Annotated in this window: 116 protein-coding genes and 4 tRNA genes (2 of these 120 running past the window's edge); 92 read left to right on the top strand and 28 right to left on the bottom strand. The window is 69.9% G+C overall.

Annotation, left to right across the window (positions count from 1 at the left end; all coding sequences use genetic code 11):
- The 5 genes from ABZY57_RS02760 to fahA form a co-directional block, all read right to left on the bottom strand.
- A protein-coding gene (locus ABZY57_RS02760) for an ABC transporter permease subunit (RefSeq protein ID WP_356507403.1) crosses the window boundary here: on the bottom strand, window positions 1-433 show its 5' portion. Its footprint begins 521 nt before the window's first position; 433 of the gene's 954 nt are visible here — the first part of the coding sequence; the start codon lies at window positions 431-433; its stop codon lies off the left edge, out of view.
- The gene (locus ABZY57_RS02755; RefSeq protein ID WP_356507402.1) at window positions 430-1776 is read right to left on the bottom strand and encodes an ABC transporter substrate-binding protein; all 1347 of its coding nucleotides are present in this window, start codon (window positions 1774-1776) and stop codon (window positions 430-432) included. The genes ABZY57_RS02760 and ABZY57_RS02755 overlap by 4 nt, the downstream gene beginning before the upstream one ends.
- A 14-nt stretch (window positions 1777-1790) precedes the next feature.
- Entirely contained in the window at window positions 1791-2018 is a 228-nt protein-coding gene (locus ABZY57_RS02750) for a ferredoxin family protein (RefSeq protein WP_030710222.1), read from the bottom strand.
- Between the two features lie 34 nt (window positions 2019-2052).
- Window positions 2053-2829, bottom strand: coding sequence for a GntR family transcriptional regulator (locus ABZY57_RS02745; protein ID WP_356507399.1), 777 nt, complete (start codon window positions 2827-2829; stop codon window positions 2053-2055).
- 150 nt (window positions 2830-2979) lie between these two features.
- A complete protein-coding gene (fahA, locus tag ABZY57_RS02740) occupies window positions 2980-4203 on the bottom strand; it encodes a fumarylacetoacetase (protein ID WP_356507397.1) in 1224 nt (407 codons plus the stop codon).
- 141 nt (window positions 4204-4344) lie between these two features.
- Between fahA and ABZY57_RS02735 the strand changes: the two genes are divergently transcribed.
- Window positions 4345-5151, top strand: a complete 807-nt coding sequence (locus ABZY57_RS02735; protein ID WP_356507395.1) for an HAD family hydrolase — start codon at window positions 4345-4347, stop codon at window positions 5149-5151.
- Window positions 5152-5264: 113 nt separating this feature from the next.
- On the opposite strand, the gene ABZY57_RS02730 is transcribed toward ABZY57_RS02735, so the two are convergent.
- Complete coding sequence (locus ABZY57_RS02730; protein ID WP_356507393.1) at window positions 5265-7271, bottom strand: CocE/NonD family hydrolase; 2007 nt, start codon at window positions 7269-7271, stop codon at window positions 5265-5267.
- Between the two features lie 16 nt (window positions 7272-7287).
- The gene (locus ABZY57_RS02725) at window positions 7288-8805 is read right to left on the bottom strand and encodes a peptide MFS transporter (protein WP_356507391.1); all 1518 of its coding nucleotides are present in this window, start codon (window positions 8803-8805) and stop codon (window positions 7288-7290) included.
- Window positions 8806-9006: 201 nt separating this feature from the next.
- Here ABZY57_RS02725 and ABZY57_RS02720 point away from each other — a divergent pair, with 201 nt between their 5' ends.
- From ABZY57_RS02720 to ABZY57_RS02705, 4 genes are all read left to right on the top strand, one after another.
- The gene (locus ABZY57_RS02720) at window positions 9007-10017 is read left to right on the top strand and encodes a polyprenyl synthetase family protein (protein ID WP_356507389.1); all 1011 of its coding nucleotides are present in this window, start codon (window positions 9007-9009) and stop codon (window positions 10015-10017) included.
- Window positions 10018-10286: 269 nt separating this feature from the next.
- The gene (locus ABZY57_RS02715; protein WP_356507387.1) at window positions 10287-11510 is read left to right on the top strand and encodes a DUF2092 domain-containing protein; all 1224 of its coding nucleotides are present in this window, start codon (window positions 10287-10289) and stop codon (window positions 11508-11510) included.
- 109 nt (window positions 11511-11619) lie between these two features.
- Window positions 11620-11823 (top strand): ribbon-helix-helix domain-containing protein, encoded by a 204-nt coding sequence (locus ABZY57_RS02710; protein WP_239516343.1) that lies wholly within the window; start codon window positions 11620-11622, stop codon window positions 11821-11823.
- On the top strand, window positions 11820-12236 hold the full coding sequence (locus ABZY57_RS02705) for a hypothetical protein (protein WP_356507384.1): 417 nt from the start codon (window positions 11820-11822) through the stop codon (window positions 12234-12236). The genes ABZY57_RS02710 and ABZY57_RS02705 overlap by 4 nt, the downstream gene beginning before the upstream one ends.
- On the opposite strand, the gene ABZY57_RS02700 is transcribed toward ABZY57_RS02705, so the two are convergent.
- The gene (locus ABZY57_RS02700; RefSeq protein WP_356507382.1) at window positions 12210-12608 is read right to left on the bottom strand and encodes a hypothetical protein; all 399 of its coding nucleotides are present in this window, start codon (window positions 12606-12608) and stop codon (window positions 12210-12212) included. The genes ABZY57_RS02705 and ABZY57_RS02700 overlap by 27 nt on opposite strands.
- A gap of 80 nt (window positions 12609-12688) precedes the next feature.
- A complete protein-coding gene (locus ABZY57_RS02695) occupies window positions 12689-14005 on the bottom strand; it encodes a M28 family metallopeptidase (RefSeq protein ID WP_356507380.1) in 1317 nt (438 codons plus the stop codon).
- A gap of 192 nt (window positions 14006-14197) precedes the next feature.
- Between ABZY57_RS02695 and ABZY57_RS02690 the strand changes: the two genes are divergently transcribed.
- The gene (locus ABZY57_RS02690) at window positions 14198-14596 is read left to right on the top strand and encodes a DUF6193 family natural product biosynthesis protein (RefSeq protein ID WP_356507378.1); all 399 of its coding nucleotides are present in this window, start codon (window positions 14198-14200) and stop codon (window positions 14594-14596) included.
- Window positions 14597-14686: 90 nt separating this feature from the next.
- Here the strand turns inward: ABZY57_RS02690 and rarD are convergent, their stop codons facing one another.
- From rarD to ABZY57_RS02660, 6 genes are all read right to left on the bottom strand, one after another.
- Complete coding sequence (gene rarD, locus ABZY57_RS02685; protein WP_356507376.1) at window positions 14687-15670, bottom strand: EamA family transporter RarD; 984 nt, start codon at window positions 15668-15670, stop codon at window positions 14687-14689.
- Window positions 15671-15845: 175 nt separating this feature from the next.
- Window positions 15846-16913: a 2-oxoacid:ferredoxin oxidoreductase subunit beta gene (locus ABZY57_RS02680; protein WP_356507374.1), complete on the bottom strand. Its 1068-nt coding sequence runs from the start codon at window positions 16911-16913 to the stop codon at window positions 15846-15848.
- The gene (locus tag ABZY57_RS02675; protein ID WP_356507372.1) at window positions 16906-18918 is read right to left on the bottom strand and encodes a 2-oxoacid:acceptor oxidoreductase subunit alpha; all 2013 of its coding nucleotides are present in this window, start codon (window positions 18916-18918) and stop codon (window positions 16906-16908) included. Before ABZY57_RS02675 ends, ABZY57_RS02680 begins: the two co-directional genes overlap by 8 nt.
- 143 nt (window positions 18919-19061) lie before the next feature.
- A complete protein-coding gene (locus ABZY57_RS02670; protein ID WP_308402626.1) occupies window positions 19062-19721 on the bottom strand; it encodes a response regulator transcription factor in 660 nt (219 codons plus the stop codon).
- Window positions 19722-20108: 387 nt separating this feature from the next.
- Window positions 20109-21413: a sensor domain-containing protein gene (locus ABZY57_RS02665; protein ID WP_356507370.1), complete on the bottom strand. Its 1305-nt coding sequence runs from the start codon at window positions 21411-21413 to the stop codon at window positions 20109-20111.
- 1025 nt (window positions 21414-22438) lie between these two features.
- On the bottom strand, window positions 22439-23632 hold the full coding sequence (locus ABZY57_RS02660; protein WP_356507368.1) for a sensor domain-containing protein: 1194 nt from the start codon (window positions 23630-23632) through the stop codon (window positions 22439-22441).
- 155 nt (window positions 23633-23787) lie between these two features.
- Here ABZY57_RS02660 and ABZY57_RS02655 point away from each other — a divergent pair, with 155 nt between their 5' ends.
- The 13 genes from ABZY57_RS02655 (at window position 23788) to ABZY57_RS02595 (ending at window position 36450) form a co-directional block, all read left to right on the top strand.
- The gene (locus tag ABZY57_RS02655; protein WP_356507367.1) at window positions 23788-24195 is read left to right on the top strand and encodes an NADH-quinone oxidoreductase subunit A; all 408 of its coding nucleotides are present in this window, start codon (window positions 23788-23790) and stop codon (window positions 24193-24195) included.
- On the top strand, window positions 24186-24818 hold the full coding sequence (locus tag ABZY57_RS02650; RefSeq protein WP_356507365.1) for an NADH-quinone oxidoreductase subunit B family protein: 633 nt from the start codon (window positions 24186-24188) through the stop codon (window positions 24816-24818). Before ABZY57_RS02655 ends, ABZY57_RS02650 begins: the two co-directional genes overlap by 10 nt.
- Complete coding sequence (locus ABZY57_RS02645) at window positions 24815-26038, top strand: NADH-quinone oxidoreductase subunit C (protein ID WP_356507363.1); 1224 nt, start codon at window positions 24815-24817, stop codon at window positions 26036-26038. The genes ABZY57_RS02650 and ABZY57_RS02645 overlap by 4 nt, the downstream gene beginning before the upstream one ends.
- Window positions 26035-27003, top strand: coding sequence for a complex I subunit 1 family protein (locus ABZY57_RS02640; RefSeq protein ID WP_356507361.1), 969 nt, complete (start codon window positions 26035-26037; stop codon window positions 27001-27003). Before ABZY57_RS02645 ends, ABZY57_RS02640 begins: the two co-directional genes overlap by 4 nt.
- The gene (locus ABZY57_RS02635) at window positions 27003-27590 is read left to right on the top strand and encodes an NADH-quinone oxidoreductase subunit I (RefSeq protein ID WP_356507359.1); all 588 of its coding nucleotides are present in this window, start codon (window positions 27003-27005) and stop codon (window positions 27588-27590) included. Before ABZY57_RS02640 ends, ABZY57_RS02635 begins: the two co-directional genes overlap by 1 nt.
- Window positions 27587-28177 carry an NADH-quinone oxidoreductase subunit J gene (locus ABZY57_RS02630; protein WP_356507357.1) on the top strand — a complete coding sequence of 197 codons (591 nt, stop codon included), beginning with the start codon at window positions 27587-27589 and terminating at the stop codon, window positions 28175-28177. Before ABZY57_RS02635 ends, ABZY57_RS02630 begins: the two co-directional genes overlap by 4 nt.
- Complete coding sequence (gene nuoK / locus ABZY57_RS02625; protein WP_356507355.1) at window positions 28177-28560, top strand: NADH-quinone oxidoreductase subunit NuoK; 384 nt, start codon at window positions 28177-28179, stop codon at window positions 28558-28560. The genes ABZY57_RS02630 and nuoK overlap by 1 nt, the downstream gene beginning before the upstream one ends.
- On the top strand, window positions 28557-30590 hold the full coding sequence (locus ABZY57_RS02620; protein ID WP_356507353.1) for an NADH-quinone oxidoreductase subunit L: 2034 nt from the start codon (window positions 28557-28559) through the stop codon (window positions 30588-30590). The genes nuoK and ABZY57_RS02620 overlap by 4 nt, the downstream gene beginning before the upstream one ends.
- Before the next feature lie 38 nt (window positions 30591-30628).
- Complete coding sequence (locus tag ABZY57_RS02615; RefSeq protein WP_356507419.1) at window positions 30629-32197, top strand: NADH-quinone oxidoreductase subunit M; 1569 nt, start codon at window positions 30629-30631, stop codon at window positions 32195-32197.
- 14 nt (window positions 32198-32211) lie between these two features.
- A complete protein-coding gene (locus ABZY57_RS02610; protein ID WP_356507351.1) occupies window positions 32212-33801 on the top strand; it encodes an NADH-quinone oxidoreductase subunit N in 1590 nt (529 codons plus the stop codon).
- A gap of 274 nt (window positions 33802-34075) precedes the next feature.
- Window positions 34076-34939 carry a zinc metalloprotease HtpX gene (gene htpX, locus ABZY57_RS02605; protein ID WP_356507349.1) on the top strand — a complete coding sequence of 288 codons (864 nt, stop codon included), beginning with the start codon at window positions 34076-34078 and terminating at the stop codon, window positions 34937-34939.
- Window positions 34936-35328: a YccF domain-containing protein gene (locus ABZY57_RS02600; protein WP_356507347.1), complete on the top strand. Its 393-nt coding sequence runs from the start codon at window positions 34936-34938 to the stop codon at window positions 35326-35328. Before htpX ends, ABZY57_RS02600 begins: the two co-directional genes overlap by 4 nt.
- 102 nt (window positions 35329-35430) lie before the next feature.
- Complete coding sequence (locus ABZY57_RS02595; RefSeq protein ID WP_356507345.1) at window positions 35431-36450, top strand: glycosyltransferase family 2 protein; 1020 nt, start codon at window positions 35431-35433, stop codon at window positions 36448-36450.
- 389 nt (window positions 36451-36839) lie between these two features.
- Here ABZY57_RS02595 and ABZY57_RS02590 read toward each other — a convergent pair whose 3' ends face one another.
- The 3 genes from ABZY57_RS02590 to ABZY57_RS02580 form a co-directional block, all read right to left on the bottom strand.
- Window positions 36840-38063 (bottom strand): APC family permease, encoded by a 1224-nt coding sequence (locus ABZY57_RS02590; protein ID WP_356507417.1) that lies wholly within the window; start codon window positions 38061-38063, stop codon window positions 36840-36842.
- Window positions 38064-38105: 42 nt separating this feature from the next.
- Window positions 38106-39533 (bottom strand): SulP family inorganic anion transporter, encoded by a 1428-nt coding sequence (locus ABZY57_RS02585; RefSeq protein WP_356507343.1) that lies wholly within the window; start codon window positions 39531-39533, stop codon window positions 38106-38108.
- Window positions 39534-39842: 309 nt separating this feature from the next.
- The gene (locus tag ABZY57_RS02580) at window positions 39843-40331 is read right to left on the bottom strand and encodes a YajQ family cyclic di-GMP-binding protein (protein WP_243333311.1); all 489 of its coding nucleotides are present in this window, start codon (window positions 40329-40331) and stop codon (window positions 39843-39845) included.
- Window positions 40332-40529: 198 nt separating this feature from the next.
- Between ABZY57_RS02580 and ABZY57_RS02575 the strand changes: the two genes are divergently transcribed.
- The 3 genes from ABZY57_RS02575 to ABZY57_RS02565 all read left to right on the top strand — a co-directional run bounded on the left by ABZY57_RS02575 (window position 40530) and on the right by ABZY57_RS02565 (window position 41718).
- Window positions 40530-40611 (top strand) — tRNA-Tyr (locus ABZY57_RS02575).
- A gap of 248 nt (window positions 40612-40859) precedes the next feature.
- Window positions 40860-41189 carry a hypothetical protein gene (locus ABZY57_RS02570; protein WP_356507341.1) on the top strand — a complete coding sequence of 110 codons (330 nt, stop codon included), beginning with the start codon at window positions 40860-40862 and terminating at the stop codon, window positions 41187-41189.
- 91 nt (window positions 41190-41280) lie between these two features.
- Window positions 41281-41718 carry a DUF3574 domain-containing protein gene (locus tag ABZY57_RS02565; RefSeq protein ID WP_356507339.1) on the top strand — a complete coding sequence of 146 codons (438 nt, stop codon included), beginning with the start codon at window positions 41281-41283 and terminating at the stop codon, window positions 41716-41718.
- Window positions 41719-41861: 143 nt separating this feature from the next.
- Here ABZY57_RS02565 and ABZY57_RS02560 read toward each other — a convergent pair whose 3' ends face one another.
- Window positions 41862-42518 carry an SDR family oxidoreductase gene (locus ABZY57_RS02560; RefSeq protein ID WP_356507337.1) on the bottom strand — a complete coding sequence of 219 codons (657 nt, stop codon included), beginning with the start codon at window positions 42516-42518 and terminating at the stop codon, window positions 41862-41864.
- Between the two features lie 54 nt (window positions 42519-42572).
- Window positions 42573-43895: an amidohydrolase family protein gene (locus tag ABZY57_RS02555; protein WP_356507335.1), complete on the bottom strand. Its 1323-nt coding sequence runs from the start codon at window positions 43893-43895 to the stop codon at window positions 42573-42575.
- Window positions 43896-44267: 372 nt separating this feature from the next.
- On the opposite strand from ABZY57_RS02555, the gene ABZY57_RS02550 reads away from it, so the two are divergent.
- From ABZY57_RS02550 to ABZY57_RS02505, 10 genes are all read left to right on the top strand, one after another.
- Window positions 44268-44340: transfer RNA gene (locus tag ABZY57_RS02550), tRNA-Thr, on the top strand.
- A 48-nt stretch (window positions 44341-44388) separates the two neighbouring features.
- Window positions 44389-44461, top strand: a tRNA-Met gene (locus ABZY57_RS02545).
- A gap of 88 nt (window positions 44462-44549) precedes the next feature.
- Complete coding sequence (rpmG, locus tag ABZY57_RS02540; protein WP_003956487.1) at window positions 44550-44714, top strand: 50S ribosomal protein L33; 165 nt, start codon at window positions 44550-44552, stop codon at window positions 44712-44714.
- 115 nt (window positions 44715-44829) lie between these two features.
- Complete coding sequence (locus tag ABZY57_RS02535) at window positions 44830-45321, top strand: MaoC family dehydratase N-terminal domain-containing protein (RefSeq protein ID WP_356507333.1); 492 nt, start codon at window positions 44830-44832, stop codon at window positions 45319-45321.
- A gap of 1 nt (window position 45322) precedes the next feature.
- A complete protein-coding gene (locus ABZY57_RS02530) occupies window positions 45323-45751 on the top strand; it encodes a MaoC family dehydratase (RefSeq protein WP_243333324.1) in 429 nt (142 codons plus the stop codon).
- 172 nt (window positions 45752-45923) lie between these two features.
- Window positions 45924-46478, top strand: a complete 555-nt coding sequence (locus tag ABZY57_RS02525; RefSeq protein ID WP_356507331.1) for a TetR/AcrR family transcriptional regulator — start codon at window positions 45924-45926, stop codon at window positions 46476-46478.
- A gap of 149 nt (window positions 46479-46627) precedes the next feature.
- The gene (locus ABZY57_RS02520) at window positions 46628-48109 is read left to right on the top strand and encodes a DHA2 family efflux MFS transporter permease subunit (RefSeq protein ID WP_356507415.1); all 1482 of its coding nucleotides are present in this window, start codon (window positions 46628-46630) and stop codon (window positions 48107-48109) included.
- Window positions 48110-48218: 109 nt separating this feature from the next.
- A complete protein-coding gene (locus ABZY57_RS02515; protein ID WP_356507329.1) occupies window positions 48219-48644 on the top strand; it encodes a DUF3291 domain-containing protein in 426 nt (141 codons plus the stop codon).
- 92 nt (window positions 48645-48736) lie between these two features.
- Entirely contained in the window at window positions 48737-49792 is a 1056-nt protein-coding gene (locus ABZY57_RS02510) for a UDP-N-acetylmuramate dehydrogenase (protein WP_356507327.1), read from the top strand.
- A 17-nt stretch (window positions 49793-49809) separates the two neighbouring features.
- Window positions 49810-50226 carry a hypothetical protein gene (locus ABZY57_RS02505; RefSeq protein WP_356507325.1) on the top strand — a complete coding sequence of 139 codons (417 nt, stop codon included), beginning with the start codon at window positions 49810-49812 and terminating at the stop codon, window positions 50224-50226.
- A gap of 13 nt (window positions 50227-50239) precedes the next feature.
- Here the strand turns inward: ABZY57_RS02505 and ABZY57_RS02500 are convergent, their stop codons facing one another.
- Both ABZY57_RS02500 and ABZY57_RS02495 read right to left on the bottom strand, forming a co-directional pair.
- The gene (locus ABZY57_RS02500; protein ID WP_356507323.1) at window positions 50240-51259 is read right to left on the bottom strand and encodes an adenosine deaminase; all 1020 of its coding nucleotides are present in this window, start codon (window positions 51257-51259) and stop codon (window positions 50240-50242) included.
- A gap of 169 nt (window positions 51260-51428) precedes the next feature.
- Window positions 51429-52655: a pyridoxal phosphate-dependent aminotransferase gene (locus ABZY57_RS02495; protein ID WP_356507321.1), complete on the bottom strand. Its 1227-nt coding sequence runs from the start codon at window positions 52653-52655 to the stop codon at window positions 51429-51431.
- A 191-nt stretch (window positions 52656-52846) separates the two neighbouring features.
- On the opposite strand from ABZY57_RS02495, the gene ABZY57_RS02490 reads away from it, so the two are divergent.
- From ABZY57_RS02490 to ABZY57_RS02445, 10 genes are all read left to right on the top strand, one after another.
- Window positions 52847-52919 (top strand) — tRNA-Trp (locus ABZY57_RS02490).
- A gap of 108 nt (window positions 52920-53027) precedes the next feature.
- Entirely contained in the window at window positions 53028-53309 is a 282-nt protein-coding gene (secE, locus tag ABZY57_RS02485) for a preprotein translocase subunit SecE (protein WP_243333337.1), read from the top strand.
- 84 nt (window positions 53310-53393) lie between these two features.
- Window positions 53394-54356, top strand: coding sequence for a transcription termination/antitermination protein NusG (nusG, locus tag ABZY57_RS02480; protein WP_356507318.1), 963 nt, complete (start codon window positions 53394-53396; stop codon window positions 54354-54356).
- A gap of 171 nt (window positions 54357-54527) precedes the next feature.
- On the top strand, window positions 54528-54962 hold the full coding sequence (rplK, locus tag ABZY57_RS02475; RefSeq protein WP_053682632.1) for a 50S ribosomal protein L11: 435 nt from the start codon (window positions 54528-54530) through the stop codon (window positions 54960-54962).
- Between the two features lie 86 nt (window positions 54963-55048).
- Window positions 55049-55777: a 50S ribosomal protein L1 gene (gene rplA / locus ABZY57_RS02470; RefSeq protein WP_243333339.1), complete on the top strand. Its 729-nt coding sequence runs from the start codon at window positions 55049-55051 to the stop codon at window positions 55775-55777.
- 227 nt (window positions 55778-56004) lie between these two features.
- Window positions 56005-56949 carry a hypothetical protein gene (locus tag ABZY57_RS02465; RefSeq protein WP_356507315.1) on the top strand — a complete coding sequence of 315 codons (945 nt, stop codon included), beginning with the start codon at window positions 56005-56007 and terminating at the stop codon, window positions 56947-56949.
- 274 nt (window positions 56950-57223) lie between these two features.
- A complete protein-coding gene (rplJ, locus tag ABZY57_RS02460; protein ID WP_356507313.1) occupies window positions 57224-57754 on the top strand; it encodes a 50S ribosomal protein L10 in 531 nt (176 codons plus the stop codon).
- Between the two features lie 110 nt (window positions 57755-57864).
- Entirely contained in the window at window positions 57865-58248 is a 384-nt protein-coding gene (gene rplL / locus ABZY57_RS02455; RefSeq protein WP_266880604.1) for a 50S ribosomal protein L7/L12, read from the top strand.
- Between the two features lie 588 nt (window positions 58249-58836).
- Window positions 58837-62319, top strand: a complete 3483-nt coding sequence (gene rpoB / locus ABZY57_RS02450; RefSeq protein WP_254387396.1) for a DNA-directed RNA polymerase subunit beta — start codon at window positions 58837-58839, stop codon at window positions 62317-62319.
- A 97-nt stretch (window positions 62320-62416) separates the two neighbouring features.
- Entirely contained in the window at window positions 62417-66316 is a 3900-nt protein-coding gene (locus tag ABZY57_RS02445) for a DNA-directed RNA polymerase subunit beta' (RefSeq protein WP_243333344.1), read from the top strand.
- A gap of 87 nt (window positions 66317-66403) precedes the next feature.
- Here ABZY57_RS02445 and ABZY57_RS02440 read toward each other — a convergent pair whose 3' ends face one another.
- Complete coding sequence (locus ABZY57_RS02440) at window positions 66404-68878, bottom strand: YfhO family protein (RefSeq protein ID WP_356507310.1); 2475 nt, start codon at window positions 68876-68878, stop codon at window positions 66404-66406.
- 729 nt (window positions 68879-69607) lie between these two features.
- Here ABZY57_RS02440 and rpsL point away from each other — a divergent pair.
- The 4 genes from rpsL to tuf all read left to right on the top strand — a co-directional run bounded on the left by rpsL (window position 69608) and on the right by tuf (window position 73964).
- Window positions 69608-69979 carry a 30S ribosomal protein S12 gene (gene rpsL, locus ABZY57_RS02435; protein WP_007265893.1) on the top strand — a complete coding sequence of 124 codons (372 nt, stop codon included), beginning with the start codon at window positions 69608-69610 and terminating at the stop codon, window positions 69977-69979.
- A gap of 3 nt (window positions 69980-69982) precedes the next feature.
- A complete protein-coding gene (gene rpsG, locus ABZY57_RS02430) occupies window positions 69983-70453 on the top strand; it encodes a 30S ribosomal protein S7 (RefSeq protein ID WP_215023410.1) in 471 nt (156 codons plus the stop codon).
- A 39-nt stretch (window positions 70454-70492) separates the two neighbouring features.
- Entirely contained in the window at window positions 70493-72622 is a 2130-nt protein-coding gene (gene fusA, locus ABZY57_RS02425; RefSeq protein WP_356507307.1) for an elongation factor G, read from the top strand.
- Window positions 72623-72770: 148 nt separating this feature from the next.
- On the top strand, window positions 72771-73964 hold the full coding sequence (gene tuf, locus ABZY57_RS02420; RefSeq protein WP_356507305.1) for an elongation factor Tu: 1194 nt from the start codon (window positions 72771-72773) through the stop codon (window positions 73962-73964).
- A 170-nt stretch (window positions 73965-74134) separates the two neighbouring features.
- On the opposite strand, the gene rfbC is transcribed toward tuf, so the two are convergent.
- Both rfbC and rfbA read right to left on the bottom strand, forming a co-directional pair.
- Complete coding sequence (rfbC, locus tag ABZY57_RS02415) at window positions 74135-74734, bottom strand: dTDP-4-dehydrorhamnose 3,5-epimerase (RefSeq protein WP_356507303.1); 600 nt, start codon at window positions 74732-74734, stop codon at window positions 74135-74137.
- Window positions 74731-75606 carry a glucose-1-phosphate thymidylyltransferase RfbA gene (gene rfbA / locus ABZY57_RS02410; protein WP_356507301.1) on the bottom strand — a complete coding sequence of 292 codons (876 nt, stop codon included), beginning with the start codon at window positions 75604-75606 and terminating at the stop codon, window positions 74731-74733. Before rfbA ends, rfbC begins: the two co-directional genes overlap by 4 nt.
- Before the next feature lie 210 nt (window positions 75607-75816).
- Between rfbA and rfbD the strand changes: the two genes are divergently transcribed.
- The 4 genes from rfbD to ABZY57_RS02390 all read left to right on the top strand — a co-directional run bounded on the left by rfbD (window position 75817) and on the right by ABZY57_RS02390 (window position 78964).
- Entirely contained in the window at window positions 75817-76737 is a 921-nt protein-coding gene (gene rfbD / locus ABZY57_RS02405; RefSeq protein ID WP_356507299.1) for a dTDP-4-dehydrorhamnose reductase, read from the top strand.
- Window positions 76738-76950: 213 nt separating this feature from the next.
- The gene (locus ABZY57_RS02400; protein WP_356507297.1) at window positions 76951-77640 is read left to right on the top strand and encodes a glycosyltransferase family 2 protein; all 690 of its coding nucleotides are present in this window, start codon (window positions 76951-76953) and stop codon (window positions 77638-77640) included.
- Window positions 77637-78059, top strand: a complete 423-nt coding sequence (locus tag ABZY57_RS02395; RefSeq protein ID WP_356507295.1) for a DUF2304 domain-containing protein — start codon at window positions 77637-77639, stop codon at window positions 78057-78059. Before ABZY57_RS02400 ends, ABZY57_RS02395 begins: the two co-directional genes overlap by 4 nt.
- Before the next feature lie 5 nt (window positions 78060-78064).
- Entirely contained in the window at window positions 78065-78964 is a 900-nt protein-coding gene (locus ABZY57_RS02390; protein WP_356507293.1) for a glycosyltransferase family A protein, read from the top strand.
- 15 nt (window positions 78965-78979) lie between these two features.
- Here the strand turns inward: ABZY57_RS02390 and ABZY57_RS02385 are convergent, their stop codons facing one another.
- The gene (locus tag ABZY57_RS02385) at window positions 78980-80695 is read right to left on the bottom strand and encodes a hypothetical protein (RefSeq protein WP_356507291.1); all 1716 of its coding nucleotides are present in this window, start codon (window positions 80693-80695) and stop codon (window positions 78980-78982) included.
- 36 nt (window positions 80696-80731) lie between these two features.
- On the opposite strand from ABZY57_RS02385, the gene ABZY57_RS02380 reads away from it, so the two are divergent.
- The 38 genes from ABZY57_RS02380 (at window position 80732) to glmM (ending at window position 107202) form a co-directional block, all read left to right on the top strand.
- Window positions 80732-82537 carry a hypothetical protein gene (locus tag ABZY57_RS02380; RefSeq protein WP_356507289.1) on the top strand — a complete coding sequence of 602 codons (1806 nt, stop codon included), beginning with the start codon at window positions 80732-80734 and terminating at the stop codon, window positions 82535-82537.
- Window positions 82538-82675: 138 nt separating this feature from the next.
- Window positions 82676-83833: a hypothetical protein gene (locus tag ABZY57_RS02375; protein WP_356507287.1), complete on the top strand. Its 1158-nt coding sequence runs from the start codon at window positions 82676-82678 to the stop codon at window positions 83831-83833.
- 466 nt (window positions 83834-84299) lie between these two features.
- The gene (rpsJ, locus tag ABZY57_RS02370) at window positions 84300-84608 is read left to right on the top strand and encodes a 30S ribosomal protein S10 (protein WP_003948644.1); all 309 of its coding nucleotides are present in this window, start codon (window positions 84300-84302) and stop codon (window positions 84606-84608) included.
- A gap of 14 nt (window positions 84609-84622) precedes the next feature.
- The gene (gene rplC / locus ABZY57_RS02365) at window positions 84623-85267 is read left to right on the top strand and encodes a 50S ribosomal protein L3 (protein ID WP_112447750.1); all 645 of its coding nucleotides are present in this window, start codon (window positions 84623-84625) and stop codon (window positions 85265-85267) included.
- Between the two features lie 4 nt (window positions 85268-85271).
- Window positions 85272-85922, top strand: a complete 651-nt coding sequence (gene rplD / locus ABZY57_RS02360; RefSeq protein WP_030008466.1) for a 50S ribosomal protein L4 — start codon at window positions 85272-85274, stop codon at window positions 85920-85922.
- Window positions 85922-86245 (top strand): 50S ribosomal protein L23, encoded by a 324-nt coding sequence (gene rplW, locus ABZY57_RS02355; protein WP_030154694.1) that lies wholly within the window; start codon window positions 85922-85924, stop codon window positions 86243-86245. Before rplD ends, rplW begins: the two co-directional genes overlap by 1 nt.
- A gap of 39 nt (window positions 86246-86284) precedes the next feature.
- A complete protein-coding gene (gene rplB / locus ABZY57_RS02350) occupies window positions 86285-87121 on the top strand; it encodes a 50S ribosomal protein L2 (RefSeq protein ID WP_112447748.1) in 837 nt (278 codons plus the stop codon).
- Between the two features lie 12 nt (window positions 87122-87133).
- Window positions 87134-87415, top strand: a complete 282-nt coding sequence (gene rpsS, locus ABZY57_RS02345; protein WP_023539342.1) for a 30S ribosomal protein S19 — start codon at window positions 87134-87136, stop codon at window positions 87413-87415.
- Window positions 87416-87458: 43 nt separating this feature from the next.
- A complete protein-coding gene (rplV, locus tag ABZY57_RS02340; RefSeq protein WP_007265904.1) occupies window positions 87459-87806 on the top strand; it encodes a 50S ribosomal protein L22 in 348 nt (115 codons plus the stop codon).
- Window positions 87806-88648: a 30S ribosomal protein S3 gene (gene rpsC, locus ABZY57_RS02335; protein ID WP_112447746.1), complete on the top strand. Its 843-nt coding sequence runs from the start codon at window positions 87806-87808 to the stop codon at window positions 88646-88648. Before rplV ends, rpsC begins: the two co-directional genes overlap by 1 nt.
- 5 nt (window positions 88649-88653) lie before the next feature.
- Window positions 88654-89073 (top strand): 50S ribosomal protein L16, encoded by a 420-nt coding sequence (gene rplP / locus ABZY57_RS02330; RefSeq protein WP_030026326.1) that lies wholly within the window; start codon window positions 88654-88656, stop codon window positions 89071-89073.
- Complete coding sequence (gene rpmC, locus ABZY57_RS02325; protein ID WP_008739703.1) at window positions 89073-89297, top strand: 50S ribosomal protein L29; 225 nt, start codon at window positions 89073-89075, stop codon at window positions 89295-89297. The genes rplP and rpmC overlap by 1 nt, the downstream gene beginning before the upstream one ends.
- Window positions 89297-89578 carry a 30S ribosomal protein S17 gene (gene rpsQ / locus ABZY57_RS02320; protein WP_243333368.1) on the top strand — a complete coding sequence of 94 codons (282 nt, stop codon included), beginning with the start codon at window positions 89297-89299 and terminating at the stop codon, window positions 89576-89578. Before rpmC ends, rpsQ begins: the two co-directional genes overlap by 1 nt.
- Before the next feature lie 123 nt (window positions 89579-89701).
- Window positions 89702-90070, top strand: coding sequence for a 50S ribosomal protein L14 (rplN, locus tag ABZY57_RS02315; RefSeq protein WP_003956455.1), 369 nt, complete (start codon window positions 89702-89704; stop codon window positions 90068-90070).
- Window positions 90071-90072: 2 nt separating this feature from the next.
- Window positions 90073-90396, top strand: coding sequence for a 50S ribosomal protein L24 (rplX, locus tag ABZY57_RS02310; protein WP_215023444.1), 324 nt, complete (start codon window positions 90073-90075; stop codon window positions 90394-90396).
- A complete protein-coding gene (rplE, locus tag ABZY57_RS02305) occupies window positions 90396-90947 on the top strand; it encodes a 50S ribosomal protein L5 (RefSeq protein ID WP_030388859.1) in 552 nt (183 codons plus the stop codon). The genes rplX and rplE overlap by 1 nt, the downstream gene beginning before the upstream one ends.
- 5 nt (window positions 90948-90952) lie before the next feature.
- Entirely contained in the window at window positions 90953-91138 is a 186-nt protein-coding gene (locus tag ABZY57_RS02300) for a type Z 30S ribosomal protein S14 (RefSeq protein ID WP_003956452.1), read from the top strand.
- A gap of 223 nt (window positions 91139-91361) precedes the next feature.
- Complete coding sequence (rpsH, locus tag ABZY57_RS02295; RefSeq protein ID WP_008739698.1) at window positions 91362-91760, top strand: 30S ribosomal protein S8; 399 nt, start codon at window positions 91362-91364, stop codon at window positions 91758-91760.
- Between the two features lie 20 nt (window positions 91761-91780).
- On the top strand, window positions 91781-92320 hold the full coding sequence (gene rplF, locus ABZY57_RS02290) for a 50S ribosomal protein L6 (RefSeq protein ID WP_356507281.1): 540 nt from the start codon (window positions 91781-91783) through the stop codon (window positions 92318-92320).
- A gap of 2 nt (window positions 92321-92322) precedes the next feature.
- Window positions 92323-92706 (top strand): 50S ribosomal protein L18, encoded by a 384-nt coding sequence (gene rplR / locus ABZY57_RS02285; protein WP_030008471.1) that lies wholly within the window; start codon window positions 92323-92325, stop codon window positions 92704-92706.
- A gap of 45 nt (window positions 92707-92751) precedes the next feature.
- Window positions 92752-93354 (top strand): 30S ribosomal protein S5, encoded by a 603-nt coding sequence (rpsE, locus tag ABZY57_RS02280; RefSeq protein WP_008739695.1) that lies wholly within the window; start codon window positions 92752-92754, stop codon window positions 93352-93354.
- Window positions 93354-93536 (top strand): 50S ribosomal protein L30, encoded by a 183-nt coding sequence (gene rpmD, locus ABZY57_RS02275; protein WP_112447741.1) that lies wholly within the window; start codon window positions 93354-93356, stop codon window positions 93534-93536. The genes rpsE and rpmD overlap by 1 nt, the downstream gene beginning before the upstream one ends.
- A gap of 1 nt (window position 93537) precedes the next feature.
- On the top strand, window positions 93538-93993 hold the full coding sequence (rplO, locus tag ABZY57_RS02270) for a 50S ribosomal protein L15 (RefSeq protein ID WP_053682613.1): 456 nt from the start codon (window positions 93538-93540) through the stop codon (window positions 93991-93993).
- A gap of 186 nt (window positions 93994-94179) precedes the next feature.
- Entirely contained in the window at window positions 94180-95496 is a 1317-nt protein-coding gene (gene secY / locus ABZY57_RS02265; RefSeq protein WP_356507278.1) for a preprotein translocase subunit SecY, read from the top strand.
- Window positions 95496-96143: an adenylate kinase gene (locus ABZY57_RS02260; RefSeq protein ID WP_356507276.1), complete on the top strand. Its 648-nt coding sequence runs from the start codon at window positions 95496-95498 to the stop codon at window positions 96141-96143. The genes secY and ABZY57_RS02260 overlap by 1 nt, the downstream gene beginning before the upstream one ends.
- Window positions 96144-96250: 107 nt before the next feature.
- Entirely contained in the window at window positions 96251-97102 is an 852-nt protein-coding gene (gene map / locus ABZY57_RS02255; RefSeq protein ID WP_356507274.1) for a type I methionyl aminopeptidase, read from the top strand.
- 183 nt (window positions 97103-97285) lie between these two features.
- A complete protein-coding gene (infA, locus tag ABZY57_RS02250; RefSeq protein WP_003956442.1) occupies window positions 97286-97507 on the top strand; it encodes a translation initiation factor IF-1 in 222 nt (73 codons plus the stop codon).
- 76 nt (window positions 97508-97583) lie between these two features.
- Entirely contained in the window at window positions 97584-97697 is a 114-nt protein-coding gene (rpmJ, locus tag ABZY57_RS02245; RefSeq protein WP_003956441.1) for a 50S ribosomal protein L36, read from the top strand.
- Between the two features lie 200 nt (window positions 97698-97897).
- Window positions 97898-98278 (top strand): 30S ribosomal protein S13, encoded by a 381-nt coding sequence (gene rpsM, locus ABZY57_RS02240; RefSeq protein WP_053682609.1) that lies wholly within the window; start codon window positions 97898-97900, stop codon window positions 98276-98278.
- A 54-nt stretch (window positions 98279-98332) separates the two neighbouring features.
- Entirely contained in the window at window positions 98333-98737 is a 405-nt protein-coding gene (rpsK, locus tag ABZY57_RS02235) for a 30S ribosomal protein S11 (protein ID WP_006376016.1), read from the top strand.
- Between the two features lie 171 nt (window positions 98738-98908).
- Window positions 98909-99931, top strand: a complete 1023-nt coding sequence (locus ABZY57_RS02230) for a DNA-directed RNA polymerase subunit alpha (protein ID WP_008739666.1) — start codon at window positions 98909-98911, stop codon at window positions 99929-99931.
- 92 nt (window positions 99932-100023) lie between these two features.
- The gene (rplQ, locus tag ABZY57_RS02225; RefSeq protein WP_030154710.1) at window positions 100024-100485 is read left to right on the top strand and encodes a 50S ribosomal protein L17; all 462 of its coding nucleotides are present in this window, start codon (window positions 100024-100026) and stop codon (window positions 100483-100485) included.
- Between the two features lie 124 nt (window positions 100486-100609).
- Entirely contained in the window at window positions 100610-101461 is an 852-nt protein-coding gene (gene truA, locus ABZY57_RS02220) for a tRNA pseudouridine(38-40) synthase TruA (RefSeq protein WP_243333379.1), read from the top strand.
- A 33-nt stretch (window positions 101462-101494) separates the two neighbouring features.
- Window positions 101495-103123: an ATP-binding cassette domain-containing protein gene (locus ABZY57_RS02215; RefSeq protein ID WP_356507271.1), complete on the top strand. Its 1629-nt coding sequence runs from the start codon at window positions 101495-101497 to the stop codon at window positions 103121-103123.
- 66 nt (window positions 103124-103189) lie between these two features.
- On the top strand, window positions 103190-104449 hold the full coding sequence (locus tag ABZY57_RS02210) for a glycosyltransferase family 87 protein (RefSeq protein ID WP_356507269.1): 1260 nt from the start codon (window positions 103190-103192) through the stop codon (window positions 104447-104449).
- Between the two features lie 234 nt (window positions 104450-104683).
- The gene (rplM, locus tag ABZY57_RS02205) at window positions 104684-105127 is read left to right on the top strand and encodes a 50S ribosomal protein L13 (RefSeq protein ID WP_112447734.1); all 444 of its coding nucleotides are present in this window, start codon (window positions 104684-104686) and stop codon (window positions 105125-105127) included.
- Between the two features lie 46 nt (window positions 105128-105173).
- A complete protein-coding gene (gene rpsI / locus ABZY57_RS02200; RefSeq protein ID WP_356507267.1) occupies window positions 105174-105695 on the top strand; it encodes a 30S ribosomal protein S9 in 522 nt (173 codons plus the stop codon).
- A 148-nt stretch (window positions 105696-105843) separates the two neighbouring features.
- Window positions 105844-107202, top strand: a complete 1359-nt coding sequence (gene glmM, locus ABZY57_RS02195; RefSeq protein ID WP_356507265.1) for a phosphoglucosamine mutase — start codon at window positions 105844-105846, stop codon at window positions 107200-107202.
- A gap of 75 nt (window positions 107203-107277) precedes the next feature.
- Here the strand turns inward: glmM and ABZY57_RS02190 are convergent, their stop codons facing one another.
- Both ABZY57_RS02190 and coaA read right to left on the bottom strand, forming a co-directional pair.
- Window positions 107278-108228, bottom strand: coding sequence for a DUF389 domain-containing protein (locus ABZY57_RS02190; RefSeq protein ID WP_356507263.1), 951 nt, complete (start codon window positions 108226-108228; stop codon window positions 107278-107280).
- A gap of 26 nt (window positions 108229-108254) precedes the next feature.
- A complete protein-coding gene (coaA, locus tag ABZY57_RS02185) occupies window positions 108255-109190 on the bottom strand; it encodes a type I pantothenate kinase (protein WP_356507413.1) in 936 nt (311 codons plus the stop codon).
- 386 nt (window positions 109191-109576) lie between these two features.
- Here coaA and ABZY57_RS02180 point away from each other — a divergent pair, with 386 nt between their 5' ends.
- The 4 genes from ABZY57_RS02180 to ABZY57_RS02165 form a co-directional block, all read left to right on the top strand.
- On the top strand, window positions 109577-110347 hold the full coding sequence (locus ABZY57_RS02180) for a hypothetical protein (RefSeq protein ID WP_356507261.1): 771 nt from the start codon (window positions 109577-109579) through the stop codon (window positions 110345-110347).
- A 123-nt stretch (window positions 110348-110470) separates the two neighbouring features.
- The gene (gene glmS / locus ABZY57_RS02175; protein WP_356507259.1) at window positions 110471-112321 is read left to right on the top strand and encodes a glutamine--fructose-6-phosphate transaminase (isomerizing); all 1851 of its coding nucleotides are present in this window, start codon (window positions 110471-110473) and stop codon (window positions 112319-112321) included.
- Window positions 112322-112401: 80 nt separating this feature from the next.
- Complete coding sequence (locus ABZY57_RS02170) at window positions 112402-112770, top strand: holo-ACP synthase (RefSeq protein ID WP_356507258.1); 369 nt, start codon at window positions 112402-112404, stop codon at window positions 112768-112770.
- 25 nt (window positions 112771-112795) lie between these two features.
- Window positions 112796-113191, top strand: partial view of an NAD(P)H-hydrate dehydratase gene (locus ABZY57_RS02165; RefSeq protein WP_356507256.1) — the start only. 1008 nt of this gene lie beyond the right edge of the window; 396 of the gene's 1404 nt are visible here — the first part of the coding sequence; its start codon is at window positions 112796-112798; the stop codon falls past the right edge of the window.

The following is a 113191-nucleotide window of genomic DNA, read 5'->3' as shown; positions in this document are numbered from 1 at the left end:
CCGCGTGCCGGGTGGAGACGAGGACGGGGAAGAAGGCGGCCGCGCAGGTGATGAAGACGATGCCCTGCTCGTTGGAGGGGAAGAGCAGGATGGCCACCGGGACCAGCGCGATCGCCGGGATCGGGCGCAGGACTTCGAGGACCGGCCCCAGCAGGTCCGCCGCGAGGCGGGAGCGGGCGATCGCCATGCCCGCGGCCACGCCCAGGACGGACGCCAGTGCGAAGCCCGTCACGATGCGCCGCAGGCTGAAGCCGAGGTCCTGCCAGTAGGGGCCGGTCGTCGCCCGGTCCGCGAACGTCGAGGCCACCTCGCCCACGGTCGGGAACTGCTCGAAGCGGAGCCACAGGTTGACGTCGAGGGAGGTCAGGAGCTGCCAGGCGGCCAGAGCCGCGGCGAGCGACGTCAGCCGTAGCAGCCGGCGGCGGGCCGTCATGACGTGAGGGCTCCGGCTTCGGCGAAGCTCACGATCCGCGCGCCGGACCCCGCGTGCCGGTCCACGTACGCCTTCGCGCCCGACGGGGTGACGAACGCGCGCAGTGCGGAGCCCTCCGCGACCCAGACCGCCTTGTCGGCGAACCAGAGCGTGCCCGTCACCGCGTCCGGGACGTAGGCCGCGCGGACGCCGGTCCCGGCGGCCTTGTAGGCCTTCAGCAGGGCCGCCGGGGAGTCGAAGCTCTGGGTGCGGTTGCCCTCCTTCAGCCACAGCTCCGGGCGGGCCGGTGCGGCCGCCGGGTAGTCCGCGCCCGCCGTGGCGCGCTTCAGCGGCGCGGGATCCACGAAGGCGTCCACGTCGACGGAGTCCACCAGCTTCGCCGCCTTGAGGACGGGGACGTCCTCCTTCAGTGCGGCCAGCAGTTCGGGGCGCAGGGCCGGGTCGAAGGTCGCGATGCCGTTGGCCCCGTTGTAGAGGTACACGACCTCCGCCGGCAGCCCGGTCTCCTTGGCCACCGCCTCGGCCGCCGCGACCGGCTGCGTGCGCAGGTGCTCGGTCGCCTTGCGCTGGGCGCGCAGGAAGTCGTCCAGGACGGCGGGGCGTTCGGACGCGAACTTCTCGCGGACCGTGACCCCGTGGAAGGTCGGCAGGTTCAGCTCGGCCCCGTCGTACAGGGCCTTGGCCCGTCCCTCGAAAGCCAGCTGACCGGGCCAGGCGACGAACTGCGACAGGGCGTCGACGCTGCCCGCCTGAAGGGCCGACGCGCCCACGCTGGGCTGCTGGTTGAGCTTCTCGATCCCCTTCTCGGGATCGATGCCGGCGCGCTGCAGGGCCCGTACGAGGGTCCCGTCGGCGGCCGAACCGACCGAGGTGGACACCTTCTTGCCCCGCAGGTCGGCGAGCGACTCCAGCTTCGCGCCGGGTGCGGTGACCACGGTGTTGAGGCCGCCGCGCAGGTTGTATCCGGTGACGGAGACGAGCCGGGTGGGCTGCTTCAGTTCCTTGCCGCGCGCCGCGTTGATGAGGAGGGGGAAATCGCCCATCGAGCCGATGTCGATCTTCCCGGCGGTCATCTGGGCGGTGATGGGGGCGCCGGTGGCGTAGTCCTGCCAGTCGACCTTGTAGGTGACCCCGTCCTTCTTGCCGCGCGCCGCGAGCTCCTGCTCGAAGTACCCGAGCGAGCGCAGGAGCGTACCGGCGGTGACGGTGTTGATGGTCTTGGACTGGTAGCCGACGGTCACCGTGACCGTCTTGGAGTCGCCGTCCGCGCCGGAGGCCTCGGAGCACGCCGTGACCAGGGGGACGAGCAGGAGCAGGGCGGGAGAGAGGGCTTTCGTGCGCATCGTGAGGGGGCCTTTCACCGGAGCAGGTAGGGCATGTTGACGGTCACCGCGCCGGTGGGACAGCGGGCGGCGCACGGGCCGCAGTACCAGCACTCGTCCACGTGCATGTAGGCCTTGCCGTTGTCCTCGCGGATCGCGAGCGAGTCGAGCGGACACATGTCGACGCAGAGGGTGCAGCCGTCGATGCACAGGGACTCGTCGATGGTCACGGGCACGTCGCCGCGCTGGGGGACCAGAGGCATGGCTGTCTCCAGGAAAGGGGGGAGCGGAGGGGAGTTACGGGGTGGCGCTGCGGTGCAGCAGGCCGCTCATGGTGATCCGGTCGCCGCGGAAGCGGATGAACTCCAGGTCCACGGGCCGGCCGTCGCCGAGGTGCGTGAGGCGCTCCAGCATCAGGACGGCGGCCCCGCGCGGGGCCTGCAGGACGGCGGCGGAGTGCGCGTCGGCGTTGACGGCTTCGAGGGTGATCTCGGCGTGGCCGAGCGGCTGCCCGGTCAGGGACTCCAGCAGCCGGAAGACGTCGGTGTTCTCCAGGTCGCAGCCGATCAGGTCCGCGCCGATGTCCAGGGGGACGTACGTGAGGTCGAGCGAGAGCGGCAGCCCGTTCAGGCGGCGCAGCCGCTCGATGTAGAGCACGTCGGAGTGTTCGGGCAGGCGCAGCCGGGCGGCGACGGGGGCCGGGGCGCGGACGGGGCCGGCGGTGCGGACCTCGTTGGTGACCCGGCCGTGTTCGTGGAGGGTTTCGGCGAGTCCCTGGAGGCGGTCGAGGCCGTGCGGGTACTTGGCGCAGACGATGACGGTGCCGACGCCGGGGCGCCGCTCGACGAGCCGTTCGCCCCGCAGCAGGTCGAGGGCCTGGCGCACGGTGTTGCGGCCGGCGCCGTAGTCGGCGGCGAGGGTGTCCTCCAGGGGGAGGACGCCGGTGGGATAGCCGCCCGCCAGGATCTGGTGGCGCAGCAGGTCGGCGAGCTGTCGCGCCTGGTCCGCGCGCAGCCGCCGGCGGCGCGCGGCGGCGACCGGGACGGTGTGTTCGCGGGTGCGTTCGGCTGGCATGGCAGGGAACATACCGAGGGGGCCGCGTCGGTGGTGTTGCCGCAGTGTTGCGCCACTCGCGGGTGTCCGCGTACCGCTGTGACCTGCGCAAACGGCGGGGTGGCGGAAAGATCCGCCACCCCGCCGTTTGCGGTCGTCCCGGGATGTGGACTAGCGGGTGCCCACGATGCGGCCGGTGACCTCGCCGAGGCCCACGCGGGTGCCGTCGGCGCCCGGTGCCCATGCGGTGAGGGTGACGGTGTCGCCGTCCTCCAGGAAGGTGCGCTTGCCGTCGGTGAGCTCGATCGCGTCGCGGCCGTTCCAGGTGAGTTCCAGCAGCGAGCCGCGCTGGTCGGTCTCCGGGCCGCTGACGGTGCCGGAGCCGTACACGTCGCCGGTGCGCAGCGAGGCGCCGTTGACGGTCATGTGCGCGAGCTGCTGGGCGGCGGTCCAGTACATCGAGGCGAACGGCGGCCGGGCCACCTCCTGCCCGTTGATGGATACGGTGATCCGCAGGTCGAAGCCGCCGGGGCGGTCGGCGCCGGAGTCCTCGAGGTAGGGCAGGAGCGGGAAGTCCCGGGCGGGCGGGGCGACCCGGGCCGCGTCCAGGGCCTCCAGCGGGGTGACCCAGGCGGAGACGGAGGTGGCGAAGGACTTGCCGAGGAAGGGGCCGAGCGGCACGTACTCCCAGGCCTGGATGTCCCGCGCGGACCAGTCGTTGAGCAGGAACAGTCCGAAGACGTGCTCCTCGAAGTCGCCGAGGGCCACCGGGTGGCCCTGCTCCGAGGGGGTGCCGACGACGAAGCCGACCTCGGCCTCGATGTCGAGCTTCACGGAGGGCCCGAAGACGGGCGCCGGGTCGGCGGGCGCCTTGCGCTGGCCGGAAGGCCGTACGACGTCCGTGCCCGACACCACGATCGTCCCCGCCCGGCCGTGGTAACCGATGGGCAGGTGCTTCCAGTTGGGGGTCAGCGCGTCCCCGTCCGGCCGGAAGATCCGCCCGACGTTCGTCGCGTGGTGCTCGCTCGCGTAGAAGTCGACGTAGTCGGCGACCTCGTACGGGAGGTGCAGGGCGACCTCCTCCAGCGGCAGCAGGTGCGGCTCGACGGAGGGCCGGTGGCCGGGGTCGGTGACCCAGGCGGTGAGCGCGCGGCGCACGTCCTTCCAGGCGGTACGGCCCGCGGCGAGCAGCGGGTTGAGCGAGGGCTGACCGAGCAGTCCGGCGTACGGGGATCCGAGCGCGGCCGCGGCCGCCCCGGCGTCGAGCACGTACCCGCCGATGCGGACACCGATCCGGCGCCGCTCCTCCCCGGCGGTGGAGAACACGCCGTAGGGGAGGTTGTGCGGCCCGAACGGGTCGCCCTCGGGCACATCGAGGGGGCTCTGCTGGGGCATGGGGTGCTGCCTCGCTTTCGACGCGGCCCGGGGGTGTCCCGGGAGCTGGTTGACAGGTTAAGGGGCTGGTGGGGCGTGTGGGAGGCCGGATTCGGGCACTATTTGTAGGACTTGTCCGAGGAGGTCCGTATCCTTGCACGCGTGACTTCCGCCCTCCCCTTTGCACTCGTGGCCACCGACCTGGACGGGACTCTGCTGCGCGCCGGAGACACCGTCTCGGCCCGCTCCCACGCGGCCCTCGCCGCCGCCCGCGCGGCAGGCGCCCGGCACATCATCGTGACAGGCCGCCCCGTCCCGCAGGTCCGCCACGTCCTGGACGGCCTCGGCTACACGGGGCTCGCGGTGTGCGGGCAGGGAGCGCAGGTGTACGACGCGGCGGCCGGTCTGCTGCTGCGCTCCGTGGCCATGGACCGGGAGCTGGCCGAAGTCGCTCTCGGGAAGATCGAGGCGGAGGTCGGGGAGGTCTACGCGGCGGTCAACCAGGAGGGCGTCGACGCGGAGATGCTGATAGGGCCCGGCTACCGGATCTGGCACCCGCACCTGCCGACGGTCCCGGTGGCCCGGCGCGCCGACCTCTGGGCCTCCCCGATCAGCAAGGTGCTCCTCCAGCACCCCCGCCTCTCGGACGACGAGCTGACGGAGATCGCCCGGGGCGTCGTCGGGGACCTGGTCAACGTCACCATGGCCGGTGAACACACGGTCGAACTCCAGCCGCCGGGCATCGACAAGGCGAGCGGTCTGGCGGTTGCGGCGGAACTCCTCGACGTCTCCGGCTCGTCCACGATCGCCTTCGGCGACATGCCGAACGACATCCCGATGTTCGCGTGGGCGGCGCACGGGGTCGCGATGGCGGGCGCCCACCGGGAGCTCCTCGCCGTCGCGGACGAGGTCACGCTCTCCAATGAGGAGGACGGCATCGCGGTGGTGCTGGAGCGGCTGTTCGCCTGACGGTCGGCCTGCTCGTGCGGGGCCGTTGGCGGGGACCGGTCCCCGTCCCCGGCCCGGGGGGGCCGGGTAGGGGAACTCCGCCCGCGCAGCGGCCGGGCCGCGGCCGGGGCGGCTTACACCGCCGCGCGCGGCAGGCGTCGCTCCCACGTGCGGTGGAAGAGGACCTCGTCGCCCTCGCGGCAGACCACCTCGTTCGAAGTGAGGAAGCCGCCCTCGTCGCAGGTGATTTCCGAGCGGGTCACCACCGAGACGTCCCAGGCCAGCTCCGGCCGGTGCAGCCGTACGGTCCAGGTGGAGTGGGTCCGGGCGGACAAGGGGTCCGACTCCTGGATCTCGTACACCTCCTGCGCGTCCTCGCTGAACTCCAGCCCGTCCGGGTACACCCGGGTTCCGCCGTAGCGGGGGTCGACCTCCAGGCGCCAGAGCCCGCGCGCGACGTCCCGTACGACCAGCCGTTCCGGCCGGGGGGCGTCCAGGGTCGCGGGGTAGGAGACGCCCAGGGGCTGCGACTGCTCCGGGGCCTCGAAGAGGATCGGGCCGGTGTCGCAGGACGGGTCGCGGACCGGGAGTTCCACCGCGCTGCCCGCCGGGTCCAGGGTCCAGCCCCGCTCGGAGCCGGCCCGCGGCCAGATCCACGGCCAGTAGGCGGAGGACAGGGCGAGGCGGATCCGGTGGCCGGGCGGGAAGGAGTGGCCGATGCCGTTGAGGTCGAAGACCACGTCCTCGTACGCGCCCACGGGCCACGGAACCGCCTTGTCCCGGCCCTGCCGGGAGGACAGGTTCAGCACGCCCCTCGTGACGAGCGTCGAGGAGCCGTCGGGCGCCACGTCGCAGAGGCGGGCGATGACCTGCCCGTAGGGGACGTCCATGCGCAGGCGCAGCCTGACCACCGGCCTGCCCAGGATCTCCACCGGCCCGGAACCGTCCCCGACGGGGAACTCGAAGCAGGCCGACTTCGCGTCCTCCTCGCGCTGGTCCGGCGGCAGGTCGGCGTCGTTGCCGAAGGGGAAGAAGCGGCCCGCGTCCAGGCCGGTGTGCTGCGGGGAGGCCACGACGACCGGCGCGCCCTGCAAGGCGTACGTGACCGGGTCCACGTGCGGCGAGGGCCAGGACGGGTCGCCGACCCAGCGGCCCGGCAGGGTCGGGTAGGTGGTCGCGGGAGGGTGCGACTCGGAGATCCAGGAGCGGAGGAGGGGTTCGGACATGACGCCGGTGTCCTTGCCCTTGAGCCAGTGGTCCCACCAGCGCAGGGTCTCCTGGAGGAAGCCGATGGCGGGCCCCGGCGGCAGGCCCCGGTCGGGGTACTGGTGCGACCACGGGCCGATCAGCCCGCGCACCCGGTCGGCGGGGAGCGCGGCGACCAGCCGCAGCACGGTGTCGCGGTACGGGTCGTGCCAGCCGCCCACGGCGAGGACGGCCGCGCCGACGGCCCCGTAGTCCTCGCAGACGCTGCCGTGGCGCCAGTACGCGTCGCGGGTCTGGTGGGAGAGCCAGGTGTGGACGAGGGGTTCGACCGCGCCCAGCCGGGAGAGCCACTGGTCGCGCCAGCCCTCGCCCGCGTAGAGCGGGTCCGGCGGGCGGGAGGCGAAGGCGAGCATGGTCGCCGCCCACGCGTGCATGTCCACGGCGAGGAGGGAGCCGCCCATGTAGTGGACGTCGTTGTCGAAGCGGTCGTCCGTGGAGCAGACGGTGACGACCGCCTTGAGGGGCTCCGGGGCGAGCGCCGCGATCTGCAGGCTGTTGAAGCCGCCCCAGGAGATCCCGAACATCCCCACGGACCCCGTGCACCAGGGCTGGGCGGCCAGCCACTCCACCACCGCGACGCCGTCGGCGAGTTCCTGGGCGTCGTACTCGTCGCCCGGGTCGCCGCCGCTGTTGCCGTGGCCGCGCACGTCGACGCGTACGGAGGCGTAGCCGTGGCCCGCGTACCAGGGGTGGCGCTGCCAGTCGCGCGGGGCGGTCCAGTCGGTGAGGCGGTACGGGAGGTACTCCAGCAGCGCCGGGACGGGCTCGTCGGTGACCGGGCGCCAGATGCGGGCGTACAGCTCGGTGCCGTCCTGGAGGGGGATCCGGACGTCCTCGTGGGTGGTCCCGTAGGGGAAATCTGTACGGATGATCATCGGAGCTCTCAGCCGGTCAGTGGACGGGGTGCATCGTGCGCTTGAGCCACGGCGCGAGCGCGATCACGGCCAGTCCCACCGCGACGGCGATGGCGCCGTTGACCCCGAAGTAGGCGGGGTTGGAGACCTGGCCGTAGAGCTTGACCACCTGCGCCTGGATGCCGTTGGCCAGGGCGAGGGAGAGGAACCACAGGGCCATCGTCTGGCTGGCGAAGGCCTTCGGGGCGAGCTTCGTGGTGGCCGACATGCCGGAGGTCTCCAGCAGGACGTCGCCGAGTCCGAGCAGCAGGTAGGAGCCGATGATCCACCAGGCGGCCATCTCGTACGTGTCGCCCGTGTGCCCCGAGGTCGGGACGACCATCAGGAGGAAGGACAGGCCGCCCAGGATCACGCCGATGGCGATCTTGTTGGAGGCGTGCGGCTGCTTGGGGCCCATCCGGACCCACAGCGCGGCGACGACCGGGGCCAGGAGCACCTCGAACGCGCCGAGCGCGGAGGCGTACCAGCCGGCCGGGAAGGTGAAGCCGAGGATCTCGGTGCGGGCGTTCGTCGACGCGAGCAGCATCATCGTCGAGTACGCCTGGAAGAGGATGAAGTTGAAGGCCACCGAGGCCAGGAAGAGCACCACGTACGGGCGCAGGCGCCCCCGCTCCTCGCCCGTCACCCGGGGGCTGCGGAACATGATCGCGAAGTACACGATGGGCGCGATCACCGAGACCAGGGTGAGCAGGTCCACGAACCGGTCCATCGTCAGCCAGCCGAGTACGGCCAGAAGAGTGGCGAGCGCGGCGAAGGCGACGATCCCCCCAATGATCTTCGTCACGGCGGAGCGCATCGCCTCGGGCGCCAGCGCGAACTCCGCGGAGTGCTTGCGCCCGGCCAGGTGGCGGCGCCCGGCGACGTACTGGACCAGGCCCGCGGTCATGCCGATGGCCGCGGCCGAGAAGCCCCAGTGCCAGCCCTGGTGCTCGCCGAGCCAGGCGGTGATCAGGGGGCCGGCGAAGGCGCCGATGTTGATGCCCATGTAGTACAGGGCGAAGCCGGCGTCGCGCCGGTCGTCGTCCGTCCTGTACAGCTTGCCGACCATGCTGGCCACGTTGGGCTTCAGCAGGCCGGTGCCGGCGCTGATCAGGCCGAGGCCCACCCAGGTCATGGCGGCGGTCGGCACGGCCATCGCGTAGTGGCCGCAGGCGATCAGGATGCCGCCCCAGAGCACGGCGCGGTACGAACCCAGGATCCGGTCGGCGAGCCACCCGCCGGCGACGGAGACGAGGTAGACCATGGTCCCGTAGGCCGCCGAGACGGAGGCCGCGGTGCCCGGACTCATCCCCAGGCCGCCGTTGGCCACCGTGTCCGCGAAGTAGAGGACGAGGATGGCCTGCATGCCCAGGAACGAGAAGCGCTCCCAGACCTCCAGTCCGGAGAGCGTGGCGAGGCCCCGGGGGTGCCCGAGGAAGGCGTGGTCGTCGGAGGGCGGCGGCTGGTCCGCCTCCGGATCCGAGGGCTCGTCTATATCGGTCGCAGTTCTGGACAAAACGCATTCTCCGGTTGTTTCGGCTGCTCTAGAACATACCGGGGTAGATAGGGCAATGCCTGGCCGGTACGCACCCTGTGCCCGGACAGGCGCCCTGGGTGATCGAAAACAGACCGGATACGCTGGCTTGAGTGATGGCAGCGACACATCGACAATCCGTGTGATCGTCAAGGTGATCGTCAGCAGACAGGAGTACCCCTCGTGACCGTCGTCGGGCCGTTCGGACTGAGCGTGCGGGACCAGGCTCTTGAGACCGATGTCCAGGCCGGACTGGCCGCCGTCGAGGCGGGTCTGCTGGAAGCCACCAAGAGCGAAGTCCCCTTCATCACCGAGGCCGCGCAGCACCTGGTCCGGGCCGGCGGCAAGCGGTTCCGGCCGCTGCTCGTGATGCTCGCCTCCCGGTTCGGCGATCCCTACGCTCCCGGGATCGTCCCCTCCGCCGTGGTCGTGGAGCTCACCCACCTGGCGACCCTCTACCACGACGACGTCATGGACGAGGCGGACGTGCGCCGCGGCGTGGAGAGCTCCAACGCCCGCTGGGGCAATTCCGTGGCCGTCCTGACGGGTGACTTCCTGTTCGCCCGCGCCTCGCACATCCTGGCGGACCTCGGTCCCGAGGCCGTACGGGTCCAGGCCGAGGCGTTCGAGCGGCTGGTGACGGGCCAGATCCTGGAAACGGCCGGCCCGCGCGACGGCCGCGACCCCGTCGAGCACTACCTCGACGTCATCGCCGGCAAGACCGGCTCGCTGATCGCGGTCTCCGGCCGCTTCGGCGCGATGATGTCCGGCGCCGACGAGTCGGTCGTCGACATCCTGACCCAGTACGGCGAGCGGCTCGGCACCGCCTTCCAGCTCGCCGACGACGTCCTCGACATCGCCTCCGACTCGCACGAGTCCGGCAAGACCCCCGGCACCGACCTGCGCGAGGGCATCCCGACGCTGCCGGTCCTGCGGCTGCGGGAGATGGCGGCCCAGGGCGGCGACCCCGACGACCTGGACCTCGTACGGCTCCTGGACGGCGATCTGACGGACGACGCGCGGCACGCCGATGTGCTCGCCCGGCTGCGGGTCCACCCGGCCCTGGAGCGGGCCCGCAGGGACACCGTGCGGTACGCGGAGGAGGCGCGGGCCACGCTGGCCCCGCTGCCGGACTGCTTCGCGAAGTCGGCGCTGGTGGAGCTCTGCGACGCCGTGGTCCACCGCGCGGGCTGACGGCGGGGCGCGCACCACCGAGTACAGGGGCCCGGGCCCGGCAACCCCTACGGGTGGGGGAGGCCGGGCCCGCGTCATGTCATCCCTGGGGCGTACGCACAGTTGGCTCCGGGGGCTGACGCCCCGACCCCCTGTTCTTTGGTCAGATAGAGGCACATCCCCACCAGATCGGGTGAGAGTGGCGGCGAGGGGTGGACGTGGTCGTGCATGTCGACCGCATGCAGGACGGGTAGGTCGCCGCCGTACACACAGAGGTAGGGCAGACAGACATGGCAACGAACGCAAAATCCCGCAAGGCCGCTCGGTACGCCGTACCGGTCGCGGTGTTCGGTGTGGTCGCCGGCACGATCGCGATGGTTCCGGCCTTCGCGAACGCCGGCGGACCGGACCTGCCGCCGGTGACGGCCCAGCAGCTCATCGAGAAGATCGCGGCCTCGGACGTGCAGCAGCTGTCCGGCAGCGCCAAGATCAGCACGGACCTGGGCCTGCCGAGCCTTCCGGCGGGCCTGCTGGGCGGCGGTGGCGGCGTGACCGGCGGCTCCGCGGACCCGCAGGACAAGCTCGCCCAGCTGGTGAGCGGCACCCACACCTTCCGTGTGGCCGCCGACGGACCGGACCGCCAGAAGCTCACCTTCGTCGACGGGAAGGACGAGTACAGCCTCGTCCACAACGGCGACGACGTCTGGGGGTACGACTCCAAGTCGAAGGAGGTCTTCCACGAGAAGGCCCCCGCGGACGCGGACAAGGGCGGCAAGGGCACCGAGCGCAAGACCGGCGACGAACTCCCCGTTTCCCCGCAGGAGTTCGCCCAGGAGGTCCTGAGGGCCGCCGGACCGACCACCGACGTCAGCGTCGGCGACACGGCCCAGGTGGCCGGGCGCGACGCCTACCAGCTGGTCCTGAAGCCGAAGGGGACCGGTTCGACGGTCGCCTCGGTGAAGATCGCGGTGGACGCGAAGAACGGAATGCCGCTGCGCGTGCAGCTGCTCTCCACCGACGGCGGCAAGCCGATCGTGGACGCGGGCTTCACCAAGGTGGACTTCGCCAAGCCCGCCGCCGACACCTTCTCCTTCACCCCGCCCAAGGACGCCAAGGTGACCGAGGGCGCGGCCGGCGAGCACGGCAAGGACGGCAAGGACGGCGGGCTGGGTGCGCTGGAGGCCATCCCGGGCCTGGGCGGCCTGACCGGCGGCGCCGAGGGCGTCAACGGCGAGCCGAAGGTCCTCGGCGAGGGCTGGACCTCGATCGCCCGGATCGAGACCGGCGCGGACAACACCCTCAAGGGCCTCGACGACGCGGCGAAGGACAAGAACGCGCCCAAGGGCGCCTCGCAGTTCCTCGACGCGCTCGGGGAGAAGGTCTCCGGGAAGTTCGGCGAGGGCCGGGTCCTGAAGACCCGCGTCATCAACGCGCTGATCACGGACGACGGCAAGGTCTACGTCGGCGCGGTCACCAAGGCCGAGCTGGTGAAGGCGGCCGACGCCAACAAGTAGGCGCGGCCCGGGACCGGGCGGCATCCGAGGGTGGGCGGGGACTGTGTCCCTGCCCACCCTTGTGCCGTTCCGGCCCTGCGTACAGCGGCCCCGCTGTACCGTGAAAAGCATGTCGAGACACGTCACCATCCGCCTGGAAGAAGAGTTCCACGAACGCCTGAAGGCGCGTGCGGCGGCCCTGGGCACGACGGTCACCGCGCTGATCACCGAAGTCACGGAACGCGAGCTCGACGAGGACCGGAAGAACTTCCTGTCCGGGATCGAGGAGTTCGCCGACCACTGGGGCTACTTCCAGGAGCGGTTCGGGCATTGAAGATCACCATGGAGTGGGCCTGGACCGCTCTGGCCCACCATCTCCCGTCCGATCCCGCCGTGTGGGATCCCTCCGGAGTGGCCGCCGCCGTGGCCCGTCACCAGAACGACCTCGTCCTGGTCCCCGAACAGCCCGCCCCGGACACCGCGTGGCGGGCCGCCGCGTTTCTGCACACCCTCGCCGTGTGCCCGGCGCTGGAATCCCCGATGAACGAGTTCTACGCGGCCGCCGCCACCCGCTCGTACCTGCGGGTCGCCGGCGCCAAGCAGCTGCCCTCGCCGGAGGAACTCGGCGATCTGGTGGAGGCGGCGAAGGTGGGCCGCGCCGATGTCGCCGCGGTCGCGGAGGAGCTGCGGGCCCGGATCCAGGAGCCGCTGTCGGCCTCGCTACGGGGCCTCGCGCAGGACACGTAGGACGCGCAGCACCATCGGGGCCTCGTCCGGGTGCAGTCGCAGCTCGGTGGCTCCGTCGGCGGAGCGGAACGCCACACCGATCTCGTCGGCGGAGACGGCCTCCAGGGGCGGGAAGTCCACGGCCGCCGCCGTACCGGCACCCTTGGCGAGCCAGCGGACCGGCCCGTCCAGCGGCAGCTCCAGGTGGCCCTCGGACCACCGGCCGGCGGTGAGTGCGGAGTCCCGCAGATCGCAGGGGACGTGGACGGTTCGGCCCTGTGCGTGGTCCGACAGTCGCCGGAGCCGCCGGCGCCTGCGCACCAGAAGTGCGGGGTTGACGGCGGCGGCGGCCTGGGCGAGCAGGCTGAACAGGGCGGCTATGAGCTCCGGCATGATCCGATCAGATCATGCCGGAGCCCAAGAGGACTAGACCATTTGAGGTGTTGTCCTGGAAGTGTCGCCGTGCCGCCGTCCTAGAAGGTGATCTTCCAGCTGTTGATGTAGCCGACGTCCTGCGCGGCCACGTCCTTCACCTGGAGCTTCCACACTCCGTTGGCGACCTCGGAGGAGGCGTTGACCGTGACGGACTTGACGATGTTGTCCGCACTGCCGCCGCTGCGGTTGTGCAGGTTGTACAGGGTGCCGTCGGGGGCCACCAGGTCGACCACCAGGTCACCGATGTAGGTGTGGACGATGTTCACGTCGACCTTGGTGGTGGCCGGGGCGTTGCCCGCGACGCCCGAGACCGTGATCGGCGAGTTCACCGCGGCGGCCGGGGAGTCCGGGATGGAGACGTCGGCCGTGTTCTCGAAGGACGGGCCCGGCGGGACCGGGACGGCGAACCCGAGGTTCCAGATCGCGTAGGCGATGGCGTCGGAGTTGCGGTCCAGGGCGGTGTCGTTGATGTTCGACGTGTTGTCGCAGGAGGAGTGGTAGCAGCGGTCGAAGGCCTGACCGGAGGTGCCGCCCCACTTCTGCGCCTGGGCCGCCGTCTTGCTGTTGCTGGCGCCGGTGAACAGGCCGCCGACGGGGATGCCGACGTTCTTGAAGGACGCGTGGTCGGAGCGGCCGTCGCCCTCGGTCTCGATCTCGGTGGGGACGCCGAGGCCCGCGTAGTAGTTCTTGAAGGTCTGCTCGATCGTCGGGTCGTCGTCGTAGACGAAGTAGCCCGGGTTCGGCGAGCCGATCATGTCGAAGTTCAGGTACCCGGCGAACTTCGCGCGCTCGGCGGTCGGCAGGTTGTTGACGTAGTACTTCGAGCCGACCAGGCCCAGCTCCTCCGCGCCCCACCAGCCGAAGCGCAGGTGCTTGGTGGGTGTGAGGCCGGCCCGGGAGACGGCGAGCGCGGTCTCCAGGACGGCCGCGCTGCCGGAGCCGTTGTCGTTGATGCCCGCGCCGGAGGTCACCGAGTCGAGGTGCGCGCCGGACATCAGGACCGAGTTGGGGTCGCCGCCCGGCCAGTCGGCGATCAGGTTGTAGCCGGTGGCGCCGCTGGAGGTGAAGGTCTGCAGCGTGGTCGTGAAGCCGGCCGCGTCCAGCTTGGCCTTCACGTAGTCGATCGAGGCCTTGTAACCGGCCCGGCCGTGGGCGCGGTTGCCGCCGTTGGCGGTGGCTATCGACTGCAACTGCGTCAGGTGCGCCTTGACGTTGGCGAGCGGGATGTCGGGCGGCGTGGGCGCGGCGGCGACCGAGGTCGGCGAGGCGAGCGCGGCGGGGGCGGTGGCGGCGAACAGGCCGGCGACCGCGAGGGCGGTCACGGTGGCGATGCGCCGGGAGACGGACAGGCTCATGTGGGGGCTCCGGGATTCCGTACTGGGGATGTGTGCGGAAACGTGCGGGGTAGAACAGGTGAGCAACGTGCGTCAGTGCGAGCCTGATGGTCAGTGAGGGCATGACAATCCGTCAAGACCTCAATCCGGTCACACCCGTTCGGAAAGCGGACGGAGCCGCGCGCGAGGCCGGGGCGAGAGCACACTGGGGGGATGAATGTGAACGAAGAGACCCGTGCGGCGGTCGTCGAGGCGCAGTGGCTCGACACGCGGCGGGCATGGGAGGACAGGTTGGAGCGCCTGGGTTCCAAGGTCTGGCATCTCGGCACCATCGCGGTGCTGGAGGCGGCCCACGAGCACCCGGTCCTGCGGCAGCTCTACCCGTACACGAGCCATTGTCACGTGCACTTCAGCAGCACGACCCGCTTCCCCTACGAGGTGGCGGTCCCCTTCGTGATCCCGCTGCCCGACGGGCGGTTCCGCGTCGTGCGGCGCGATCCCTCCGGGGTGGTCGGCGAGGTCGACACGGCCGGGGAGGCCGTGGCCCTGGTGGCCGCGCACGTACCGCCCCGCCTCCGGCTCGCCGCGACGGGGCTGCCGATGGACGGGTAGGCGCGGGGGCGGCGGGGGTGTGGACGTGAGGAGGACCGGACATGCGGACGGGCGCGTCCGAGGACGCGCCCGTCGATGCTCCGAGCGGTGCTACGCGGTCTCGCGCGCCGGGGCCGGAAGAGGGCTCGGGAGGGGGCTCGGGGGAGGGCTCTGGAGGGCCGCCGACAGGCCCTCCAGGCGCAGGGCGCGGGAGCGGCGGGCGGTGCGCAGCGCGTCCCAGGTGAGGATCGAGAGGGCGACCCAGACCAGGGAGAAGCCGGCCCAGCGCGCGGGCGGCATGGCCTCGTGGAAGTACAGGACGCCGAGGCCGAACTGGAAGACGGGGGCCATGTACTGGAGCAGCCCGAGGGTGGACAGCGGGACCCGGATCGCGGCGGCGCCGAAGCAGATCAGCGGGATCGCGGTGACCAGCCCGGCCGAGGCCAGCAGGGCGGCGTGCCCCGCGCCCTGTGCGGTGAAGGTGGACTCGCCCCGCGAGCCGAGCCACAGCAGGTAGCCGAGGGCGGGCAGGAACATGATCACGGTCTCGGCGGTCAGCGACTCCAGGCCGCCCATGCCGAGCTGCTTCTTGATCAGCCCGTACAGGGCGAAGGAGAAGGCCAGGATCAGCGAGATCCACGGCGGCCGGCCGTACCCCACGGCGAGGACCAGCACGGCGGCGACGGCGATCCCGACCGCCGCCCACTGCGTGCGGCGCAGGCGCTCGCCGAGGACCAGGACGCCGAGCGCGATGGTGACCAGGGGGTTGATGAAGTAGCCGAGGCTCGCCTCGACGACCGCGCCGTTGTTGACCGCCCAGATGTACACGCCCCAGTTCACGGTGACCAGGGCGGCGGCCACCCCCGTGAGGGCGAGCTTGCGCGGCCGGCGCAGCAGCTCCGCCATCCACCCCCAGCGCCGCAGGGCCAGCAGCGCCAGGCCGACCACGGCCAGGGACCACACCATGCGGTGGGCGAGGATCTCGATCGCTCCGGCGGGCTGGAGGAGCGGCCAGAAGAGGGGCACGATGCCCCACATCCCGTACGAGGCGAAGCCGTAGAGCAACCCTGTGCGCTGGTCGTTCTGTGCCTTCACGGGACCTCCAGAGCTACTTCAAGCCAACCTGACGACGGTAGCGCCGCGCACGCCGAAAGTCATTAGCGTTTGACGAGATGCTCATGACACTTGGGTGTCCGCCCGGCGGCCGGGACGCGACGGAGCCCGGACCCGCCCTGGGGGTCCGGGCTCCGCGGGGGGTGGAGCGGACGGCTCAGCCGACGACGGTCCAGGTGTCGTTCCCGCTCAGCAGCGCGCCCAGGTCGCCCTTGCCGCTGCGGTCCACGGCCGTCTCCAGCTGATCGGCCATGAGCGTGTCGTAGACGGGCCGCCGCACGTTGCGGAACACCCCGATGGGCGTCCGGTGCAGCGTGTCGGGGTCGGCCAGCCGGGACAGCGCGAACGCGTTGGTCGGGGAGGCCGAGGAGGCGTCGTGGACCAGGACCCGGGATTCGTTCTCCGGGGTCACGGTCACGACCTCCAGGTCGCCGGTGGCCACGTTGCGCACGACGCCCTTGGCGCCCGCCACGCCGAAGCGGATCGGCTGCCCCTGCTCCAGCCGGATCACGGCCTCCTGGGCCTGCTCGTGGTCCTTGAGGACCTCGAAGGCGCCGTCGTTGAAGATGTTGCAGTTCTGGTAGATCTCCACCAGCGCCGTGCCCTCGTGGTCGGCCGCCGCGCGCAGCACCTCGGTGAGGTGCTTGCGGTCGGAGTCGACCGTACGGGCCACGAAGGAGGCCTCGGCGCCGATCGCGAGCGAGACCGGGTTGAAGGGCGCGTCGAGCGAGCCCATCGGGGTCGACTTGGTGATCTTGCCGAGCTCGGAGGTGGGGGAGTACTGCCCCTTGGTCAGCCCGTAGATCCGGTTGTTGAACAGCAGGATCTTGAGGTTGACGTTCCGCCGCAGGGCGTGGATCAGGTGGTTTCCGCCGATGGACAGCGCGTCCCCGTCACCGGTGACGACCCAGACCGACAGGTCGCGGCGCGAGGTGGCCAGTCCCGTGGCGATGGCCGGGGCGCGGCCGTGGATCGAGTGCATCCCGTAGGTGTCCATGTAGTACGGGAAGCGCGAGGAGCAGCCGATGCCCGAGACGAAGACGATGTTCTCCTTCGCCAGCCCGAGCTCCGGCATGAAGCCCTGGACCGCGGCGAGCACCGCGTAGTCGCCGCAGCCCGGGCACCAGCGGACCTCCTGGTCCGACTTGAAGTCCTTCATCGACTGCTTGGCGGCCGCCTTGGGCACCAGCGAGAGCAGGGCGGGGCTGTCGGTCACCTCAGTCATTGATGGCCTCCTCGAGATGGTTGGCGAGCTGCTCGGCCTTGAACGGCATGCCGTTCACCTGGTTGTACGACGCCGCGTCGACCAGGTACTTCGCCCTCAGGAGGGTCGCGAGCTGCCCGAGGTTCATCTCCGGCACCACTACCTTGTCGTAACGCTTCAGGACCTCACCAAGATTCCTCGGGAAGGGGTTGAGGTGGCGCAGGTGGGCCTGCGCGATGGGGGTCCCGGCCAGCCGCAGCCGGCGTACGGCGGCCGTGATCGGCCCGTACGTCGAGCCCCAGCCGATCACCAGGGTCCGCGCGCCGTCCGGGTCGTCGACCTCCAGGTCCGGAACCTCGATGCCGTCGACCTTGGCCTGGCGGGTGCGGACCATGAGCTCGTGGTTGGCCGGGTCGTACGAGATGTTCCCCGTGCCGTCCTGCTTCTCGATGCCGCCGATCCGGTGCTCCAGCCCCGGCGTGCCCGGGACCGCCCACGGGCGGGCCAGGGTCTGCGGATCGCGCTTGTACGGCCAGAAGACCTCGGTCCCGTCCGCGAGCTCGTGGTTGGGGCCGGAGGCGAACTGGACCTTCAGGTCCGGCAGGTCCGCCACGTCCGGGATCCGCCAGGGCTCGGAGCCGTTGGCCAGGTATCCGTCGGAGAGCAGGAACACCGGGGTCCGGTAGGTCAGCGCGATCCGGGCCGCCTCCAGCGCGGCGTCGAAGCAGTCCGCCGGGGTGCGCGGGGCCACGATCGGCACCGGGGCCTCGCCGTTGCGCCCGTACATCGCCTGGAGCAGGTCCGCCTGCTCCGTCTTGGTCGGCAGACCCGTGGAGGGGCCGCCGCGCTGGATGTCCACGATCAGCAGCGGCAGCTCCAGGGAGACCGCGAGGCCGATCGTCTCGGACTTCAGGGCGACGCCGGGGCCGGAGGTGGTGGTCACGCCGAGCGCGCCGCCGAAGGCCGCGCCCAGCGCCGCCCCGATGCCGGCGATCTCGTCCTCGGCCTGGAAGGTGCGTACGCCGAAGTTCTTGTGCTTGCTCAGCTCGTGCAGGATGTCCGAGGCCGGGGTGATCGGGTACGAGCCCAGGTAGATCGGCAGATCGGCCTGCTGACCTGCGGCGATGAGCCCGTAGGACAGGGCGAGGTTCCCGGAGATGTTGCGGTAGGTGCCGGTCGGGAAGGCGCGGGTGGCCGGGGCCACCTCGTAGGAGACGGCGAAGTCCTCGGTGGTCTCGCCGAAGTTCCAGCCGGCCCGGAAGGCGGTGACGTTCGCCTCCGCGATCTGGGGCTTCTTCGCGAACTTCTGCCGCAGGAAGCTCTCGGTGCCCTCGGTGGGCCGGTGGTACATCCAGGACAGCAGCCCGAGCGCGAACATGTTCTTGCTGCGCTCGGCCTCCTTGCGCGAGAGCCCGAACTCCTTCAGCGCCTCGACGGTGAGCGTGGTCAGCGGCACCGGGTGGACGTTGTAGGCGTCCAGCGAGCCGTCCTCCAGCGGGGAGTTCTCATAGCCGACCTTCGCCATCGGGCGCTTGGTGAACTCGTCGGTGTTGACGATGATCTCCGCGCCGCGCGGCACGTCCGCGATGTTGGCCTTCAGCGCCGCCGGGTTCATCGCCACCAGGACGTTCGGGGCGTCGCCCGGCGTCAGGATGTCGTGGTCGGCGAAGTGCAGCTGGAAGGACGACACGCCGGGGAGGGTGCCGGCGGGCGCCCTGATCTCGGCCGGGAAGTTCGGCAGCGTCGAGAGGTCGTTGCCGAAGGAGGCGGTCTCCGAGGTGAAACGGTCACCGGTGAGCTGCATGCCGTCACCCGAGTCACCCGCGAAGCGGATGATCACACGATCGAGGCGGCGTACTTCCTTCGCCCCCGCGTCCCCGGCGTCTCCCCCGCGGCCTTCGTGGCCTGTGTGGTCGGTGTGGCCTGCGGGTTCGCTGTTCGGGCCCGGTGACGTCCGCTGTTCGCCGACGACTGCGCCTTCGGCCCCGTCGGACTGTTCGGCTGGGCTACTGACCTGGCTGGTCACTGAACTGGACCTCCTTCGAGGCGTGAGCACTGCCCAAGGTCAACCCTACGTCCGTAAGGATTCCTTCTCGGGGTGCTCATTTTCTGGACCGCCCCTTCGGCGGTCTGTCCGAATCCGGCCTTACCTGACAGAGTGTCAGTTGATCAAGATCTTAGGTAGGTGAGAACGGCCAGCACGCGCCGGTGATCCCCGTCACTGGGTGACAGGCCCAGCTTCATGAAGATGTTGCTGACGTGCTTCTCCACCGCGCCGTCGCTCACCACCAGCTGCTTGGCCACCGCGGAATTGGTCCGCCCCTCGGCCATCAGCCCGAGCACCTCGCGCTCGCGCGGGGTCAGCCCCGCGAGCACGTCCTGCTTGCGGCTGCGGCCGAGCAGCTGCGCCACGACCTCCGGGTCCAGGGCGGTGCCGCCCCGGGCCACCCGGACGACGGCGTCGAGGAACTCGCGCACATCGGCCACCCGGTCCTTCAGCAGGTACCCCACCCCGGTACTGGACCCGGCCAGCAGTTCGGTGGCGTACTGCTCCTCCACGTACTGGGACAGCACGAGCACACCTATGCCGGGGTGATCGCGCCGCAGCCGTACGGCGGCCCGTACGCCCTCGTCCGTGTGCGTCGGCGGCATCCGCACATCGGCAACCACCACATCCGGCAGCGCGTCCTCGGCCGCCAGCTCCGCCACCGTCTTGATCAGGGCTTCCGCGTCCCCGACGCCTGCGACGACGTCATGCCCCCGGTCGGTCAGCAACCGGGTCAGGCCCTCACGCAGCAGCACTGAATCCTCGGCGATGACCACCCGCACCCTGTCTTCCACGACTTCGCTGCTCCCGCGTCCGCTCGTGCCCCGTGTTCCCTGACGCAGCCAAGCATCCCAGTCTTAAGCTCGGATATAGCCGGAGCGCGATCAACGCGTGGCCCCGGACAGGCTGTTTTCGGCCCCGTGCACCCCTTCGCGTCACCCACCACACCCGCCCCGAAGCCGGGGTGTCGGCCCGTGGTGAGGGGGGTGGGGCGGGGGCGACGGGGGCGACGTGCCGAAACCGCACGGACACCGAACCGCACGGACACCCCCCTGTGGGGTATCCGTGCGGCCGGGCCGGTATCCCGGGGTAGCTGCGGGTGTCGCCTTGTGGGAGGGCCTTCGTGGAGGTCCTTCGTGGGGGCTTCGTGGGGGCTTCGTGGAAGGGTCTCAGACGGCCCGCCAGGGGAGTTCGGCGGTGACGGTCGTGCCGCCACCGGCAGGGGAGTCCACGACGAGCACCCCGTCCACGGCGTCGAGCCGCTCGGCCAGCCCCGCCAGTCCCGAACCGGCCACGGCGCCGGCTCCGCCGACGCCGTCGTCGGCGACCTGGAGCAGCAGCCGCTCGCCGGACTTCCACACGTCGACCCCGGCCGTACGGGCCCTCGCGTGCTTGCTCACGTTCTGCAGCAGCTCCGACACGGTGAAGTACGCGATCCCCTCGATCGCCGCCGCCGGCCGCGAGGGCAGATCCACGGCCACCCGTACGGGCACCGCGCACCGGGAGGCCACCGAGGACAGGGCCGCGTCCAGCCCCCGGTCGGTCAGTACCGCCGGGTGGATCCCGCGGGCCAGGTCCCGCAGTTCCTGCAGAGCGATCTTCACTTCCCCGTGCGCCTCGTCCACCATCCGGGCGGCGGCCCGCGGGTCCTCCGTCAGCTTCTCCTTCGCCAGCCCCAGGTCCATGGCCAGCGCCACCAGCCGGGCCTGTGCACCATCGTGCAGATCGCGCTCGATGCGCCGCAGATCGGCCGCGGCGGTGTCGACCACGACACCCCGGTCGGACTCCAGCTCGCTGACCCGGTGCGCGAGCCGCGAGGGCCCGAGCAGCCCGCTGACGAGCACCCGGTCCACAGTGGTCAGGGCGCGGACCACCCAGGGGGTGGCGAGGGTGAGGGCGAGCCCGGTCGCGCAGGTCGCGGCGATCGCGAGCGGGGAGTCCAGGTAGAAGGAGTAGTCGTCGTTCTGGAAGACCTGCAGACCCGGCTGATCGGTGAACGCCGGGAACACCCAGAACCAGAGCGGGTAGAGCAGCATGGCCCACCCGTAGGCCCAGAACGTCAGGGCCACACAGAAGGCGAACACCGCCCACGGGAAGTGGATCAGGGAGTACAGCACGTGCCGCCAGGCGCTCCCGCTCTTGAGCAGAGCCCCCATCCTGGCGATCGCCCCGCCCTTCTCCGCCCGGATCGGCGTGGGCTCGGCGATGTCCTGGCCGAGCATTCCGCGCACCCGGGCCCGCTCCACGCGGCCGAACCCGCGGCACATGGCCAGCACCCCCGCCAGCACCGGGACTCCGAGGAAGGTGATGAGCAGTCCGGCGCCGAGGCTGACGCCGGCGACGGCGAGCGAGAAGTACAGGGTGCTGAGCGGCAGCCCGAGCATCAGGTACCCGAACTCCCGCCAGGTCCGCCCCTCGAAGGGAGCCCGCAGCGCCCTGCCGAAACCGCTGCCGCCGTGTGCGCCGCTACCCATATCGCCGACCCGCCCTTCATCCACTGTGTCCCCCCACCCTCCCGCGCGCCCCGTCCGAGAAACATCCGGCAGGTCGGCCTCTCCCCCCGGGGGTTAACCCCACCCCGAAACCCGCCCCAGGCCCCACCCCCACCCAAAGCCCCAGACCAGGCCCCAGGTCCACCTCCGAAGCCGGAGGCCAGTCCTCGCCCCAGGCCCCAGGCCTACCCGGAAGGCTGAGGTCAGGCCCCGCGCCGGGTCCCTGGGCTGCCCGGAAGGCTGAGGTCAGGCCTCGCCCCAGGCCCCAGACCTACCCCCAAAGACCCAGGTCAGGACCCGGCCCGGGCCTCTGGCCTACCCGGAAGCCCTAGGCCGGGCCCCGGCCCCGGGCCCCCGGCCGGCCCCGGCCCCATTCCCCGACCCTGGCCGCGGCCCCGGCCCCCCAGCCCCAGACCTACCCCCGACCCTGGCTCCCGAGCTTGGCCCTGCCCTGCCCTGCCCGGCCCGGCCTTGGCCCTGGCCTTTGCCCCGGCCCCGGGCATGCCCCCGGCTCCGGTACTCGTGGCGCTGTGCAGGGGCCGAGTCCCCTCCCCGCCCTTCGCCCGTTCCCTGGGCTCCGCCCAGACCCGCGCCTCAAACGCCGGCGGGGCTGGACACATCCAGCCCCGCCGATACATCCGCCCGCCGATACAGCCACCTGCCGGTCTACCCGGCTCTGCCGGACAACCCGGCTCTGCCGGTCCACCCAGCTCTCCTGGTCCAGCCTGCTCTCCCGGTTCACCCGGCTCTGCCGGTCCGCCCAGTCCCGACGGCGGTACGTCCAGCCCCCACCGGAACCATCCGCCCCGCCGGAACCATCCGCCCCGCCGGCACATCCAGCCGACACCGGCCGTATCCAGCCCCGCCGGCGCTTGAGGCGCTGGGGTCCGGGGGCTGGTCCCCGGGAACGGCGCCGCAGCCGTCCCCGGCGGGCACCCCGCCCCGCCCGCCGGGAAAACCCCAGCCCGCCGACGCTTGAGGCGGACGGGGCCCCGCGGCCCGGAGGGCTATCGCGAGGCCCGCTCCCGCCACGGCAGCTCCGCCGTGACCACGGTCCCCGCCCCCTCGGGCGACTCGACCACCAGCACCCCATCCACCGCGTCGAGCCGCTCGCCCAGCCCCGCCAGCCCCGACCCGGCCGCCGCATCCGCGCCCCCGCGCCCGTCGTCCGACACCCGGATCAGCAGCCGCCCGTCAACCGCCCCGCCCGTCCGCCACACCTCGACCTCCGCGCACCGCGCCTGCGGACCGGCGTGCTTGCTCACGTTCTGCAGCAGCTCCGAGACCACGAAGTACGCGATCCCCTCGATGGCCTCCGCCGGCCGCGCCGGCAGATCCACCGCCACCTTCACGGGGACCAGGCACCGGGAGGCCACCGAGGACAGGGCCGCGTCCAGCCCCCGGTCGGTCAGTACCGCCGGGTGGATCCCGCGGGCCAGGTCCCGCAGTTCCTGCAGAGCGATCTTCACTTCCCCGTGCGCCTCGTCCACCATCGCCGCCGCCCCCTCGGGGTCCTCCAGCAGCTTCTCCTTCGCCAGACCCAGCCCCATCGCCAGCGCCACCAGCCGGGCCTGCGCCCCGTCGTGCAGGTCGCGTTCGATGCGCCGCAGGTCCGCCGCCGCGGTGTCGACCACGACACCGCGGTCGGACTCCAGCTCGGCGATGCGCCGCTCCAGCTCGTCGGAGGGCGACAGCAGGCCCCGTACCATCGCCCGGTCCACGTTCGCGAGCCCGCGGACCACCCACGGCAGCACCGGCCACAGCACGAACAGCCCGGTCAGAGCTACCGTGAAGGTGAGGATCGCCCACGGCAGCCGGATCAGCTCGAACAGCACGGTCCGCCACGCCACCGGGTCCTTGAGGCTCGCCCACAACCAGGGGAAGAACCCGCCGGCCCGGACCGGCCCCGGCATCGGCGTCGGCTCGTCGACCCGTACACCCAAGAGGTCGCGCGCCCGCGCCCGTTCCAGCCGTCCCAACTGGCGAGACAGGAACAGACCACATGCGAACAGCGGAAGACCGATCGCGGTCACCGACAGACCGCCCGCGGTCGCCACCATCACCACCGTGAAGACGAACCCGATGAGGGCGGCGGGCAAATTGCTCGACAGGTAAGCGATTTCCTTCCACGTCACGGCATCGAGGGGTGCGCGTACGGGAGGAGGAGCGCCGTCGTCGTGGGTGTGCTTGCTCGCGGTCATGCGCCCACCCTGTCAAGCACGGGGGCCCGATGCCATGGGGTAGCCGGGCCGAGGTAAACGGGGGATAACCCCACCCCGTGGACCCCAGGCCCTAGACTCCCGTCCGTACCAGATCAACCTGATCGTCGACAGTGGCCGAGGAACGAGGAACGGACGTGCCCGAACCAACGGTAGCGACCGTATCCGTGCTCGCCGCGGACTACTTCCGGTCGTATTCGGTCGTCGGCCTCCTGGCCGCGCTCGGTGTGCTCTTCGTGGCGGTGGCGTTCGGCGCCAACCGCCTGCTGAGCCCGTCCGTCCCGTCCCGCGAGAAGCTGCTGACCTACGAGTGCGGCGTGGACCCGGTGGGCGAGGGCTGGGCGCACACCCAGGTCCGCTACTACGTCTACGCCTTCCTCTACGTCATCTTCGCCGTCGACTCGATCTTCCTCTTCCCGTGGGCGACGGTGTTCGCCGCCGCCGGTTACGGCGCCACGACGCTGGTGGAGATGTTCATCTTCCTCGGCTTCCTGGCCGTCGGCCTGCTCTACGCGTACAAGAAGGGCGTTCTCGAATGGCTGTGACCCCGGCCGGTACCCCGGCCGTGCCGTCGGAGCCGCAGCTGCTCCCGGAGCCGAAGCGGCTGGGCGTCCTGTCCCGCCTCGCGCCCGAGCCCATGAAGGTGGTCCTCAACTGGGGCCGCCGCTACAGCCTGTGGGTCTTCAACTTCGGCCTCGCCTGCTGCGCGATCGAGTTCATCGCGGCGTCGATGGCCCGCCACGACTTCATCCGTCTCGGCGTCATCCCCTTCGCGCCCGGCCCGCGCCAGGCGGACCTCATGATCGTCTCCGGCACGGTGACGGACAAGATGGCCCCGGCGGTCAAGCGGCTCTACGAGCAGATGCCCGAGCCCAAGTACGTGATCTCCTTCGGCGCCTGCTCCAACTGCGGCGGCCCGTACTGGGACTCGTACTCGGTGACGAAGGGCGTCGACCAGATCATCCCGGTCGACGTCTACGTGCCCGGCTGCCCGCCCCGCCCCGAGGCGCTGCTGCAGGGCATCCTCAAGCTCCAGGAGAAGATCGCCCGCGAATCGCTCGCGGAGCGCTACGCGAACACGGCCCCGCCGTCCGCCGCGCAGCTCACCAGCGGCCTGGTCACTCCTCCCCCCGCCCCCGCCGCTCCCGCCCCCGGGACGGACGCGTGAACCTCTACGACTCCCTCCCCGACGCGGCGGCCACGGTCTTCGGCGCCGAAGCCGTGGGCTCGTTCTCCTACTCCGTCCTCACGGTCGACGTCCCCACCGCGAGCTGGATCCCCGCGCTGGAGATCGCCCGCGACAAGCTGGGCTGCACCTACTTCGACTGGCTGAGCGCGGTGGACGAGCCGGGCACGGGCTTCCGCGTCTGCGCGCACGTCGTCTCCCTCGAGAACCACCGCGTACGCCGCCTCCTGCTGCGCACCACCGTCCCCCACTCGGCGCCCTCCCTGCCCTCGGCGGTCTCGATCTACGCCGGCGCGGAATGGCACGAGCGCGAGACCTGGGAGATGTTCGGGGTCGTCTTCACGGACCACCCGAACCTGGTTCCGCTGCTCCTCCCCGAGAACTTCGAGGGCCACCCGCTGCGCAAGGACTTCGTCCTCGCGGCGCGCGTCGCCAAGGCCTGGCCGGGCGCGAAGGAGCCCGGCGAGGCACACGACCCGGACGCCCCGAAGCGCCGCCAGATGCTCCCGCCGGGCGTACCGGACCCCAACGACTGGGGCCCGATGAAGGGCCAGCTCCCCCCGGCCCCCACCCGCCCGGCCCGCACCCCCCGCGCGGCGGCGGGCGCTGCTGCCGACCGCCCGGCCCGCACCCCCCGCGAAGCCACCGCGCCGACCTCGCCCGAAGAAGCCCCGGCCCGTCCGGTACGCCGTAGCCGCTCGGTCGCGGACGGCTCCGCGAGCCAGGCGGAAGCCGTGGCCGCGGCAGCAACCCCGGCTCCGTCGGAGACCCCGGCCGCAGGAGCCACCCCGCCCCCGGCGCAAGCCGAAGCCGCGGAGACCTCGGCCGAACCGACCCCGGCACCGGCCCGTCCGGTACGCCGTAGCCGCTCGGTCGCGGACGGCTCCGCGAGCCAGACCGCGGCGCCGGCCGAAGCCGAGGGCACGCCCGCGGCGGAACCCCAGGCCCCCGCCCGCCCGGTACGCGGCAGCACGGACGCCCCCTGGCACAACCCGAAGCCCGCCTTCGACACCCCCCAGGCACCCCCGGCGGCCCCGCCGACTCAGGCCGAACCGGCCACCCCGGCCGACGGCACGGCGGGCTCCGCCGAGCCCGAGCCCGAGTCCGAGTCCGCGTCCAAGTCCGCCCCCAAGACGGACCCCGTCGACCCCGAGTCCGACACGGACCCCACCCCCCACGACCCCACCGGAGGCGCCGCGTGAACGACGTCCTCGACGTCGCCCTGCGGCTGATCGTCGTCTTCGCCGTCTTCCTCGTGCTCCCGCTCGTCATCGGGCAGACCGAGCACAAGGTGATGGCCCACATGCAGGGCCGCCTCGGCCCCATGTACGCCGGCGGCTTCCATGGCTGGGCCCAGCTCGTCGCCGACGGAGTCAAGTTCGCGCAGAAGGAAGACATCGTCCCGGCCAACGCCGACCGCCGCGTCTTCCAGCTCGCCCCCGCCGTCGCGCTCCTCCCGTACCTCCTGGTCCTCCTGGCCATCCCCATCGGCCCCGGCGAAGGCGCCGTCGGCCAGGTCATCGACGCCGGGCTCTTCTTCGCGCTCGCCGTCATGGGTGTCGGGGTGCTCGGCTCGCTCATGGCCGGCTGGGCCTCCGCGAACAAGTTCTCCCTCCTCGGAGGCCTCCGCACCGCCGCCCAGCTGCTCGCCTACGAGCTCCCCATGCTGCTCGCGGCGGCCTCGGTCGCCATGGCCGCCGGAACCGTGTCGCTCCCCGGCATCGTCGGCGCCTTCGAGTGGTGGTGGCTGCCCTGGCAGATCGTCGGCGGGCTCGTCTTCTTCACCGCCGGCCTCGCCGAACTCCAGCGGCCCCCCTTCGACATGCCCGTCGCCGACTCCGAGATCATCTTCGGCGCGTACACCGAGTACACCGGCCTTCGCTTCGCGCTGTTCCTGCTCGCCGAGTACGCCGGCATCGTCGTCCTGTGCGCGCTGACCACCGTCCTGTTCCTGGGCGGCTGGCACGGCCCCTTCGGCGGCGACGGCTCCGGCTGGGTCTGGACCCTCCTCAAGATCGCCGTGCTCTCCTTCGTGGTGATCTGGCTCCGCGTGAGCTACCCCCGGCTGCGCGAGGACCAGCTCCAGAAGCTCGCCTGGACCGTACTCATCCCGCTCGCGCTCGCCCAGATCGCGCTCACCGGCATCGTGAAGGTGGCGATCCAGTAATGCCCCCCATCCCCGGATCCGGTCTCGCCAAGGGCCTGGCCGTCACACTGCGCACGATGACGAAGCGCTCGCACACCGCCCAGTACCCCGACGTGCAGCCCGAACTCCCGCCGCGCTCGCGCGGGGTCATCGGCCTGTTCGAGGAGAACTGCACGGTCTGCATGCTGTGCGCGCGCGAGTGCCCCGACTGGTGCATCTACATCGACTCCCACAAGGAGACGGTCCCGGCCGCCGCCCCCGGCGGCCGTGAGCGCAGCCGCAACGTCCTCGACCGCTTCGCCATCGACTTCTCCCTCTGCATGTACTGCGGCATCTGCATCGAGGTGTGCCCCTTCGACGCGCTGTTCTGGTCGCCGGAGTTCGAGTACGCCGAGACCGACATCCACGAACTGACCCACGAGCGCGACAAGCTGCGCGAGTGGATGTGGACCGTCCCGGCCCCGCCCGCCCTGGACCCGGCCGCCGAGGAGCCCAAGGAGATCGGGGCCGCCCGCAAGGCCGTGGAGAAGGCGGAGACCGCAGCCGCGGCAGCCGCCGCTGCCGCTGCCGCGACCCCCGACACCCCGGCCCCGGAAGGAGACGCGTGATCACCGCAGCCGCCCAAGGCAACGGCTTCCTCTCCCCGACCGGCGTCGAGATCGCCTTCGTCCTCGTCGGCCTCGCCACCTTCGGCGCGGCCGCCGTCACGGTCACCACCAAGCAGCTCGTGCACGCCGCCCTGTGGCTGGTCGTCGCACTCGGCGGGATCGCCGTCGAGTACCTGCTCCTGACCGCCGAGTTCATCGCCTGGGTCCAGGTACTGATCTACCTCGGCTCCGTGGTCGTCCTCCTCCTCTTCGGGCTGATGCTCACCAAGGCACCCATCGGCCGCTCACCGGACGCCGACTCGGGCAACCGCCTCGTCGCGCTCGGCGTCGCCCTCGTCGCGGCCGCCGCGCTCGTCTGGGTGGTCGTCGACGCCTTCCGCACCACCTGGATCGACCTCGACGGCCCCGTCCAGGGCTCCACCAAGGTCTCCGGAGAGATCCTCTTCCGGCACTGGGTGCTGCCGTTCGAGGCGCTCTCCGTCCTCCTCCTCGCGGCCCTGATCGGCGCCATCGTGCTGTCCCGCAAGGACACCCCCGACAGCGCGACCCACGCCGCGCCCGCCACCGACGAGCAGGGGCAGCGCTGATGCACCTCGCCTACCCCGCCGTGCTGGCGGCGCTCCTCTTCTGCACGGGCCTGTACGGAGTGCTCGCCCGCCGCAACGCCATCCTGGTCCTGATGTCCGTCGAGCTGATGCTCAACGCCGTCAACCTCAACCTGGTGGCCTTCGACGTCTGGCTGCGCGACAGCCTGCACGCAGGCCAGGCCCTCACCCTCTTCACCATCGCCATCGCCGCCGCCGAGATCGGCATCGGCCTCGCGATCGTGCTGATGGTGTACCGCAACCGGGGCACCGCGGACGTCGACCGACTGCGCGACACCGCCGAGGGCCACGAGCAGGACGGCGGGCCCTCAGACAGTGCGTACAGCGCGGACAGCGCGAACCCTGCGACCGGAGCCGCCTCGTGAGCACCCCGACCCTCGCCGTACTGGTCCCCCTCCTGCCCTTCCTGGGCGCGCTGGCGGGACTGCTGCTCGGCCGCACCGCCCCCGGCTTCGTCAAGCCGCTCGCCGTCCTGCCGACGCTGGCCGCCGCCGTCCTCGCGGTCCTGGTCGCCTTCCGCCAGGCCGGCGGCGAGGCGATCGAAACGGCGACCGAGCTGACCCCGACCGGCTCGGTGCCCATCGAGCTCTCGCTCTACCTGGACGGCTTCGCCGTCATGGTGGCCGTCCTCGTGGGCGTCGTCGCCACCTGCGTGCAGATCTACTCGACGGCGTACCTGCGCGAGGACCCGCGCTACCCGTCGTACGCCGCCCTGGTCTCCCTGTTCACCTCCGCGATGCTGCTCGTCGTCTACTCCGGCGACCTGATGGTGCTCCTGGTCGGCTGGGAGATCATGGGCATCTGCTCGTACTTCCTCGTCGGCCACTACTGGGAGACCGAGGCGGCCCGCTCCGCCTCCCTGAAGGCCTTCCTCGTCACCAAGCTGGGCGACGTCCCCTTCCTCATCGGCCTGTTCGCGCTCGCCACCGACGCCGGGTCCTTCCAGATCACCAAGATCCTGGGCACCGTCGCCGCGGGCGGGCTCGACAACCCGACGCTCGTCGCGCTCCTCCTGCTGGCCGGAGTCGCGGGCAAGTCCGCGCAGTTCCCGCTGCACACCTGGCTTCCGGACGCCATGGCGGGCCCCACCCCGGTCTCCGCGCTGATCCACGCCGCGACGATGGTCGCCGCCGGTGTCTACTTCGTGGCCCGCCTCCTCCCCGTCTTCGCGGCGTCCCGGGCCGCGCTGGTGGTCCTGGCCGTCATGGCGGCCGTCACGATGGTCGGCTCCGCCCTCGCCGCCCTGGCCCAGGACGACATCAAGCGGGTGCTCGCCTACTCCACGATCGGCCAGCTCGGCTACATGACCGGGGCCCTGGCCGTCGGCGACCGCGCGGCCGCCGTCTTCCACCTCCTGTCCCACGGCGCCTTCAAGGCGCTCCTGTTCCTCGGCGCCGGCGTGATCATCCATGCCGCGGGGACGAACTCCCTCGCCGCCATGTCCCGCATGGACGGCCTGGCCAAGCGCATCCCCGACGCCTTCTGGACGATGACGATCGCGCTGCTCGCGCTCGCCGCCTTCCCGCCCTTCGCCGGCTTCTTCTCCAAGGAAGCCGTCCTCGTCGCCGCCGAGCAAACGGCCGTCGGTCACTCGGAGTTCGCCCCGAGCGCGGCCGGCTGGGTGGTCCTCGTCGCCGGCGTGCTGACCGCCCTGCTCACCGCCGCCTACGCCACCCGGCTGTGGCTGATGGCCTTCCGCGGCCGGGGCGCGGCCGCCCCCGACCACGGCAAGGAGCCCGTCGCCATGACCGGCGTGCTGTGGCTGCTGGCCGTCCCGACCGTCGGCTTCGGCCTACTGGTCGGCCCCCTCGCCGACTTCTTCGACGGCCGCGAGCTCACCCCCTCGCTCACGACCTCGGTGCTCGGCACAGGCGCCGCCGCCGTCGGCGCGGTCCTGACCTACGCCCTGTGGCAGCGCGCCCAGGCCCAGGCCGCCCTGGCCCCGGCCGGGGCCGGCGTCGTCACCGCCGGAGCGCCCGGCGCCGCCGCAGTGCCCGCGGCCGTCGCCGCCGCCGAGTCCGCCGCGGAGAGCCCCGAAGTCGGCCAGGTCACCCACGACCACCCCGTCGTCTCCACGGCCCCCGCCGCCGACCCCGGCCGCGCGCTGCTCGGCCCGCTGCACCGGCACGCCGCCGTCGGCTTCCACCTCGACGCCGTCTACGACCGCCTGTTCGTCCGCCCCGTCCGAGCCGCCGCAGCCCTCGTACGCTTCCTCGACCGCGAGGTCGTGGACTCGTACGTCCGCGGCGCGGGCCTCGGCCCCCGGCTGCTCGGCGGCCTCGTACGCCGTGCCCAGACCGGCAACGTGCAGAGCTACCTGAGTGCCCTGCTCGCCGGCGCCGTGGTCCTGGCGATCGCCACCGCCGTCCTCGCCAACGTCAACGCCGGATCGTGAGCCGTGAGTCAGCCGTGATTGATATCAGCCCGTCCGTGATGCAGTTCCTTCTGGTGTTCGTCGTGGCCGGACCCCTCGTCGGCGCGGTCGCCGCCCTCCTGCCGGCCCCGCCCGGAATGAAGGGCAAGAGCCCCGAACAGGCCGTACTGCGCCACGGCGTGACCGTGACCGGTGCCATCCTCGCGGCGGCGGTCGTCCTCGCCGTGGGCTTCGACCACGACGCCCCGTCCCGCTTCCAGGCGACGACGGACATCAGCTGGATCCAGGCGCTGAACGTCCGGATCCACCTCGGCATCGACGGCATCTCGCTCCCCCTCCTCCTGATGACCGCGCTGCTGTTCTTCCTCTGCGCGCTCTACAGCTACTTCAAGCTCCCCGCGGGCCCCTCCGCGAAGGCCTTCGTCGCCCTGCTCCTGGTCCTGGAGTCCGGCACCCTCGCCACCTTCGCCGTCCTCGACCTGCTGCTGTTCTTCCTCGCCTTCGAGATGGTCCTCATCCCGATGTACTTCCTCATCGCCCGCTGGGGCGGTGCTCAGCGGCAGGCCGCCGCCTGGAAGTTCATCCTCTACACCCTCCTCGGCTCCGTGGTCATGCTGCTCGGCCTGCTCCTCATCGGCCTGAACAGCGGCACTTTCGACATGGTGGCACTCGCCTCCGACAACGGCCGCGAACTGTCCCACACCACCCAGGTCCTGGCCGTTCTCGCCATCGGGATCGGCCTCGCCGTGAAGACCCCGATGTGGCCGCTGCACAGCTGGCTGCCGGACGCCCACACGGCCGCGCCCACCGTCGGTTCCGTCCTCCTCGCGGGCGTCCTGCTGAAGATGGGCACCTACGGGTTCGTCCGGATCCTGCTGCCCGCCACCCCCGACGGCATGGCCACCTTCGCCCCGTACCTGGGCGCCTTCGCCGCCGTGGGCATCGTCTACGGGTCCCTCGCCTGCCTCGCCCTCGCCCGCAAGGGCAACAAGGGCGACCTCAAGCGACTCATCGCGTACTCCTCCGTCGGCCACATGGGCTTCGTGCTCCTCGGCATCGCCTCCATGACCCCCACGGGCGTCAACGGAGCGCTGTTCGCCAACATCGCGCACGGTCTGATCACCGGCCTCCTCTTCTTCCTCGTCGGCGCGCTCAAGGACCGTTACGGCACGGCCGATCTCGACACCCTCGCCGGAGCCACCGGAGCGGCCCTCTACGGCCGCGCCCCCCGCTTCGGCGCCCTCCTCGCCTTCGCCGCCGTCGCCTCGCTCGGGCTCCCCGGCCTGGCCGGCTTCTGGGGCGAGATGCTGGCCCTGTTCGGCGCGTTCGACCCCGCAGAGGGCCTGTCCCGGCCCGCGTTCCTCACGTACATGTCCGTCGGCGCGTTCGGCACCCTGCTCACCGCCGCATATCTTCTGATCGTCGTACGGCGGGTGTGCATGGGCGACCCGAAGGCCGCGCGCGAAAGCGCCGCCGCCCCCGTGGTCCTCGCGGACATCCAGCGCTACGAGTACGCCGCCTGGACCCCGCTCGTCGCCCTCACCCTCCTCGCCGGCCTGTGGCCCGCGGTCCTCCTCGGCCTCACCGACCCGGCCGTCCAGAAGCTCCTCGCGGGAGGGAACTCATGACGGTCCTTCGCCCCATGACCAGCACTGCCATCGCCGCCGCCGACGGCCCCGGCCTGGTCCAGTCCGTCGACTGGCTCGCCATCGCGCCGGTCGTCATCACCGCCGCCGTCGGCCTCCTCGTCCTGATCGCCGACCTCTTCCTGCCGGAGCGCCGCAAGCCGCTGCTCGGCTGGATCTCCGTCGCCGGCCTGGCCGCGGCGACCGCCACCCTGCTGCCGCTGCGCGCCGGCGACCGCAGCACCTTCTGCCTCACCGGGCCCGGTACGGCGGACCCCGCCGCGTGCAGCTACGTCGCCGACCACTTCACCCTGGTCATCCAGTTGCTTGTCCTGGGCGGCGCCCTGATCACCGCCCTGCTGTCGGTCACGGCCGTCCGCGAGGCCCGCATGCCGGCCGGTGAGTACTGGTTCCTGCTGCTCTCCTCCGCCGCCGGCGCGGCCCTGCTGCCCGCCTCCCGCGACCTCGCCACCCTGATCGTCGCCCTCGAAGTCGCCTCGCTGCCCGCCTTCGCCCTCGTCGGCCTGCGCCGCGGCGACCGGCTCTCCTCCGAGGCCGCCCTCAAGTTCTTCCTGTCCTCGGTCACCGCCACCGCCGTGTCCCTGATGGGCGTCAGCTTCGTCTACGCCGCCACCGGCTCCCTGCACTTCACCCAGGTCGCCGACCGGCTCGGGAACGTCCCCGGGCAGCTCGACACCCTCGCCATGGCGGGCGTCGCGCTCACCCTGGTCGGCTTCGCCTTCAAGACGGCCGCCGTGCCCTTCCACTTCTGGGTCCCGGACACCTACGTCGGCGCCCCGCTGCCCGTCGCCGGATACCTGTCGGTGATCGGCAAGGCCGTCGGCTTCACCGGCCTCATCCTCGTCACGGTCATCGCCTTCCCCGCGTACTCCGACGTCTGGGGCCCCGCCCTCGCCGTCCTCGCCGCGCTCACCATGACCCTCGGCAACGCGGCGGCCCTGCGCCAGTCCGCCGACCGTCCGGGCGGCGCCGTACGGCTGCTCGCCTGGTCCTCCGTGGGCCAGGCCGGCTACCTCCTGGTCCCGATCGCGGCCGCCGCCTACGCCGGCCGCGACCAGATCGGCTCCACGGTCGCCTACGCCCTCATGTACGCCGCCGTGAACCTCGGCGCCTTCGCCGTGGCCGCCCAGGTGGCCCGTACGAAGCCGCTGAACCGGCTCCGCGACTACCGGGGCCTGTACGCCGAGAGCCCGCTCGCCGCCCTCGCGATGGCCTTCTTCCTGCTCTGCCTGGCCGGTCTGCCGCCCGGCATCATCGGGCTCTTCGCGAAGGTCACCGTCTTCCGCTCGGCGGTCGACGCGGGGCTGGGCTGGCTCGCCGTGGTCATGGCCGTCAACGTCGTCATCGCGCTGTACTACTACCTGCGCTGGACCGCCCTGCTCTTCCGCACCCCGGACGGGGACAGGGCACAGGAGGGCGCCCAGGGCGGCGCTCAGCACGGCGCTCAGAGCGGCGCGAAGCCCCGTACGGGGACCCCCTGGCCGGTCACGGCGGCCATCGTGATCACCGCCGCCACCGCCCTGATCCTCTCGGGGGCACCGCAGCTCGTCCTGCGCTTCGCCACGGGCAGCCTCTTCCCGCTCTAGAGCCGCCGGAACGCCGACGGGGCCCTTCAGACCCCTTCCGGCGCCCCGGCGCAGCCGTGGCCCGCCCCGCGCCCGTAACCCGTACGGCCTAACCTCCAACGCGCCCGCCGCGTCCCCGCCCCCCGGCCCACCCGGGCGGCGGGGACGGGCGTGCCCGGGGAACCTGCCGCGCTCACCTCGCGTTGACCAGGAAGGAAGGGTCCACTGGACCGTAGGCCCTCCGATCCCCAGATCCTGGACGGGTCCCCCTGCCGCACCACTTGGAGGGCGCACCGTGCACCGCCGGCACAACGGGCTGAAGACCGCCGTACTCCTCGGTGGTCTGTCGGCCCTCATCATCCTCATCGGAAGCCTCTTCGGCCGGGGCGGCCTGATCGTCGCCGTTCTCGTGGCCCTCGGCACCAACGCGTACGCGTACTGGAACAGCGACAAGCTGGCTCTACGCGCGATGCGGGCCCGCCCCGTCAGCGAGTTCGAGGCGCCCGAGCTCTACCGCATGGTGCGCGAGCTCTCCACGTCCGCGCGCCAGCCCATGCCCCGGCTCTACATCTCCCCGACGGAGGCCCCCAACGCCTTCGCCACCGGCCGCAACCCGCGCAACGCCGCGGTCTGCTGCACCGAGGGCATCCTGCGGATCCTCGACGAGCGCGAGCTGCGCGGGGTCATCGGCCACGAGCTCAGCCACGTCTACAACCGCGACATCCTCATCTCGTCGGTCGCGGGCGCCCTCGCCTCCGTGATCATGTTCCTGGTCAACTTCGCCTGGCTCATCCCCATCGGCCGTTCCAACGACGACGAGGGCCCCGGGCTCTTCGGCATGCTGCTGATCATGATCCTGGGCCCGCTGGCGGCCTCCGTGATCCAGCTCGCCATCAGCCGCTCGCGCGAGTACGAGGCGGACGCCTCCGGGGCCCAGCTCACCGGGGACCCGCTCGCCCTCGCCAGCGCCCTGCGCAAGCTGGACGCCGGCACCAAGCAGCTCCCGCTGCCCGCCGAGCCGCGCATCGAGACGGCGAGCCACATGATGATCGCCAATCCCTTCCGTCCTGGCGAAGGACTGTCCAGAATGTTTTCCACACACCCCCCGATGGCCGAGCGCATCGCCCGGCTCGAACAGATGGCAGGGCGCAGTCGGTGAAGACCATCCTGAACCTCATTTGGCTCGTCCTCAGCGGAGTCTGGCTCTTCCTGGGCTACTGCCTGGCGGGCGTGATCCTCTGCATCACCATCATCGGAATCCCCTTCGGCATAGCCTCGTTCCGCATCGCGGTCTACGCCCTGTGGCCCTTCGGGTACACCACCGTCGAACGGCGTGACGCGGGCGCCGGGTCCTGCGTCGGGAACGTCCTGTGGCTGGTCCTCGCCGGCTGGTGGCTGGCCCTCGGCCACATCGTCACCGGCATCGCGCTGTGCATCACGATCATCGGCATCCCGTTCGGCATCGCCAACTTCAAGATGGTCCCGCTCTCCCTGCTCCCGCTGGGCCGCGAGATCGTCCCGACCGACGCCCCGTTCGCCTCGCGCTGAGCCGCGCCGGGCCCGGATCCGGTTCATCCACTCGTATTACAGTTCCGGGTTGCGGACGAGTGACGCGGACGAGCGGCACGCACGACGGGCAGGGAAGAACCGATGTCGACTGAGCCCTCTGAGCCCTCTGAGCCTTCCGGGTACTCCGAGCCCTCCGAGCTCCCCACGACCCTCTCGGTGGTCGTGCCGATGTACAACGAGGAGGACGCGCTGCCGGCCCTGGTCGGCAGGCTGCGCCCGGCACTCGACGCCATGGCCGTCCGCTACGAGGTCGTCGCCGTCGACGACGGCAGCAAGGACCGCACCGCGGAACTGCTCACCGAGTTCCAGACCAAATGGCCCGAGCTGCGCATCCTGCGGCTGCGCGGGAACTCCGGCCACCAGGCCGCCCTCACCGCGGGCCTGCACAGCGCCTCGGGCGCGTACGTGGCCAGCATCGACGCGGACCTCCAGGACCCGCCGGAGAAGATCGCGGAGATGCTCGACCTCGCCCGCGCGGACGGCCTCGACATCGTCTACGGGGTCCGGGCCGACCGGAGCACCGACACCGGGTTCAAGCGGCACACGGCCGGCGCGTACTACTGGCTGATGCGCCGCCTGGTCGGCAAGCAGGTGCCCGCGCAGGCGGGCGACTTCCGGCTGCTGAGCCGCGCGGCGGTCGACGCGGTCAAGGCCATGCCCGACCAGCACCAGGTGTACCGCCTGCTCGTGCCGTGGCTCGGCTTCCCCAGCGGCCAGGTCACCTACCAGCGCGAGGAGCGGGTGGCCGGTGAGACCAAGTACCCGCTGAGCAAGATGCTCCGTCTCGGCGTCGACAGCGTCATCAACTTCTCCGCCGCTCCGCTGCGCCTGGCGACCTGGCTCGGCGTGGCCAGCTTCTTCGGCTGCCTGCTCATGGTGGGCGCCACCCTGGCGATCTACCTGAAGGGCCGGACCGTCCCCGGCTGGACTTCGCTGTTCATCGTGATGCTGTTCCTCGGCGGGGTACAGCTGATCTGCGTCGGCCTGCTCGGCGAGTACATCGGCCGCATCTACACGGCGGTGCAGCGCCGGCCCACCTTCTTCGTCGGGTACGACTCGCGTGCCGAGGCGGTGCGGAACTCGGAACGCCGACCGGACTGACCCCTGCCGAATCTGCTGAAATCCCAGGTCAGGGAGATTGTCGGTGGGGGGTGTCACTCTGTGTGCATGAATGACACCGAGCAGTTGCTGAAGCAGGTCGCCGGTCGCGCGCACAGCTCCCACCAGGGTCGGTACGCGGCCCCCGGTACCCCGGCCGCGCCCCTTCCGGCGCCCCTGGCCCTCGTGGGCGCGCCTGCGTGGACTGCCACGCGCAGGCCGCCCAAGTCCTGCTGTTCGAACCGAACTCGGGCGATCCGGCCTCGCCTGGTTCCTCGAAGCACCCACGTTCGCCGACTGGCTGCGCGGCCGGCTCGACGGCAGCGCCTGGTTCAGCGAGGAATCGGGCGCGGGGGAGGAGCGGGACCTGGAGCTGACCCCCTGGGCAGGCTTCAGGGCCCGGGTGTGAGCCGCCGGCGGACGCCGTAGGCCAGCGCGCCCAGCGCCAGCACCGCGGCCCCCGCGACCGTCGACGCCGTGGGCAGCGCACAGGCCAGCACCACACAGCCGGACAGTCCCACCGCTGCCACGGCCCGGTCCTTGACACCTGAATCGAGAGTCCACGCGGAGGCGTTCGCGATCGCGTAATAGGCGAGCACGCCGAAGGAGGAGAAGCCGATCGCGCCCCGCAGATCGGTGGTGGCCGCGAGCACCGCCACCACGGCGCCCACCGCCAGCTCGGCGTGGTGCGGCACCTGATGCCGGGGATGTACCGCGGCCAGCGCGCGCGGCAGATGGCCGTCCCGGGCCATCGCCAGGGTGGTCCGCGACACGCCCAGCACGAGCGCCAGCAGCGAGCCCAGCGCCGCCAGGGCCGCGCCCACCCGGACGACGGGAGTCAGTCCGGGCCAGCCGGCCGCGCGCACGGCATCGGCCAGCGGAGCCGCCGACCGCCCCAGCCCCTCGGCGCCGAGCACCGACAGCGCCGCCACCGAGACCGCGGCGTAGACCAGCAGGGCGATCCCCAGGGCGAGGGGGACCGCCCGCGGGATCGTGCGCTCCGGGTCACGCACCTCCTCGCCCAGGGTGGTGATCCGGGCGTAGCCCGCGAAGGCGAAGAACAGCAGCCCCGCGCCCTGGAGCAGCCCTGCGGCCGCCCAGTCCGCGCTGCCGAGACGGCCGGCGTCGGCCTCGCCGGAGGACAGGCAGGCCACGACGACCCCGGCCAGGACGGCCAGCACCACCGCCACGATCACCCGGGCGATCCGGGCGGACTTCTGCACCCCGCCGTAGCTCGCGGCGGTCAGGGCCACCACCGCGGCCACGGCCACCGCGTGCTGCTGCCCGGGCCACACGTAGGCCCCGACCGTGAGGGCCATCGCCGCGCACGAGGCCGTCTTGCCGACGACGAAGCCCCAGCCGGCCAGATATCCCCAGAAGGGGCCGAGCCGTTCGCGCCCGTACACGTAGGTGCCGCCCGAGGAGGGGTACCGGGCGGCCAGCCGCGCCGAGGAGTGCGCGTTGCAGTACGCCACCAGGGCCGCGAGCGCGAGCGCCGCGAGGAGCGCTCCGCCGGCCGCGCGCGCCGCCGGGGCCAGCGCGGCGAAGATCCCGGCGCCGACCATCGCGCCGAGCCCGACGACGACCGCGTCGAAGACGCCCAGGGTGCGCTTCATCTCGTTGTTCAAGGCGCCATTCACGTCCGGAGGGTAACCGGGCTAGGTGACGCCCTCCCTGCCGGGGACGGGCGTACGGCTCCGCTCCCAGCCGTCCAGCGCGGTCAGGCAGGCGTGGTCGAGGTGGCGCAGCCCGCTCAGGTCGAGGCGGACGACGCCGCCGCGGGGCAGCGCGTCCAGCTCGTCGAGCAGCTTGGGCAGCCGCAGGAAGCTGGCGTTCCCCAGGATCCGCACGCGCAGTTCGTCGCCCTCCCGCACCGGCTCGATGTGGACGTGGGAGGTCTCCCAGGCCGCCTTGGCGACGGCGAGCCCCAGCCCGGCCAGCACCCCCTTGAAGAGGTTCGTGGCCACGATCGCCGAGGCCGTCGCCACCAGGACGACCGCCTCGCCCCGGTGCGAGCGCCACAGGGCGGTCACCGCCCGCACCGGCAGCAGCTTCCAGCCGGCGTGCAGCAGCACCCCGGCCAGCGCCGCGAGCGGGACGGACTCCAGCAGCCCGGGGACAGCCACGGCGAACAGCAGCAGCCAGCCGCCGTGCAGGATCCGGGAGGCCCGAGTGCGGGCGCCCGCCTCGACGTTGGCTGCGCTGCGGACGATGACGGCGGTCATCGGCAGGGCCCCGAGCAGCCCGCAGAGCGTGTTCCCGACGCCCTGGGCGACCAGTTCGCGGTCGTAGTCGGTCCGGTCCCCGTCGTGCATGCGGTCCACGGCCGCCGCACTGAACAGCGTCTCGGCGGAGGCGATCAGTGCGAGCGCGACCACGGTCCCGACGGCCCCCACGGAGGCCAGCACTCCGAAGTCTTCCCAGCCGGGCGGGGTCACGGCCGCCAGGACGCCCGTGACCCGGACCCGTTCCACGGGCAGCCGCAGCAGAACGGCCGCGGCGGTCGCGGCCGCGACGCCGACGAGCGCCCCCGGTACGAGCCGCAGCCGGTCGGGCATCCGACGCCAGGCCACCAGGACCGCGACGGTCCCGGCCCCGAGCGCCACGGCGGTCCAGTCGGCGCGCCCGCCGAGCTCCAGGGCTCCGGCCAGCTTCTCCAGGGTCCGCGCCGGGGCCTCCACGTCGGCCAGCGCGTACAGCTGACCGGCGATCAGCACGAGTCCGATGCCGGCCAGCATCCCGTGCACGACGGCCACGGAGATCGCCCGGAACCACCGCCCGAGCCGCAGCACGCCCATACCCAGCTGCACCAGCCCGGCGGCCAGGACGAGTACGCCGAGCGCGGGCAGCCCGTACGTCCGCACGGCCTCGTGGACGAGCACCGTGAGACCGGCGGCCGGGCCGCTCACCTGGAGGGAACTGCCCCGGAACCAGCCGGTGACGAGTCCGCCCACCACCCCGGTGAGGATCCCGAGTTCGGCCGGCACCCCGGAGGCGACGGCAACTCCGACGCAGAGCGGTAACGCGACCAGGGCGACCACCACGGACGCCCCGAAGTCTTCACGCAACGTGCCGGCCCCAGGCATACGGGAACCCCCTGTCGAGGCGGTGACGGACACCCCTCACCCTGGTGGGCGCACTCCCCGCCGCCCAAGTGCACACGGAGGACACCACGGGCGCGTACGCCGCTCACGCCCGGCACACACCCACCGGGCGCCGGTACCCCGACACCGCCCCCGACACCGCCCCCGACACCGCCCGCGGCGCCCGGACGCGGAGGCCCCTGCCGCCCGCACCCCCGTCGCCGGTACCCCTCGCCGCGACGACCGCGGCCCGGCGGTCCGCGAAGGACCGCCGGGCCGGCGTGCGGGCTGAACCGAGGCCTGAGCCTGTGGTCAGCGGTAGTTCACGAACTGGATCGCGAAGTCCAGGTCCTTGCCCTTGAGGAGGGCCTGGACTTCCTGGAGGTCGTCGCGGCTCTTGGAGCTGACGCGCAGCTCCTCGCCCTGGACCTGGGCCTTGACGCCCTTGGGGCCCTCGTCGCGGATGATCTTCGCTACCTTCTTGGCGTTCTCCTGGGAGATGCCCTCTTCGATCGTGGCGAAGATCTTGTACTCCTTGCCGGACAGCTGCGGCTCACCGGCGTCGAGCGCCTTGAGGGAGATCCCGCGCTTGACCAGCTTGGTCTCGAAGACGTCCAGGACGGCCTTGACGCGCTCCTCGGAGTTCGCCTCCATCAGGATCTTCTCGCCGGACCAGGCGATCGTGGCGCCGGTGCCCTTGAAGTCGTAGCGCTGCGAGAGCTCCTTGGCGGACTGGTTGAGGGCGTTGTCGACCTCCTGCCGCTCGACCTTCGAGACGATGTCGAAACTGGAGTCGGCCATGTGCTGTGGCTCCTTGAAGTCGGTAGTGACGGCCCCGAAGGGCGCGGCCGGACATCCCCGGACCGCTCCGCAAAGCCTAGCCACCGCGCCCACGTGCGGTGCTGATCAATCCGGTGGCGAAGCACCCCCGGTCATCGGGTATCGTTTACGTCGTTGCCACGGAGCGCCGCCGAAAGGCGGAAAGACGGCAGCGATCATGGCGGTGTGCCCGAGTGGCCAAAGGGAGCAGACTGTAAATCTGCCGGCTCAGCCTACCCAGGTTCGAACCCTGGCGCCGCCACGCGAGTGAAACCCTCGCTCATTGCAGAAATGCAGTGAGCGGGGGTTTTCTCGTACACCGCGTACCCCCCCAACGGAATCCGCTGGCACCGAAGCCGCCCGCGACGCATGCTGTCCACATGATCAGCATCAGCGGCCGAAAGGGCCATGGCGCGTAAGGCGCCCTCGCAGGTCCGGTCGGACCTGCCACGCCGGAGGTCCCGAGAGGACGACCGAGCCGTCGTTCCGGGCGTCTCGTCCCGCAGCCTCGTGGAGATCGCCCGCGTCGAACGCCACCGGTACGAGCAGGGCGCGGCCTGTCACGCGCTGCTCGTCTGGCGCGCGATCGTGTACCGGCGCGGGCCCTCGTGGATCATCTACCCGAGTTGGTACGACAACTGCCCCTGCTGGCGACCCGCCTGCAGCGGCGATCACCGGGAGACCCTGGAGGTCTTCTGCCAGGCCCTGCCCCGTCGTGCCGCGCGGGAATTGAGGGCCGTGCTCGCGCCCCTCGACGCGCGGTTCCTGGCCCGGACACTCGATGACCCGTACGCCCCGCCGGGAGATCCGTGGTGGCGGCGCAGGCTGGAGACGGCGTGAGGGGCCGGAGGCACGGAGCGTGCGCGGGCGCGGGGTGGGGCCATCGGGCGGATCGGGCGTACCGATGCGGGGCTCCGGTCGTTCATCCGGAGTGAAATGGACTTCTGACGCGCGCGGAAAGGTCGGCGGCGGGGTGCTCCTCGCCCTGCTGGGAGCGGGGATCCCCGCTCTGGTCGGAGCGGCGCTGAACAGCGATGTGGGACATCCCTACCAGGAGACCCGGCTCTACTTCGGCACGGAGCGGCCGGACGGCCGTACGCCGGTCGCGGAGCGGGAGTTCATGGGCTTCCTCGAACGGGAGATCACCCCCGCCTTCCCCGAGGGGCTGACCCTCCAGAGCGGGCGCGGCCAGTGGCAGCGGGACGGGAAGATCATCCGCGAGACCTCGTACGAGGTGGTGCTGCTGTACCCGGAGAAGGAGGCCGACGAGCGCGGCGCGCGCATCGAGCGGATCCGGGAGGCGTACGAGAAGCGGTTCGAGCAGGATTCCGTCGGGCGGTCCGACGACCGGCTGACCGTCGACTTCTGACCGGTCGGCGGGCCGACCGGCAGGTCGCTGACCCGCTGACCCGCTGACCGGCTGCCCCAATGACCCGCTGACCCGCGGCCCTCGGCGGACTGGTCGCAGCCCGCCCCGACCGGGTGGCTTGCGACCCGCCGGGGGCGGGCGGCCTAGTTGCCCGCCACGTCCTTGACCGCCACCGGGACCGGGGTCGAGCCCGCGATCAGTTCCAGGGTGAGGCCCGCGGTCGCGGGCGTCTCGATCAGTTCGGCGAGCACCGCCGCCACGTCGTCGCGGGTCACCGGCCCGCGGCCCGTCCGGGCCTCCAGGCGGACCAGGCCCGTGCCCTCGTCGTCGGTCAGCGAGCCCGGCCGCAGGATCGTCCACTCCAGGCCCAGACGGGTGCGGACGTGCTCGTCGGCCTCGCCCTTGGCGCGGAGGTAGGCGTCGAAGACCTCGTCGCCCTCGCGGCGGGTGTCCGCGCCCATCGAAGAGACCATCAGGAAGCGGCGTACCCGGGCCCGTTCGGCCGCGTCCGCGAACAGCACCGCCGCGCCCCGGTCCACCGAGTCCTTGCGCCCGGCCCCGCTGCCGGGCCCCGCGCCCGCGGCGAACACGGCGGCGTACGCGCCCTGCAGGATGCCGGCCACGTGCTCGACCGACGCCGACTCCAGGTCGCACAGCACGGGCTCGGCGCCCGCCTCCCTGAGGTCGTCGCCCTGTGCAGGGTCGCGGATGATGCCCGCGACCTCGTACCCGCGCGCGGCGAGCAGGCGCTCCAGCCGCAGCGCGATCTGACCGTGTCCACCCGCGATGACGATGCGCATGCCACGACCGTACGACGAGCCGGGCGAGCGCGCCCGGGAACATGTGGTGAACCCTCAGGGGCCGGGCTCCATACGGCCCTGCCGGGGCAGGTCCAGGGCCACAGCCACGGCGGAGTCGCAGTACTCCCGTACGGCACTCGTCCGGGCTACCACCCGCCCGCGGTGGATCACGATCCGGCTGTACGCGAGGGACAGCACGCTCGCGATCCGTTCCCCGCGCACGGCGAGCAGCTCCGCCGGGAAGCCGGCCTCCACCCGCACCTCCGGCAGGCCCATCGCCTCGCGGGCGGCGCCGGCCACCGAGTGGTAGGCCTCGGTGGCGCGGAGACCGCCCTGGGAGGCCAGGAGGTACGCGGCTTCGAGCGGGTCCCCGCGCCCGACCGGGTTGCCCGCGTCGCGCAGGGCCCCGCTGCCGGCCGCGACACGGACCCCGGCGGCGCGCAGCAGCCGGACGGGGGCGGTGCGCAGGCCCCGCCGTTCCAGGGCCGCGCAGTCGCCCTGGGGGAGGCAGGTCACCCGTACGCCGGCGGCCGCCAGCTGGTCGGCGGCCCGGGACGCCACGTCCAGCGGGAGCCGGGACAGACCCCCGCAGGGCCCGATGGAGACCCCGGGCCGCAGCCCGCCGGCCATGGCCGCCAGCCGGGACAGGCGGGCGGGGTCGTCTCCGTCGGTGTGCAGGTCGACGGGGCAGCCGTGCTCGGAGGCGAGTTCCAGTACGGCTTCGAGGAAGCCGGTGGGGTCCGGGTCGAGGTCGGGGCAGCCGCCGATGACGGAGGCGCCCATCTTCACGGCGTCCCGCAGCATGGCGAGCCCGTCGGCCCCGGCGACCCCGGTCAGCAGCCGGGGTACGGCGACGGTGGTGAGATCGGTGAGCCCGCGCAGGGAGCGGCGGGCCTGGAGCACGGCCTCCAGGGGGCCCAGGCCGTGCACGTCGCCGATGCGGACGTGGGACCGCACGGCCGTGGCGCCGTGCCCGAGCTGGAGCAGGGCGGCCTCGGTGGCGCGGCGCTGCACCTCGTCGGGGGCGTAGGAGACGGGCCCCTCGCTGTCCGCGGTCAGTGCGGTGTCCCCGTGGGAGTGGGGCTCGGCGGGGGCGGGGAGCAGCAGGTAGCCGGTGAGGTCGACGCGGGCGCCCGCGGCGGCGGGCAGGCTGCCGGCCGTCCCGACGGCCTGGATCCGGCCGCCGCCGAGGCGGACGTCGACGGCGCGGCCGTCGGTGAGGCGGGCGCCGGTCAGGAGCAGGGTGGTGGACTCGGGGGCCGCCGGCCCCGGGCTGCCCTGGGCGCTCTCGGGGCGGTGCCCCTGGCCTTGCCCCTGGCCGCTGCCGGGGCGGTTGCGCGGGGAGGGGGACGGCTGCTGCGGCTGGCTGTCGGACATCGCGCTCCTGCGGTGGCTCGGGCGGTTCCTGGGGCCGTGGCCGCGGCCCGCGGCCCAAGATCACGCAGCGTGCTCAGAGCCTAGGGGGCAGGGGTGCCCGCTTCGCGGAAGAGGGCAATAGTCGTACCGGTGCGTCTGGGTGGACCGCTCCGGGATCTCCTCCGGGGGCGGGCGGGGCCTTCGTGGTGACGCAGGGTGCAACTCGGGTGAGCGCGGGTGTGATGCCTGACACCTTTCGGGGTGAAAGGTGCCCGGAGAGGGGCCGGAGACGCGTTTCGCGCGGATCGGGAAAGGCGGCGGTGGTGCTCGGAGCCCAGGCCCCGCAAAGGATTTGGGCGATCGGCGGACGACCGTGTAATGTCTTCCTCGCTCGCCCCAATAGCTCAGTCGGTAGAGCGTCTCCATGGTAAGGAGAAGGTCTGCGGTTCGATTCCGCATTGGGGCTCTGGTGAGAGAGGTTCCCCACCCTCGGGTGGGGAGCGGATCTCATCAAAGCGGCGTAGCTCAGTCGGTAGAGCAAGCGGCTCATAATCGCTGTGTCACCGGTTCAAGTCCGGTCGCCGCTACACACAGTAGCCGATTGCGGGGTCGGTCTCCCGATCGGCTACTCTTTTATGCGTTCATCCGTCCAATTGTCCGTCAAGGAGCACTCACGTGGCTGCCACCGACGTCCGCCCGAAGATCACGCTGGCCTGCGTGGAGTGCAAGGAGCGGAACTACATCACCAAGAAGAACCGGCGTAACAACCCGGACCGTCTTGAGATGAAGAAGCACTGCCCGCGTTGCAACTCGCACACCGCGCACCGCGAGACCCGCTAACACCTGGCGAAGTCTCGTACAACAGGCACAGTCTTACCGTCATGAGGTCGTCCCCTTCACTGGGGGCGGCCTTGTGTCGTTTCGACAGATCGTTTCAACAAGGAGGTAGGGAGTCATGGCGCTCGACCAGTCCTTCGTGGGGCGGAGCTACCCGCCCACCGATCCGTACGAGGTCGGCCGGGAGAAGATCCGCGAATTCGCGGTCGCCGTGGGTGACGCCAATCCGGTGTACACGGATCCCGAGGCAGCCAAGGCCTTCGGTCACCAGGACGTGATCGCCCCGCCGACTTTCGTGTTCGCCATCACGTTCGCGGCGGCCGGTCAGGTCGTCGCCGACCCGCAGCTGGGGCTGGACTACAGCCGCGTCGTGCACGGGGACCAGAAGTTCGCGTACACCCGCCCCGTGCGGGCCGGTGACCGGCTGACGGTGACCTCGACCATCGAGGCCGTCAAGTCGCTCGCGGGCAACGACATCATCGACATCCGCGGTGAGGTCCACGACGAGTCCGGCGAGCACGTGGTGACCGCCTGGACGAAGCTCGTCTCCCGGGCGCCCGAGCCCGCCGCCGCTCCCGCCGCCGCCGGTTCCGCTCCCGAGGAGGCCTGAGATGGCTGCTCAGATCCAGTACGACGACGTCGAGGTCGGCACCGAGCTGCCGGCGGCGTCCTTCCCCGTGACGCGGGCGACGCTGGTGCGGTACGCGGGTGCGTCGGGTGACTTCAACCCGATCCACTGGAACGAGAAGTTCGCCACCGAGGTCGGACTGCCCGACGTGATCGCCCACGGCATGTTCACCATGGCCGAGGCGATCCGCGTGGTGACCGACTGGGTGGGCGACCCGGGCGCGGTCGTCGAGTACGGGGTGCGGTTCACGAAGCCGGTCGTCGTCCCGAACGACGGGCAGGGCGCGCTGATCGAGGTCACGGCCAAGGTCGCGGCGAAGCTGGACGACAACCGGGTGCGGGTCGACCTGACGGCCATGAGCGCCGGGCAGAAGGTGCTGGGGATGTCGCGCGCGGTGGTCGCTCTCGCGTAGGAGCGGACCACCCCCGGGTCCCGGGGGTCCCCTGGGAGCCACTGGGGTCCCATGCGCTCAGGCGTGACGAGGAAGGCTCTGGCCGGCGAGGAAACTCGCAGGTCAGAGCCTTCTTTGTTGCTCGCTCCGGGTGCGGCTTGTCAAGTTAGTGATTGAGTACTAACTTTGCAGCATGGCAAGGATGAGTGCGGAAGAGCGGCGCGAGAGCGTCATCCTGGCGGCGATGCGCGAGTTCGCGCGGGGCGGGTACTACGGGACCTCCACCGAGGCGATCGCCGGGCGGGTCGGGGTGTCCCAGCCGTACCTGTTCCGGCTCTTTCCGAACAAGCAGGCCATCTTCCTGGCCGCCGCCGCTCGCTGCATGGAGGACATCCGGCTCGTCCTGGACGAGGCCGGCAAGGGCCTCCAGGGCGAGGATGCGGTCCAGGCGATGAGCGCGGCGTACATGAACCTGATCGCCGAGCACCCCGACAAGCTGCAGATGCTGCTCCAGACGTACGTGACCGTCGCCGCCGCCGAGGCTGCCGGGGAGCCGGAGTTCGGCGAGATGGTGCGGGCCGCCTGGATGGAGTTGTGGGACACCCTGCACGTGCCGCTCGGGGGGGACGTGAAGGAGACGACCAGCTTCCTCGCGTACGGAATGCTCATCAACACCCTGTCCGCCATGGGGTTCCCTCCCGAGCACCGGGTCTGGGAAGGCTTGTACCCGGACGGCCGGGCTCAGTAGCGCGGTATGGGCGAGTGCGGCCGAGTACGGCCGTCCGTCCATGGCTTCGTGGCTCCACCCCTCTCCCTCCCTCCGCGTCCGCGAGTCGGCCCGCGCAGGGCACACGTCTGTCCGTTGAAGTTAGTGATCAATAACTAGTTTTGGGGGAAATCGTGCAGGACACCAAGCTTCGCGGGCCCGCGGTCTGGGCCCTCGTCATCACCGGGGCCGCCAGCTTCATGGCCGCGCTCGACAACCTCGTCGTCACCACCGCGCTCCCCTCCATCCGCGAGGACCTCGGCGGCAAGCTGGAGGACCTGGAGTGGACGGTGAACGCGTACACGCTCACCTTCGCCGTCCTGCTCATGTTCGGCGCGGCCCTCGGTGACCGGTTCGGCCGCCGGCGGCTCTTCATAGCCGGTACCGCCGTGTTCACCGTCGCGTCCGCCGCCGCGGCCCTGTCGCCCGGCATCGACGAGCTCATCGCCGCCCGAGCCGTCCAGGGAGTCGGCGCGGCGATCATGATGCCGCTCTCGCTCACGCTGCTGACCGTCGCCGTCCCCGCCGCCCGGCGCGGAATGGCCCTCGGCATCTACGGAGCACTCACCGGCCTCGCCGTCGCGAGCGGGCCGCTCATCGGCGGCAGCCTCACCGAGCACATCTCCTGGCAGTGGATCTTCTGGCTGAACGTCCCGGTCGGACTGGCGCTCATGCCGCTCTCCCGGATGCGGCTCGGCGAGTCCACCGCCCCGCACGCGAAGCTCGACGTCCCGGGCACCGTGCTCATCAGCGGCGGGCTCTTCGGCGTCGTCTACGGGCTGGTCAACGCCAACGCGCACGGCTGGACCAGCCCCTCCGTGCTCACCGCACTGCTGGTGGGGACCGCGCTCGTGGGCGGGTTCGTCCTCCACGGTTTCCGCAACGCCAACCCGGTGCTGCCCATGCGGCTCTTCCGCGACCGCGGCTTCTTCGGCATCAACATGGCGAGCCTGCTGATGTTCGTCGGGATGTTCGGCTCGATCTTCCTGCTGAGCCAGTTCCTCCAGAGCGTCCTCGGCTACTCGCCCACCGAAGCCGGGCTGCGCATGCTCCCCTGGACCGCCATGCCCATGATCGTCGCCCCGATCTCCGGGATCCTCTCCGACCGGATCGGCAGCCGGCCCGTCGTGGTCGCCGGGCTGGCGCTCCAGGCCATCGGTCTCGGCTGGTTCGCCGTGATCCTGGGCACCGAAGTCTCCTACGCCGACCAGCTCCCGGCGATGATCATCAGCGGCATCGGGATGGGCCTGTTCTTCGCTCCCGCCTCCAACGCCCTCATGTCCACCGTCGCCCCCGCCGACCAGGGCAAGGCCGCCGGAGCCAACAGCGCCCTGCGCGAAGTCGGCGGAGCCCTCGGCGTCGCCGTCCTCGCCTCCGTCTTCTCCGCCCAGGGCGGCTACCAGTCCGGGCAGTCCTTCACCGACGGCACCGTCCCCGCCCTCTGGATCGGCGGCGCGGCCGTCGCCGTGGCGGCCGCGCTGGCACTGCTGCTGCCCGGCCGGGCCGAGGAGAAGGCCCGGGCCGCCGCGGCCCCGCCGACGGCGGACCGGCCGGCGGACGACCGGGGCGAGGCCCCGGCCGACGGGCACGCCCCCGAGAAGGTGGCCGTCTGAGCGGGTCCCGCTCGCCGGCCGGTGCCCGCGCGGCGGCCGGCGGGGGAACCGCAGCCGCGGCCCCGCACGAAGTCCCGTACGACACGTCACCAGTGAGGAAAGGCCCGTCATGCCCGACATCCCCTGGTCCACGCCCACCCGGCCCGCACCCGGCGCCGAGGTCTACGTCATGGCCTCCCGCTTCGAGACCACGAGCCTGACCGGAGCCCTGAGGTTCTTCCTCAGGTCGCCCGGCATCGTCCGCCAGATGCGCAAGGCCCCCGGAGCCCACGGGGTCGCCCTGCGGGCCCGGGTCCTGCACCGCACCTTCCTGACCCTGTCCGCCTGGGAGGACCGGGACGCCCTCTACCGCTTCGCGGGCAGCGAACCGCACCGCTCCAGCTCCCGGGCGGCCGCCGCCTATACGAAGGAGGCCGGGTTCGTCTTCTGGACCGTACCGGCGAGCGAGCTCCCCATCGGCTGGGCCGAGGCGGAGCGCCGCCTCGCCGAACAGGCGGAGCAGCGGGGAACGGAGCAGGAGTCGGAGCGCGGCTGAGGCGGGCCGTCGAGGCCCCGTACGGCCCTGCGGTACGCGTACGGTCCGTGGCCCCGCCTGGTCGGAGGGACGCGGACCGTACTCTTGTCCACGTGCAGGAACTCCACGACGCCCCCCTCGCCCCGCTGACCACCTTCCGGCTCGGCGGCCCCGCCGCCCGGCTGGTCACCGCGACCACCGACGCCGAGGTCGTCGCCACCGTGCGCGCCGCGGACGAGAGCGGCACCCCGCTCCTGGTCATCGGCGGCGGCAGCAACCTGGTCATCGGCGACCAGGGCTTCGACGGCACCGCCCTGCGGATCGCGACCACCGGGTTCGCGCTCGACGGGACCCGGCTGGAGCTCGCGGCCGGTGAGAACTGGAGCGAGGCCGTCGCCCGCGTGGTCGACGCCGGGCTCGCGGGCATCGAATGCCTCGCCGGGATCCCCGGCTCGGCCGGCGCCACCCCGATCCAGAACGTCGGGGCGTACGGCCAGGAGGTCTGCGACACGATCACCGAGGTCGTCGCCTACGACCGCACGCGCGGGGAGACGGTCACGCTCCCGGCCGCCGAGTGCGCGTTCTCGTACCGCGACAGCCTCTTCAAGCACCAGCCCGACCGGTACGTCGTCCTGCGCGTCCGGTTCGCCCTGGAGGACGCGGGCGGCCTGTCCGCACCGGTCAAGTACCCCGAGACGGCCCGCGCCCTCGGCGTCGAGGCCGGCGACCGGGTGCCCGCCGCGCAGGCCCGCGAGACCGTCCTGCGGCTGCGCGCCGGCAAGGGCATGGTCCTCGACCCCGCCGACCACGACACCTGGTCGGCCGGCTCCTTCTTCCACAACCCGATCCTCGGCGACGAGGCGTACGCCGCCTTCCTCGCCCGCGCCCAGGAGCGGCTCGGCCCCGAGACCGCACCGCCCGCGTACCCCGCCGGGGAGGGCCGTACGAAGACCAGCGCGGCCTGGCTGATCGACAAGGCCGGCTTCACCAAGGGCTACGGCGACGGCCCCGCCCGCATCTCCACCAAGCACACCCTCGCCCTCACCAACCGGGGCGAGGCCACCACCGAAGACCTCCTCGCCCTGGCCCGCGAGGTCGTCGCGGGCGTCCACGCGGCCTTCGGCGTCACCCTGGTCAACGAGCCGGTGACGGTCGGCGTCAGCATCTGAGGAGCCCCGGCCCGCCCATGCTCTGTCCCCTGCACGGGGCCGGTACGGACCCCACCCGGCTGGTGGGACGCACGATCAGAAGAGTCGTCGCGTCCTGGCACATCAGCGACGGCGAACGCTCCGAGGCACCCCTCGACGTATGGCTCCTCGACAGCGACGGGGAGTCCACCCGGATCACCACCGGGTCCGACGCCTGCCTCATCGTGGAATCCGAGGCGCCGCACGAGCCCTACGACATGGGGGAGTGGGGCCGCATCGAGGTCGGCGAGGACCTCGGCGACCACCCCTTCCTGCGCCACCTCGGCGAGACCGTGGAGTCGGTCGCCGAGTTCGCGCTGCCCGCGCAGGGGCGCACCCACCTGGAGATCGGCTTCCCGGACGGAGCCCGCGTGCGGGCCGACTGCCACGAGGGCGACCTGCGGCTCACACGCTGACGCGCACCGCCCGCTACGAGGCGATCCAGTCGTCGATCCCGGCCAGCAGCTTCTCCTGCACGTCGCCGGGAGCGGCGCTGCCGCGCACCGACTGGCGGGCCAGCTCGGCGAGCTCCGCGTCCGTGAAGGCGTGGTGCTCGCGGGCGATCTCGTACTGGGCCGCGAGCCGGGACCCGAAGAGCAGCGGATCGTCCGCACCCAGGGCCATCGGCACCCCGGCCTCGAAGAGGGTGCGCAGCGGGACGTCCTCGGGGTGTTCGTAGACGCCGAGGGCGACGTTGGACGCCGGGCAGACCTCACAGGTGATCTGCCGGTCGGCGAGCCGCTTGAGCAGGCGGGGATCCTCGGCGGCCCGTACGCCGTGCCCGATGCGGGCTGCGTGCAGATCGTCGAGGCAGTCGCGGACGGAGGACGGGCCGGTGAGCTCGCCGCCGTGCGGGGCCGCGAGCAGTCCGCCCTCGCGGGCGATGGCGAAGGCCCGGTCGAAGTCGCGGGCCATGCCGCGGCGCTCGTCGTTGGAGAGGCCGAAACCGACGATGCCGCGGTCGGCGTAGCGCACGGCGAGCCGGGCCAGGGTGCGGGCGTCGAGGGGGTGCTTCATGCGGTTGGCGGCGATGACCACGCGCATGCCGAGGCCCGTCTCGCGGGAGGCGGCGTCCACGGCGTCGAGGATGATCTCGACGGCCGGGATCATCCCGCCGAGGAGGGGGGCGTAGGAAGTGGGATCCACCTGGATCTCCAGCCAGCCGCTGCCGTCGCGCACGTCCTCCTCCGCGGCCTCGCGGACCAGGCGGCGGATGTCGTCGGGCTCGCGCAGGCAGGAGCGGGCGGCGTCGTAGAGCCGCTGGAAGCGGAACCAGCCGCGTTCGTCGGTGGCGCGGAGCTTCGGTGGCTCGGCGGAGGTGAGGGCGTCCGGGAGGCGTACCCCGTACTTGTCGGCGAGCTCCAGCAGGGTCGACGGGCGCATCGAGCCGGTGAAGTGCAGGTGGAGGTGGGCTTTCGGCAGAAGCGTGAGATCGCGTACGTGCTCCATTCGCCGATCCTGCCGCACTTGTCACCCGATCGGCAGCCCGATTCCCTGAACGGGTCCTTGCCCGAACGTAAATCCGGGGGGCCGGAGGGTGCCGCGAACGCCTGAGCGGCGGTTCCCCCCGGGGGGAGCCGCCGCTCAGGTCGGGCTGCGGGCCGCTTGAGGCCAAGGCCTAGGCCTTGGCCTCCGCCAGGAGCTTCTGGATGCGGGAGACGCCCTCGACCAGGTCCTCGTCGCCCAGGGCGTAGGAGAGGCGGAGGTAGCCGGGGGTGCCGAAGGCCTCGCCCGGAACGACCGCGACCTCGGCCTCGTCCAGGATCAGCGCGGCGAGCTCGACGGAGGTCTGCGGGCGCTTGCCGCGGATCTCCTTGCCGAGGATGTCCTTGACCGCGGGGTAGACGTAGAACGCGCCCTCGGGGGTCGGGCAGAAGACGCCGTCGATCTCGTTCAGCATCCGCACCATCGTCTGGCGGCGGCGGTCGAATGCCGTGCGCATCGCGTGGACGGCGTCCAGGTTGCCGGAGACGGCGGCCAGCGCCGCGACCTGGGCCACGTTGGAGACGTTGGAGGTGGCGTGCGACTGGAGGTTGGTCGCGGCCTTGACCACGTCCTTCGGGCCGATGACCCAGCCCACGCGCCAGCCCGTCATGGCGTACGTCTTGGCCACGCCGTTGACGACGATGCACTTGTCGGCCAGCTCGGGAACGATCGTCGGGAGCGAGACGAACTTCGCGTCGCCGTAGACCAGGTGCTCGTAGATCTCGTCGGTCAGGACCCACAGGCCCTTCTCGACGGCCCAGCGGCCGATCGCCTCGACGTCGGCCTCGGAGTAGACGGCGCCGGTCGGGTTCGAGGGGGAGACGAAGAGGACGACCTTCGTGCGCTCGGTGCGGGCCGCTTCCAGCTGCTCGACGGAGACCCGGTAACCGGTGGTCTCGTCGGCGACGACCTCGACCGGGACACCGCCGGCGAGACGGATCGACTCCGGGTACGTGGTCCAGTACGGGGCCGGGACGATGACCTCGTCGCCCGGGTCCAGGATGGCCGCGAACGCCTCGTAGATCGCCTGCTTGCCGCCGTTGGTCACGAGGACCTGGGAAGCGTCGACCTCGTAGCCGGAATCGCGCAGCGTCTTCGCGGCGATGGCGGCCTTCAGCTCGGGCAGACCGCCGGCCGGCGTGTAGCGGTGGTACTTGGGGTTGCGGCAGGCCTCGACCGCGGCGTCGACGATGTAGTCCGGGGTCGGGAAGTCGGGCTCACCCGCTCCGAAACCGATCACCGGACGCCCGGCGGCCTTGAGGGCCTTGGCCTTGGCGTCGACGGCGAGGGTGGCGGACTCGGAGATGGCACCGATACGGGCGGATACGCGGCGCTCGGCGGAAGGCGTTTCAGAGGTCATGCGGCCAATCGTCCCAGACGTCAAACGAGCCCCGCACTCTGTTTCAGTTACCGGACGGACGCTCTGCGGACGGTGCTGTTCGACGTCAGGGCCCGGACCACGTACACTCAACCGTCGTTGGCCCTCGTCGACCGCTGCAGAGCGCGAGCACACCGTGCACTCGCCTGGATGCGGTAGGTTGAGGGACGCAAAGGGTCGTAGCTCAATTGGTAGAGCACTGGTCTCCAAAACCAGCGGTTGGGGGTTCGAGTCCCTCCGGCCCTGCTCCACACTCCTTCTTCGGATGTGTGTGCGCAGGTACGTACTTAGATGCAGTGCCGTGCGGCGCAACCGGGCGCGGCTACGGCCACGACCCGGATTCAGGTGAGAGACGTGACGGACGCCCTGGGCTCCATCGACATGCCTGACGCCGAGGATGACACTCGCGAGAAGAAGGCCCGCAAGGGCGGCAAGCGCGGCAAGAAGGGCCCTCTGGGTCGTCTCGCGCTGTTCTACCGCCAGATCGTCGCGGAACTCCGCAAGGTTGTTTGGCCCACTCGCAACCAGCTGACGACGTACACCTCTGTGGTGATTGTCTTCGTCGTCATCATGATCGGTCTGGTGACCGTGATTGACTATGGGTTCCAGGAAGCCATCAAGTTCGTCTTCGGCTGATCCCCGCGGAGGGCGGCGCCTTGATGGGTGCCGCCCGTTTTCGCATGTTCGACCACCTTTTGTATCCAGGAAGAAGCAGCCACCGTGTCTGACCCGAACCTGAACGTGAGCCCCGACTCCGTCGAGTCCGTCGAGGACGAGCTCGACATCGTCGAGGCTGCAGACGCTGTGGACCCGGACGAGGCCGAGCTCGCCGACGCCGAGGCGGGTGTCGCCGCCGAAGAGGCCGCGCTGCACGTCGAGGGCGAGATCGACGCCGAGGCCGACTCCGAGGACGACGACGCCGAAGAGGCTGACGACGCCGAAGAGGCCGCCGACTCCGAGGGCACCGACGAGGACGAGGCCGTCGAGGCTTCCGACGACGAGGACGCCGCCGAGGCCGATGACGCGGAGGCCGTCGAGGCCGCCGACGCCGAGCCCGCCGAGCCCGTCGACCCCATCCAGGCCCTGCGCGAAGAGCTGCGCCTCCTGCCCGGCGAGTGGTACGTCATCCACACGTACGCCGGCTACGAGAAGCGCGTGAAGGCCAACCTGGAGCAGCGCGCCGTCTCGCTCAACGTCGAGGACTTCATCTACCAGGCCGAGGTGCCCGAGGAAGAGATCGTCCAGATCAAGAACGGCGAGCGCAAGAACGTCCGGCAGAACAAGCTGCCCGGTTACGTTCTCGTCCGCATGGATCTGACGAACGAGTCCTGGGGCGTCGTCCGCAACACCCCCGGTGTCACCGGCTTCGTGGGCAACGCGTACGACCCGTACCCGCTGACCCTGGACGAGATCGTCAAGATGCTCGCTCCGGAGCTGCAGGAGAAGGCCGCCAAGCTGGCAGCGGAAGAGGCCGGTCTGCCGGCGCCCGCCGTCAAGCGCGCCATCGAGGTCCTGGACTTCGAGGTCGGCGACTCGGTCACCGTCACCGACGGCCCGTTCGCGACGCTGCAGGCGACCATCAACGAGATCAACCCGGACTCGAAGAAGGTCAAGGGTCTCGTCGAGATCTTCGGCCGCGAGACCCCGGTCGAGCTCAGCTTCGACCAGATCCAGAAGAACTGATCCACAGCCTTCTGGCACACGCTTCCGGACAGGTCAGATTGCCCGCTTGCGGGCGGTCTGACCTGCTCGGTTTTCTGCCCCGCGCCGATACCCGTTATCGTGGTGCGGTATGCCTCCATCCGGATGACCGGATTGGCGGCGAAAAACTCTCACTAGGACCCGGAGAGAGCAATGCCTCCCAAGAAGAAGAAGATCACGGGGCTTATCAAGCTCCAGATCAAGGCCGGTGCGGCCAACCCGGCTCCGCCGGTCGGCCCCGCGCTCGGTCAGCACGGCGTCAACATCATGGAGTTCTGCAAGGCCTACAACGCCGCGACCGAGTCGCAGCGTGGCATGGTCGTGCCGGTGGAGATCACGGTCTACGACGACCGCTCCTTCACCTTCATCACCAAGACGCCGCCGGCCGCGCGCCTCATCCTGAAGAGCGCCGGCGTGGAGAAGGGCTCTGGCGAGCCGCACAAGACGAAGGTCGCGAAGCTTACGCGTGACCAGGTTCGCGAGATCGCCACGCTCAAGATGCCTGACCTGAACGCCAACGACATCGACGCGGCCGAGAAGATCATCGCCGGCACCGCGCGTTCGATGGGCATCACGGTCGAAGGCTGATTCAGCCACCCCAGCACCACAGTGGTAGGGCCAAGCGCTGGTCCGCACCACGACTCCACACCTGAAGCCACAACACAGGAGCAGAAGTGAAGCGCAGCAAGACTCTCCGCGCTGCGGACGCCAAGGTCGACCGGGAGAAGCAGTACGCCCCGCTCGAGGCCGTCCGTCTCGCCAAGGAGACCTCCACCACGAAGTTCGACGGCACCGTCGAGGTCGCCTTCCGCCTGGGTGTAGACCCGCGCAAGGCCGACCAGATGGTCCGCGGCACCGTGAACCTCCCGCACGGCACCGGCAAGACCGCCCGGGTCCTGGTCTTCGCGACCGGTGACCGTGCTGCGGCCGCGGAAGCCGCCGGCGCCGACATTGTCGGCGACGACGAGCTCATCAACGAGATCGCCAAGGGCAACCGCCTCAACGAGTTCGACGCCGTTGTCGCCACGCCGGACCTCATGGGCAAGGTCGGCCGCCTCGGCCGCGTGCTCGGTCCCCGTGGCCTGATGCCGAACCCGAAGACCGGCACCGTCACGATGGACGTCGCGAAGGCTGTCACCGAGATCAAGGGTGGCAAGATCGAGTTCCGCGTCGACAAGCACTCGAACCTGCACTTCATCATCGGCAAGGTCTCCTTCTCCGATGAGCAGCTGGTCGAGAACTACGGCGCGGCCCTGGACGAGATCCTTCGTCTGAAGCCGTCCGCCGCGAAGGGCCGCTACATCAAGAAGGCCGCCCTCAGCACCACGATGGGTCCCGGCATCCTGCTGGACTCCAACCGCACCCGGAACCTCCTCGTCGAGGAAGACCCGGCCGCGGTCTGATCAGCCCCGGGCCCTCGGGCTCTGAGCCTCACGGCTCGCTGAACGGTCGAATCCGGGCCCTTCGCCCCCTTCCAGGGGGGCGGGGGGCCCGGTTTTTTTGTCCGTGCGCGTCGCCGCGCCGCGCCTAACCTGCTCGACAGGCGATCCACACGTGGTTCACAGTGAACTGCCTGCGATGCGCAGGCAGTTTGCGATCGTTCCGCAGTGCCGTATCCAAGGGGTGGGGAATGAAGAAGAAATCCGTATGGACGCGTGCCGGTGTCTCGGTGGCCGCGGTCACCGTCATGGTCGGCGTCGCGGGATGTCAGGACGGCGCCACGAAGGCCGCGGACGAGCCCGCGGCGCAGTCTCCGGCCCCGGCGAAGCAGAGCCCCGCGGAGGCCGTCCAGGCCGCCTACAAGAAGACGGCGGCGGCGAAGTCGGCCAAGGTCCGCATGACGATGTCGCTGCCGGCGGACAGCAAGGCCGGTGGCGGCACGATGGAGCTTTCCGGGGTCCAGGGGTGGGACCCGGCCGTCATGGACATCACCATGAAGGGCTCGATGTTCAAGGACCTCGCCGCCGCGGGCGGCGGGGAGGTCCCCGAAGCCATCCGCATGGTGGTCGCGAACAACGTCATGTACATGGACATGGGCACCGCGAACGCCGCGCAGCTGGACGGCAAGCGCTGGATGAAGCTGGACCTGGACGCCGCCGCGAAGGCCGGGGGCGCGGGCCCTGCCGACCTCGGCGGCCTGGGCGGCATGAGCAGCATGAACCAGGATCCGGCCCAGCAGATCGCGCTCCTGCTCGACTCGAAGAACCTCAAGCACGTCGGCACCGAGCAGGTCGAGGGCGTCAGCGCGGAGCACTACCAGGGCACGCTGAGCTTCGAAGAGATGCTCGCCGCCAACGAGTCCTCCAAGGTGCTGTCCGAGGCCGACCGCACGGCGCTGATCGAGACCGTCCGGAAGGCCGGCCTCAAGGGCTACGACACGAACCTCTGGGTCAACAAGGACGGCTACCCGGCCCGCATGAGCGTCTCCATGGAGATGGCCGGAGGCAAGATCGACCTGGACGCCTACTACTCGGACTACGGCTCGGCGGCGGCCGTGCAGCCCCCGGCCGACAGCGAGACCTTCGACCTCTTCGCGATGCTCAAGGAGATGGGCGGGGCGGGCGCGGGGGCCTGACCCCGGCCGGCCGCCGGCCGGCGGGCTGACCGATTTGCCTGACCGGCGAACGGTCACGTACTCTTCCGGAGAAGCCAAAGACCGCTGGTCGTTGCCGTGCCCGCAAGGGGGCGGTGGCCGAAGGATCCGCTAACGACGGACGTCCTGCGCAGGTGTTCAAGGAAAGTTCCCGGACTCGTTCCGGTTGAGCTACGCCCTGGCGCCTGCGCCGGGGCGTTTCGTATTTATGCCCCTTCTGAGCGGTCCTCATCACCCGGAAGGAGGCCGACGCACTATGCCGACGCCCAACAAGGCTGCCGCGGTAGCCGAGCTCACGGACCAGTTCCGCGACTCGAACGCCGCCGTGCTGACCGAGTACCGGGGTCTCACCGTCGCGCAGCTCAAGACGCTGCGTCGCTCTCTCGGTGAGAACGCCCAGTACGCCGTGGTGAAGAACACGCTGACCAAGATTGCGGCCAACCAGGCCGGGATCACCGCGCTGGACGAGCACTTCGCTGGTCCCACCGCGGTCGCCTTCATCACCGGTGACCCGGTGGAGTCGGCGAAGAGCCTGCGTGACTTCGCCAAGGAAAACCCGAACCTCATCATCAAGGCGGGTGTCCTTGATGGTAAGGCGCTCACCGCCGATGAGATCAAGAAGCTTGCGGACCTCGAGTCCCGCGAGGTTCTGCTCAGCAAGCTGGCCGGCGCGTTCAAGGGCAAGCAGTCTCAGACTGCCTCGCTCTTCCAGGCGCTGCCGTCGAAGTTCGTCCGCACTGCGGAAGCGCTTCGCGTCAAGCTCGCCGAGCAGGGCGGTGCCGAGTAATTCGGCTCGCGCACTGATCCACGCCGCCTAGTGCGTGGGTCAAAGCGGGCCGTTACGCCCGCCTCTATATACATCCGGCACCTGCCGATTTAGTGGAAGGATCGCCCATCATGGCGAAGCTCAGCCAGGAAGACCTGCTCGCTCAGTTCGAGGAGCTCACCCTCATCGAGCTCTCCGAGTTCGTGAAGGCGTTCGAGGAGAAGTTCGACGTCACCGCCGCCGCGGCCGTCGCCGTTGCCGGCCCCGCCGCCGGTGGCGCTGCCCCCGAGGCCGCTGAGGAGCAGGACGAGTTCGACGTCATCCTCGAGGGCGCTGGCGACAAGAAGATCCAGGTCATCAAGGTCGTGCGCGAGCTCACCTCCCTGGGCCTCAAGGAGGCCAAGGACCTCGTCGACGGCGCTCCGAAGCCGATCCTCGAGAAGGTCGCCAAGGAGGCCGCTGACAAGGCTGCCGAGTCCCTCAAGGCTGCCGGCGCGTCTGTGACCGTCAAGTAACACCTCTGGGGCCCTCCTGGGCCCCATTCAAGGGGCGATCACCCGTAAGGGTGGTCGCCCTTTGGCGTACTCGGAGTGCCTGACTTGCCCCGGTCTCGTTGGGGAGTAGGGTGATCATCGTTGCTCTGCGGCAGGGTCCTTCGGTGATCCGCTCGGAGCAGGGGGCCTTGACGAACGGGACGCGGCGCGCAATTCTCAGATCCGTCGCGAGATCGACAGGCCCGATCCGAGATCCGAGGCATGGATCGGGTCCACATCGGGCATGGATCGACTACGAAGAGGGCAGTACTGTTACGCGCTCTGTATGCGGAGCCGAGCGGGACGCAAGGTTGTTTCAACGACATGGGGAAGGCCTGTTGCCGGTTTCCGGAAACCTGGTCTGGACATCAGTGAGCCTAGTGGCTACACTGACCCTTTGCGCTGCCTGTTAGCTGCCCCCTGCCCGTCGCCAGGGGCATGCCCACGCATGAGCACACTTGATTGAACGGCCCTGAGCTGGTCCTTTGACCAGATGGGGGGCGCTTGTCTTCTGTGTCAGCTGGGACCGGTACGCGCGTAGTGAGTCCGAGCCCTCGGAAGGACCCCCTCTTGGCCGCCTCGCGCAACGCCTCGACCAATACGAACAACGGTGCCAGCACCGCCCCGCTGCGCATCTCCTTTGCAAAGATCAAGGAGCCCCTCGAGGTTCCGAACCTCCTGGCGCTGCAGACCGAGAGCTTTGACTGGCTGCTCGGCAACGCCGCCTGGAAGTCTCGCGTCGAGTCGGCGCTTGAGAGCGGACAGGACGTTCCCACCAAGTCCGGTCTGGAAGAGATCTTCGAGGAGATCTCGCCGATCGAGGACTTCTCCGGGTCGATGTCGCTGACGTTCCGCGACCACCGTTTCGAGCCGGCGAAGAACTCGGTCGACGAGTGCAAGGACCGCGACTTCACGTACGCGGCGCCGCTTTTCGTCACTGCCGAGTTCACGAACAACGAGACCGGAGAGATCAAGTCTCAGACGGTCTTCATGGGCGATTTCCCGCTCATGACCAACAAGGGCACCTTCGTCATCAACGGCACCGAGCGTGTCGTCGTGTCGCAGCTCGTCCGTTCCCCCGGTGTCTACTTCGACTCCTCCATCGACAAGACGTCCGACAAGGACATCTTCGCCGCCAAGATCATCCCTTCCCGGGGTGCCTGGCTCGAGATGGAGATCGACAAGCGCGACATGGTCGGTGTTCGCATCGACCGCAAGCGCAAGCAGTCCGTCACCGTCCTCCTGAAGGCTCTCGGCTGGACCACCGAGCAGATCCTCGAGGAGTTCGGCGAGTACGAGTCCATGCGCGCCACCCTGGAGAAGGACCACACCCAGGGCCAGGACGACGCGCTGCTCGACATCTACCGCAAGCTGCGTCCGGGCGAACCGCCGACCCGCGAAGCCGCTCAGACGCTGCTCGAGAACCTCTACTTCAACCCGAAGCGCTACGACCTCGCGAAGGTCGGCCGCTACAAGGTGAACAAGAAGCTCGGCGCCGACGAGCCGCTGGACGCCGGCGTGCTCACCACCGACGACGTCATCGCGACCATCAAGTACCTGGTCAAGCTGCACGCCGGTGAGACCGAGACCATCGGTGAGTCGGGTCGTTCGATCGTCGTCGAGACCGACGACATCGACCACTTCGGCAACCGTCGTCTGCGCAACGTCGGCGAGCTCATCCAGAACCAGGTCCGTACGGGTCTGGCTCGTATGGAGCGCGTCGTCCGCGAGCGGATGACGACCCAGGACGTCGAGGCGATCACGCCGCAGACCCTGATCAACATCCGGCCGGTCGTCGCCTCCATCAAGGAGTTCTTCGGCACCAGCCAGCTGTCGCAGTTCATGGACCAGAACAACCCGCTGTCGGGTCTCACCCACAAGCGCCGTCTGTCGGCGCTCGGTCCGGGTGGTCTGTCCCGTGAGCGGGCCGGCTTCGAGGTCCGAGACGTCCACCCGTCGCACTACGGCCGCATGTGCCCGATCGAGACCCCTGAAGGCCCGAACATCGGTCTGATCGGCTCGCTCGCGTCCTACGGCCGCGTCAACGCGTTCGGCTTCGTCGAGACCCCGTACCGCAAGGTCATCGACGGTGTCGTCACCGACGAGGTCGACTACCTGACGGCCGACGAGGAAGACCGCTTCGTCATCGCCCAGGCCAACGCCGGCCTGTCCGACGACATGCGCTTCACCGAGAACCGCGTGCTGGTTCGCCGTCGTGGCGGCGAGATCGACTACATCGCCGGCGGCGACGTCGACTACATGGACGTCTCCCCGCGCCAGATGGTGTCCGTCGCGACCGCGATGATCCCCTTCCTGGAGCACGACGACGCCAACCGTGCCCTCATGGGCGCGAACATGATGCGCCAGGCCGTTCCGCTCATCAAGGCGGAGGCGCCGCTCGTCGGCACCGGCATGGAGTACCGCTGTGCGGTCGACGCCGGTGACTCGATCCGTGCGGAGAAGGACGGTGTCGTCCAGGAGGTCTCGGCCGACTACATCACCGTCGCCAACGACGACGGCACGTACACCACGTACCGCGTCGCCAAGTTCTCCCGCTCGAACCAGGGCACCTCGGTCAACCAGAAGGTCATCGTCAACGAGGGTGACCGGATCATCGAGTCCCAGGTCCTCGCCGACGGTCCTGCGACCGAAGAGGGCGAAATGGCCCTCGGCAAGAACCTGCTCGTCGCGTTCATGCCCTGGGAAGGTCACAACTACGAGGACGCGATCATCCTGTCGCAGCGCCTCGTGCAGGACGACGTCCTCTCCTCGATCCACATCGAGGAGCACGAGGTCGACGCCCGTGACACCAAGCTGGGCCCCGAGGAGATCACCCGGGACATCCCGAACGTCTCCGAGGAGGTCCTGGCGGACCTCGACGAGCGCGGCATCATCCGCATCGGTGCGGACGTAGTCGCCGGCGACATCCTGGTCGGCAAGGTCACGCCCAAGGGCGAGACCGAGCTGACCCCGGAAGAGCGCCTGCTCCGCGCGATCTTCGGTGAGAAGGCCCGCGAGGTGCGTGACACCTCGCTCAAGGTTCCTCACGGTGAGATCGGCAAGGTCATCGGTGTCCGCGTCTTCGACCGCGAGGAGGGCGACGAGCTTCCCCCGGGCGTGAACCAGCTGGTCCGCGTCTACGTCGCCCAGAAGCGCAAGATCACCGACGGTGACAAGCTCGCCGGCCGCCACGGCAACAAGGGTGTCATCTCCAAGATCCTTCCGATCGAGGACATGCCCTTCCTTGAGGACGGCACGCCGGTCGACATCATCCTGAACCCGCTGGGTGTCCCGTCCCGAATGAACCCGGGACAGGTCCTGGAGATCCACCTCGGCTGGCTCGCCAGCCGCGGCTGGGACGTCTCCGGCCTCGCGGAGGAGTGGGCCGAGCGACTGAAGGCCATCGGCGCCGACCGCGTCGAGCCCGGCACCAACGTCGCCACCCCGGTGTTCGACGGTGCCCGTGAGGACGAGCTCGCCGGCCTGTTCGAGCACACGATCCCGAACCGCGACGGGGACCGTCTGGTCCTCCCGTCCGGCAAGGCGCGTCTGTTCGACGGCCGCTCCGGCGAGCCGTTCCCGGAGCCGGTTTCGGTCGGCTACATGTACATCCTGAAGCTCCACCACCTGGTCGATGACAAGCTCCACGCTCGGTCGACCGGTCCGTACTCGATGATCACGCAGCAGCCGCTGGGTGGTAAGGCGCAGTTCGGTGGCCAGCGCTTCGGTGAGATGGAGGTGTGGGCGCTCGAGGCTTATGGCGCCGCTTACGCCCTCCAGGAGCTGCTGACCATCAAGTCCGATGACGTGACCGGCCGCGTGAAGGTCTACGAGGCCATCGTCAAGGGCGAGAACATCCCCGAGCCGGGCATTCCCGAGTCCTTCAAGGTGCTCATCAAGGAAATGCAGTCGCTCTGCCTCAACGTGGAGGTGCTGTCCTCGGACGGCATGTCCATCGAGATGCGCGACACCGACGAGGACGTCTTCCGCGCGGCGGAGGAGCTCGGTATCGACCTGTCCCGGCGTGAGCCGAGCAGCGTCGAAGAGGTCTGACGGGCCTGACGGGGGGCTCGCTCAAGAGCCCCCCGTCATCCCCGGGACCGTTCAGACCATGATTGAGACTCGACCCCGAAAGAGGGATTGACGCACAGTGCTCGACGTCAACTTCTTCGACGAGCTGCGGATCGGCCTTGCCACCGCGGACGACATCCGAACCTGGTCCCACGGCGAGGTCAAGAAGCCGGAGACCATCAACTACCGCACCCTCAAGCCCGAGAAGGACGGACTCTTCTGCGAGAAGATCTTCGGTCCGACCCGGGACTGGGAGTGCTACTGCGGTAAGTACAAGCGTGTCCGCTTCAAGGGCATCATCTGTGAGCGTTGTGGCGTCGAAGTCACGCGCGCCAAGGTGCGCCGCGAGCGGATGGGCCACATCGAGCTTGCCGCTCCCGTCACCCACATCTGGTACTTCAAGGGCGTCCCGTCGCGCCTCGGATACCTGCTGGACCTCGCGCCGAAGGACCTCGAGAAGGTCATCTACTTCGCCGCGTACATGATCACGTTCGTGGACGACGAGCGCCGCACCCGCGACCTCCCGTCCCTGGAGGCGCACGTCTCCGTCGAGCGCCAGCAGATCGAGAACCGTCGCGACTCGGACCTCGAAGGCCGCGCCAAGAAGCTCGAGACCGACCTGGCCGAGCTCGAGGCCGAGGGCGCCAAGGCCGACGTACGCCGCAAGGTGCGCGAAGGTGCCGAGCGCGAGATGAAGCAGCTCCGTGACCGCGCCCAGCGCGAGATCGACCGCCTCGACGAGGTGTGGGCCCGCTTCAAGAACCTCAAGGTCCAGGACCTCGAGGGCGACGAGCTGCTCTACCGCGAGCTGCGCGACCGCTTCGGTACGTACTTCGACGGCTGCATGGGCGCCGCGGCGCTCCAGAAGCGTCTGGAGTCCTTCGACCTCGACGAAGAGGCCGAGCGCCTCCGCGAGATCATCCGTACCGGCAAGGGCCAGAAGAAGACCCGTGCGCTCAAGCGCCTCAAGGTCGTCTCCGCGTTCCTGCAGACCAGCAACAAGCCCAAGGGCATGGTTCTGGACTGCGTGCCGGTGATCCCGCCGGACCTGCGTCCGATGGTGCAGCTGGACGGTGGCCGCTTCGCGACCTCCGACCTGAACGACCTGTACCGCCGCGTGATCAACCGCAACAACCGTCTGAAGCGCCTCCTCGACCTCGGTGCCCCCGAGATCATCGTGAACAACGAGAAGCGCATGCTTCAGGAGGCCGTCGACGCCCTCTTCGACAACGGTCGTCGTGGTCGTCCGGTGACCGGTCCCGGTAACCGTCCCCTGAAGTCCCTCAGCGACATGCTGAAGGGCAAGCAGGGTCGTTTCCGTCAGAACCTTCTCGGTAAGCGCGTGGACTACTCCGCGCGTTCCGTGATCGTCGTCGGTCCCCAGCTGAAGCTGCACCAGTGTGGTCTGCCCAAGGCCATGGCGCTGGAGCTCTTCAAGCCGTTCGTGATGAAGCGCCTGGTCGACCTTAACCACGCGCAGAACATCAAGTCGGCGAAGCGCATGGTCGAGCGCGGCCGCACGGTCGTCTACGACGTGCTCGAAGAGGTCATCGCCGAGCACCCGGTTCTGCTGAACCGTGCGCCCACGCTGCACCGCCTCGGCATCCAGGCCTTCGAGCCCCAGCTGGTCGAAGGCAAGGCCATCCAGATCCACCCGCTCGTCTGCACCGCGTTCAACGCGGACTTCGACGGTGACCAGATGGCCGTGCACCTGCCGCTTTCGGCAGAGGCGCAGGCCGAGGCCCGCATCCTGATGCTGTCCTCGAACAACATCCTGAAGCCGGCAGACGGTCGTCCCGTCACCATGCCGACCCAGGACATGGTGCTGGGTCTGTTCTTCCTCACCACCGATGGCGAGCTCCGCGACGTCAAGGGCGAGGGCCGTGCGTTCGGCTCGACCGCCGAGGCGACCATGGCGTTCGACAACGGCGAGCTGGCTCTCCAGTCGGCCGTGGACATCCGCTTCCCGGTGGGCACCATCCCGCCGCGCGGCTGGGTGGCCCCGATCGCCGAAGAGGGCGAGCAGGAGTTCCAGCCGGGCGACAGCTTCCGTCTGAAGACGACCCTGGGTCGCGCGCTCTTCAACGAGCTGCTGCCCGAGGACTACCCGTTCGTCGACTACTCGGTGGGCAAGAAGCAGCTCTCCGAGATCGTCAACGACCTGGCGGAGCGCTACCCCAAGGTGATCGTGGCGGCGACGCTCGACAACCTGAAGGCGGCCGGCTTCCACTGGGCGACCCGTTCGGGCGTCACCGTGGCCATCTCCGACGTCGTCGTGCCCGAGGCCAAGAAGGCCATCGTCAAGGGCTACGAGGAGCTGGACGAGAAGGTCCAGAAGCAGTACGAGCGCGGTCTGATCACCAAGGACGAGCGCACGCAGGAGCTCATCGCGATCTGGACCAAGGCGACCAACGAGGTTGCCGAGGCGATGAACGCGAACTTCCCCAAGACGAACCCCATCTTCATGATGGTTGACTCGGGTGCCCGAGGAAACATGATGCAGATGCGACAGATCGCCGGTATGCGTGGTCTGGTGTCGAACGCGAAGAACGAGACCATCCCGCGTCCGATCAAGGCGTCCTTCCGTGAGGGCCTCACCGTTCTGGAGTACTTCATCTCCACGCACGGTGCCCGTAAGGGTCTGGCGGACACCGCCCTGCGTACCGCCGACTCGGGTTACCTCACCCGTCGTCTGGTGGACGTCTCGCAGGACGTCATCATCCGCGAGGAGGACTGCGGCACCGAGCGCGGCCTGAAGCTGAAGATCGCCGTTCGCGGCGAGGACGGCGTGCTGCGCAAGGCCGACGACGTCGAGACCTCGATCTACGCCCGCATGCTGGCCGAGGACGTCGTCATCGACGGCAAGGTCATCGCGCCGGCCAACGTCGACCTCGGTGACGTCCTCATCGACGCCCTGGTCGCCAACGGCGTCGAGGAGGTCAAGACCCGCTCGGTCCTGACCTGTGAGTCCGCGGTCGGCACCTGTGCCTTCTGCTACGGACGCTCGCTCGCCACCGGCAAGCTGGTCGACATCGGTGAGGCGGTCGGCATCATCGCCGCCCAGTCCATCGGTGAGCCCGGTACCCAGCTGACGATGCGTACCTTCCACACCGGTGGTGTGGCCGGTGACGACATCACGCAGGGTCTGCCGCGTGTCGTCGAGCTCTTCGAGGCCCGTACCCCGAAGGGTGTCGCCCCGATCTCCGAGGCCGCCGGCCGCGTGCGGATCGAGGAGACCGAGAAGACGAAGAAGATCGTCATCACGCCCGACGACGGCAGCGAGGAGACGGCCTTCCCGATCTCCAAGCGCGCCAAGGTCATCGTCGGCGAGGGCGACCACGTCGAGGTCGGCCAGAAGCTGACCATGGGTGCCACCAACCCGCACGACGTGCTGCGCATCCTCGGCCAGCGTGCGGTCCAGGTCCACCTGGTCGGCGAAGTCCAGAAGGTCTACAACTCGCAGGGCGTGTCGATCCACGACAAGCACATCGAGATCATCATCCGGCAGATGCTCCGCCGCGTGACGATCATCGAGTCCGGCGACGCGGAGCTCCTGCCGGGCGAGCTCGTCGAGCGGTCGAAGTTCGAGACCGAGAACCGTCGTGTGGTCACCGAGGGCGGTCACCCCGCCTCCGGCCGTCCGCAGCTGATGGGTATCACCAAGGCCTCGCTCGCGACCGAGTCCTGGCTGTCGGCGGCGTCCTTCCAGGAGACGACCAGGGTTCTGACGGACGCGGCGATCAACGCCAAGTCCGACTCCCTGATCGGCCTCAAGGAGAACGTCATCATCGGTAAGCTCATCCCGGCCGGTACGGGCCTCGCCCGCTACCGCAACATCCGGGTCGAGCCGACCGAGGAAGCCAAGGCCGCGATGTACTCGGCCGTCGGCTACGACGACATCGACTACTCGCCCTTCGGCACCGGCTCCGGCCAGGCCGTCCCGCTGGAGGACTACGACTACGGCCCGTACAACGGCTGAGTCCGCTAGGTAGTACGAAGAAGCCCCCCGCCGCTCCGAGAGGAGAGGCGGGGGGCTTCTTCACGTCCTGGATCAGGCCGGCGCGGATCAGGACCCGGTGCGGCGGCGGCGCAGGCCCGCCACGGTGACCGAGGCCAGGGCCAGGAGGCCGAGGGTGGCCCCGGCGAGGCCGGGGGTGAGGCCCTCGGGGGTGAAGGTGCAGGAGAGCTTCCTCGTGCCCTGGGGGATGTCCAGGGCGACCAGGCCGTGGAAGCTCTTCACGGGGGCCGAGCACCGCCAGCCGGGGATCGCGGTCATCGCGAAGACGGCGGTGCCGGAGGCATCCTTCGGGAGGGTCGCCTCGATGGTGTGGCCGCCCGCGCGGACCTGGGTGGCGCCCGTGGCCCTGAGGCGGCCGACCCTCGCGGCGAGCGCGGCCCGGTCCAGGCAGCCGACGGGGTGCTCGCCGGCGGTGCCGCCCCGCGTACGGGTCCGCACGGTGACGTCGACCCGGCCGGAGGCGGGGACCCCGCCCAGGCGCAGAACTCCTGCCATCCGGTCCTCCAGGGGCCTCTCGGCGCCTCCGTAGGAGACGGTGCCGTACAGCCGGGGGGAGTACCAGAAGGCTTCGGAGCCGGGGGCGCACCGGGCGGTGTAGCGCTGCCGCGCGGCGTTGCCGCCGCTGGTGACGGGCGGGACCCGGTAGACGGTGGCGCCGAGGACCTGCTCCTGGCGGGCGTAGACGCCGGCCGGGGGGTTGGGGGAGGTGTACGGGGCGCTGCGGACGGTGACCAGCGGCGGCGCGGGGAACGTGCGGGCCGTCCAGCTGTTCTTCTCCGGGCCGGGCTCGGCGCGGGCGCCGATCGAGAAGATCGCGTCCAGGACGGGATGGTCGGCGCCGAAGATGGTGCGGCCGTCGTTCTTGTGGCCGTAGCCGAGGGGTTCGAGGGCCTCGTAGGTGGCCTCGGGGAGGTAGCTGCTGTAGTACTGCGGGCCCTGCGCCCGAAGAGCGAGCGCGTCGTTGTACGAGGTCTGCGGGCCGCCCGGGTCGGTGCGGTAGGCGGGCCAGCCGTCGACCGAGCGGACGGCTTCGAAGTGGTTGGTGATCGACCGGCTGGAGGTGGCGATCGGCTTCGCCCAGCGTTCGCGGGCGCGGCGGGCGTCCGCATGGGCCGCGGCGGCGGTGGATTCGGCGAAGACGGCGCCGACCATGAGGACCGCGGCCACGGGAACCAGTACGCGCTGCTTCTCGCCGAGGCCCAGCAGGAGCAGCGCCAGGAGCGAGACCGCGCCGCCGCCCAGGACGGCCGGCCAGGTGGCGCCGCCGAAGTCGTCGGTGTGGCGCAGCAGGAAGGTGGCGGCGACCAGCAGGGCCGCCGTCAGGGCCAGGTGCCGCGGGCGCGGCCGGTTGGCCAGGGACAGCCAGGCGAGGACCACCACCATGCCGCTGAACACGAAGGTCTCGCGGTACGGGTTGCCGTTGGGCACCGCCAGCCCGTGCCATGCGTACTGGGTGGGCGGGAACTGGAAGGAGAGGACGACGAGGAGGGCGGCCCCGGTCCATGCCAGGCGGGTCCTGCGCGCGATCGCCGTGTTGAGGAGGAAGGACCCGGCCAGGATCAGGCCGAGCGAGGCCACGTACAGCCGGGGCCGGCCGCCCCACAGGTGGGTGCCGGGGAGCATGCCCGTCAGGAAGACCTCGATCCGGACGGGATCGAAGGCGGCCGCCCTGGTGGGCTGGGCCGCCCCGCTGGAGAGGAACGCGGGCAGGAGCAGGGGGAGCGTGAGCAGGATGCCCGTCACGGCGGCCGTCGCGGCCCGCCACACGGCGCGCAGCCGCTGGGCTCCGGTCAGCTCCAGGACGACCAGGCGGACGGCGAGCAGCACGCACGCGGCCGTCGTCGCCATCATCGCGGTGTAGAAGTTCCCGAACCAGGCGAGCGCGACCAGCAGGGCCACGCCCGGCCAGCGGCGGTCCTCCAGGCACCACTCGACGGCGATGCCCAGGAGCGGGAGCGCGGCCAGGCCCCACATCCACATGGGGATGTACGAGGCGTCGCTGAGCGCCCAGCCGCACAGCCCGTAGACGGCTCCGAGTGCGCCCCGCTGCCACCACGGGCCGGCGTGGAGCTTGCCGAGGTAGACGGCCATCAGGGCGGCGGCGGTGCCCATCGTGACCGGGGTGATCGCGAAGACGGCGAGGTCCACGTGGGCGCGGGGGACGAGGACGGCCAGCCAGGAGAAGGGGTTGCCGAGGTAGGTGTGGTAGTCGGACAGGAACTGCTGGCCGAAGCCGCCGTGCCAGGTGAAGAGCAGGTCGCCGGCGGCCCTGCCGTGCACCAGGTCCCACAGCGCCCGGTGGAAGGGGACGTACTGGTTGGCCTGGTCGTTGACGGCCCGGCCGGTGTCGCCGAAGGGGAAGGTGCCCCGGGACACCCAGGACGCGCAGAAGGCGCCCGAGGCCGTGAGGAACGCGAGGAGCGGGCCGTAGAAGCGCGCGGCTCGGCGCGACGCGGGCCGGGGCCGGGCCTGACCGGGGGGTGGACTGCTCTGCGTCGCGGGCTCGACGGCCAAGATCCCCAAGGGTCTGCTCCCTGCGTCTGTCGAGGTCCGGGGCGGGTCCGGTCGCGGCGCCGACGGGGGCCCCGCTGGCCCGCGAGCCGGCGGTCGGTCCGGTCGCCGCGCCGGAATCCGGAGGGTCGGCGATCCGTCGGCCCGGGCGAATCGGGCCCCCATCGTGTCGGTCGGCCGCTCCCGTCCCGGGCCGCCGACGGCCCGGGGCAGGGCGGGGGACGCCGGCGGCGCGGTCCGGGGCGGGGAGCGGGGCGGTGGAGCCGGGGTGGTCCGGACGCGTGTGCGCAGGGTGGGCGCGCCGGCCCCGGACAGGGGGGTTCCACCTTTCGGTGGAGCACGGGGGGTGCGGTTGCCGGCCGGAACGCGGGGCACCGAGGGTGTGGGAACGAGGGGAAGCGGAGGCTTCCGCTTAGCACATGTGCACCACGGCCGCACGTCGCAGGGGCCGCATCCCGGCTTCGGCCTTGTGGCGACTGGCCACATGGCCCTTCGGGCTGCCGGGGCCGGGGCTTTTGTTTTGACCGGAGTGGATGCGGTAGGTACGCTCAGACCTTGTGCCTGGGGTGTGCCTGGGCTCCTGTGCGTGTCCATCAACCGCACGTGAGCCGTATCAGCCACCGCGATTCATGCGTTTCCGCGCTTGCGTGGAGGTCCGCCGGATCCGACACACCCGACCGCGTGGGTCGGCAAATGTTCCAGGTTAGCTTCACTACACGGCACACAGAAACCGGAGAAGTAGTGCCTACGATCCAGCAGCTGGTCCGTAAGGGCCGGCAGGACAAGGTCGAGAAGACAAAGACCCCCGCGCTCGAGGCTTCGCCCCAGCGTCGCGGCGTCTGCACGCGTGTGTTCACGACCACCCCGAAGAAGCCGAACTCGGCGCTGCGTAAGGTCGCGCGTGTGCGTCTGACCTCTGGCATCGAGGTCACCGCTTACATTCCGGGTGAGGGACACAACCTGCAGGAGCACTCGATCGTGCTCGTGCGTGGTGGCCGTGTGAAGGACCTGCCGGGTGTTCGTTACAAGATCATCCGCGGTGCGCTTGACACCCAGGCTGTCAAGAACCGCAAGCAGGCCCGCAGCCGCTACGGCGCCAAGAAGGAGAAGTAAAAAATGCCTCGTAAGGGCCCCGCCCCGAAGCGCCCGGTCATCATCGACCCGGTCTACGCATCTCCTCTGGTGACGTCGCTCATCAACAAGATCCTCCTGAACGGCAAGCGCTCCACCGCCGAGCGCATCGTTTACGGCGCCATGGAAGGCCTCCGCGAGAAGACCGGCAACGACCCGGTCATCACGCTGAAGCGCGCGCTGGAGAACGTCAAGCCGTCGCTCGAGGTCAAGTCCCGTCGTGTCGGTGGCGCCACCTACCAGGTGCCGATCGAGGTCAAGCCGGGTCGTCAGTCGACCCTCGCGCTGCGCTGGCTCGTGGGTTACTCCCGCGCCCGCCGCGAGAAGACGATGACCGAGCGCCTCATGAACGAGCTGCTCGACGCCTCCAACGGTCTTGGCGCTGCCGTCAAGAAGCGCGAGGACACGCACAAGATGGCCGAGTCCAACAAGGCCTTCGCGCACTACCGCTGGTAGTCCCAACCCACATCGAGACCGAGAGAAGACTGAGCCGATATGGCTACCACTTCGCTTGACCTGGCCAAGGTGCGCAACATCGGCATCATGGCTCACATCGACGCGGGCAAGACGACCACCACCGAGCGCATCCTGTTCTACACCGGTGTGTCGTACAAGATCGGTGAAGTCCACGACGGCGCTGCCACGATGGACTGGATGGAGCAGGAGCAGGAGCGCGGCATCACGATCACGTCTGCCGCGACGACCTGCCACTGGCCGCTCGAAGACGTCGACCACACCATCAACATCATCGACACCCCGGGTCACGTGGACTTCACGGTCGAGGTGGAGCGTTCGCTCCGCGTCCTCGACGGTGCCGTCACCGTGTTCGACGGTGTCGCCGGTGTGGAGCCGCAGTCCGAGACCGTTTGGCGTCAGGCGGACCGCTACGGCGTCCCGCGCATCTGCTTCGTCAACAAGCTGGACCGCACGGGCGCCGAGTTCCACCGCTGTGTCGACATGATCAAGGACCGCCTCGGTGCGGTTCCGATCGTCATGCAGCTCCCCATCGGTGCCGAGATGGACTTCCAGGGCGTTGTCGACCTGGTCACCATGAAGGCGTTCGTCTGGTCCGCCGAGGCGACCAAGGGCGAGATGTACGACATCGTCGACATCCCGGCCACGCACACCGAAGCCGCTGAAGAGTGGCGTGCGAAGCTCGTCGAGACCGTCGCCGAGAACGACGACCAGATCATGGAGCTGTTCCTGGAGGGCGTCGAGCCCACCGTCGAGCAGCTGCACGACGCCGTGCGTCGCATCATCATCGGCTCCAAGGGCGACAAGGGTGCCACCGTCACCGCGGTGTTCTGTGGCACGGCGTTCAAGAACAAGGGCGTTCAGCCCCTGCTCGACGCCGTCGTCCGCTACCTCCCGTCGCCCCTGGACATCGAGGCCATCGAAGGCCACGACGTCCGGGACGCCGAGGTCGTCGTGAAGCGCAAGCCCTCGGACGACGAGCCCCTCGCGGCGCTCGCGTTCAAGATCATGCGTGACCCGCACCTCGGCAAGCTCACCTTCGTCCGGGTTTACTCGGGCCGCCTGGAGGCCGGCACCTCGGTGCTGAACTCCGTCAAGGGCAAGAAGGAGCGCATCGGCAAGATCTACCGCATGCACGCGAACAAGCGTGAAGAGATCGAAGCGGTGGGCGCCGGTGACATCGTCGCCGTCATGGGCCTGAAGCAGACCACCACCGGTGAGACGCTGTGTGACGACAAGGCACCCGTGATCCTGGAGTCCATGGACTTCCCGGCTCCGGTCATCCAGGTCGCCATCGAGCCCAAGTCCAAGGGTGACCAGGAGAAGCTGGGTGTCGCCATCCAGTCTCTCGCGGAGGAGGACCCCTCCTTCCACGTTCACTCGGACGAAGAGACCGGCCAGACCATCCTCGGCGGTATGGGCGAGCTGCACCTCGAGGTGCTGGTCGACCGTATGAAGCGCGAGTTCAAGGTCGAGGCCAACGTCGGCAAGCCGCAGGTCGCTTACCGCGAGACGATCCGCCAGACGGTGGAGCGTCACGACTACACCCACAAGAAGCAGACCGGTGGTACCGGTCAGTTCGCCAAGGTGCAGATCGCGATCGAGCCGATCCTCGAGGCCGACGGTCCGGCGTACGAGTTCGTGAACAAGGTCACCGGTGGCCGCATCCCGAGGGAGTACATCCCCTCGGTCGACGCGGGTGCGCAGGAAGCCATGAAGTTCGGCATCCTCGCCGGCTACGAGATGACCGGCGTCCGCGTCATTCTTCTCGACGGTGGCTACCACGAGGTCGACTCCTCCGAGCTCGCCTTCAAGATCGCCGGTTCGCAGGCGTTCAAGGAGGCCGCGCGCAAGGCTTCTCCCGTGCTCCTCGAGCCGATGATGGCCGTCGAGGTCACCACGCCGGAGGAGTCCATGGGTGACGTCATCGGTGACATCAACTCCCGTCGTGGCCAGATCCAGGCCATGGAGGAGCGTCACGGTGCTCGCCTCGTGAAGGGCCTCGTGCCCCTCTCGGAGATGTTCGGCTACGTCGGAGACCTCCGCAGCAAGACCTCGGGTCGCGCCAGCTACTCGATGCAGTTCGACTCCTACGCCGAGGTTCCCCGGAACGTCGCTGAGGAGATCATCGCGAAGGCCAAGGGCGAGTAACTCTTCCGAGTACACGCTTTAGGCTTGTCACCGGAGCCTCTGGGGCAACAGGAGCAACCCTCCCGTTGCCCCGGGGAACCGGCTTTCCAGCAAAGATCACCTGGCGCCGATGAGCAAGGCGTACAGAACCACTCTCCAGGAGGACCCCGTGGCGAAGGCGAAGTTCGAGCGGACTAAGCCGCACGTCAACATCGGCACCATCGGTCACATTGACCACGGTAAGACGACCCTCACGGCCGCCATTACCAAGGTGCTGCACGACGCGTACCCGGACCTGAACGAGGCCTCGGCCTTCGACCAGATCGACAAGGCTCCTGAGGAGCGCCAGCGCGGTATCACCATCTCCATCGCGCACGTCGAGTACCAGACCGAGGCGCGTCACTACGCCCACGTCGACTGCCCGGGTCACGCGGACTACATCAAGAACATGATCACCGGTGCCGCGCAGATGGACGGTGCCATCCTCGTGGTCGCCGCCACCGACGGCCCGATGCCGCAGACCAAGGAGCACGTGCTCCTGGCCCGCCAGGTCGGCGTTCCCTCCATCGTTGTCGCCCTGAACAAGGCCGACATGGTGGACGACGAGGAGATCCTGGAGCTCGTCGAGCTCGAGGTTCGTGAGCTCCTCTCCGAGTACGACTTCCCGGGCGACGACCTTCCGGTCGTCCGCGTCTCCGCGCTGAAGGCGCTCGAGGGCGACAAGGAGTGGGGCGAGAAGCTTCTCGGCCTCATGACTGCCGTCGACGAATTCATCGTGACCCCGCCGCGTGACACCGAGCTGCCGTTCCTCATGCCCGTCGAGGACGTCTTCACGATCACCGGTCGCGGTACCGTCGTCACCGGTCGTATCGAGCGTGGTGTCCTGAAGGTCAACGAGACCGTCGACATCATCGGTATCAAGGAGACCAAGACCACCACCACGGTCACCGGTATCGAGATGTTCCGCAAGCTGCTCGACGAGGGCCAGGCGGGCGAGAACGTCGGTCTGCTCCTCCGTGGCATCAAGCGCGAGGACGTCGAGCGCGGCCAGGTCATCATCAAGCCCGGTTCGGTCACCCCGCACACCGAGTTCGAGGCCCAGGCCTACATCCTGTCGAAGGACGAGGGTGGCCGTCACACCCCCTTCTTCAACAACTACCGTCCGCAGTTCTACTTCCGTACCACCGACGTCACGGGTGTTGTCACCCTGCCGGCCGGCACGGAGATGGTCATGCCGGGCGACAACACCGAGATGACGGTCGCGCTGATCCAGCCGGTCGCCATGGAGGAGGGCCTCAAGTTCGCCATCCGTGAGGGTGGTCGTACCGTGGGCGCCGGCCAGGTCATCAAGATCACGAAGTAATTCGTGTTCTGACCTGGTAGCTCGCGCGAGCGGGCACCATGTTTGACAGGAGGGCCCCTTCCCCGTCGTTCACGCGACGGGGGAGGGGCCCTTCGTCGTACGGACTCACGCGCTGAGGGCCGCACCCCCGGGGTGCGGCCCTCTCGTGTACGTCGCCCCGTGCGCGGTGGCTACGTCACCCGCAGGGACCGCGTGAACTCGATGCAGGCGGCGTGGTCCGGCAGCAGGCCGGACGCGGTGGCCTCGGCCAGCGAGGGGGCCGCGTCGTCGCGGGCCGACAGCAGCGGCACGTCCGCCGGCCAGTCGATGCCCAGGTCGGGGTCGAGCGGGTGGACCGCGTGCTCACCCGTCGGGTTGTACGTCTGCGAGCAGACGTAGGACAGGGTGGCGTCGTCCGTCAGCGCGCAGAAGCCGTGGCCCATGCCCTCGGGGATGTAGACGGCGCGGCGTTCCAGGTCGTCCAGGCGGACGCCTTCCCAGCGGCCGAAGGTCGGGGAGCCGACCCGGATGTCCACGACGACGTCGAGCACGGCGCCGCGCACGCAGGTGACGTACTTGGCCTGGCCGCGCGGGACGTCGGCGAAGTGGATGCCGCGGACCACGCCGCGCTGGGAGACCGAGAGGTTGGCCTGCGCCAGGTTCAGCGGGTGCCCGACGACCTCGGCGAGGCGGTCGAAGCGGTACCACTCCATGAACATGCCGCGCGGGTCACCGTGCTGCTGGGGCGTGATCTCGAACGCGCCCTCGATGGAGAGTTCGCGGAACTTCACCGTGCGGCCTCCTCTTCGAGCAGACCGATCAGGTAGTCCCCGTAACCGCTCTTGGTGAGAGGCCCGGCCAGTGTGCGCAGCTGCGCGGAGTCGATCAGACCCGCCCGCCAGACGGCCTCCTCTATGCAGCCGATCTTGAGCCCCTGACGCTCCTCTATCACGCGCACGAACTCCGAGGCCTGCACCATCGAGACGAAGGTGCCGGTGTCCAGCCAGGCGGTACCGCGGTCGAGGAGGGTGACGTTCAGCTGGCCGGCCTGGAGGTACGCGTCGTTGACGGCGGTGATCTCCAGCTCCCCCCGGGCGCTGGGCTTCAGGCCGGCGGCCATCTCCACGACCTGGTTGTCGTAGAAGTACAGGCCGGGCACGGCGTAACGGGACTTGGGCTTGGCCGGCTTCTCCTCGATGGAGATGGCCTGGCCGTCCCCGTCGAACTCGACGACGCCGTAGGCCGTCGGGTCCGCCACGGGGTAGGCGAAGACCCGGCCGCCCTTGGAGTCGGTGTGCTGCGCCAGGCGCGTGCCGAGGCCGCTGCCGTGGAAGATGTTGTCGCCGAGGATCAGGGCGACGGAGTCGTCGCCTATGAAGTCGGCGCCGAGCACGAAGGCCTGGGCTATGCCTTCGGGGCGCTCCTGGACGGCGTACTCCAGCCGGAGGCCCCACTGCGAGCCGTTGCCGAGCAGACGCTCGAACTGGGCGCGGTCCTCCGGGGTGGTGATGACGAGGATCTCGCTGATCCCGGCCATGACCAGCGTCGAGAGCGGGTAGTAGATCATCGGCTTGTCGAAGACGGGCAGCAGCTGCTTCGACACGGCCCGCGTCAGCGGCCAGAGCCGGGATCCCGTGCCGCCGGCCAAGAGAATTCCACGCATGGCGCAACCCTATGCGAGCAGGCGTGACGATTTCCGGTTAAGCCCGTATCGCACGCAGCGCACAGCTAATGTTCACTTCATGTGCATCCTCGGGAGGGTCGGATTCCGGCCCGGACAAAACGGCCGGATATCGGAGAAGGACATTCCGCTCCGCGAAGGCGCCGAATACGGATGCGCCCCGCGCGCCGAGACAAAGGCGGCACCGCAGCAGTGACGGATGACCGGGGGAAGGGCCGCTGGCTCGTCACGGGCGCGGCCGGAATGCTGGGCCAGGACGTCGTGGCCGAACTGCGCCGCCAGGCGATCGAGGCCGTCGGCCTCGGCCGCGCCGAACTCGACATCACCGACCCGGACGCCGTCCGGACCGCCCTCAAGGGCGTGACCCTGGTCGTCAACTGCGCCGGCTGGACCGACGTGGACGGTGCCGAGACCGCCGAGGAGGCCGCCGCTGCCGTCAACGGCGCCGGCGTGCGGATCCTCGCCGCTGCCTGCGCCGCGAACGGTGCGCGCCTGCTGCAGATCTCCACCGACTACGTGCTGCCCGGTGACGCCTCGGAGCCCTACGCCGAGGACGCGGCCACCGGGCCGGTGAACGCGTACGGCCGCTCCAAGCTGATCGGCGAGCAGGCCGTGGCCGAACTCCTGCCGCAGGACGGCTATGTGGTCCGCACCGCCTGGCTGTACGGCGAGCACGGCCCGAACTTCGTCGCCACCATGCTCAAGTTGGCCGCCCAACGGGACACCCTGGACGTGGTCGACGACCAACAGGGCCAGCCCACCTGGTCCGTTGCGCTCGCACGCAGGCTCGTCGAGCTGGGACGGGCCGCGCTGGCCGGCCAGGCTCCCGCGGGTGTCTACCACGGCACCGCGAGCGGTGCGACCACGTGGTTCGGGCTCGCGCGCGAGGTCTACCGGCTGTGCGGCCTGGACCCGGAGCGGATCCGCCCGACCACCTCCGCGTCCTTCGTCCGGCCCGCGGTCCGCCCCGCCTTCAGCGTCCTCGGACACGACCGCTGGAGCCAGGCGGGCCTGGCCCCGATGGGCGACTGGCAGGAGCAGTTGGCCGGTGCCCTCGCCACCCCGGGCTTCGCCGCCACGGCCCGGCTCGCCCGGGACAGCCGGGCGGGATGAGCACCCCGCTGGACAACGCACCGTCTTTGTGATCGTTGCCTGCGCGCCAGCTTCGCGATACCCGGGCTGGCTACGCTCAGCGGCCTGGGGCCCCGAGATACGGCCGCGGTGAGAGGCCTGGGCGTGAGCGCGGTCGGACGTGACCACGCCGGCCGGACGGCGTCACACCGATCACTGAGCACTCGTCACGTGCCTTGTTCCGTTGGAGCTAGCGTGTCCGAATACGACGATGTCTGGCTGGTCATACCCGCCTACAACGAGGGCCAAGTGATCGCAGGCGTGGTCGAGGAGGCCCGCCGGACGTTTGCGAACATCGTCGTCGTCGACGACGGCAGCACCGACGATTCGGCCGAGCACGTAGCCACCACCGGAGCCCACCTGGTGCGGCATCCGGTCAACCTCGGTCAGGGCGCGGCCCTGCAGACCGGCCTCACGTACGCACTCACCCAGCCCGGCGCCCAGTACTTCGCGACCTTCGACGCGGACGGTCAGCACCAGACCAAGGACGTCGAGACGATGGTCGCGGTCCTGCGGGCCGGCGACGCCGACGTGGTGCTCGGTTCCCGGTTCATGGAGCAGAACGGCCAGGTGCCGTGGATCAAGCAGGTCGTGCTGCGCACGGCCGCCGCGGTCAGCCCCACGTCGCGCAAGCTGGGGCTCACCGACGCGCACAACGGTCTGCGGGTGCTGGGCCGTGCGGCCGCCGAGCGGCTGAACATCACCATGAACGGCATGGCCCACGCATCCGAGCTCGTCGGTTTCCTCGCCGGCTCGGACCTGCGGGTCACCGAGATCCCGGTGGACATCCTCTACTCCGATTACTCGCGGGCCAAGGGCCAGTCCCTCATCAACGGCGTGAACATCGTCTTTGATATTTCGCTGCGGGAGCGTGGGCGTCGATGAAATATTTCTGGATCCAGCTCCTGCTCATCGCCGGTTCCGTTTCCATGGCGCTGGTGTTCATCCGGACCTGGAGCCAGGCCAAGAACCGGGCCTGGAAACGAATTGCCTTTTCGGTGTTCGTCATCGTCAACGTGTACGCGGTGCTCCGCCCGACCGACGTCACCTGGGTCGCCCGGCACCTCGGTGTCGGCCGAGGCACTGACCTCGTGCTGTACGTGATGGTGCTCGCGATGGGCTTCCTCACGCTCAACACCTTCCTGCGCTTCCGTTCGCTGGAGCAGAAGATCACCGACCTGGCCCGGACGGTCGCCATCACCGAGGGCGTCCGGCACAACGACGTCCGGCTGGGGACGCCCGACGAGGCATCCGGGCCCGTCGGCGCCGGACCCTCCTCCGGCGTGGACTCCGCGAAGGCCTGACGCCCGTGGGGTCCTTCGACTTCATGCTCCCGTACTACGGGGACGCGGGGCAGATGCGGGACGCCGTCCGCAGCGTCCTGGCCCAGACCGACCGAGACTTCCGGCTCGTCGTGATCGACGACGGCCGGGAGCCGGACGTGCCCGGCTGGTTCGAGGGGCTGGGCGACGCGCGGGTGCGGTACATCCGCAACGAGCGCAACCTCGGCATCACGAAGAACTTCCAGAAGTGCGTCGAGCTCTCCGAGGCCGACCACGTGGTCATCATGGGCTGCGACGATCTGCTGCACCCGCACTACCTGGAGACCGTCCGCGGGATCCTCGCAGCCCACCCCGGGATCGGCATGGTCCAGCCCGGCGTCGAGGTGATCGACGGTGCGGGCCGGGTCACGCGGGGCCTGCCCGACGCGGCCAAGCAGTGGATGTTCGCCCCGCGGGTGAAGGGCCGGAGGCTGATGGCCGGCGAGGTGCTGGCCGTCAGCGTGTTGCGCGGGAACTGGCTCTACTTCCCGTCGATCGCCTGGCGCGGCCCGGCGCTGCGTGAGGTGAACTTCCGGGACGGCTACTCCGTGGTCCTGGACCTGGCCCTCGTCGTGGACCTGCTCGAAGCCGGCGAGCGGATGGTGATCGACGGGTCCACCACCGTCTTCCAGTACCGCCGGCACGCGGCCAGCGAGTCCTCCGTCCAGGCCCTCTCCGGCACCCGCTTCACCGAGGCCGAGCGCTACTTCTCGGCGGTCGCCGAGCGGATGGAAGCCCGTGGCTGGCCCAGGGCCGCCCGCGCGGCCCGTCTCCACCACGGCTCCCGCCTGCACGCGCTCGGAATGCTGCCCGGCGCGCTGCGGCGAGGGCAGCGGGCGGGCGTGCGCACGCTGGCCCGGCACGCCTTCGCCACCGGGCGGAGCTGAGTGGCCGGGCGCGGGTCAGTTCCTCTTCGTGCGCTTCAGCGGGTCGTACGGCGTGCACCTGCCGTGAGGCGCGTACTTCGGGCACTTCCCGTTGGGCATTCCCGTCGTGTGCGCCGTCCAGGCCAGGGTGCCGAGGGTGTTCTCGGAGGGCGGCCTGGGCATGTAGGCGTCGGCCGTGGACGATCCGGCCGAGCCGAAGAGGAGCCCGAGCGAGACCAGGACCCCGATCACGGCGGCCCGGGGCCGGTGCCCGGCCGCCCGGAGGGCCTCCAGGCCCGGCAGCCGCACCTCGTCGGCCCCGGTCCACGCCTTGACGCGCTGTACCACGAGGTACACGGCCACGCCCGACAGCGCGAGCATGCAGTAGACGATCTGCAGGCTGGTGCGCGGGTACAGCTGCACGGCGCCGTCGGCCGCCATGTGCGAGGCGTACCAGTAGCGCAGCAGGAAGGCGCTGCCGGTGCAGGCCGCCAGGGTCAGCACCAGCGGCCGGCGCAGGCCGAGCGCGATGGACGCGCCCAGGCCGACGACCAGCAGGATGGTGAAGAGGCCGACGCCGCCGAGCTCGCCCGGCAGCGGCCACCCCAGGGAGCGCAGCGGGCCGGGGAACGCGGTCCCCGACGAGGCGAAGTAGGCCGGGTCGGTGGCGGTGTCGAAGTAGAAGTAGGTGTCCCGGGTCGCTCCGCTCGCGCCGAGCAGCCGGATCAGGTAGCGCCCGGCCAGTGCGAGGAAGACGACGGAGGCGGCCCCCAGCGGCAGGGCCGCGTCCAGCAGCGCGCGCTTCCCGCCCGAGCGGGCGCGGCCGGTCAGCACCACGGCGAAGAGCACGATCACGCCGACCGCGGACCACACGAACCAGCCCGCGTACAGCAGGAACAGCGCGGCGAGCAGCGCGCCGAGACCCGCTCCGATCGCCGACGAGCGCTTGCGGCCGAGCTTCGAGGAGTCCGTCACCACCTGCGCGAGCTTGGCCAGCAGGGGGATGACGACGATCAGGACGAGCGGGGAGTACGGCTTGTACGGCTCGATCAGCGTCAGGGACGCCGTGACACCGATGCCGAGGGCCCACAGCGGCGGCAGCAGCATGCGCCAGGCCAGGTAGGCGACCGGGCCGGAGACCGCCAGGAAGCCGATCATCACCCACTTGACGGCGAGCGAGGCGTCGCCGTCGAAGAACAGCTGGGAACTCCACGCCAGCACGTGCGGGAAGCCGGGCGGGTACTCGGCCGGCAGGGACACCCCGTCCATGACGTGGAACGCCCACTGCTGCAGGTTTCCGATGTCACCGCCGTACCCGTTGTACGGCCAGCTGGTTCCCCGCAGGGCCACCACGCTGCCGCTCGCGGTCACACCGGTGGCCAGGCCGGCCACGGCCGCCGCGCCGATCCGCACCGCCGCACCGGGCATCCACCGGGACAGGACCAGGTAGAGCACCACGGTCGCGGCCAGCAGCACCAGCAGCCGCAGCTGGATGCCGGCCAGCCCGCTGACCTGCCCGATCCGCTGGACGGGATTCACGTCGAGGCGCTTGCTCAGGGCGATGAGGAGCAGTGCCGCGAGAACCGACACGGCCCCCTCTGCGGCCGTGAGGGCGAAGGCGCGAGGTATGCGGCCACGGGAGCCGCTCGGGGCCCGGCGTTCGGCTACCGGGACGGGCACGGGAGCGGTGACGGTCATGTGCGCGGACTTTACCTCCAGGAGGCTGCCCGCCTGGGCGAGCGGTCCCAACATGAACAGGACGTACCAGAGTTGAAGGCGGGAACCGAAATGTTGGACGAGGCCGGAGTGAACGACACGTCCGCTCCCGAGCGGGCGGGGAAGCCGGCCGGGACCGAGCGGCTGTCCGCACGGCGGGTGTGGGAGTCCCTCGCCGGCCGGCGCGGGTTCTGGCCGGCGGCGCTCGCAGCCGGGTACGCGGCGCAGGTGCTGTTCCGCCTTTCCCTGGTGTGGGGCAAGGCCTACCCGGCGGTCCACGCGGACGAGTCCTCGTACCTCGTGCTGGCCCGGGTGCTCGCGGGGCGGCCGACGACGGAGATGCCCGTCGGGTCGGTCATCCCCGGCGGCTATGCGCTGCTCGTCTCCCCGGCCCTGCGCATCGCGGACGACCCGATCACCGCGTACCAGCTGGTCATGGGCATCAACACGCTGCTCAACGCACTCGTCTTCCTCCTGGCCTACGCCGCCCTGCGCAGGCTCGACCTGTCCCAGGGGCTCTCGTTCCCGATCGCCACGGCGGCCGCGCTGATGCCGCCCGTGGTCTTCTACTCCGAGTTCGCCATGTCCGACACCGTGCTCCCCGTGGTGCTCCTCGGCTGGCTGATCACGCTGCACGGCTGGCTGAGCGAGGGCGAGACGCGTCGCCGTGCGTGGTACGGGGCGGGAGCCGGCCTGCTGGCCGGCTACTCCATGGCGGTCCACGACCGCGGCGGGGTGGTGGTGGCCCTCACGGCAACGGTCTTCGTGGGCGCACTCGCCCTCAGATGGACCCCCTTGCGGTCCACGCTCGCGGCCTGGGCCGGGCTCGCCGTCTCCGTACTGGGCGCCCGGCTGCTGGCCTCCTGGCTGGAGGCGCAGTTCAAGGACACGCCGCCGAGCTCGGTGGGCACGAAGGTCCTGGACGCCCTGGTCGAGCCCGAACTGCTGCGCCGCACGGTGACCCGTACGATCGGCCAGTTCTGGTACTTCTCGGTCTCGTCCTGGGGCTTCGGCGCGCTCGCCATCTCCCTGTGCGCGTTCGCGGTGTTCAGCTCCCGCTTCACCCGGGCCTCCCGGGTGGTCTCCTTCGTCATGGTCGCCCTGCTGTGCGGGATCGCGCTCGCCTCGGCCGCGGGACTGCCGCAGGACCACGGCCGGATCGACAACTGGATCTACGCCCGCTACCTGGCCCCGCTGGTTCCGGCGTTCTTCGTGGTGGGTGCCGCGGCGCTGGCGCGGGCGCGGGCCGGTGCGCTGCTGCGGCCGGCGTTGGGGGCGGCGGCGTTCACCGCGGTCACGGCCGAGTTCGTCGTCCTGGTGGTCGGCAAGGGCCTCCACAAGGTGGGCATCATCCGGTGGGGCATGCCGGACGCGCTGTTCCTGGCCTCGGAGTGGACCAGCCTGCACATGGGGCGGACGACCGCCGGCGCGCTGCTGGTGTTCGCCGTCTGCGTGCTCTTCCGGCTGGCCGGCGGTCGCCGGGCGGTCTGGGCCGTGGCGGTGTCGCTGGCCCTGTTCGCGGCCTACGCGACGACCGCGGTCACCTGGAACGTGGCCGAGCCGCACACGAAGGAGCGCGAGGCCGCCGCCACCGGATTCACCAGGTCGGCGGGGCTCGAGCCGGGCGAGAACCTGGTGATGGACCCGAGCGCCGACTGGGACCTGCGGATGGCCCAGGGGTACGAGGTGTACGACGGGCGGGTCTGGACGAGGGACCTCAAGCACGGTGAGCCGCCGCCCGCCGCCGCGGACGCGGCCGTACTGGGGCTGAAGGCGAAGGACGCGAGACCGCAGGACACCTGGCCGCTTGCCCCCGCGGGCTGGTACGTGGCCGAGGTGGACGAGGCGCACGGATGGGTGCTCTGGCGCCACCGCTGACGGACCACGCCGGGCCCCTGGAGGTCGAACGGACGGCCGATGGGAAGATCGTTCTGCATCGACGACGGTACGGCCGATCGCGGACATCACCGGCCGGTTCGCCAGGTGATACGGGTTCCGCAGGCGGGGGTGGGGGACATGGGGAAGAAGCACGACGACGGTCAGGCCGGACCGGACGGGCCGGCCGTCTCCGACGAGGACTGGGCGCGATTCCTGGCGCAGGCCGAGGCGGGCGCCGGGGAGGCGCCCAAGGAGCCGTCCGCCCGGGCGCGCATGGTGACCGCGCGGCTGCGCGATGAGGAGGCCCGGCGCGGCTCCGGCCGCCCGCCCGCCTGGCGGGCCGCTGTCGCCGCGCGGGAGCGGGGGAGGGGCGCGCGCCGGCTCAAGGCGGCGCTGGCCATCGCCTTCGTGGCCGCCCTCGCGCTGATCGCCATCCGACCGGAGCTGGTCATCGACAAGGTCACCGGGAAGGCCGCGCAGGACGCGAAGGCGCGGCAGCCGCTGCCGGCCGAGACGGCGCCCCCGAGCGGCCCGCCCACCCCGGTGGACCCGGACCGGCCGACCCTCTCCGACCCCTTCCGGGGCTCCCCGGCCCTCCAGTGGGCCGACGGGGCGGCCGGCATCGAGGTGCCGCAGGCCCGGGCCGTCGGCGGCATGAGCAAGGAGGAGGTCGCCGACGCGCTGGCGAAGGTCAAGCAGTTCCTGGTCACGGCCAACCTGGACCCGGCGACCCTGCGCGGGGAGCGTCCCGCGGCGGCGCTGGACCTGCTCGATCCCAAACTCTCCGCACGCCCCGAGGGTGTCGGCCGCCTGGAGCAGGCCCTGGCCGCCCCCAGCAAGGAGAACGACCCGCTGAACCTCGTCACCCGGACCCGCCCGACCGAGCTGAAGCCCGTGGGCGAGGTGGTCAAGGTCCGGGGACGGATGTGGGTGGAGCCCGGCGAGCAGCCCGGCAAGGCCGAAGTGCTGGTCGACTACACGTTCGTGTACCCGTTCGTGAAGGCGACGCCGGGCGCGGACCAGGTCGAGCGCTCCATCGTGCGGCGCGAGATCACCTTCTCCGTCGCCGACCCGCGCAAGTGGGAGGCGACCGAGGGCAAGCTCTGGATCGAAAGCGTCGACGTGAACCTGGCAAACAGCGGATGTGACGTCCACGACGGGTTCCTGCACCCCGTCTTCGACGAGGACGCTCCGACCGGGCCCACGCCCTCCGGCGCTCCGGTGGACCCCTACGACCGGAGCCAGGGCCTGGAGGACAAGCGACAGGAGGGCTGCGGCCTGATCTCGCGCTCCTGAGCGGGCGCCGGACAGGGGACGGGGAACCCCGCAGCGTGGTGCAGTTTGACCACTCAGCGTGGCGGGGTATTCTCTTCCGCCCGATTGGCGCCATACGTGTCTCGTATGGCAGACTACTCAAGTTGCTCGGCCGTGTGCCGATGCTGCGCGCCTCCCGCCGGGAGGACCGGAAGCAAGTCCCACAGTACTCGTCGCTCTACCTGCCTCTCGGGGCAGCAATGGGGCGGACGTACGGGAATCTTTCGGGAAGCGTCAGCACGGTGCCTGCCAGGTACTCGGTGGGTGTTTGCCCCCGATCTGCGGTCTTGGGACCGCGCCCCCTTGGACGAGGGAATTTCCGTATGGGAATTTTCTGTAGAGGGAGCGCGACACGCCCGACCGCGTGGGTCGGAGGAGAGCGGCGGAGCGATCCGCAGCCGGCCGAGAACCAGAGCGTTTCCACAACAGACAGGACTACGGAGTAGCCATGGCGGGACAGAAGATCCGCATCCGGCTCAAGGCCTACGACCACGAGGTCATCGATTCGTCGGCGAAGAAGATCGTCGAGACGGTGACGCGCACTGGTGCGTCGGTCGCGGGCCCGGTGCCGCTGCCCACTGAGAAGAACGTGTACTGCGTCATCAAGTCGCCGCACAAGTACAAGGACTCGCGCGAGCACTTCGAGATGCGCACGCACAAGCGCCTGATCGACATCCTCGACCCGACGCCCAAGACCGTTGACTCGCTGATGCGCCTGGACCTTCCGGCCGGCGTTGACATCGAGATCAAGCTCTGAGAGGCACGGAGAAGATGGCAAAGCAGATCAAGGGCGTCCTGGGCGAGAAGCTCGGCATGACCCAGGTCTGGGACGAGAACAACCGTGTCGTCCCGGTGACCGTGGTCAAGGCCGGGCCCTGCGTTGTTACCCAGGTCCGTAAGAACGAGATCGATGGCTACGAGTCGGTCCAGATCGCCTTCGGCGAGATCGACCCGCGCAAGGTGAACAAGCCCCTCAAGGGTCACTTCGCCAAGGCCGACGTCACCCCCCGCCGCCACCTGGTGGAGCTCCGTACCTCCGACGCCAGCGAGTACACGCTCGGCCAGGAGATCACGGCTGCCGTGTTCGAGTCCGGCGTCAAGGTTGACGTCACGGGCAACAGCAAGGGCAAGGGCTTCGCCGGTGTCATGAAGCGTCACAACTTCAAGGGCCTCGGCGCCGGGCACGGCGTCCAGCGCAAGCACCGCTCCCCCGGTTCGATCGGTGGCTGCGCCACCCCTGGGCGTGTCTTCAAGGGCATGCGCATGGCCGGTCGTATGGGTAACGAGCGCGTCACCACCCAGAACCTGACCATCCACGCGGTTGACGCGGAGAAGGGTCTGCTCCTCATCAAGGGTGCGGTCCCCGGTCCGAACGGCGGCCTCGTCCTGGTCCGTACCGCGGCCAAGGGGGCTTGAGGTAATGAGCACCATTGACATCCTTTCGCCGGCAGGCGACAAGGCCGGTACCGTCGAGCTCCCCGCGGAGATCTTCGACGCGAAGACCAGCGTTCCGCTGATCCACCAGGTCGTTGTCGCTCAGCTGGCTGCTGCCCGTCAGGGCACGCACAAGACCAAGCGTCGTGGCGAAGTCCGTGGTGGTGGCCGCAAGCCGTACCGCCAGAAGGGCACCGGCCGCGCTCGCCAGGGTTCCACCCGCGCTCCGCAGTTCGTCGGCGGTGGCGTCGTCCACGGCCCGCAGCCGCGTGACTACTCGCAGCGGACCCCGAAGAAGATGAAGGCCGCCGCCCTCCGCGGTGCCCTCTCGGACCGCGCGCGTCACTCCCGCATCCACGTCGTCACCGGCGTGGTCGAGGGTGCCGCCTCCACGAAGGCCGCCAAGACGCTGTTCGGCAAGATCTCGGAGCGCAAGAACCTGCTCCTGGTCGTCGAGCGCGCCGACGAGGCCGCGTGGCTGTCCGCCCGCAACCTGCCCCAGGTTCACATCCTGGAGCCGGGCCAGCTGAACACGTACGACGTGATCGTCTCTGACGACGTGGTCTTCACTCAGGCCGCTTTCGAGTCCTTCGTGTCTGGCCCCAAGGCCGATGAGACCGAAGGGAGCGACGCCTGATGTCTGAGGCGACCGTTACCAGCAAGACCTTCACTGACCCGCGCGACCTGCTGATCAAGCCGGTTGTCTCGGAGAAGAGCTACGCGCTGCTGGACGAGAACAAGTACACGTTCATCGTCGCGCCCGGCTCCAACAAGACTCAGATCAAGCAGGCCGTCGAGGCGGTCTTCGGGGTCAAGGTCACCGGGGTCAACACGATCAACCGTCAGGGTAAGCGCAAGCGCACCAAGACCGGTTTCGGCAAGCGCGCTGACACCAAGCGCGCCATCGTGACCCTCGCTGAGGGCGACCGAATCGACATCTTCGGCGGCCAGGCCTCCTAACGGAGGTCTAGTCGTCCGGAATCGGACGAGGACTGAGAAATGGGTATCCGCAAGTACAAGCCGACGACCCCGGGCCGTCGTGGCTCCAGCGTCGCCGACTTTGTCGAGATCACGCGGTCCACGCCGGAGAAGTCGCTGGTCCGCCCCCTGCACAGCAAGGGCGGCCGTAACAACACCGGTCGGATCACGGTTCGACACCAGGGTGGCGGCCACAAGCGCGCCTACCGTGTGATCGACTTCCGTCGTCACGACAAGGACGGCGTGCCGGCCAAGGTCGCGCACATCGAGTACGACCCCAACCGCACTGCGCGCATCGCGCTTCTGCACTACGCAGACGGCGAGAAGCGCTACATCATTGCGCCGAAGAACCTGAAGCAGGGCGACCGGATTGAGAACGGCCCCACGGCCGACATCAAGCCCGGCAACAACCTGGCTCTCCGCAACATCCCGGTCGGTACCACGATCCACGCGATCGAGCTCCGTCCCGGTGGCGGCGCCAAGTTCGCCCGCTCCGCTGGTGCCTCCGTGCAGCTGCTGGCGAAGGAGGGCACCATGGCCCACCTTCGTATGCCGTCCGGTGAGATCCGTCTCGTCGACGCGCGCTGCCGCGCCACCGTCGGTGAGGTCGGCAACGCCGAGCAGTCGAACATCAACTGGGGCAAGGCCGGCCGCATGCGCTGGAAGGGCGTTCGCCCCTCCGTCCGCGGTGTCGCGATGAACCCGGTCGACCACCCGCACGGTGGTGGTGAGGGTAAGACCTCCGGTGGTCGTCACCCGGTCTCCCCGTGGGGTCAGAAGGAGGGTCGTACTCGCTCGCCGAAGAAGGCTTCGAGCAAGTACATCGTCCGCCGCCGCAAGACGAACAAGAAGCGCTAGGAGCGGGTTTAGATGCCGCGCAGTCTCAAGAAGGGACCCTTCGTCGACGGACACCTCATCAAGAAGGTGGACGTACAGAACGAAGCCGGTACCAAGAACGTCATCAAGACCTGGTCCCGTCGCTCGATGATCATCCCGGCCATGCTGGGTCACACCATCGCGGTGCACAACGGCAAGATCCACGTCCCGGTGTTCGTCACCGAGTCGATGGTCGGCCACAAGCTCGGCGAGTTCTCGCCGACTCGCACCTTCCGCGGCCACGTCAAGGACGACCGGAAGTCGAAGCGCCGCTAAAGGCGGGGTGGTTACGACTATGACTTACACCGAAGGGACAACCATGGAAGCCAGGGCCCAGGCGCGGTACATCCGCGTCACGCCCATGAAGGCCCGCCGAGTGGTGGACCTTATCCGTGGCATGGATGCCACGGAGGCTCAGGCGGTCCTGCGTTTCGCCCCGCAGGCCGCGAGCGTGCCGGTTGGCAAGGTGCTTGACAGCGCCATTGCCAACGCCGCACACAACTACAACCACCCGGACGCCTCCACGCTGGTCATCAGCGAGGCGTACGTGGACGAGGGCCCGACCCTGAAGCGGTTCCGTCCGCGTGCCCAGGGCCGTGCCTACCGGATCCGCAAGCGGACCAGCCACATCACCGTGGTCGTCAGCAGCAAGGAAGGTTCCCGGTAATGGGCCAGAAGGTAAACCCGCACGGGTTCCGGCTCGGCATCACCACCGACTTCAAGTCGCGTTGGTACGCCGACAAGCTGTACAAGGACTACGTCAAGGAAGACGTCGCCATCCGCAGGATGATGACGTCCGGCATGGAGCGCGCCGGCATCTCGAAGGTTGAGATCGAGCGCACCCGTGACCGCGTGCGTGTGGACATCCACACCGCTCGTCCGGGCATCGTCATCGGCCGCCGTGGCGCCGAGGCCGACCGCATCCGCGGTGACCTCGAGAAGCTCACGGGCAAGCAGGTCCAGCTGAACATCCTCGAGGTCAAGAACCCCGAGGTCGACGCTCAGCTGGTCGCGCAGGCCGTTGCCGAGCAGCTCTCCTCCCGCGTCTCCTTCCGTCGCGCCATGCGTAAGAGCATGCAGGGCACGATGAAGGCCGGCGCCAAGGGCATCAAGATCCAGTGTGGCGGCCGTCTCGGCGGCGCCGAGATGTCCCGCTCCGAGTTCTACCGCGAAGGCCGTGTGCCGCTGCACACCCTCCGCGCGAACGTGGACTACGGCTTCTTCGAGGCCAAGACCACCTTCGGCCGTATCGGTGTGAAGGTCTGGATCTACAAGGGCGACGTCAAGAACATCGCCGAGGTTCGCGCCGAGAACGCCGCGGCCCGTGCGGGTAACCGCCCGGCCCGTGGTGCCGCAGGCGCTGGCGACCGTCCCGCCGGCCGTGGTGGCCGTGGTGGCGAGCGCGGCGGCCGTGGTGGCCGCAAGCCGCAGCAGGCTGCTGGTGCCGAGGCCCCCAAGGCCGACGCTCCCGCCGCCGCTCCGGCCGAGAGCACCGGAACGGAGGCCTGACCGACATGCTGATCCCTCGTAGGGTCAAGCACCGCAAGCAGCACCACCCGAAGCGCCGCGGTATGGCCAAGGGCGGTACTGAGGTCTCGTTCGGCGAGTACGGCATCCAGGCGCTTACCCCCGCCTACGTGACGAACCGCCAGATCGAGGCGGCTCGTATCGCGATGACCCGCCACATCAAGCGTGGCGGCAAGGTCTGGATCAACATCTACCCGGACCGTCCCCTGACGAAGAAGCCTGCCGAGACCCGCATGGGTTCCGGTAAGGGTTCTCCCGAGTGGTGGATCGCGAACGTGCACCCGGGCCGGGTCATGTTCGAGCTGTCCTACCCGAACGAGAAGATTGCTCGTGAGGCGCTCACCCGCGCTGCTCACAAGCTTCCGATGAAGTGCCGGATTGTTCGGCGCGAGGCAGGTGAGTCGTGATGGCGACGGGAACCAAGGCGTCCGAGCTGCGTGAGCTCGGTAACGAGGAGCTCGTTGGCAAGCTGCGCGAGGCCAAGGAAGAGCTGTTCAAGCTGCGCTTCCAGGCGGCCACGGGTCAGCTGGAGAACAACGGCCGGCTCAAGTCCGTCCGTAAGGACATCGCTCGCATCTACACCCTGATGCACGAGCGTGAGCTCGGTATCGAGACGGTGGAGAGCGCCTGATGAGCGAGAAGAACGTGACTGAGACGACTGACCGCGGCTTCCGCAAGACCCGTGAGGGTCTTGTCGTCAGCGACAAGATGGACAAGACCGTCGTCGTCGCTGTCGAGGACCGCGTGAAGCACGCTCTGTACGGCAAGGTCATCCGCCGTACGAACAAGCTCAAGGCGCACGACGAGCAGAACGCTGCCGGCGTCGGCGACCGCGTCCTCATCATGGAGACGCGTCCGCTGTCGGCGAGCAAGCGCTGGCGCATCGTCGAGATCCTCGAGAAGGCCAAGTAATTATCTGAGGCCCTGGGCATCTGCCCAGGGGCCCCTCAGGTTCGTTCCGCCAGGCTCGGTGGGGGCGGTAGCTCTTCGGAGTGATGCCCCCGCCGGGAACCGGCAGACAAACAGGAGATAGACGTGATCCAGCAGGAGTCGCGACTGCGTGTCGCCGACAACACTGGTGCCAAGGAGATCCTTTGCATCCGTGTTCTCGGTGGTTCCGGTCGCCGCTACGCGGGCATCGGTGACGTCATCGTTGCCACCGTCAAGGACGCGATCCCCGGTGGCAACGTGAAGAAGGGTGACGTCGTCAAGGCGGTCATCGTTCGCACCGTGAAGGAACGCCGCCGCCAGGACGGCTCGTACATCCGCTTCGACGAGAACGCCGCCGTCATTCTGAAGAACGACGGCGACCCTCGCGGCACCCGTATCTTCGGCCCGGTGGGCCGTGAGCTGCGCGAGAAGAAGTTCATGAAGATCATCTCGCTCGCGCCGGAGGTGCTGTAAGCATGAAGATCAAGAAGGGCGACCTGGTTCAGGTCATCACCGGTAAGGACAAGGGCAAGCAGGGCAAGGTCATTCTGGCCATCCCTACTGAGAACCGCGTCCTGGTCGAGGGTGTCAACCGGGTCAAGAAGCACACCAAGGCCGGCCAGACCGCTGGTGGCTCGCAGACCGGTGGCATCGTGATCACCGAGGCGCCGATCCACGTCAGCAACGTTCAGCTGGTTGTGGAGAAGGACGGCCAGAAGGTCGTTACCCGCGTCGGTTTCCGCTTCGACGACGAGGGCAACAAGATCCGCGTTGCCAAGCGGACGGGTGAGGACATCTGATGGCTACCACTCCGCGTCTCAAGACGAAGTACCGCGAGGACATCGCGGGCAAGCTGCGTGAAGAGTTCTCCTACGAGAACGTCATGCAGATCCCCGGCCTCGTGAAGATCGTGGTCAACATGGGTGTGGGCGACGCCGCCCGCGACTCCAAGCTGATCGACGGCGCCATCAAGGACCTGACGACGATCACCGGTCAGAAGCCGGCCGTCACGAAGGCCCGCAAGTCCATCGCGCAGTTCAAGCTGCGCGAGGGTCAGCCGATCGGCTGCCACGTCACCCTCCGTGGTGACCGCATGTGGGAGTTCCTGGACCGTACGCTGTCGCTCGCGCTGCCGCGTATCCGTGACTTCCGTGGTCTGTCGCCGAAGCAGTTCGACGGCCGTGGCAACTACACCTTCGGTCTCACGGAGCAGGTCATGTTCCACGAGATCGACCAGGACAAGATCGACCGTACCCGGGGTATGGACATCACCGTGGTCACCACGGCGACCAACGACGATGAGGGCCGCGCCCTCCTTCGTCACCTCGGCTTCCCCTTCAAGGAGGCGTAAGCGAGATGGCGAAGAAGGCTCTCATCGCGAAGGCTGCCCGCAAGCCCAAGTTCGGTGTGCGTGCGTACACCCGCTGCCAGCGCTGCGGTCGCCCCCACTCCGTGTACCGCAAGTTCGGCCTGTGCCGCGTCTGCCTTCGTGAGATGGCTCACCGTGGCGAGCTGCCGGGCGTGACCAAGAGCTCCTGGTAATTCCCTCTCGTCCGCAAGGACTTGGGAACTTCCAGGCACTCTCGGTAAGCATCTGGTCGGCGGATGCCCGGCCGCGCATGCCTTAGGCTTGTGTGGTTGGGCGTCCGCCGCCCATAACGACTTACTACGCCGTAGGTCCCCGCACCGCACCCGTCCCGCCACTGAGTGGGGAGAGGGATGGCGCATACAGGAAACCCCGGCGAGAGAGGCCGAAGGCCACTTCATGACCATGACTGACCCGATCGCAGACATGCTCACGCGTCTGCGTAACGCTAACTCGGCGTACCACGACTCCGTCGTGATGCCGCACAGCAAGATCAAGTCGCACATCGCAGAAATCCTCAAGCAGGAGGGTTTCATCACCGGCTGGAAGGTCGAGGACGCCGAGGTCGGCAAGAACCTCGTCCTCGAGCTGAAGTTCGGCCCGAACCGCGAGCGCTCCATTGCGGGCATCAAGCGGATCTCGAAGCCCGGTCTGCGTGTGTACGCAAAGTCCACCAACCTGCCGAAGGTGCTCGGCGGCCTGGGCGTGGCGATCATCTCCACGTCCCACGGTCTGCTCACCGGCCAGCAGGCAGGCAAGAAGGGCGTAGGTGGGGAAGTCCTCGCCTACGTCTGGTAGTCGGGAACGGAGGAAAAGCAATGTCGCGAATCGGCAAGCTCCCCATCCAGGTTCCCGCCGGTGTGGACGTCACCATCGACGGCCAGGCTGTGGCTGTGAAGGGCCCCAAGGGTTCCCTCGCGCTCACCGTCAAGGCGCCGATCGAGATCGTCAAGGGTGAGGACGGCGTTCTGAACGTCACCCGCCCCAACGACGAGCGTCAGAACAAGGCCCTGCACGGCCTGTCCCGCACGCTGGTGGCGAACATGATCACCGGCGTGACCACGGGTTACGTCAAGGCTCTTGAGATCAGCGGTGTCGGTTACCGCGTCGCCGCGAAGGGCTCCAACCTGGAGTTCCAGCTTGGCTACAGCCACCCGATCCTGATCGAGGCGCCCGAGGGCATCTCCTTCAAGGTCGAGTCGCCCACCAAGTTCACGGTCGAGGGCATCGACAAGCAGAAGGTCGGCGAGGTCGCCGCCAACATCCGCAAGCTGCGGAAGCCCGACCCGTACAAGGCCAAGGGTGTCAAGTACGCCGGCGAAGTCATCCGCCGCAAGGTCGGAAAGGCTGGTAAGTAGCCATGGCATACGGTGTAAAGATCGCCAAGGGCGACGCGTACAAGCGTGCCGCCAAGGCCCGCCGCCACATCCGCATCCGCAAGAACGTCTCGGGTACGGCGGAGCGTCCGCGCCTCGTCGTGACGCGTTCCAACCGCAACATCGTTGCTCAGGTCATCGACGACCTCCAGGGTCACACCCTGGCGTCGGCGTCGACCCTGGACGCTTCGATCCGTGGTGGCGAAGGCGACAAGAGCTCGCAGGCCCAGGCCGTCGGCGCACTCGTCGCCGAGCGTGCCAAGGCCGCGGGTGTCGAGACCGTCGTGTTCGACCGCGGTGGCAACCGATACGCCGGGCGCATTGCCGCTCTGGCTGACGCCGCCCGCGAAGCCGGGCTGAAGTTCTAAGCCCCGGTTCCGGGACTCACGGACGTAACAGAGAGAGGTAATCCAATGGCTGGACCCCAGCGCCGCGGAAGCGGTGCCGGTGGCGGCGAGCGGCGGGACCGGAAGGGTCGCGACGGTGGCCCTGCCGCCGAGAAGACCGCTTACGTTGAGCGCGTTGTCGCGATCAACCGCGTCGCCAAGGTTGTCAAGGGTGGTCGCCGCTTCAGCTTCACCGCGCTGGTCGTGGTGGGCGACGGTGACGGCACTGTAGGTGTCGGTTACGGCAAGGCCAAGGAAGTTCCCGCGGCCATTGCCAAGGGTGTCGAGGAAGCCAAGAAGTCCTTCTTCAAGGTTCCGCGCATCCAGGGCACCATCCCTCACCCGATCACGGGTGAGCGTGCCGCGGGCGTCGTGCTGCTGAAGCCGGCCGCCCCTGGTACCGGTGTTATCGCCGGTGGCCCGGTGCGCGCCGTTCTGGAGTGCGCCGGCGTTCACGACATCCTGTCGAAGTCGCTTGGTTCTTCCAACGCGATCAACATCGTGCACGCGACCGTGGCGGCCCTCAAGGGCCTGCAGCGTCCCGAGGAGATCGCGGCTCGCCGTGGTCTGCCCCTCGAGGACGTCGCTCCCGCGGCTCTGCTCCGTGCACGTGCTGGGGCGGGTGCGTAATGGCTCGCCTCAAGGTCACGCAGATCAAGTCGTACATCGGCAGCAAGCAGAACCACCGCGACACGCTGCGTTCGCTCGGGCTCAAGCGCCTGAACGACGTCGTCGTCAAGGAGGACCGCCCCGAGTTCCGCGGAATGGTTCACACCGTCCGCCACCTCGTGACGGTTGAGGAGGTTGACTAACATGGCTGAGAACAGCCCGCTGAAGGCCCACAACCTCCGTCCCGCCCCCGGCGCCAAGACCGCGAAGACCCGTGTCGGTCGTGGTGAAGCGTCCAAGGGTAAGACGGCCGGTCGTGGTACGAAGGGCCAGAAGGCCCGCTACCAGATCCCGCAGCGCTTCGAGGGTGGGCAGATGCCCCTCCACATGCGTCTGCCGAAGCTCAAGGGCTTCAAGAACCCGTTCCGCACCGAGTTCCAGGTCGTGAACCTGGACAAGCTCGGCGCTCTCTACCCCGAGGGTGGAGAGGTCACGGTGGCCGACCTGGTCGCCAAGGGCGCGGTTCGCAAGAACAGCCTCGTCAAGGTCCTGGGCCAGGGCGAGATCTCCGTGGCGCTGCAGGTTTCGGTTGACGCCGTCTCCGGCTCCGCCAAGGAGAAGATTGCCGCCGCTGGTGGCACTGTGACCGAGCTCGTCTAAGACGAACTCAGTGACAAATAGCTAGAAACCCGACCGGGGATGCCTCACATATGGGGCATCCCCGGTCGGTCGTTCCATGGGAGGTGCAGACGCCGGTAAGGTGGCCTGCACCTTTGCTTGTACACATTCGTCGATCCCTCAGACCGTCACCTCTGACGCAGTAGCGCGGGGGTCGCAGGAGGCACCGTGCTAACCGCGTTCGCCCGGGCGTTCAAGACGCCCGACCTGCGCAAGAAACTGCTCTTCACGCTCGGCATCATCGTGCTGTTCCGGCTCGGGTCCCACGTCCCCGTACCCGGTGTGAGCTATACGAACGTCCAGATCTGTGTTGAACAGGCGTCCGGCCAGAACGGCGGGCTCTTCGGGCTGGTCAACATGTTCAGTGGCGGTGCGCTGCTGCAGATCACGATCTTCGCGCTCGGCATCATGCCGTACATCACGGCGAGCATCATCTTGCAGCTGCTGACCGTGGTCATCCCGAAGCTGGAGACCCTCAAGAAAGAGGGCCAGGCCGGCACGTCGAAGATCACGCAGTACACGCGCTATCTGACGGTCGCGCTCGCGATCCTGCAGGGCACCGGCCTCGTGGCCACCGCCCGCAGCGGCGCCCTGTTCCAGAACTGCTCGGTAGCCAGTCAGATCGTCCCGGACCGGTCGATCTTCACGACCGTCGTCATGGTGCTCACCATGACCGCCGGCACCTGTGTCGTCATGTGGCTCGGTGAGCTCATCACCGACCGGGGCATCGGCAACGGCATGTCGATCCTGATGTTCATCTCGATCGCCGCGGGCTTCATCGGATCCCTGTGGGCCATCAAGGAGCAGGGCAAGATCGCGGACGGCTGGGTCGAGTTCGGCGTGGTCATGCTGGTCGGCCTCGCGATGGTGGGCCTGGTGGTCTTCGTCGAGCAGGCGCAGCGCCGGATCCCGGTCCAGTACGCGAAGCGCATGATCGGCCGCCGTGCCTACGGCGGTACCTCGACGTACATCCCGCTCAAGGTGAACCAGGCGGGCATCATCCCCGTCATCTTCGCCTCGTCGCTGCTGTACATCCCGGCGCTGGTCGTGCAGTTCAGCGGCTCGACCGCGGGCTGGGCCACCTGGATCCAGAAGCACTTCGTCAAGGGCGACCACCCGTACTACATCGCCACCTACTTCCTCCTGATCGTTTTCTTCGCGTTCTTCTACGTGGCGATCTCGTTCAACCCCGAGGAAGTTGCAGACAACATGAAGAAGTATGGTGGGTTCATTCCGGGCATCCGCGCCGGTCGGCCTACCGCCGAGTACCTGAGTTACGTACTCAACCGGATCACCTGGCCGGGGTCGCTGTACCTGGGTCTGATCGCTCTTGTGCCGACGATGGCGTTGGCCGGCTTCGGAGCGAACCAGAACTTCCCGTTCGGCGGGACGAGCATCCTGATCATCGTGGGTGTGGGTCTGGAAACCGTGAAGCAGATCGAGAGCCAGCTCCAACAGCGTAATTACGAAGGGTTCCTCCGCTGATGCGAATCGTCCTCGTCGGCCCGCCCGGTGCGGGCAAGGGAACGCAGGCGACTGTCCTTGCCAAGACCTTGTCGATCCCGCACATCTCCACGGGCGACCTGTTCCGGGCCAACATCAGCCAGGGCACCGAGCTCGGCCGTCGCGCGAAGGCGTTCATGGACGCGGGCGACCTCGTCCCGGACGAGATCACCATCGGCATGGCGAAGGACCGCATGGAGCAGGAGGACGCCGCCGGCGGCTTCCTGCTCGACGGGTTCCCTCGCAACGTCTCCCAGGCGGAGGCGCTCGACGTGATGCTGAAGGCCGAAGGCATGAACCTCGACGCCGTCCTCGACCTGGAGGTCGAGGAGGACGAGGTCGTCAAGCGCCTCGCCGGCCGGCGCACCTGCCGCAACGACGGCGGGCACGTCTTCCACGTGGCGTACCAGCCGCCCAAGGTCGAGGGTGTCTGCGACATCTGCGGCGGCGAGCTGTACGTGCGTGAGGACCAGTCCGAGGAGGCGGTCCGCAACCGCCTGGACGTCTACCACACCCAGACCGAGCCGATCATCGACTACTACAAGGCCCAGGGCCTCGTGTCGACGATCCCGGCCCTGGGTGAGGTCAAGGACGTCACGCAGCGCGCGATGGACGCCCTGAAGAAGTAGTCATCCGCAGTACAGCGTCATCCGTTAGTGCAGCCACGGCCGCGGTGTCCCCAGGACGCCGCGGCCGTACTGTTGAAAGACCCGAATCCGAAGGTGGCAGGTACGTCATGGTCCAGATCAAGACCCCCGAGCAGATCGCGAAGATGCGTGAGGCGGGGCTGGTCGTCGCTGCGATCCACGCGGCGACCCGTGAGGCGGCGGTGCCGGGCGCCACGACACGGGATCTGGACATGGTGGCCCGCAAGGTCATCGCGGACGCCGGCGCCAAGTCGAACTTCCTCGGGTACGGCGGGTTCCCCGCGACCATCTGCACCTCGGTCAACGAGGTCGTGGTCCACGGCATCCCCGACGACAAGACGGTCCTCAAGGACGGCGACATCATCTCGATCGACGCCGGCGCGATCGTCGACGGCTGGCACGGCGACGCCGCGTACACGGCCTTCGTGGGCTCTGGGCACGCCCCTGAGCTCGTGGAGCTCTCCCGGGTGACCGAGGAGTCCATGTGGGCCGGGATCGCCGCCATGAAGCTCGGCAACCGCCTCGTGGACATCTCGAAGGCGATCGAGACGTACATCAAGCGGCAGCCGCGTCCGACCACCGGTGAGCACAGCCTCGGCAAGTTCGGGATCATCGAGGACTACGGCGGCCACGGCATCGGTTCCGAGATGCACATGGACCCGCACCTGCTGAACTACGTCTCGCGCAAGCGGGGCAAGGGCATCAAGCTCGTCCCGGGCCTGTGCCTGGCGATCGAGCCGATGGTCTCCCTGGGCACCGCCCAGACGGAGGTCCTGGCGGACGACTGGACGGTCATCACCACGGACGGCACCTGGTCCTCGCACTGGGAGCACTCCATCGCCCTGACCGAGGAGGGACCGATCGTCCTCACCTCCCCGGACTGCGGCAAGGCGAAGCTGGCGGAGTACGGCGTGGCGACCGCGCCCGACCCGCTGGGCTGAGCCGGGTGGGCCCGGCTGGGCCGACCGGTATGGGCAGGATTGATGATCTATCCTGTAGGGCACACTTTCCGGATTCGTCTTTCAGTGGGCCCTGACGTAGACTGACTCGTCGGCTCCTTTGCACCCGCATGTCCTCATGCGAAGCGGGGAGCTGATCAAGGTAGCCGATTCGAAAGGCGAAGCGTGGCCAAGAAGCAAGGTGCCATCGAAATCGAGGGCACCGTGATCGAGTCCCTCCCGAACGCGATGTTCAAGGTGGAACTCCAGAACGGTCACAAGGTCCTCGCGCACATCAGCGGCAAGATGCGCATGCACTACATCCGCATCCTTCCTGATGACCGGGTTGTCGTGGAGCTCTCTCCGTACGACCTGACGCGTGGCCGGATCGTCTACCGATACAAGTAGATCTTGTCTTCATCCCCGTCCGGACGTCCTGTCCTGACGTGCGGGTGGTGGCACTGACCCGGAGAACCTCACCAACATGAAGGTCAAGCCGAGCGTCAAGAAGATCTGCGACAAGTGCAAGGTGATCCGCCGTCACGGTCGGGTCATGGTCATCTGCGACAACCTGCGCCACAAGCAGCGCCAGGGCTGACGCACGCCGACCGACCTGCACTACGCAGTTCTTCGCGCGACGTAAGAAAACGTACATACGCAGAACCCGCCCAGTCCTGACCAGGACCGGCGGCACCTCCGGCGGGGGCCGGGGACCCGGGCGTACCACCACCCAACAGGTGTGGTCGGCGGTCGGGGTTCGGTTCTGCGGAAGACCCCCGAACACACAGGAGCCATTGAATGGCACGCGTTTCCGGTGTTGACATCCCGCGCGAAAAGCGTGTGGAGATCGCACTTACCTACGTCTTCGGTGTCGGTCGCACCCGGTCCAAGGAAATCCTTGCGGCCACCGGTGTGAACCCCGACACCCGCGTTCGTGACCTGGCCGAAGAGGACCTGGTCAAGATCCGCGAGTACGTGGACGCCAACCTCCGCACCGAGGGTGACCTCCGCCGCGAGATCCAGGCCGACATCCGCCGCAAGGTCGAGATCCAGTGCTACCAGGGTGTTCGCCACCGTCGTGGCCTGCCCGTGCACGGTCAGCGCACCAGCACGAACGCCCGTACCCGCAAGGGTCCGCGTCGCGCGATCGCCGGTAAGAAGAAGCCGGGCAAGAAGTAGTCCTGTTCAGCGGTCTTGCGCTGTAGGACCGACCACCTCCCGTAGGAGATTTAGATGCCCCCCAAGGGTCGTCAGGGCGCTGCCAAGAAGGTGCGCCGCAAGGAAAAGAAGAACGTCGCTCATGGGCACGCCCACATCAAGAGCACGTTCAACAACACCATCGTTTCGATCACGGACCCCGCGGGCAACGTGATCTCCTGGGCCTCCGCCGGCCACGTCGGCTTCAAGGGCTCGCGCAAGTCCACCCCCTTCGCCGCGCAGATGGCCGCTGAGTCGGCCGCCCGTCGCGCGCAGGAGCACGGCATGCGCAAGGTCGACGTCTTCGTCAAGGGTCCCGGCTCCGGCCGCGAGACCGCGATCCGCTCCCTGCAGGCCACTGGCCTGGAGGTCGGCTCGATCCAGGACGTCACCCCCACCCCGCACAACGGCTGCCGTCCGCCGAAGCGCCGCCGCGTCTGACGCTGCGCGCTCAGGCTTCGCACCTGTGCGTCTTTGAGTGTCCGGGCGGTACGAACCCCTCGCGGGGGACGTACCGCCCGTACCCTTGTAGTTCGTAGTGCTGCGCGTTCGCGCGCACGCTGCACTCCGTCGGGCGTCAAATAGTGGGCGTCCACGAATGAAGGAATCCACATGCTTATCGCTCAGCGCCCCTCGCTGACCGAAGAGGTCGTAGACGAGTACCGCTCGCGGTTCGTGATCGAGCCGCTGGAGCCGGGCTTCGGCTACACCCTCGGCAACTCGCTCCGCCGCACCCTGCTGTCCTCCATCCCGGGTGCCGCTGTCACCAGCATCCGCGTGGACGGCGTCCTGCACGAGTTCACCACCGTGCCGGGTGTCAAGGAAGACGTCACCGACATCATCCTGAACATCAAGCAGCTGGTCGTCTCCTCGGAGCACGACGAGCCGGTCGTGATGTACCTGCGCAAGCAGGGTCCCGGCCTGGTCACCGCTGCCGACATCGCGCCCCCGGCCGGTGTCGAGGTGCACAACCCGGACCTGGTCCTCGCCACGCTCAACGGCAAGGGCAAGCTGGAGATGGAGCTGACCGTCGAGCGCGGTCGCGGCTACGTCTCCGCCGTCCAGAACAAGCAGCTCGGCCAGGAGATCGGTCGCATCCCGATCGACTCCATCTACAGCCCGGTCCTCAAGGTCACCTACAAGGTCGAGGCGACCCGAGTCGAGCAGCGCACCGACTTCGACAAGCTGATCGTCGACGTCGAGACCAAGCAGGCCATGCGCCCGCGCGACGCCATGGCGTCCGCCGGCAAGACCCTGGTCGAGCTGTTCGGTCTGGCGCGCGAGCTCAACATCGACGCCGAGGGCATCGACATGGGCCCCTCGCCGACGGACGCGGCCCTGGCCGCCGATCTGGCGCTGCCGATCGAGGAGCTCGAGCTCACCGTTCGGTCGTACAACTGCCTCAAGCGCGAGGGCATCCACTCCGTGGGTGAGCTCGTCGCCCGCTCCGAGGCCGACCTGCTCGACATCCGCAACTTCGGTGCGAAGTCGATCGACGAGGTCAAGGCGAAGCTGGCCGGCATGGGCCTGGCCCTCAAGGACAGCCCGCCCGGATTCGACCCGACCGCCGCCGCCGACGCCTTCGGCGCCGACGACGACGCGGACGCCGGTTTCGTCGAGACCGAGCAGTACTAAGCACCACCCGTAGAACTTTCCCGCGGCATCCGCCCCGGGGGAACTGACACCGGTACCTGACACGGCCGGTGCAGATATGAAGGAGTATGACCATGCCGCGTCCCGCAAAGGGTGCCCGTCTGGGCGGCAGCGCCGCGCACGAGAAGCACCTCCTCGCGAACCTCGCGAAGGCGCTCTTCGAGCACGGCCGCATCACCACCACCGAGGCCAAGGCCCGTCGCCTGCGTCCCTACGCCGAGCGTCTGGTGACCAAGGCCAAGAAGGGCGACATCCACAACCGTCGCCTGGTGCTGCAGACGATCACGGACAAGAGCATCGTGCACACGCTGTTCACCGAGATCGCCCCGCGCTACGAGAACCGCCCCGGTGGTTACACGCGCATCACCAAGATCGGCAACCGTCGTGGCGACAACGCCCCGATGGCCGTGATCGAGCTGGTCGAGGCCCTTACGGTCGCCCAGCAGGCCACTGGTGAGGCCGAGGCCGCCACCAAGCGCGCGGTCAAGGAGGCGGAGGCTGTCGAGACCCCCGCCGAGGAGACCAAGGAGGCCTGATCCCGTTTCGGGATCGAGCTCGCTTGATCGGCTCTGAACGGGCCCGCCCCCTTACCGGGGCGGGCCCGTTCTGTGTTTCTTGGTGCTTTCCTGGCGTTTTCGCATGTCTGAGAGGATCTGTCACGTGAGTGACGAGGTGGAGCCCGGACACGTCCGGGTCAGGCTGGACCTGAGCTACGACGGCAAGGACTTCTCCGGCTGGGCGAAGCAGCGCGTGCTGCGGACCGTCCAGGGAGAGCTGGAGTCGGCCCTGCAGACCGTGATGCGGCTGCCCGACCCGGTGGAGCTGACCGTGGCCGGCCGGACCGACGCGGGCGTGCACGCGCGCGGACAGGTCGCGCAGTTCGACGTGCGCGACGAGGTGTGGGCCGAGCACCAGGACAAGCTGCTGCGCCGCCTCGCCGGTCGGCTGCCGCACGACGTACGGGTGTGGAAGGCCGCCGAGGCCCCCGCCGGCTTCAACGCGCGGTTCTCCGCGATCTGGCGGCGCTACGCCTACCGCGTGGGCGACCACCAGGCCGGCGTGGACCCGCTGCGCCGGGGGCACGTGCTCTGGTACCAGTGGCCGCTCGACGTGGACGCCATGAACGAGGCCGCTGCCGCCCTGGTCGGGGAGCACGACTTCGCCGCGTACTGCAAGAAGCGCGAGGGGGCCACGACGATCCGTACGCTCCAGCAGCTCAGCTGGGAGCGGGACGCGGAGGGGATCATCACCGCGACCGTCCGCGCCGACGCCTTCTGCCACAACATGGTGCGCTCGCTGGTCGGCGCCCTGCTGCACGTCGGCGACGGCCACCGGACGACCGACTGGCCGGGGAAGGTGCTGGCCGCGGCCGTACGGGACTCCTCGGTGCACGTGGTCAAGCCGCACGGGCTGACCCTGGAGGAGGTCGGCTACCCGGCCGACGAGCTGCTGGCCGCCCGCAGCAAGGAAGCGCGGAACCTGCGGACGCTCCCCGGCGCCGGCTGCTGTTAATCAGTTTGGGCGGATCGGCGCCGGACCTGGACAATGCGCGGCATGGGACATCTCGAAGCCAGCCACCTGGAGTACTACCTTCCCGACGGGCGGGTCCTGCTCCCCGACGTCTCCTTCCGGGTGGGGGAGGGGTCGGTCGTCGCCCTGGTCGGGGCGAACGGGGCCGGCAAGACCACACTGCTGAAGATGATCTCCGGCGAGCTCCAGCCGCACGGCGGATCGGTCGTCGTGAGCGGCGGGCTGGGCGTGATGTCGCAGTTCGTGGGCTCGGTCCGCGACGAGACGACCGTACGGGACCTGCTGGTCTCGGTGGCCCAGCCGCGGATCCGGGAGGCCGCCAAGGCGGTCGACCGCGCCGAGCAGCTGATCCTGACGGTGGACGACGAGGCCGCCCAGATGGCGTACGCCCAGGCGCTCAGCGACTGGGCCGACGTGCAGGGGTACGAGGCGGAGACGCTGTGGGACGTCTGCACGATGGCCGCGCTGGACATCCCGTACGACGCGGCGCAGTTCCGCGAGGTGCGCACGCTCTCGGGCGGTGAGCAGAAGCGGCTCGTGCTGGAGGCGCTGCTGCGCGGGCCGGACGAGGTGCTGCTGCTCGACGAGCCGGACAACTACCTGGACGTCCCGGGCAAGCGGTGGCTGGAGGAGCAGCTGGAGGCCACCCGCAAGACGGTGCTCTTCGTCAGCCACGACCGGGAGCTGCTCACCCAGGCGGCCGAGAAGATCATCAGCCTGGAGGCGAGCCCGACGGGCTCGGACGTGTGGGTGCACGGCTCGGGCTTCGCCACCTTCCACGACGCCCGCAAGGAGCGCTTCGCGCGCTTCGAGGAGCTCAAGCGGCGCTGGGACGAGGAGCACGCCCGGCTGCGCGCGCTGGTGCTGCGGCTGCGGAACCAGGCCGCGAGCAGCCCGGACATGGCGTCCCGCTACCGCGCGATGCAGACCCGCTTCCAGAAGTTCGAGGAGGCCGGCCCGCCGCCGGAGCCGCCGCGCGAGCAGGACATCCGGATGCGGCTCAAGGGCGGGCGCACGGGCGTGCGCGCGCTCACCGTCGAGAACCTGGAGCTGACCGGGCTGATGAAGCCCTTCTCGCTGGAGGTCTTCTACGGCGAGCGGGTCGCGGTCCTCGGCTCCAACGGCTCCGGGAAGTCCCACTTCCTGCGGCTGATGGCGGGGGAGGAGGTCAAGCACACGGGTACGTGGAAGCTCGGCGCCCGCGTGGTCCCCGGCCACTTCGCGCAGACCCACGCCCACCCGGAGCTGTTCGGCCGCACCCTCGTCGACATCCTGTGGACGGAGGCGGCGAAGCCGCTCGGCGCGGCGATGGGCGCCCTGCGCCGCTACGAGCTGGAGCGCCAGGCCGAGCAGCCCTTCGAGAAGCTCTCGGGCGGCCAGCAGGCACGGTTCCAGATCCTGCTGCTGGAGCTGGCGGGGACCACGGCGCTGCTGCTCGACGAGCCCACGGACAACCTCGACCTGGAGTCGGCGGAAGCGCTGCAGGACGGGCTGGAGGCCTACGAGGGCACTGTGCTGTGCGTCACGCACGACCGGTGGTTCGCCCGCACATTTGACCGCTACCTGGTCTTCGGTTCAGACGGTGTTGTGCGAGAGACTACGGAGCCCGTCTGGGACGAACGTAGGGTCGAGCGGAAGCGCTAGGGGGAGACCGCCCCCGGCTTGGGTCGAGGGGACTTCGTTGTGGGGCTGCGGCCGAGTGTCTGGGTCATGAAGTGGGACAGCCCGTCCTCCTGGGACCGGGGGGTGGCCTGGCTGCTGCGCCCGGCCCCCCGGTCCTGGCGGTTCGTGGGCCTGGTGATCCTGCTGTCGGTGGCGGTCGCGGCGAGCCTGCGGGTGAACTGGGGCTCGGACAACGCCTTCGTGGTCAAGGCCGCGGACGCCCTGCTCGCCGGGGTGTCGCCGTACGAGGACAAGCGGTTCCTCTACCTGCCCAGCGCCGTGATCATGGCCATTCCCGAGGCCCTGCTGCCGACGCCGCTGCTGCGCTGCGTGCTGCCGCTCGGGATGACCGGGCTCGTCGGCCTCGGCTGGTGGGCCTCGCTGCGGCTGTTCGGCGTACCGGTGCGCTCGCGGCTCGCGGTCGGCGGTTTCGGGCTGTTCGCGCTGGCCTACAAGCCGTACATCAACCTCGTGCTGATCGGTAACTGGACGGCCATCTCGGCCGCCGCCCTGCCGGTGGCGCTGCTGCTGGCGCACCGCAAGCACTGGGCCGCGGCCGGGCTGGTGGTGGGGCTCGCCATCGCGTGCAAGCCGATGCTGGTGCCGATCGGGCTGCTCTTCCTGCTGGCACGGCAGTGGCGGGGGCTGGCCCTGGCGGTGGGCGTACCGGTGGGGCTGTCGCTGGTGGGGGCGCTGATGATGCCGCACCCGACGCTGTTCTTCACCAAGACCCTGCCGTTCCTGCTGCAGGGCCAGGACTCCTACGCGCTGCCCTGGGACGCCTCCCCGATCGCGGCGCTGCCCCGGCTGGGGGTGCCCGAGCCGCTGGCGGTGGCGCTGGCCTTCGCGGGGGCCGGGTGCGGGCTGTGGGCGACCTGGCGGCGGTGGCGGCGGCCGGTCGCGGTGGACGGCGACGCGGGCGAGCTGAGGCTGGTGGAGACGGCCTGCATGGTGATGCTCGCCGCGTTCCTGGTGTCGCGGCCCTCCTTCGACCACTACCTGATCGTGGTGCTCCCGCTGCTGCTGGCATCGGCGGTGCGGGCGGGCTCGATGCCGCGCTCGCCCTGGTTCTGGGTGGCCCTGGTGCCGCAGACGGCCGGCATTCCGTGGCCCTCGGAGTTCGAGGCCAAGAGGCGGGCATTCCGGGACATGGTGACCCTGTGCGCGCTCGCCGGACTGCTGGCGCGTCGGGCACTGCGCCCGATCCGGGTTACTCTGGAACCCGTAACAACTACGGGGTCCCCACCCAGGACCGAACCGGAGTGCGCCGCGTCCCCCGTCGAGACGGGATCGCGGACCGCGTTTTGACCCTTCCAGGTCTTCAGGGGTACCCTGCTGGTTCGTTATGCGTATTGGCTTGCTCATTCTCACGTGAATTTGCCTTACGCCGGTCCACCGGGCCGATGACCAGCGGTACACACGGGTTGCGTCTCCGATGTGAACCAGGGCTGTCGTGATCGTCCGTGGTGACCCATGTCAGGACCCGTCCCTCGGGCTCACCCCCCGGGGATGACCCACCACTGAAGAAGCGAAGGCATACGCGTGCGTACGTTCAGCCCCAAGCCCGGCGACATCTCGCGCCAGTGGCACGTCATCGACGCCCAGGACGTTGTCCTCGGCCGTCTGGCGACCCAGGCCGCTACCCTCCTGCGGGGTAAGCACAAGCCGACTTACGCCCCCCACATGGACATGGGCGACTTCGTCATCATCATCAACGCCGACAAGGTTCACCTGTCCGGCAACAAGGCGACCCAGAAGATGGCGTACCGCCACTCCGGTTTCCCGGGTGGTCTGCGTTCGGTCCGCTACGACGACCTCCTGGCGAACAACCCGGAGAAGGCCGTCGAGAAGGCCATCAAGGGCATGATCCCCAAGAACACCCTGGGCCGTCAGATGCTCTCGAAGCTGAAGGTCTACTCGGGCGATGTGCACCCCCACGCTGCTCAGCAGCCGGTGCCGTTCGAGATCACCCAGGTCGCGCAGTAGTTCCGGCCACCACACCCCCTAAGACAAGAAACTTCTGAGGAGCATCGTGGCCGAGACCACCGCCGAGACGACCCCCGTCGAAGAGTTCGAGGGCAACGTCGAGGAGTACACCACCGAGTCTGTGGAAGCCGTTGAGGGCGACTACACCTCCGAGTCCCTTGCCGGCCGCTTCGGCGACCCCCAGCCGGCCGCCGGCCTGGGCCGTCGCAAGAACGCCATCGCCCGCGTCCGGATCGTTCCGGGCACCGGCAAGTGGAAGATCAACGGTCGCACCCTTGAGGACTACTTCCCCAACAAGGTGCACCAGCAGGAAGTCAACGAGCCGTTCAAGCTGCTCGAGCTCGACAACCGCTACGACGTCATCGCCCGCATCTCGGGTGGCGGCGTGTCCGGCCAGGCCGGCGCCCTGCGCCTCGGTGTGGCCCGTGCGCTGAACGAGGCGGACGTGGACAACAACCGCCCGGCGCTGAAGAAGGCCGGCTTCCTCTCCCGCGACGACCGTGCGGTCGAGCGCAAGAAGGCCGGTCTCAAGAAGGCCCGTAAGGCTCCGCAGTACAGCAAGCGTTAATCTCGCCTGCTGTTCAGCACGAATCCGCCCCGGCAGCACTCTGTGTGCTGCCGGGGCGGTTCGTTTACCGCCAAAAGCGGCAAATAATTGGCACAACTGCTCATAGCCACAATTGCTCATAGCGAAGTGTGAACTCGGGAGGACAACAGTGGGACGACTCTTCGGGACGGACGGTGTACGAGGCGTCGCCAACGCGGATCTGACGGCCGAGCTCGCGCTCGGCCTCTCCGTGGCGGCCGCGCACGTACTGGCCGAGGCCGGCACCTTCGCCGGTCACCGGGCCACCGCGGTGGTCGGCCGGGACCCGCGGGCCTCGGGCGAGTTCCTGGAGGCCGCGGTCGTCGCCGGCCTCGCGAGCGCGGGCGTGGACGTCCTGCGCGTCGGTGTGCTGCCCACCCCGGCGGTGGCGTATCTCACCGGGGCGCTGGGCGCCGACCTCGGCGTCATGCTCTCGGCCAGCCACAACGCCATGCCCGACAACGGCATCAAGTTCTTCGCGCGCGGCGGTCACAAGCTCGCCGACGAGCTGGAGGACCGGATCGAGTCGGTCTACGAGGACCACCGCACGGGCGCTCCCTGGGACCGCCCGACGGGCTCCGGTGTCGGCCGCGTCTCCGACTACACCGAGGGCTTCGACAAGTACGTCGCCCACCTCATGGGTGTCCTGCCCAACCGTCTCGACGGCCTCAAGGTCGTCCTCGACGAGGCGCACGGCGCGGCCGCATACGTCTCGCCCGAGGCCTTCACCCGGGCCGGCGCGGAGATCGTCACCATCGGTGCCGAGCCCGACGGTCTGAACATCAACGACGGCTGCGGCTCCACCCACCTCGGCCTGCTGAAGCAGGCCGTCGTCGAGCACGGCGCCCACCTCGGCATCGCGCACGACGGGGACGCCGACCGCTGCCTCGCCGTGGACGCGAACGGCGAGGAGGTCGACGGGGACCAGATCCTCGCGGTGCTCGCGCTGGCGATGCGCGAGTCCGGGCACCTGCGCGAGGACACCGTCGTCGCCACCGTGATGTCGAACCTGGGCTTCAAGCTGGCCATGGAGTCCGAGGGCATCCAGGTCGTGCAGACGGGCGTCGGCGACCGGTACGTCCTGGAGTCGATGAAGGAGCACGGGTACGCGCTGGGCGGCGAGCAGTCCGGCCACGTGATCATCCTCGACCACGCCACGACCGGTGACGGCACCCTGACCGGCCTCATGCTGGCGGCGCGGATCGCGGCCACCGGCAAGTCGCTGGCCGAACTGACCGGGGTCATGACGCGGCTCCCGCAGGTGCTGGTCAACGTCCCCGACGTGGACAAGTCGCGGGTCACCACCTCGGGCGAGCTGGCCGCGGCCGTCGCCGACGCGGAGCGGGAACTCGGCACGACCGGGCGCGTACTGCTGCGTCCGTCGGGCACGGAGCCCCTCGTACGGGTCATGGTGGAGGCCGCCGACATCGAGCAGGCCCGCTCGGTCGCGGGGCGCCTCGCGGACGTCGTGAAGTCGGCGCTCGGCTAGAGCCCGCCCTCCCGTGACGACAGCGGCCCCGCGCTACGAAGCCTCGTAGCGCGGGGCCGCTGCCGTTGCCGGGGCTCAGGCCTTGGCCGGGTGCCGCCGCCAGCGGCCGCGCTGGGTGCGCCACAGGAGCTTCTGGCAGACCAGGGTCAGGACGCCGGCCAGCACGATGCCGAAGAGGTTCAGCAGCAGCTGCTCCATCGAGCCCCACATCTGTGCCAACTCGCCGTAGCTGAGGGCCACGGCCGCGTTGGCGGCCGCCGGGATCGTGGTCACCGAGATCGCGACGCCGACCAGTGCGCCGGACTTCGCCGAGGTCAGGGAGAGCACCCCGGCCACGCCGGCGAGCAGCGCCACGACGAACGAGAACAGGTCCGGCTGCCAGATGAAGCTGGTGTTGGGCCGGGGCCTGTCCAGCGCTCCCGGCTGGAACAGGCCTATCGCGTCCATGAACAGGCTGAAGACGGTGGTCGCGACGATCGCGGCGGCGAAGCCCACCAGCAGGGCGAACAGGGAGCGGGCGGCCGGCCTGCGAGCGCGCTGCACCACGGCCGTGCAGACCCCGGCGAGCGGTCCGAACTCCGGGCCGACCGCCATGGCGCCCACGATGAGGATGGCGTTGTCGAGGACCACACCGCAGGCCGCGATCATCGTCGCGACGATCATGAAGGCGCCGTAGGTGAGGGTGAGGGTGGACTCCTCGTGGGTCGCCTCGCTCAGCTGCTCCCACAGGACGGCGTCGGCGGCCTCGCCCGGCGCTTCGTCCTCGGCCCGGTCGGCGCGGTCCGAGAGGGAGAGGTCGATGTCCTCGACCGCGATCGAGCCGTCCTTCTCGATGTCGAGCTTCCGGAGCTCGTACAGGAGCTCGTCGCCCGCCTCGCGCGCGACGTCGCACAGCACGATGTCGCCCGGGGGGATGCGGGCGGCGCCGGGCAGCACCGCCAGATGGGTGGTGCCGACCGTCCCTTCGACGATCCGGACCACGGCGTCCGTCCGGTCCGCCGGAATGATCATCCGTAGATGCAGCATGGCCGCACCCTAGCTTCCGGCGGCGTTCAGAGCTTGCGCAGGCTGAGCTTCTGCACCTTGTGGTCCGGGCCCTTGCGGACGACGAGGGTGGCCCGGCCGCGGGTCGGGGCCACGTTCTCCAGCAGGTTGGGCTTGTTGATGGTCCGCCACATCGTCTGCGCGTACTCCAGCGCCTCCTCCTCGGAGACCTGCGTGTACTTGCGGAAGTAGGAGAAGGGGTTCTGGAACGCCGTCTCGCGCAGCTTGCGGAACCGGTTGAGGTACCAGCGCTCGATGTCCTCGGGGCGGGCGTCCACGTACACGCTGAAGTCGAAGTAGTCGGCGAGGCCGACCCGGGTGCGGCCGTCCTTGCCGGGCATGGCGGGCTGCAGGACGTTGAGCCCCTCGACGATCAGGATGTCGGGCCGGCGTACGACCAGCCGCTCGTCGGGGACGATGTCGTAGATCAGGTGGGAGTAGACCGGGGCCGTGACCTCGTCCTTGCCCGCCTTGATGTCGGCGACGAAGCGGGTCAGCGCCCGGCGGTCGTAGGACTCCGGGAAGCCCTTGCGGGCGGTCAGACCGCGCCGCTCCAGCTCCTTCATCGGGTACAGGAAGCCGTCGGTGGTGACCAGCTCCACGCGCGGGTGCTCCGGCCAGCGGGCCAGCAGGGCCTGGAGGAGACGGGCCACGGTGGACTTGCCCACGGCGACCGAGCCGGCGACCCCTATGACGAAGGGGGTGCCCTGCTGGGCGCCGTGGCCGTTGCCCGCGTCGCCGAGGAAGGTGTTGAGGGTGCCGCGCAGGTTGCTGGTGGCGCCGACGTACAGGTTCAGCAGGCGGGAGAGCGGCAGGTAGACGTCGCGGACCTCGTCGAGGTCGATGACATCGCCCAGTCCGCGCAGCCGCTCGACCTCGTCGGCCGTCAGCGGGAGCGGGGTGCGCTCGCGCAGGGCGCTCCACTCGGCACGGCTGAGGTCCACGTACGGAGAGGCCTCGTGGCCCCGGCGGCGCGTGGGGTGCGCGGCGTGCTCGGGGGTCTGCGTCGGTTGCTCCGATGCGTCGGGGCGCTCCGTTGCGCGGTCCGGCGTGCTTCGTGGCGGCGAAGAGATCACACGGCCATTGTCACGGGTGACGGGCCGCCGTGGGTGGTGTGGTCGGTCACGTGGAGTGGTGTCTTATGGCCCGGGGTGGGTGGGTTGTACGGGCGACGGTCTCGATTGGAGGCCCTTGGGGTCTCGTCGGCATCACGATGAGCGCCGAGCGTACGGAGCGGCGGCGGTCGGGCGCGGAGGCCCGTACGGTGTTGATCACCGCAGCCCGCGCTGCCGTGTTCCGTCGAACTTTTCCTGTGGGGGGAAGCATCACCATGCGCAACGCATTCGTCCGCCGCACCGTCCTGTCCGCCTCGGCCGTGTCCCTGGCGCTGCTCGTGACCGCGTGCGGCGGCTCGTCCGACACGGCGGACGGGAAGTCCGACAGCGAGCCGGGCGCCACCACCCCGGTGATCGCGGCGGCCAAGGGCAAGACGGACGCCGAGCTCGGCCCGCTGCTCGTGGCCCAGGCCGACCTGCCGGACCACGTCCTCAAGCCGGCCACCGCGGAGGAGGTCAAGGCCGGCGCGGAGGTCGCCAGCGACAAGCCCGCGTGCCTCCCGCTGGTCAAGGCGCAGTCCATGGCCCCGGTCGGCACCGCCGCGGGAACCGCGCGGATCAAGGGCGTGGCCAAGCCGAAGGGCGCGAGCCCGGACGCGAGCGAGGCGGAGAAGGCGAAGGCGGGGCTGGAGGCCCTCGGGTCGACCGTCACGGCCGTCGCCCTGTCCTCGTACGACGGCAAGGGTGCGGAGGAGGCCTTCGCCGCCCTCAAGAGCGCGGGCACGGACTGCGCCGGCGGGTTCGGCGTCCAGATGGGCGGCGAGCCGGGCAAGATCAGCAAGGTGACCCCCGCCGCCCCCGTGACCGCCGGGGACGAGGCGCTCGCCTACTCCATCGAGCTGGATGACGCGGGGGACAAGGCCACCACGGAGCTCGTGGTCGTGCGCAAGGGCAACTCCCTCGTCACCTTCTCCGCCATCAGCCTGGCCGGCACCGCCGAGCAGCCGAAGGCCGTCGTCGCGGCGCAGCTGAAGAAGCTCGGCTGACGGCTCGTCCGGCACACCCGTTCACACGGGAATCCACCCCGCCCCGGCGCACGCGCCGGGGCGGGGTTTTTCGTCCGGTTCAGGTACCGGGCGTGGCGCCAACTACGGCGTACCCTGCGGCTTATGTGCGGAATCGTGGGTTACGTGGGAGCGCAGTCGGCGCTCGATGTGGTCATTGCCGGACTCAAGCGGCTGGAGTACCGCGGCTACGACTCGGCGGGTGTCGCCGTGCTCGCCGACGGGGAACTCGCCGCCGTCAAGAAGGCCGGCAAGCTGGTCAATCTGGAGAAGGAGCTGGTCGGGCACCCGCTGCCGGCCGGTTCCACAGGGGTCGGACACACGCGGTGGGCCACCCATGGGGGGCCCACCGACGTCAATGCCCACCCGCACCTCGACAATTCGGGGCGCGTGGCCGTCGTGCACAACGGGATCATCGAGAACTTCGCCGCGCTGCGGGCCGAACTCGCCGAGCGCGGGCACCGGCTGGAGTCCGAGACGGACACCGAGGTCGTGGCGCACCTGCTGGCCGAGCGGTTCGCGGACGCGGGTGGGGACCTGGCGGAGGCGATGCGGCAGGTGTGCCGGCGCCTCGACGGGGCCTTCACCCTGGTCGCCGTGCACGCCGACGCGCCGGACGTGGTGGTCGGCGCGCGCCGGAACTCGCCGCTCGTGGTGGGCGTCGGAGAGGGCGAGAACTTCCTCGCCTCGGACGTGGCCGCCTTCATCGCGCACACCCGGGCCGCGATCGAGCTGGGGCAGGACCAGGTCGTCGAGCTGCGCCGCGACGGAGTCACGGTGACCAACTTCGACGGCACGGCCGCGAGCGTGCGGGCGTACCACGTGGACTGGGACGCCTCGGCCGCCGAGAAGGGGGGCTACGACTACTTCATGCTCAAGGAGATCGCCGAGCAGCCGAAGGCCGTCGCCGACACCCTCCTGGGCCGGATCGACGCGAACGGCCTGCTGACCCTCGACGAGGTCCGCATCCCCGATTCGGTGCTGCGCGAGGTCGACAAGGTCGTGATCGTGGCGTGCGGTACGGCGTACCACGCCGGCATGATCGCGAAGCTGGCCATCGAACACTGGACCCGCATCCCGTGCGAGACGGAGCTGGCCAGCGAGTTCCGCTACCGCGACCCGATCCTGGACCAGCGGACGCTGGTGATCGCGATCTCGCAGTCCGGCGAGACGATGGACACCCTGATGGCGCTGCGCCACGCGCGCGAACAGGGTGCCAAGGTGCTGGCCGTCTGCAACACGAACGGCTCGACGATCCCGCGCGAGTCGGACGCGGTGCTGTACACGCACGCCGGACCCGAGGTTGCCGTCGCCTCGACCAAGGCGTTCCTGACGCAGCTCGTGGCCTGCTACCTGGTCGCCCTCTACCTCGGGCAGGTCCGGGGCACGAAGTGGGGCGACGAGATCCGGTCCGTGATCCGGGAGCTGACGGACATCGCCGCGGCGGTGGAAACCGTACTGGAGACCATGGAGCCGGTACGCGAGCTGGCGCGGTCGCTCGCCGACAAGAACACCGTGCTGTTCCTGGGGCGGCACGTCGGCTACCCGGTGGCGCTGGAGGGTGCGCTCAAGCTCAAGGAGCTGGCGTACATGCACGCCGAGGGCTTCGCGGCGGGCGAGCTCAAGCACGGGCCGATCGCGCTCATCGAGAAGGACCTGCCGGTCGTGGTCGTCGTACCGTCGCCGCGCGGGCGCTCGGTGCTGCACGACAAGATCGTGTCCAACATCCAGGAGATCCGGGCGCGCGGGGCGCGGACCATCGTGATCGCCGAGGAGGGGGACGAGGCGGTGGTCCCGTACGCCGACCACCTCATCCGCGTCCCGGCCACCCCGACCCTGCTCCAGCCGCTGGTGGCCACCGTGCCGCTGCAGGTGTTCGCGTGCGAGCTGGCGACGGCGCGGGGCAACGAGGTGGACCAGCCGCGCAACCTCGCCAAGTCGGTGACGGTGGAGTGAGCGCGGCGGACGGAACGGGTCACCGACAATGGACCACAGTCGTGACGGTGGAGTAGCTGGCGTAGCTGGAGCTGTTGTCTGTGATTATCGGCGTCGGGATCGATGTGGCGGAGATCGAGCGGTTCGGCGCGGCGCTGGAGCGCACGCCGGGCCTGGCCGGGCGGTTGTTCCTCGACTCGGAGCTCACCCTGCCGGGCGGTGAGCGGCGCGGGACCGCCTCGCTCGCCGCCCGGTTCGCCGCCAAGGAGGCGCTGGCCAAGGCGCTCGGCGCGCCCGGCGGGCTGCTGTGGACCGACGCCGAGGTGTACGTCGAGGACACCGGACAGCCGCGGCTGCGGGTGTCGGGAACGGTGCGGGCGCGGGCGCGGGAACTGGGCGTGAAGTCCTGGCACATCTCCCTCAGCCACGACGCGGGCATCGCCTCCGCCGTGGTGATCGCCGAGGGGTAGGGCCTCCTTGGGGCAGGCTGTCGGCATGCGTACTGCTTACAGCGTGGAGACCGTACGGGCCGCCGAGCGCGAGCTGATGGCCCGGCTGCCCGAAGGCACCCTGATGCAGCGGGCGGCGGCCGGACTGGCCGCCGTCTGCGCGCGGTTGCTGCCCCGCGTGTACGGGGCCCGCGTGCTGCTGCTGGTCGGCCCGGGCGACAACGGCGGCGACACCCTCTACGCGGGCGCGCGGCTGGCCCGGCGCGGAGCCGGGGTGACGGCGGTCGCGATGGATCCGGCCCGGGTGCACGCGGGCGGACTGGCCGCGCTGCGGGCCGCCGGGGGGCACCTCGCCGGGGAACTGCCGGACCGGGCCGACCTGGTGCTCGACGGGCTGGTCGGCATCGGTGGCCGGGGCGCACTGCGGCCGGCCGCGGCCGCG

The organism is Streptomyces sp. NPDC006450, from assembly GCF_040612195.1.
Lineage (GTDB): Bacteria > Actinomycetota > Actinomycetes > Streptomycetales > Streptomycetaceae > Streptomyces.
The sequence above is the reverse complement of the archived record's forward strand: the minus strand, read 5'-3'. Positions and strand labels throughout refer to the sequence as shown.

Coding starts and splice junctions, on each gene's coding strand:
- ABZY57_RS02755 (WP_356507402.1), bottom strand. CDS start 1,776: ATGCGCACGAAAGCCCTCTCTCCCGCCCTGCTCCTGCTCGTCCCCCTG.
- ABZY57_RS02750 (WP_030710222.1), bottom strand. CDS start 2,018: ATGCCTCTGGTCCCCCAGCGCGGCGACGTGCCCGTGACCATCGACGAG.
- ABZY57_RS02745 (WP_356507399.1), bottom strand. CDS start 2,829: ATGCCAGCCGAACGCACCCGCGAACACACCGTCCCGGTCGCCGCCGCG.
- fahA (WP_356507397.1), bottom strand. CDS start 4,203: ATGCCCCAGCAGAGCCCCCTCGATGTGCCCGAGGGCGACCCGTTCGGG.
- ABZY57_RS02730 (WP_356507393.1), bottom strand. CDS start 7,271: ATGATCATCCGTACAGATTTCCCCTACGGGACCACCCACGAGGACGTC.
- ABZY57_RS02715 (WP_356507387.1), top strand. CDS start 10,287: ATGGCAACGAACGCAAAATCCCGCAAGGCCGCTCGGTACGCCGTACCG.
- ABZY57_RS02710 (WP_239516343.1), top strand. CDS start 11,620: ATGTCGAGACACGTCACCATCCGCCTGGAAGAAGAGTTCCACGAACGC.
- ABZY57_RS02700 (WP_356507382.1), bottom strand. CDS start 12,608: ATGCCGGAGCTCATAGCCGCCCTGTTCAGCCTGCTCGCCCAGGCCGCC.
- ABZY57_RS02695 (WP_356507380.1), bottom strand. CDS start 14,005: ATGAGCCTGTCCGTCTCCCGGCGCATCGCCACCGTGACCGCCCTCGCG.
- ABZY57_RS02690 (WP_356507378.1), top strand. CDS start 14,198: ATGAATGTGAACGAAGAGACCCGTGCGGCGGTCGTCGAGGCGCAGTGG.
- ABZY57_RS02680 (WP_356507374.1), bottom strand. CDS start 16,913: ATGACTGAGGTGACCGACAGCCCCGCCCTGCTCTCGCTGGTGCCCAAG.
- ABZY57_RS02665 (WP_356507370.1), bottom strand. CDS start 21,413: ATGGGTAGCGGCGCACACGGCGGCAGCGGTTTCGGCAGGGCGCTGCGG.
- ABZY57_RS02660 (WP_356507368.1), bottom strand. CDS start 23,632: ATGACCGCGAGCAAGCACACCCACGACGACGGCGCTCCTCCTCCCGTA.
- ABZY57_RS02650 (WP_356507365.1), top strand. CDS start 24,186: ATGGCTGTGACCCCGGCCGGTACCCCGGCCGTGCCGTCGGAGCCGCAG.
- ABZY57_RS02635 (WP_356507359.1), top strand. CDS start 27,003: ATGCCCCCCATCCCCGGATCCGGTCTCGCCAAGGGCCTGGCCGTCACA.
- nuoK (WP_356507355.1), top strand. CDS start 28,177: ATGCACCTCGCCTACCCCGCCGTGCTGGCGGCGCTCCTCTTCTGCACG.
- ABZY57_RS02615 (WP_356507419.1), top strand. CDS start 30,629: ATGCAGTTCCTTCTGGTGTTCGTCGTGGCCGGACCCCTCGTCGGCGCG.
- ABZY57_RS02610 (WP_356507351.1), top strand. CDS start 32,212: ATGACCAGCACTGCCATCGCCGCCGCCGACGGCCCCGGCCTGGTCCAG.
- ABZY57_RS02595 (WP_356507345.1), top strand. CDS start 35,431: ATGTCGACTGAGCCCTCTGAGCCCTCTGAGCCTTCCGGGTACTCCGAG.
- ABZY57_RS02590 (WP_356507417.1), bottom strand. CDS start 38,063: ATGAAGCGCACCCTGGGCGTCTTCGACGCGGTCGTCGTCGGGCTCGGC.
- ABZY57_RS02585 (WP_356507343.1), bottom strand. CDS start 39,533: ATGCCTGGGGCCGGCACGTTGCGTGAAGACTTCGGGGCGTCCGTGGTG.
- ABZY57_RS02580 (WP_243333311.1), bottom strand. CDS start 40,331: ATGGCCGACTCCAGTTTCGACATCGTCTCGAAGGTCGAGCGGCAGGAG.
- ABZY57_RS02560 (WP_356507337.1), bottom strand. CDS start 42,518: ATGCGCATCGTCATCGCGGGTGGACACGGTCAGATCGCGCTGCGGCTG.
- ABZY57_RS02555 (WP_356507335.1), bottom strand. CDS start 43,895: ATGTCCGACAGCCAGCCGCAGCAGCCGTCCCCCTCCCCGCGCAACCGC.
- ABZY57_RS02535 (WP_356507333.1), top strand. CDS start 44,830: ATGGCGCTCGACCAGTCCTTCGTGGGGCGGAGCTACCCGCCCACCGAT.
- ABZY57_RS02530 (WP_243333324.1), top strand. CDS start 45,323: ATGGCTGCTCAGATCCAGTACGACGACGTCGAGGTCGGCACCGAGCTG.
- ABZY57_RS02525 (WP_356507331.1), top strand. CDS start 45,924: ATGGCAAGGATGAGTGCGGAAGAGCGGCGCGAGAGCGTCATCCTGGCG.
- ABZY57_RS02515 (WP_356507329.1), top strand. CDS start 48,219: ATGCCCGACATCCCCTGGTCCACGCCCACCCGGCCCGCACCCGGCGCC.
- ABZY57_RS02505 (WP_356507325.1), top strand. CDS start 49,810: ATGCTCTGTCCCCTGCACGGGGCCGGTACGGACCCCACCCGGCTGGTG.
- ABZY57_RS02500 (WP_356507323.1), bottom strand. CDS start 51,259: ATGGAGCACGTACGCGATCTCACGCTTCTGCCGAAAGCCCACCTCCAC.
- ABZY57_RS02495 (WP_356507321.1), bottom strand. CDS start 52,655: ATGACCTCTGAAACGCCTTCCGCCGAGCGCCGCGTATCCGCCCGTATC.
- rplK (WP_053682632.1), top strand. CDS start 54,528: ATGCCTCCCAAGAAGAAGAAGATCACGGGGCTTATCAAGCTCCAGATC.
- ABZY57_RS02465 (WP_356507315.1), top strand. CDS start 56,005: ATGAAGAAGAAATCCGTATGGACGCGTGCCGGTGTCTCGGTGGCCGCG.
- rplJ (WP_356507313.1), top strand. CDS start 57,224: ATGCCGACGCCCAACAAGGCTGCCGCGGTAGCCGAGCTCACGGACCAG.
- rplL (WP_266880604.1), top strand. CDS start 57,865: ATGGCGAAGCTCAGCCAGGAAGACCTGCTCGCTCAGTTCGAGGAGCTC.
- rpsG (WP_215023410.1), top strand. CDS start 69,983: ATGCCTCGTAAGGGCCCCGCCCCGAAGCGCCCGGTCATCATCGACCCG.
- fusA (WP_356507307.1), top strand. CDS start 70,493: ATGGCTACCACTTCGCTTGACCTGGCCAAGGTGCGCAACATCGGCATC.
- rfbA (WP_356507301.1), bottom strand. CDS start 75,606: ATGCGTGGAATTCTCTTGGCCGGCGGCACGGGATCCCGGCTCTGGCCG.
- ABZY57_RS02395 (WP_356507295.1), top strand. CDS start 77,637: ATGAAATATTTCTGGATCCAGCTCCTGCTCATCGCCGGTTCCGTTTCC.
- ABZY57_RS02385 (WP_356507291.1), bottom strand. CDS start 80,695: ATGTTGGGACCGCTCGCCCAGGCGGGCAGCCTCCTGGAGGTAAAGTCC.
- ABZY57_RS02380 (WP_356507289.1), top strand. CDS start 80,732: ATGTTGGACGAGGCCGGAGTGAACGACACGTCCGCTCCCGAGCGGGCG.
- ABZY57_RS02375 (WP_356507287.1), top strand. CDS start 82,676: ATGGGGAAGAAGCACGACGACGGTCAGGCCGGACCGGACGGGCCGGCC.
- rpsJ (WP_003948644.1), top strand. CDS start 84,300: ATGGCGGGACAGAAGATCCGCATCCGGCTCAAGGCCTACGACCACGAG.
- rplC (WP_112447750.1), top strand. CDS start 84,623: ATGGCAAAGCAGATCAAGGGCGTCCTGGGCGAGAAGCTCGGCATGACC.
- rplD (WP_030008466.1), top strand. CDS start 85,272: ATGAGCACCATTGACATCCTTTCGCCGGCAGGCGACAAGGCCGGTACC.
- rplW (WP_030154694.1), top strand. CDS start 85,922: ATGTCTGAGGCGACCGTTACCAGCAAGACCTTCACTGACCCGCGCGAC.
- rplB (WP_112447748.1), top strand. CDS start 86,285: ATGGGTATCCGCAAGTACAAGCCGACGACCCCGGGCCGTCGTGGCTCC.
- rpsS (WP_023539342.1), top strand. CDS start 87,134: ATGCCGCGCAGTCTCAAGAAGGGACCCTTCGTCGACGGACACCTCATC.
- rplV (WP_007265904.1), top strand. CDS start 87,459: ATGGAAGCCAGGGCCCAGGCGCGGTACATCCGCGTCACGCCCATGAAG.
- rpsC (WP_112447746.1), top strand. CDS start 87,806: ATGGGCCAGAAGGTAAACCCGCACGGGTTCCGGCTCGGCATCACCACC.
- rplP (WP_030026326.1), top strand. CDS start 88,654: ATGCTGATCCCTCGTAGGGTCAAGCACCGCAAGCAGCACCACCCGAAG.
- rpmC (WP_008739703.1), top strand. CDS start 89,073: ATGGCGACGGGAACCAAGGCGTCCGAGCTGCGTGAGCTCGGTAACGAG.
- rpsQ (WP_243333368.1), top strand. CDS start 89,297: ATGAGCGAGAAGAACGTGACTGAGACGACTGACCGCGGCTTCCGCAAG.
- rplX (WP_215023444.1), top strand. CDS start 90,073: ATGAAGATCAAGAAGGGCGACCTGGTTCAGGTCATCACCGGTAAGGAC.
- rplE (WP_030388859.1), top strand. CDS start 90,396: ATGGCTACCACTCCGCGTCTCAAGACGAAGTACCGCGAGGACATCGCG.
- ABZY57_RS02300 (WP_003956452.1), top strand. CDS start 90,953: ATGGCGAAGAAGGCTCTCATCGCGAAGGCTGCCCGCAAGCCCAAGTTC.
- rpsH (WP_008739698.1), top strand. CDS start 91,362: ATGACCATGACTGACCCGATCGCAGACATGCTCACGCGTCTGCGTAAC.
- rplF (WP_356507281.1), top strand. CDS start 91,781: ATGTCGCGAATCGGCAAGCTCCCCATCCAGGTTCCCGCCGGTGTGGAC.
- rplR (WP_030008471.1), top strand. CDS start 92,323: ATGGCATACGGTGTAAAGATCGCCAAGGGCGACGCGTACAAGCGTGCC.
- rpsE (WP_008739695.1), top strand. CDS start 92,752: ATGGCTGGACCCCAGCGCCGCGGAAGCGGTGCCGGTGGCGGCGAGCGG.
- rpmD (WP_112447741.1), top strand. CDS start 93,354: ATGGCTCGCCTCAAGGTCACGCAGATCAAGTCGTACATCGGCAGCAAG.
- rplO (WP_053682613.1), top strand. CDS start 93,538: ATGGCTGAGAACAGCCCGCTGAAGGCCCACAACCTCCGTCCCGCCCCC.
- ABZY57_RS02260 (WP_356507276.1), top strand. CDS start 95,496: ATGCGAATCGTCCTCGTCGGCCCGCCCGGTGCGGGCAAGGGAACGCAG.
- map (WP_356507274.1), top strand. CDS start 96,251: ATGGTCCAGATCAAGACCCCCGAGCAGATCGCGAAGATGCGTGAGGCG.
- rpmJ (WP_003956441.1), top strand. CDS start 97,584: ATGAAGGTCAAGCCGAGCGTCAAGAAGATCTGCGACAAGTGCAAGGTG.
- rpsM (WP_053682609.1), top strand. CDS start 97,898: ATGGCACGCGTTTCCGGTGTTGACATCCCGCGCGAAAAGCGTGTGGAG.
- rpsK (WP_006376016.1), top strand. CDS start 98,333: ATGCCCCCCAAGGGTCGTCAGGGCGCTGCCAAGAAGGTGCGCCGCAAG.
- ABZY57_RS02230 (WP_008739666.1), top strand. CDS start 98,909: ATGCTTATCGCTCAGCGCCCCTCGCTGACCGAAGAGGTCGTAGACGAG.
- rplQ (WP_030154710.1), top strand. CDS start 100,024: ATGCCGCGTCCCGCAAAGGGTGCCCGTCTGGGCGGCAGCGCCGCGCAC.
- ABZY57_RS02215 (WP_356507271.1), top strand. CDS start 101,495: ATGCGCGGCATGGGACATCTCGAAGCCAGCCACCTGGAGTACTACCTT.
- ABZY57_RS02210 (WP_356507269.1), top strand. CDS start 103,190: ATGAAGTGGGACAGCCCGTCCTCCTGGGACCGGGGGGTGGCCTGGCTG.
- ABZY57_RS02190 (WP_356507263.1), bottom strand. CDS start 108,228: ATGCTGCATCTACGGATGATCATTCCGGCGGACCGGACGGACGCCGTG.
- ABZY57_RS02180 (WP_356507261.1), top strand. CDS start 109,577: ATGCGCAACGCATTCGTCCGCCGCACCGTCCTGTCCGCCTCGGCCGTG.
- glmS (WP_356507259.1), top strand. CDS start 110,471: ATGTGCGGAATCGTGGGTTACGTGGGAGCGCAGTCGGCGCTCGATGTG.